General features: G+C 55.1%; 115 protein-coding genes, 2 tRNA genes, 1 other RNA gene and 1 pseudogene (1 of these 119 only partly in view). 77 read left to right on the plus strand and 42 right to left on the minus strand.

The genetic code is table 11. The annotated features are described in order from the left end of the window. Together ABGB15_RS03875 and ABGB15_RS03880 are read left to right on the plus strand one after the other, a co-directional pair. A protein-coding gene (locus ABGB15_RS03875) for an ABC transporter substrate-binding protein (protein WP_215722508.1) crosses the window boundary here: on the plus strand, positions 1–251 show its final stretch. It extends 802 nt beyond the left edge of the window; the window shows 251 of its 1053 coding nt (coding positions 803–1053); the start codon falls outside the window, past its left edge; the stop codon is at positions 249–251. Continuing rightward, the gene (locus ABGB15_RS03880) at positions 251–934 is read left to right on the plus strand and encodes a molybdate ABC transporter substrate-binding protein (protein ID WP_152082221.1); all 684 of its coding nucleotides are present in this window, start codon (positions 251–253) and stop codon (positions 932–934) included. Before ABGB15_RS03875 ends, ABGB15_RS03880 begins: the two co-directional genes overlap by 1 nt. A gap of 77 nt (positions 935–1011) precedes the next feature. Here ABGB15_RS03880 and yghU read toward each other — a convergent pair whose 3' ends face one another. Next, a complete protein-coding gene (yghU, locus tag ABGB15_RS03885) occupies positions 1012–1878 on the minus strand; it encodes a glutathione-dependent disulfide-bond oxidoreductase (RefSeq protein WP_152082220.1) in 867 nt (288 codons plus the stop codon). A gap of 184 nt (positions 1879–2062) precedes the next feature. On the opposite strand from yghU, the gene gss reads away from it, so the two are divergent. From gss to ABGB15_RS03910, 5 genes are all read left to right on the plus strand, one after another. Then, positions 2063–3925 carry a bifunctional glutathionylspermidine amidase/synthase gene (gss, locus tag ABGB15_RS03890; protein ID WP_215722519.1) on the plus strand — a complete coding sequence of 621 codons (1863 nt, stop codon included), beginning with the start codon at positions 2063–2065 and terminating at the stop codon, positions 3923–3925. A gap of 128 nt (positions 3926–4053) precedes the next feature. Next, positions 4054–4605: a peroxiredoxin gene (locus ABGB15_RS03895; RefSeq protein WP_152082218.1), complete on the plus strand. Its 552-nt coding sequence runs from the start codon at positions 4054–4056 to the stop codon at positions 4603–4605. A 20-nt stretch (positions 4606–4625) separates the two neighbouring features. Then, entirely contained in the window at positions 4626–5858 is a 1233-nt protein-coding gene (locus tag ABGB15_RS03900; protein ID WP_215722520.1) for a protein-disulfide reductase DsbD, read from the plus strand. A 20-nt stretch (positions 5859–5878) separates the two neighbouring features. Beyond that, positions 5879–6436, plus strand: coding sequence for a sigma-70 family RNA polymerase sigma factor (locus tag ABGB15_RS03905; protein WP_215722521.1), 558 nt, complete (start codon positions 5879–5881; stop codon positions 6434–6436). Beyond that, positions 6423–7052 (plus strand): DUF1109 domain-containing protein, encoded by a 630-nt coding sequence (locus ABGB15_RS03910; RefSeq protein ID WP_215722522.1) that lies wholly within the window; start codon positions 6423–6425, stop codon positions 7050–7052. The genes ABGB15_RS03905 and ABGB15_RS03910 overlap by 14 nt, the downstream gene beginning before the upstream one ends. Before the next feature lie 43 nt (positions 7053–7095). Here ABGB15_RS03910 and ABGB15_RS03915 read toward each other — a convergent pair. Both ABGB15_RS03915 and ABGB15_RS03920 read right to left on the minus strand, forming a co-directional pair. Then, positions 7096–7171, minus strand: a tRNA-Phe gene (locus tag ABGB15_RS03915). A gap of 95 nt (positions 7172–7266) precedes the next feature. Continuing rightward, the gene (locus ABGB15_RS03920) at positions 7267–7980 is read right to left on the minus strand and encodes a DUF554 domain-containing protein (protein ID WP_152082214.1); all 714 of its coding nucleotides are present in this window, start codon (positions 7978–7980) and stop codon (positions 7267–7269) included. 181 nt (positions 7981–8161) lie between these two features. Here ABGB15_RS03920 and ABGB15_RS03925 point away from each other — a divergent pair, with 181 nt between their 5' ends. Next, positions 8162–10297, plus strand: coding sequence for an ornithine decarboxylase (locus tag ABGB15_RS03925; protein ID WP_215722523.1), 2136 nt, complete (start codon positions 8162–8164; stop codon positions 10295–10297). 88 nt (positions 10298–10385) lie between these two features. Here ABGB15_RS03925 and ABGB15_RS03930 read toward each other — a convergent pair whose 3' ends face one another. Continuing rightward, positions 10386–11078 (minus strand): response regulator, encoded by a 693-nt coding sequence (locus ABGB15_RS03930; RefSeq protein ID WP_215722524.1) that lies wholly within the window; start codon positions 11076–11078, stop codon positions 10386–10388. After that, positions 11068–12705, minus strand: a complete 1638-nt coding sequence (locus ABGB15_RS03935) for a sensor histidine kinase (RefSeq protein WP_152082211.1) — start codon at positions 12703–12705, stop codon at positions 11068–11070. The genes ABGB15_RS03930 and ABGB15_RS03935 overlap by 11 nt, the downstream gene beginning before the upstream one ends. 345 nt (positions 12706–13050) lie before the next feature. Here ABGB15_RS03935 and ABGB15_RS03940 point away from each other — a divergent pair, with 345 nt between their 5' ends. Genes ABGB15_RS03940 through citG form a run of 8 tightly spaced genes read left to right on the plus strand, consistent with a single transcriptional unit; the run spans position 13051 to position 20356 of the window. Next, entirely contained in the window at positions 13051–14412 is a 1362-nt protein-coding gene (locus ABGB15_RS03940) for a 2-hydroxycarboxylate transporter family protein (protein WP_152082210.1), read from the plus strand. Positions 14413–14429: 17 nt separating this feature from the next. Next, the gene (locus ABGB15_RS03945; protein WP_152082209.1) at positions 14430–15293 is read left to right on the plus strand and encodes a fumarylacetoacetate hydrolase family protein; all 864 of its coding nucleotides are present in this window, start codon (positions 14430–14432) and stop codon (positions 15291–15293) included. A gap of 10 nt (positions 15294–15303) precedes the next feature. Beyond that, positions 15304–16323 carry a [citrate (pro-3S)-lyase] ligase gene (gene citC, locus ABGB15_RS03950; protein WP_215722525.1) on the plus strand — a complete coding sequence of 340 codons (1020 nt, stop codon included), beginning with the start codon at positions 15304–15306 and terminating at the stop codon, positions 16321–16323. A 16-nt stretch (positions 16324–16339) separates the two neighbouring features. Then, entirely contained in the window at positions 16340–16633 is a 294-nt protein-coding gene (gene citD / locus ABGB15_RS03955; RefSeq protein ID WP_152082207.1) for a citrate lyase acyl carrier protein, read from the plus strand. After that, entirely contained in the window at positions 16630–17505 is an 876-nt protein-coding gene (gene citE / locus ABGB15_RS03960) for a citrate (pro-3S)-lyase subunit beta (protein ID WP_152082206.1), read from the plus strand. The genes citD and citE overlap by 4 nt, the downstream gene beginning before the upstream one ends. Before the next feature lie 10 nt (positions 17506–17515). Further along, the gene (citF, locus tag ABGB15_RS03965; RefSeq protein WP_215722526.1) at positions 17516–19033 is read left to right on the plus strand and encodes a citrate lyase subunit alpha; all 1518 of its coding nucleotides are present in this window, start codon (positions 17516–17518) and stop codon (positions 19031–19033) included. 2 nt (positions 19034–19035) lie between these two features. Then, positions 19036–19575: a citrate lyase holo-[acyl-carrier protein] synthase gene (citX, locus tag ABGB15_RS03970; RefSeq protein ID WP_276851924.1), complete on the plus strand. Its 540-nt coding sequence runs from the start codon at positions 19036–19038 to the stop codon at positions 19573–19575. Then, positions 19553–20356, plus strand: a complete 804-nt coding sequence (gene citG / locus ABGB15_RS03975) for a triphosphoribosyl-dephospho-CoA synthase CitG (protein ID WP_215722528.1) — start codon at positions 19553–19555, stop codon at positions 20354–20356. Before citX ends, citG begins: the two co-directional genes overlap by 23 nt. A gap of 89 nt (positions 20357–20445) precedes the next feature. On the opposite strand, the gene ABGB15_RS03980 is transcribed toward citG, so the two are convergent. The 4 genes from ABGB15_RS03980 to mutY form a co-directional block, all read right to left on the minus strand. After that, positions 20446–21702: a nucleoside permease gene (locus tag ABGB15_RS03980; RefSeq protein WP_152082202.1), complete on the minus strand. Its 1257-nt coding sequence runs from the start codon at positions 21700–21702 to the stop codon at positions 20446–20448. 267 nt (positions 21703–21969) lie between these two features. Next, positions 21970–23046 (minus strand): membrane-bound lytic murein transglycosylase MltC, encoded by a 1077-nt coding sequence (gene mltC, locus ABGB15_RS03985; protein ID WP_152082201.1) that lies wholly within the window; start codon positions 23044–23046, stop codon positions 21970–21972. Between the two features lie 124 nt (positions 23047–23170). Then, on the minus strand, positions 23171–23443 hold the full coding sequence (locus ABGB15_RS03990; protein ID WP_152082200.1) for an oxidative damage protection protein: 273 nt from the start codon (positions 23441–23443) through the stop codon (positions 23171–23173). A 26-nt stretch (positions 23444–23469) separates the two neighbouring features. Then, on the minus strand, positions 23470–24522 hold the full coding sequence (gene mutY, locus ABGB15_RS03995; protein WP_215722529.1) for an A/G-specific adenine glycosylase: 1053 nt from the start codon (positions 24520–24522) through the stop codon (positions 23470–23472). Positions 24523–24666: 144 nt separating this feature from the next. On the opposite strand from mutY, the gene trmB reads away from it, so the two are divergent. Genes trmB through ABGB15_RS04010 form a run of 3 tightly spaced genes read left to right on the plus strand, consistent with a single transcriptional unit; the run spans position 24667 to position 26485 of the window. Further along, positions 24667–25386: a tRNA (guanosine(46)-N7)-methyltransferase TrmB gene (gene trmB, locus ABGB15_RS04000; protein WP_112009851.1), complete on the plus strand. Its 720-nt coding sequence runs from the start codon at positions 24667–24669 to the stop codon at positions 25384–25386. Further along, a complete protein-coding gene (locus tag ABGB15_RS04005; protein WP_152082198.1) occupies positions 25386–25712 on the plus strand; it encodes a YggL family protein in 327 nt (108 codons plus the stop codon). Before trmB ends, ABGB15_RS04005 begins: the two co-directional genes overlap by 1 nt. A gap of 53 nt (positions 25713–25765) precedes the next feature. After that, positions 25766–26485: a DUF2884 domain-containing protein gene (locus ABGB15_RS04010; RefSeq protein WP_152082197.1), complete on the plus strand. Its 720-nt coding sequence runs from the start codon at positions 25766–25768 to the stop codon at positions 26483–26485. A gap of 61 nt (positions 26486–26546) precedes the next feature. On the opposite strand, the gene ABGB15_RS04015 is transcribed toward ABGB15_RS04010, so the two are convergent. The 6 genes from ABGB15_RS04015 to ABGB15_RS04040 all read right to left on the minus strand — a co-directional run bounded on the left by ABGB15_RS04015 (position 26547) and on the right by ABGB15_RS04040 (position 30287). Beyond that, the gene (locus tag ABGB15_RS04015) at positions 26547–26909 is read right to left on the minus strand and encodes an endonuclease domain-containing protein (RefSeq protein ID WP_152082196.1); all 363 of its coding nucleotides are present in this window, start codon (positions 26907–26909) and stop codon (positions 26547–26549) included. Positions 26910–26972: 63 nt separating this feature from the next. Continuing rightward, positions 26973–28115, minus strand: a complete 1143-nt coding sequence (hemW, locus tag ABGB15_RS04020; protein ID WP_152082195.1) for a radical SAM family heme chaperone HemW — start codon at positions 28113–28115, stop codon at positions 26973–26975. Beyond that, a complete protein-coding gene (locus tag ABGB15_RS04025) occupies positions 28108–28701 on the minus strand; it encodes an XTP/dITP diphosphatase (RefSeq protein WP_215722530.1) in 594 nt (197 codons plus the stop codon). Before ABGB15_RS04025 ends, hemW begins: the two co-directional genes overlap by 8 nt. A gap of 3 nt (positions 28702–28704) precedes the next feature. Beyond that, positions 28705–29001: a DUF167 family protein YggU gene (yggU, locus tag ABGB15_RS04030; RefSeq protein ID WP_014885193.1), complete on the minus strand. Its 297-nt coding sequence runs from the start codon at positions 28999–29001 to the stop codon at positions 28705–28707. Further along, complete coding sequence (locus tag ABGB15_RS04035) at positions 28998–29564, minus strand: YggT family protein (protein ID WP_152082192.1); 567 nt, start codon at positions 29562–29564, stop codon at positions 28998–29000. Before ABGB15_RS04035 ends, yggU begins: the two co-directional genes overlap by 4 nt. 18 nt (positions 29565–29582) lie before the next feature. Then, positions 29583–30287, minus strand: a complete 705-nt coding sequence (locus ABGB15_RS04040; protein ID WP_215722531.1) for a YggS family pyridoxal phosphate-dependent enzyme — start codon at positions 30285–30287, stop codon at positions 29583–29585. Between the two features lie 17 nt (positions 30288–30304). Here ABGB15_RS04040 and ABGB15_RS04045 point away from each other — a divergent pair, with 17 nt between their 5' ends. Further along, on the plus strand, positions 30305–31285 hold the full coding sequence (locus ABGB15_RS04045; protein ID WP_215722532.1) for a type IV pilus twitching motility protein PilT: 981 nt from the start codon (positions 30305–30307) through the stop codon (positions 31283–31285). A gap of 10 nt (positions 31286–31295) precedes the next feature. Here the strand turns inward: ABGB15_RS04045 and ruvX are convergent, their stop codons facing one another. The 8 genes from ruvX to metK all read right to left on the minus strand — a co-directional run bounded on the left by ruvX (position 31296) and on the right by metK (position 38444). Next, positions 31296–31712 (minus strand): Holliday junction resolvase RuvX, encoded by a 417-nt coding sequence (gene ruvX / locus ABGB15_RS04050; protein ID WP_152082189.1) that lies wholly within the window; start codon positions 31710–31712, stop codon positions 31296–31298. Continuing rightward, complete coding sequence (locus ABGB15_RS04055; protein WP_152082188.1) at positions 31712–32272, minus strand: YqgE/AlgH family protein; 561 nt, start codon at positions 32270–32272, stop codon at positions 31712–31714. Before ABGB15_RS04055 ends, ruvX begins: the two co-directional genes overlap by 1 nt. Before the next feature lie 74 nt (positions 32273–32346). Next, positions 32347–33294: a glutathione synthase gene (gene gshB, locus ABGB15_RS04060; RefSeq protein ID WP_152082187.1), complete on the minus strand. Its 948-nt coding sequence runs from the start codon at positions 33292–33294 to the stop codon at positions 32347–32349. 19 nt (positions 33295–33313) lie between these two features. Then, positions 33314–34045 carry a 16S rRNA (uracil(1498)-N(3))-methyltransferase gene (gene rsmE, locus ABGB15_RS04065; protein WP_152082186.1) on the minus strand — a complete coding sequence of 244 codons (732 nt, stop codon included), beginning with the start codon at positions 34043–34045 and terminating at the stop codon, positions 33314–33316. 52 nt (positions 34046–34097) lie between these two features. Further along, entirely contained in the window at positions 34098–34805 is a 708-nt protein-coding gene (gene endA / locus ABGB15_RS04070) for a deoxyribonuclease I (RefSeq protein ID WP_152082185.1), read from the minus strand. A gap of 94 nt (positions 34806–34899) precedes the next feature. Continuing rightward, a complete protein-coding gene (locus ABGB15_RS04075; protein WP_003860035.1) occupies positions 34900–35397 on the minus strand; it encodes a SprT family zinc-dependent metalloprotease in 498 nt (165 codons plus the stop codon). A gap of 58 nt (positions 35398–35455) precedes the next feature. Then, a complete protein-coding gene (gene galP / locus ABGB15_RS04080; protein WP_152082184.1) occupies positions 35456–36853 on the minus strand; it encodes a galactose/proton symporter in 1398 nt (465 codons plus the stop codon). 436 nt (positions 36854–37289) lie between these two features. Further along, on the minus strand, positions 37290–38444 hold the full coding sequence (metK, locus tag ABGB15_RS04085; protein ID WP_152082183.1) for a methionine adenosyltransferase: 1155 nt from the start codon (positions 38442–38444) through the stop codon (positions 37290–37292). Between the two features lie 478 nt (positions 38445–38922). On the opposite strand from metK, the pseudogene ABGB15_RS04090 reads away from it, so the two are divergent. From ABGB15_RS04090 to speB, 4 genes and pseudogenes are all read left to right on the plus strand, one after another. Continuing rightward, positions 38923–39012: pseudogene (locus ABGB15_RS04090) on the plus strand (hypothetical protein); the annotation flags it as partial. 94 nt (positions 39013–39106) lie between these two features. Beyond that, positions 39107–39238, plus strand: coding sequence for an acid stress response protein YqgB (gene yqgB, locus ABGB15_RS04095; RefSeq protein WP_152084419.1), 132 nt, complete (start codon positions 39107–39109; stop codon positions 39236–39238). An 8-nt stretch (positions 39239–39246) separates the two neighbouring features. Continuing rightward, the gene (speA, locus tag ABGB15_RS04100) at positions 39247–41223 is read left to right on the plus strand and encodes a biosynthetic arginine decarboxylase (RefSeq protein WP_215722533.1); all 1977 of its coding nucleotides are present in this window, start codon (positions 39247–39249) and stop codon (positions 41221–41223) included. Between the two features lie 229 nt (positions 41224–41452). Further along, positions 41453–42373 (plus strand): agmatinase, encoded by a 921-nt coding sequence (speB, locus tag ABGB15_RS04105; RefSeq protein WP_006811917.1) that lies wholly within the window; start codon positions 41453–41455, stop codon positions 42371–42373. Positions 42374–42376: 3 nt separating this feature from the next. On the opposite strand, the gene ABGB15_RS04110 is transcribed toward speB, so the two are convergent. Beyond that, positions 42377–43588 carry an MFS transporter gene (locus ABGB15_RS04110; protein WP_215722534.1) on the minus strand — a complete coding sequence of 404 codons (1212 nt, stop codon included), beginning with the start codon at positions 43586–43588 and terminating at the stop codon, positions 42377–42379. A gap of 414 nt (positions 43589–44002) precedes the next feature. Between ABGB15_RS04110 and ABGB15_RS04115 the strand changes: the two genes are divergently transcribed. The 14 genes from ABGB15_RS04115 (at position 44003) to ABGB15_RS04180 (ending at position 56699) form a co-directional block, all read left to right on the plus strand. Next, positions 44003–44326 carry a non-heme iron oxygenase ferredoxin subunit gene (locus ABGB15_RS04115; protein WP_013098654.1) on the plus strand — a complete coding sequence of 108 codons (324 nt, stop codon included), beginning with the start codon at positions 44003–44005 and terminating at the stop codon, positions 44324–44326. Continuing rightward, on the plus strand, positions 44323–44631 hold the full coding sequence (locus ABGB15_RS04120) for a recombinase-like helix-turn-helix domain-containing protein (protein ID WP_152082180.1): 309 nt from the start codon (positions 44323–44325) through the stop codon (positions 44629–44631). The genes ABGB15_RS04115 and ABGB15_RS04120 overlap by 4 nt, the downstream gene beginning before the upstream one ends. A 10-nt stretch (positions 44632–44641) precedes the next feature. Then, the gene (locus tag ABGB15_RS04125) at positions 44642–45664 is read left to right on the plus strand and encodes an aromatic ring-hydroxylating dioxygenase subunit alpha (RefSeq protein ID WP_152082179.1); all 1023 of its coding nucleotides are present in this window, start codon (positions 44642–44644) and stop codon (positions 45662–45664) included. Continuing rightward, on the plus strand, positions 45664–46413 hold the full coding sequence (locus tag ABGB15_RS04130; RefSeq protein ID WP_215722535.1) for an SDR family oxidoreductase: 750 nt from the start codon (positions 45664–45666) through the stop codon (positions 46411–46413). Before ABGB15_RS04125 ends, ABGB15_RS04130 begins: the two co-directional genes overlap by 1 nt. A gap of 12 nt (positions 46414–46425) precedes the next feature. Beyond that, positions 46426–47214 (plus strand): IclR family transcriptional regulator, encoded by a 789-nt coding sequence (locus ABGB15_RS04135; protein ID WP_215722536.1) that lies wholly within the window; start codon positions 46426–46428, stop codon positions 47212–47214. 78 nt (positions 47215–47292) lie between these two features. Further along, positions 47293–48219 carry a VOC family protein gene (locus tag ABGB15_RS04140; protein WP_215722537.1) on the plus strand — a complete coding sequence of 309 codons (927 nt, stop codon included), beginning with the start codon at positions 47293–47295 and terminating at the stop codon, positions 48217–48219. Further along, positions 48216–49403 (plus strand): NAD(P)/FAD-dependent oxidoreductase, encoded by a 1188-nt coding sequence (locus ABGB15_RS04145; protein WP_215722538.1) that lies wholly within the window; start codon positions 48216–48218, stop codon positions 49401–49403. The genes ABGB15_RS04140 and ABGB15_RS04145 overlap by 4 nt, the downstream gene beginning before the upstream one ends. A gap of 26 nt (positions 49404–49429) precedes the next feature. Continuing rightward, on the plus strand, positions 49430–50686 hold the full coding sequence (locus tag ABGB15_RS04150) for an MFS transporter (RefSeq protein WP_152082174.1): 1257 nt from the start codon (positions 49430–49432) through the stop codon (positions 50684–50686). A gap of 10 nt (positions 50687–50696) precedes the next feature. Further along, positions 50697–51227: a cupin domain-containing protein gene (locus tag ABGB15_RS04155; RefSeq protein ID WP_152082173.1), complete on the plus strand. Its 531-nt coding sequence runs from the start codon at positions 50697–50699 to the stop codon at positions 51225–51227. 10 nt (positions 51228–51237) lie between these two features. Beyond that, entirely contained in the window at positions 51238–52008 is a 771-nt protein-coding gene (locus tag ABGB15_RS04160) for an alpha/beta fold hydrolase (protein ID WP_215722627.1), read from the plus strand. After that, positions 51992–52786 carry an SDR family oxidoreductase gene (locus tag ABGB15_RS04165; protein ID WP_215722539.1) on the plus strand — a complete coding sequence of 265 codons (795 nt, stop codon included), beginning with the start codon at positions 51992–51994 and terminating at the stop codon, positions 52784–52786. Before ABGB15_RS04160 ends, ABGB15_RS04165 begins: the two co-directional genes overlap by 17 nt. 9 nt (positions 52787–52795) lie before the next feature. Beyond that, on the plus strand, positions 52796–53566 hold the full coding sequence (locus ABGB15_RS04170; protein WP_215722540.1) for an aspartate dehydrogenase: 771 nt from the start codon (positions 52796–52798) through the stop codon (positions 53564–53566). A 9-nt stretch (positions 53567–53575) separates the two neighbouring features. Continuing rightward, positions 53576–55045: an aldehyde dehydrogenase gene (locus ABGB15_RS04175; protein ID WP_215722628.1), complete on the plus strand. Its 1470-nt coding sequence runs from the start codon at positions 53576–53578 to the stop codon at positions 55043–55045. A gap of 13 nt (positions 55046–55058) precedes the next feature. Beyond that, positions 55059–56699, plus strand: coding sequence for a thiamine pyrophosphate-binding protein (locus tag ABGB15_RS04180; protein WP_215722541.1), 1641 nt, complete (start codon positions 55059–55061; stop codon positions 56697–56699). 51 nt (positions 56700–56750) lie between these two features. Here the strand turns inward: ABGB15_RS04180 and ABGB15_RS04185 are convergent, their stop codons facing one another. Further along, positions 56751–57509: a M48 family metallopeptidase gene (locus ABGB15_RS04185; protein WP_152082168.1), complete on the minus strand. Its 759-nt coding sequence runs from the start codon at positions 57507–57509 to the stop codon at positions 56751–56753. Between the two features lie 271 nt (positions 57510–57780). On the opposite strand from ABGB15_RS04185, the gene tkt reads away from it, so the two are divergent. The 7 genes from tkt (at position 57781) to ABGB15_RS04220 (ending at position 66162) form a co-directional block, all read left to right on the plus strand. Next, a complete protein-coding gene (gene tkt, locus ABGB15_RS04190) occupies positions 57781–59772 on the plus strand; it encodes a transketolase (protein WP_215722542.1) in 1992 nt (663 codons plus the stop codon). Between the two features lie 340 nt (positions 59773–60112). Further along, positions 60113–61132, plus strand: a complete 1020-nt coding sequence (gene epd / locus ABGB15_RS04195) for an erythrose-4-phosphate dehydrogenase (RefSeq protein ID WP_215722543.1) — start codon at positions 60113–60115, stop codon at positions 61130–61132. A gap of 49 nt (positions 61133–61181) precedes the next feature. After that, on the plus strand, positions 61182–62345 hold the full coding sequence (gene pgk, locus ABGB15_RS04200; protein ID WP_215722544.1) for a phosphoglycerate kinase: 1164 nt from the start codon (positions 61182–61184) through the stop codon (positions 62343–62345). Between the two features lie 92 nt (positions 62346–62437). Then, the gene (gene fbaA, locus ABGB15_RS04205; RefSeq protein ID WP_152082164.1) at positions 62438–63517 is read left to right on the plus strand and encodes a class II fructose-bisphosphate aldolase; all 1080 of its coding nucleotides are present in this window, start codon (positions 62438–62440) and stop codon (positions 63515–63517) included. A gap of 186 nt (positions 63518–63703) precedes the next feature. Then, positions 63704–64558, plus strand: a complete 855-nt coding sequence (locus ABGB15_RS04210; RefSeq protein ID WP_215722545.1) for a small-conductance mechanosensitive channel MscS — start codon at positions 63704–63706, stop codon at positions 64556–64558. Positions 64559–64703: 145 nt separating this feature from the next. Then, the gene (gene argO, locus ABGB15_RS04215; protein ID WP_023331253.1) at positions 64704–65339 is read left to right on the plus strand and encodes an arginine exporter ArgO; all 636 of its coding nucleotides are present in this window, start codon (positions 64704–64706) and stop codon (positions 65337–65339) included. 91 nt (positions 65340–65430) lie between these two features. Beyond that, positions 65431–66162 carry an oxidative stress defense protein gene (locus ABGB15_RS04220; protein ID WP_152084417.1) on the plus strand — a complete coding sequence of 244 codons (732 nt, stop codon included), beginning with the start codon at positions 65431–65433 and terminating at the stop codon, positions 66160–66162. 41 nt (positions 66163–66203) lie between these two features. On the opposite strand, the gene argP is transcribed toward ABGB15_RS04220, so the two are convergent. Continuing rightward, complete coding sequence (argP, locus tag ABGB15_RS04225; RefSeq protein WP_152082162.1) at positions 66204–67097, minus strand: DNA-binding transcriptional regulator ArgP; 894 nt, start codon at positions 67095–67097, stop codon at positions 66204–66206. 127 nt (positions 67098–67224) lie between these two features. On the opposite strand from argP, the gene rpiA reads away from it, so the two are divergent. Together rpiA and serA are read left to right on the plus strand one after the other, a co-directional pair. Next, complete coding sequence (gene rpiA, locus ABGB15_RS04230; RefSeq protein ID WP_003860091.1) at positions 67225–67884, plus strand: ribose-5-phosphate isomerase RpiA; 660 nt, start codon at positions 67225–67227, stop codon at positions 67882–67884. Between the two features lie 266 nt (positions 67885–68150). Then, on the plus strand, positions 68151–69383 hold the full coding sequence (serA, locus tag ABGB15_RS04235) for a phosphoglycerate dehydrogenase (RefSeq protein WP_152082161.1): 1233 nt from the start codon (positions 68151–68153) through the stop codon (positions 69381–69383). Between the two features lie 97 nt (positions 69384–69480). Here serA and ABGB15_RS04240 read toward each other — a convergent pair whose 3' ends face one another. From ABGB15_RS04240 to zapA, 3 genes are all read right to left on the minus strand, one after another. Continuing rightward, on the minus strand, positions 69481–70077 hold the full coding sequence (locus ABGB15_RS04240; protein ID WP_215722546.1) for a 5-formyltetrahydrofolate cyclo-ligase: 597 nt from the start codon (positions 70075–70077) through the stop codon (positions 69481–69483). A 23-nt stretch (positions 70078–70100) separates the two neighbouring features. Beyond that, positions 70101–70284: non-coding RNA, 6S RNA (gene ssrS / locus ABGB15_RS04245), on the minus strand. A gap of 41 nt (positions 70285–70325) precedes the next feature. After that, positions 70326–70655, minus strand: coding sequence for a cell division protein ZapA (zapA, locus tag ABGB15_RS04250; protein ID WP_003860096.1), 330 nt, complete (start codon positions 70653–70655; stop codon positions 70326–70328). A 167-nt stretch (positions 70656–70822) separates the two neighbouring features. On the opposite strand from zapA, the gene ABGB15_RS04255 reads away from it, so the two are divergent. The 8 genes from ABGB15_RS04255 (at position 70823) to ABGB15_RS04290 (ending at position 80856) form a co-directional block, all read left to right on the plus strand. After that, complete coding sequence (locus ABGB15_RS04255) at positions 70823–71401, plus strand: YecA family protein (RefSeq protein WP_152082159.1); 579 nt, start codon at positions 70823–70825, stop codon at positions 71399–71401. Positions 71402–71432: 31 nt separating this feature from the next. Continuing rightward, positions 71433–72746, plus strand: coding sequence for a Xaa-Pro aminopeptidase (gene pepP, locus ABGB15_RS04260; RefSeq protein WP_215722629.1), 1314 nt, complete (start codon positions 71433–71435; stop codon positions 72744–72746). Further along, positions 72743–73921: a 2-octaprenyl-6-methoxyphenyl hydroxylase gene (ubiH, locus tag ABGB15_RS04265; protein WP_215722547.1), complete on the plus strand. Its 1179-nt coding sequence runs from the start codon at positions 72743–72745 to the stop codon at positions 73919–73921. Before pepP ends, ubiH begins: the two co-directional genes overlap by 4 nt. A 12-nt stretch (positions 73922–73933) precedes the next feature. Continuing rightward, positions 73934–75136 carry an FAD-dependent 2-octaprenylphenol hydroxylase gene (ubiI, locus tag ABGB15_RS04270; RefSeq protein WP_215722548.1) on the plus strand — a complete coding sequence of 401 codons (1203 nt, stop codon included), beginning with the start codon at positions 73934–73936 and terminating at the stop codon, positions 75134–75136. A 397-nt stretch (positions 75137–75533) separates the two neighbouring features. After that, positions 75534–76628, plus strand: a complete 1095-nt coding sequence (gcvT, locus tag ABGB15_RS04275; RefSeq protein WP_152082156.1) for a glycine cleavage system aminomethyltransferase GcvT — start codon at positions 75534–75536, stop codon at positions 76626–76628. Between the two features lie 23 nt (positions 76629–76651). After that, complete coding sequence (gene gcvH / locus ABGB15_RS04280; protein WP_152082155.1) at positions 76652–77041, plus strand: glycine cleavage system protein GcvH; 390 nt, start codon at positions 76652–76654, stop codon at positions 77039–77041. A 127-nt stretch (positions 77042–77168) separates the two neighbouring features. Then, a complete protein-coding gene (gene gcvP, locus ABGB15_RS04285; RefSeq protein ID WP_215722549.1) occupies positions 77169–80042 on the plus strand; it encodes an aminomethyl-transferring glycine dehydrogenase in 2874 nt (957 codons plus the stop codon). A gap of 70 nt (positions 80043–80112) precedes the next feature. Beyond that, the gene (locus ABGB15_RS04290; protein WP_215722550.1) at positions 80113–80856 is read left to right on the plus strand and encodes an SDR family oxidoreductase; all 744 of its coding nucleotides are present in this window, start codon (positions 80113–80115) and stop codon (positions 80854–80856) included. A 3-nt stretch (positions 80857–80859) separates the two neighbouring features. Here the strand turns inward: ABGB15_RS04290 and ABGB15_RS04295 are convergent, their stop codons facing one another. The 6 genes from ABGB15_RS04295 to ABGB15_RS04320 all read right to left on the minus strand — a co-directional run bounded on the left by ABGB15_RS04295 (position 80860) and on the right by ABGB15_RS04320 (position 86775). Then, positions 80860–81360: a protein disulfide oxidoreductase gene (locus ABGB15_RS04295; RefSeq protein ID WP_215722551.1), complete on the minus strand. Its 501-nt coding sequence runs from the start codon at positions 81358–81360 to the stop codon at positions 80860–80862. Then, entirely contained in the window at positions 81350–81952 is a 603-nt protein-coding gene (locus tag ABGB15_RS04300; protein WP_215722552.1) for a DsbA family protein, read from the minus strand. Before ABGB15_RS04300 ends, ABGB15_RS04295 begins: the two co-directional genes overlap by 11 nt. Before the next feature lies 1 nt (position 81953). Then, positions 81954–83963, minus strand: coding sequence for a protein-disulfide reductase DsbD (locus tag ABGB15_RS04305; RefSeq protein WP_215722553.1), 2010 nt, complete (start codon positions 83961–83963; stop codon positions 81954–81956). 48 nt (positions 83964–84011) lie between these two features. After that, positions 84012–84371, minus strand: coding sequence for a copper resistance protein (locus ABGB15_RS04310; RefSeq protein WP_215722554.1), 360 nt, complete (start codon positions 84369–84371; stop codon positions 84012–84014). Positions 84372–84494: 123 nt separating this feature from the next. Further along, a complete protein-coding gene (gene bglA / locus ABGB15_RS04315) occupies positions 84495–85928 on the minus strand; it encodes a 6-phospho-beta-glucosidase BglA (RefSeq protein ID WP_152082147.1) in 1434 nt (477 codons plus the stop codon). A 115-nt stretch (positions 85929–86043) separates the two neighbouring features. Then, positions 86044–86775, minus strand: a complete 732-nt coding sequence (locus ABGB15_RS04320; RefSeq protein ID WP_152084415.1) for a MurR/RpiR family transcriptional regulator — start codon at positions 86773–86775, stop codon at positions 86044–86046. Positions 86776–87040: 265 nt separating this feature from the next. Here ABGB15_RS04320 and ABGB15_RS04325 point away from each other — a divergent pair, with 265 nt between their 5' ends. Further along, entirely contained in the window at positions 87041–87700 is a 660-nt protein-coding gene (locus ABGB15_RS04325) for a hemolysin III family protein (protein ID WP_152082146.1), read from the plus strand. Positions 87701–87811: 111 nt separating this feature from the next. Here ABGB15_RS04325 and ygfZ read toward each other — a convergent pair whose 3' ends face one another. After that, positions 87812–88792, minus strand: a complete 981-nt coding sequence (gene ygfZ, locus ABGB15_RS04330) for a tRNA-modifying protein YgfZ (RefSeq protein WP_215722555.1) — start codon at positions 88790–88792, stop codon at positions 87812–87814. Between the two features lie 293 nt (positions 88793–89085). Here ygfZ and sdhE point away from each other — a divergent pair, with 293 nt between their 5' ends. Then, positions 89086–89352: an FAD assembly factor SdhE gene (sdhE, locus tag ABGB15_RS04335; protein ID WP_010435322.1), complete on the plus strand. Its 267-nt coding sequence runs from the start codon at positions 89086–89088 to the stop codon at positions 89350–89352. Continuing rightward, a complete protein-coding gene (locus ABGB15_RS04340; RefSeq protein ID WP_152082144.1) occupies positions 89333–89743 on the plus strand; it encodes a protein YgfX in 411 nt (136 codons plus the stop codon). Before sdhE ends, ABGB15_RS04340 begins: the two co-directional genes overlap by 20 nt. A gap of 7 nt (positions 89744–89750) precedes the next feature. Here ABGB15_RS04340 and fldB read toward each other — a convergent pair whose 3' ends face one another. Beyond that, positions 89751–90272 (minus strand): flavodoxin FldB, encoded by a 522-nt coding sequence (gene fldB, locus ABGB15_RS04345; RefSeq protein ID WP_152082143.1) that lies wholly within the window; start codon positions 90270–90272, stop codon positions 89751–89753. Positions 90273–90373: 101 nt separating this feature from the next. On the opposite strand from fldB, the gene xerD reads away from it, so the two are divergent. The 5 genes from xerD to lysS all read left to right on the plus strand — a co-directional run bounded on the left by xerD (position 90374) and on the right by lysS (position 96467). Next, positions 90374–91270: a site-specific tyrosine recombinase XerD gene (gene xerD / locus ABGB15_RS04350; protein WP_152082142.1), complete on the plus strand. Its 897-nt coding sequence runs from the start codon at positions 90374–90376 to the stop codon at positions 91268–91270. A gap of 28 nt (positions 91271–91298) precedes the next feature. Further along, positions 91299–92012 (plus strand): bifunctional protein-disulfide isomerase/oxidoreductase DsbC, encoded by a 714-nt coding sequence (dsbC, locus tag ABGB15_RS04355; RefSeq protein WP_215722556.1) that lies wholly within the window; start codon positions 91299–91301, stop codon positions 92010–92012. A gap of 5 nt (positions 92013–92017) precedes the next feature. Beyond that, positions 92018–93751 carry a single-stranded-DNA-specific exonuclease RecJ gene (gene recJ / locus ABGB15_RS04360; protein WP_152082140.1) on the plus strand — a complete coding sequence of 578 codons (1734 nt, stop codon included), beginning with the start codon at positions 92018–92020 and terminating at the stop codon, positions 93749–93751. A gap of 90 nt (positions 93752–93841) precedes the next feature. After that, a protein-coding gene (gene prfB, locus ABGB15_RS04365; RefSeq protein ID WP_095908218.1) for a peptide chain release factor 2 occupies positions 93842–94940 on the plus strand; the annotation gives its coding sequence in 2 pieces (ribosomal slippage) (positions 93842–93916 and positions 93918–94940; 1098 coding nt in all). A gap of 9 nt (positions 94941–94949) precedes the next feature. Continuing rightward, on the plus strand, positions 94950–96467 hold the full coding sequence (gene lysS, locus ABGB15_RS04370) for a lysine--tRNA ligase (RefSeq protein ID WP_010435299.1): 1518 nt from the start codon (positions 94950–94952) through the stop codon (positions 96465–96467). Positions 96468–96505: 38 nt separating this feature from the next. Here the strand turns inward: lysS and idi are convergent, their stop codons facing one another. After that, positions 96506–97048 carry an isopentenyl-diphosphate Delta-isomerase gene (gene idi / locus ABGB15_RS04375; protein ID WP_215722557.1) on the minus strand — a complete coding sequence of 181 codons (543 nt, stop codon included), beginning with the start codon at positions 97046–97048 and terminating at the stop codon, positions 96506–96508. Between the two features lie 163 nt (positions 97049–97211). On the opposite strand from idi, the gene actS reads away from it, so the two are divergent. The 12 genes from actS (at position 97212) to ABGB15_RS04435 (ending at position 109618) form a co-directional block, all read left to right on the plus strand. After that, on the plus strand, positions 97212–97955 hold the full coding sequence (actS, locus tag ABGB15_RS04380; protein ID WP_152082138.1) for an amidase activator ActS: 744 nt from the start codon (positions 97212–97214) through the stop codon (positions 97953–97955). Between the two features lie 80 nt (positions 97956–98035). After that, a tRNA-Gly gene (locus tag ABGB15_RS04385) sits at positions 98036–98109 on the plus strand. Positions 98110–98663: 554 nt separating this feature from the next. Further along, positions 98664–99239, plus strand: a complete 576-nt coding sequence (locus ABGB15_RS04390) for a hypothetical protein (protein ID WP_198886194.1) — start codon at positions 98664–98666, stop codon at positions 99237–99239. Between the two features lie 29 nt (positions 99240–99268). Then, positions 99269–99751, plus strand: a complete 483-nt coding sequence (locus ABGB15_RS04395) for a hypothetical protein (protein ID WP_198886195.1) — start codon at positions 99269–99271, stop codon at positions 99749–99751. A gap of 2733 nt (positions 99752–102484) precedes the next feature. Beyond that, positions 102485–102913 carry a hypothetical protein gene (locus ABGB15_RS04400; protein WP_313326895.1) on the plus strand — a complete coding sequence of 143 codons (429 nt, stop codon included), beginning with the start codon at positions 102485–102487 and terminating at the stop codon, positions 102911–102913. A 291-nt stretch (positions 102914–103204) separates the two neighbouring features. Continuing rightward, entirely contained in the window at positions 103205–104116 is a 912-nt protein-coding gene (locus ABGB15_RS04405; protein ID WP_313326896.1) for a hypothetical protein, read from the plus strand. A 15-nt stretch (positions 104117–104131) separates the two neighbouring features. Then, on the plus strand, positions 104132–104614 hold the full coding sequence (locus tag ABGB15_RS04410) for a hypothetical protein (RefSeq protein ID WP_313326898.1): 483 nt from the start codon (positions 104132–104134) through the stop codon (positions 104612–104614). Positions 104615–104728: 114 nt separating this feature from the next. After that, positions 104729–105061, plus strand: a complete 333-nt coding sequence (locus tag ABGB15_RS04415; RefSeq protein ID WP_313326899.1) for a hypothetical protein — start codon at positions 104729–104731, stop codon at positions 105059–105061. Continuing rightward, complete coding sequence (locus ABGB15_RS04420) at positions 105061–107256, plus strand: tape measure protein (RefSeq protein WP_313326900.1); 2196 nt, start codon at positions 105061–105063, stop codon at positions 107254–107256. Before ABGB15_RS04415 ends, ABGB15_RS04420 begins: the two co-directional genes overlap by 1 nt. Positions 107257–107915: 659 nt before the next feature. Then, positions 107916–108260 carry a hypothetical protein gene (locus ABGB15_RS04425; RefSeq protein WP_313326901.1) on the plus strand — a complete coding sequence of 115 codons (345 nt, stop codon included), beginning with the start codon at positions 107916–107918 and terminating at the stop codon, positions 108258–108260. An 18-nt stretch (positions 108261–108278) separates the two neighbouring features. Beyond that, on the plus strand, positions 108279–109295 hold the full coding sequence (locus tag ABGB15_RS04430; protein WP_313326902.1) for a major capsid protein: 1017 nt from the start codon (positions 108279–108281) through the stop codon (positions 109293–109295). 116 nt (positions 109296–109411) lie between these two features. After that, complete coding sequence (locus tag ABGB15_RS04435; protein ID WP_185228995.1) at positions 109412–109618, plus strand: hypothetical protein; 207 nt, start codon at positions 109412–109414, stop codon at positions 109616–109618. Between the two features lie 24 nt (positions 109619–109642). Here the strand turns inward: ABGB15_RS04435 and ABGB15_RS04440 are convergent, their stop codons facing one another. Further along, a complete protein-coding gene (locus ABGB15_RS04440; RefSeq protein WP_000002667.1) occupies positions 109643–109891 on the minus strand; it encodes a hypothetical protein in 249 nt (82 codons plus the stop codon). 234 nt (positions 109892–110125) lie between these two features. Here ABGB15_RS04440 and ABGB15_RS04445 point away from each other — a divergent pair, with 234 nt between their 5' ends. Next, entirely contained in the window at positions 110126–110305 is a 180-nt protein-coding gene (locus ABGB15_RS04445) for a DUF3606 domain-containing protein (RefSeq protein ID WP_032968401.1), read from the plus strand. A 55-nt stretch (positions 110306–110360) separates the two neighbouring features. Beyond that, positions 110361–110639: a hypothetical protein gene (locus tag ABGB15_RS04450; RefSeq protein WP_072058732.1), complete on the plus strand. Its 279-nt coding sequence runs from the start codon at positions 110361–110363 to the stop codon at positions 110637–110639. Between the two features lie 26 nt (positions 110640–110665). Here the strand turns inward: ABGB15_RS04450 and ABGB15_RS04455 are convergent, their stop codons facing one another. From ABGB15_RS04455 to ABGB15_RS04465, 3 genes are all read right to left on the minus strand, one after another. Beyond that, entirely contained in the window at positions 110666–111862 is a 1197-nt protein-coding gene (locus ABGB15_RS04455; RefSeq protein ID WP_185228996.1) for a tyrosine-type recombinase/integrase, read from the minus strand. A 123-nt stretch (positions 111863–111985) separates the two neighbouring features. Beyond that, positions 111986–112870 carry an SDR family oxidoreductase gene (locus ABGB15_RS04460; protein ID WP_152082137.1) on the minus strand — a complete coding sequence of 295 codons (885 nt, stop codon included), beginning with the start codon at positions 112868–112870 and terminating at the stop codon, positions 111986–111988. Between the two features lie 67 nt (positions 112871–112937). After that, complete coding sequence (locus tag ABGB15_RS04465) at positions 112938–113327, minus strand: YdeI family stress tolerance OB fold protein (protein WP_152082136.1); 390 nt, start codon at positions 113325–113327, stop codon at positions 112938–112940. Between the last annotated feature and the right edge of the window lie 110 nt (positions 113328–113437).

A 113437-nucleotide genomic window follows, 5' to 3' on the forward strand; every position in this document is an offset into this window, starting at 1 on the left:
CGTCCGTGGTCAATGAGATCAACACCAGCCCGCAGTGGCAGGTCATCGATGCGGTGAAAAATAAGCGCGTTTACCTGATGCCGGACTACGCCAAAGCCTGGGGCTACCCGATGCCGGAAGCAATGGGCATTGGTGAACTGTGGATGGCGAAAAAACTCTACCCGGAAAAATTCAAGGACGTGGATATGCGCAAAGTGGCAAACGACTGGTATCAGCGCTTCTACCGCACCACCTACCAGGGCATCGACTGATGCGCGTGCTGGCGGCGGGGAGCCTGAGGGCGGTCTGGCAGCCGTTAATGGCGCATTTTCAGGAACCCGTTGAAACAGCGTTTGGTCCGGCTGGTTTGTTACGTGAACGTATTGAAGCAGGTGAGCGGTGCGACCTCTTCGCGTCAGCGAACAGGGCACATCCACAGACGCTGCTGGCCGCTGGCCGGGCGATAGCGGTTGTACCGTTTGCCAGCAACACACTCTGCCTGACGGTGCGCAGCGATGCGCTGCGCGAGGGTGATGACTGGTTATCGCTGCTCACACGTAGTGAGTTACGGATCGCCACCTCAACGGCCGGAGCCGATCCGTCGGGTGACTACACGCAAGCACTGTTTACCCGCATGGGTGAGGCTGGTAAGGCAGTGAGAGCGCGGGCAAGGGCGCGGGTAGGGGGACGTGATTCACCCCCCATTCCTGCGGGTAAGCTGGCGGCGGAGTGGATCATCGGGAGCGGGCAGGCTGAGGTGTTTATCGGTTATGCGAGCTACGCCCAGAAACTGTGCCAGATTGATGGGCTGACGGTTATCGACATCCCCGCACCGTTTAACCCGCGCGCGGAGTATGCCTGCGCGGTGATGACGGCACAGGGGAAAGACCTGGCAGATTATCTGGTATCGGAAAAGGCAAAAACGATCTTGCTCAAAGCAGGGTTCGGCGTGTAATTCAGCCGGGCGGCGCTGCGCTTACCCGGCCTGTAAAACCAGATCGCCCGGTAAGCGCAGCGCCACCGGGCAATTTATCAGCCCTGACGTTTATCTTCGGTATGGGTATCGAAATCGCTCGCCGAATGGCGCTCATGAAGCTGCTCGCTCAGCTCACCGTTGGTGCGGTTAACGATACGGCCGCGTTTCACCGCCGGACGGTTCGCCACATCTTTCGCCCAGCGCTGCACGTTGGTGTATTTTTCTGCATCCAGGAACTCGGCGGCATTATAGACGTTGCCGAGCGCCACGCTGCCAAACCACGGCCAGATGGCCATATCGGCGATGGTGTACTCTTCACCTGCCACGTAACGCCCGCGCGCCAGCTGCTTATCCAGAACATCAAGCAGACGTTTGGCTTCCATCGTGAAGCGGTCGATCGCGTACTCAATCTTCACCGGCGCATAGTTGTAGAAGTGGCCGAAACCGCCACCGAGAAACGGTGCCGCACCCTGCAGCCAGAAAAGCCAGTTGAGCGTTTCAGTACGGCCCGCCGGATCTTTTGGCAGGAAGTGACCAAATTTCTCTGCGAGGTATAGCAGGATGCTGCCGGATTCAAACACGCGCGTTGGCGGGGTGGTGGAGTGGTCACGCAGTGCCGGTATTTTCGAGTTCGGGTTCACGTCCACAAAACCGCTGGAGAACTGATCGCCCTCACCAATGCGAATTAACCACGCGTCGTACTCTGCCCCCGTCACGCCCAGCGCCAGTAACTCCTCAAGCATGATGGTCACTTTCTGGCCGTTCGGCGTGCCCAGGGAGTAGAGCTGTAGCGGATGCGAACCGACGGGCAGATCTTTCTCATGCGTCGCGCCGGAAATCGGGCGGTTGATATTGGCGAATGCGCCGCCGTTATTCTTTTTCCATTCCCACACTTTCGGTGGCTGATAAGTGTTGTCTGACATGTTGGCCTGCCTTTTTATGTGATGTGTTGAGGCAGTGTAGCAGGAGATGCATGAACCGTTTAACGATGTGAGCGTAATGGATAGGGTAGGTGTATGATGAATCCACCTCTGTCAGGTTAATTACAACGTGCAGACGACGACAACCCTTCAAAAAATTGCCGCCTGCCTGTTTTAGGTTGGAAAGATGCGTAAAGGAAAGTTAAGCAGTGACGCTCCGTTTGGGACGTTGTTAGGCTATGCGCCGGGTGGCGTGGCGATTTACTCTTCAAATTACGGCAGCCTCGATCCGCGTCATTACCCGGAAGATGCGGATTTCCGAAGCTATATCAGCAATGAATACATGGGCCATAAATGGCAGTGTGTTGAGTTTGCGCGCCGTTTCCTGTTCCTCAACTACGGTTGTGTCTTCACTGACGTCGGCATGGCGTGGGAGATTTTTTCCCTGCGCTTTTTACGTGAAGTCGTGAACGACAATATTCTGCCGCTTCAGGCGTTTGCGAATGGCTCGAAACGCGCACCGCAGGCCGGGGCGCTGTTGATCTGGCAAAAGGGCGGTGAGTTTCACGAAACCGGCCACGTTGCGGTGATCACCCAATTGTTGAACGATAAAGTGCGTATCGCCGAGCAGAACGTTATCCATTCTCCCCTCCCGCTGGGCCAGCAGTGGACGCGTGAGCTGAGAATGACCGTGGAAAACGGCTGCTACACGCTGCATGACACCTTCAACGACACCGAAATTCTGGGTTGGATGATCCAGACGGATGACACCGAACACAGTCTGCCGCAGCCGGAACCCGACGGCGAGCAGTTGAAAATCAGCGGTGCACGGCTGAAGAACAAACGCCAGTTCGACGGGAAATGGCTCAACGAAAACGATGCCCTGCAGCAGGCGTATGTTCGCGCGAACGGTCACGTGATCAATAAAGATCCCTGCCAGTATTTCACTATCACCGAAAGCGCCGAGCAGGAGCTGATCAAGGCCACCAACGAACTGCACCTGATGTATCTCCACGCCACCGACAAAGTGCTGAAAGACGACAACTTACTGGCACTTTTTGACATACCGAAAATCCTCTGGCCGCGCCTGCGCCTCTCCTGGCAGTGGCGTCGCCACCATATGATCACCGGTCGTATGGATTTCTGCATGGATGAGCGCGGCATCAAAGTGTACGAGTACAACGCCGACTCTGCCTCATGCCACACTGAGGGCGGGTTAATTCTCGAAGAGTGGGTGAAAAACGGCTATCGCGGCACCGGACACAACCCGGCGGAAGGGTTGCTGGGAGAACTTACCGGTGCATGGAAACACAGCCACGCGCGTCCATTTGTTCACATCATGCAGGACAACGATGTCGAAGAGGATTACCACGCGCTCTTTATCCAGCGTTCGCTGATGCAGGCCGGGTTCGACACTAAAATCCTGCACGGGCTGGGGGCGCTGAGCTGGGATACCGCCGGACAGCTGATTGACGACGAAGGCCGTCATGTTAATTGCGTGTGGAAAACCTGGGCGTGGGAGACGGCGATTGAGCAGATCCGTGAGGTGAGTGAGACCGAATACGCTGCGGTGCCGATCCGCACCGGGCACCCTGAAGGAGAAGTGCGCCTGATTGATGTCCTGCTGCGCCCGGAAGTGCTGGTCTTCGAACCGCTATGGACGGTGATTCCCGGCAACAAGGCCATTTTGCCGGTGCTCTGGCAACTGTTCCCGAACCATCGTTATCTGCTCGATACCGACTTCGAGGTTAACGATCTGCTGAAACAGACCGGTTATGCCGTCAAACCGATTGCCGGACGCTGCGGCAGCAATATTGACCTGATCAGCGCCCAGGATGAACTGCTGGATAAATCCAGCGGTAAGTTTGTCGATCGCAAAAACATCTACCAGCAGTTGTGGTGCCTGCCGAAGGTTGACGGTAAGTACATTCAGGTCTGTACCTTTACCGTGGGTGGGAACTACGGCGGAACGTGCCTGCGCGGGGATGAATCGCTGGTGGTGAAGAAAGAGAGCGATATTGAACCGCTGATTGTGCTGAAAGACAAATAACCTTCACCAGGGTTAAACGCCGATCCGCAAGTAACCCTTGCGGATTTTTTTATCGGCGAGCGAAACCTTTGGGCGTTAGCGTGCGAACTATTATTCATACAGCACCTTTTTCCCTGATGGAGCCGACCATGAAACGTTTAAAAACCTTGTCAGCCGCTGCCGTACTGAGTTTTTCCCTTTTCGCGATGAGCGCTCACGCCGCGCTTGAAGCCGGTGCGAAAGCGCCGGACTTCAGCCTGCAAGGTGCGCTCGGCGGTAAACCGCTGACTTTCTCGCTCCAGCAGGCGCTGCAGAAAGGCCCGGTGGTGCTCTATTTCTTCCCGGCGGCTTTTACCAAAGGTTGTACCCTTGAGGCGCACGCCTTCGCTGAAGCGACCGATGATTTCAAAAAGCTGGGCGCAACCGTCGTGGGTGTTACCGCCGGGAATGTGGATCAGGTGGACGAATTCTCGAAACTGGAGTGCCGGGATAAATTTGCCGTCGCAGCCGACCCTGGTGCGAAAGTGGCGTCGGAGTACCAGACCCTGATGCAGATGAACGGTAAAACCCTTTCTGACCGTACTTCGTTCGTCATCGCGCCGGATGGCAAAATTTTGCTGAGCTACACGGATCGTAACCCTGACGAGCATATCCAGAAAACCATGGATGCTGTGAAAAAGTACGCAAATTCGCATTCGTAATTCAGCCGCCGGGGTTCGCTATGCTCACTGCCATTCTCGCCGCCTTTGTGGGCGGCATTATTCTCAACTTTATGCCCTGCGTGTTCCCGGTCATTTCCCTGAAGGCGCTGGGTGTTCTGCGTCATCAGGGCGACACCAAAAGCGCGCGCACCGAAGGGCTGGGCTTTCTGCTCGGGGTGATCTTTACCATGCTGGTACTGGCCTCCATTCTGCTGGTGCTACGTGCGGGGGGAACGGCCGTCGGCTGGGGGTTCCAGCTTCAGTCGCCGCTGGTGATTGCCGCGCTGGCGTTGATTATTCTTGGGGCGGCGCTCAACCTGCTTGGCGTGTTTGAAGTGGGCTTGTCGTTGCAGCGGGCGGGCGAAATCCAGGTTGGACGTGGCGCGTTTACGCGCTCGGCATTAACCGGCGCGCTGGCGATTGTGGTTGCCACACCATGCTCAGCACCGTTTATGGCTGGCGCGGTGGGATATGCACTGGTGCAGCCTCCGGCCGTTTCACTGGGGATTTTTCTGGCGCTGGCCCTCGGGTTTGCTGCGCCGTTTACTCTGATTTCGCTCTTTCCGGCCATTGCCGAACGCCTGCCGCGGCCAGGAGCCTGGATGGACATCCTCAAACGCGGGCTTGCTTTCCCGATGCTGGGAGCCTTCGCCTGGCTGGTGTGGGTACTGACACAACAGGCAGGCACCACGGCGCTTGCGGCTATGCTTGCCTGCGCCGTGGTGGTGAGCTTTGCGGCATGGCTGTACGGTATGGCTCAGCGCAGGCGCTATACCGGCAAGCCGTATAAAACGCTGCTGGCCGTCACGATGGTGCTGTTGATTGCCGCCATCGGCCCGCTGCCGGGTGTGATGCACACGCAGCCTTCGCCGCCGGAAGTGCAGAGCGCCAAAAACATCACACCTGTGAAATGGTCGCCGCAGACGGTGGCAGAGATGCGCGGGCAGGGCAAAGCGATCTTTGTGAACTTTACGGCATCGTGGTGCATTACCTGCCAGGTGAACGACAAAACGTCGCTGTCGACGGAAGCGGTCAAACAGGCGCTTTCGCGCACGGGCACCGTTTATATGGTGGCGGACTCAACCAAATTTAACGCCGATATCGACGACGCTATGAATACGTTTGGGCAGGGTGGGTTGCCGTTGTATGTGGTCTACCCGGCGGATGGTAGCGCGCCAAAAGTGCTGCCGCAGGTTCTGACACCCTCCATCGTGGTCAATGCCCTCAATCAGGCAGCCGATAAAAAAGCATGAGGTAACCATTGTGGCGGAATATGGATAACGGCCTGGCTCCGCGTGATGCGTGGCCCGCGCTGATGGCTCAAGCGCAGACGGGCGATCGCAACGCGTATACACAGCTGTTGCGGGCCATTGTTCCGGTTATTCGGGCGATTGTCCGCAAGCAGATTACCGACAGCGTACTGGTTGACGATGTTATCCAGGATGTTCTGCTGACGGTTCACCGGGTGCGTCATACCTACGATCCCGCCTGTCCGTTTCTGCCGTGGCTGATGGCGATAGCCCAGGCCCGCACTGTTGATGCGTTACGCAAGCGCGGGCGTCACTGGCAGCGCGAAACCGATGAGGAGCGTGCCGCTGATGATGTTTACGCGGATACCACCGACCATCATGAAAAAGAGGAGCAACTGGCGCTGATACTGGACCAGCTTCCGGCACGTCAGCGCCAGATTGTAGAGCATATCCATCTGCAAGAGATGAGTCTCGCTGAGGCGGCTGTACGCAACAACTTAAGCGTAGCGGCAGTGAAATCGTTATTACACAGAGCATTAACCAACCTTCGCCGGATGGGAGCAAACCATGGCCGATCATGATCTTTTAATTGAGCAACTGAGCCAGAATGCCAGGCCGATACGACGGACCTGGGCAAGTAACCGACGGGTCGCCGCCTGGTTACTGATGGCTCTGCCGTGCGGCTGGTTAAGCAGCCTGGTGTTCCAGCGTGTAGCGACGGACTGGACGCAGTCGGGCGCACTGCTGGCGGCGCTTCAGCTGATCGTGGCATTTGTCACGGGGACGCTGGCTATCCGCAATGCGTTTCTGCTGAGCATTGCCGGGCGAAAACCGCTTGGCTGGAGAGGGTTTATGCCGCTGATTGCGATCTGGCTGGGGAGCGTGATGTTAAGCCTCGGACAGACGCACGTTCAGGATCACCACCCGGATGAGGTGAACTGCTATGTCTTTATGATGGCGGTCAGTGCGCCAATGGTGGCGATTGTAATCGGTTATCTGCGACGTACACGGGCACTGTATCCGCTGCGTACGCTTGCAACGGCAGGAGCAGGCGTGGCTTGTATGGCGTTAACGCTGCTGTCGTTTTGCCATCCGGTTGAGGTACATCCGGTCGATTTTTTGCTGCATGTGGCGGCGGGAGTGACGATTGTCATCGGAACGATGGTGGCAGGGTGGTGGTGGGTGACGATCCGGTAACAGAAAAGCAAAAACCCGCCTTTGGGGCGGGTTCTTTAAATAGTGGTGCCCGGACTCGGAATCGAACCAAGGACACGGGGATTTTCAATCCCCTGCTCTACCGACTGAGCTATCCGGGCAACGGGGCGCATTAAACCCGATCCGCCTTCCGCCGTCAACGAAATTTGTTGTTTTCGTTACAGACTGCACAATCCCTCGCCAGTTCGCCGCAAACTTAAGCGAAAAAGTGCGTCCAGAGCGCGGAAAGCGGCATGGCGAGCAACAGCGCGGGTAGCATATTCACCACCGCGAACATTTTAATTCCACAAATGCGCAGCCCCGTTGCCAGCAACAGCAGGCCACCGACGGCGGTAAAATCCGCCATCATGGCGGGCGTTGTCAGCGGCAGAATTAGCGTGGCGCAGGTGGCAAGTGCCAGCTGGATGATCAGCATCGGTACACAAATCGCCGCTACAGCAATGCCGAGCGTGGTGGCGAAAATGGTGGCGGTGAAGAAATCGAGGAATGCTTTGGCAATCAATATACTGGGGTCGCCGGTCATCCCTTCCTGCATCGAGCCGAAAATCCCCGTGCCGCTGGCGCAAAACAGAATAATTATCGCAACGTAGTTCTGAATAAACGACTCGTGGCTGCCATTCTTCGCCTTGCCGGGGCGTGAAATCAGGTTTTTGGCTTTGCTTACCGCGTTGTTGATGCCTTTTTCCAGATAGCAAAATTCACCAATCAGTGCGCCGAGCAGGGTTGCCAGCACCATCACCGGTAGGTTGGCGCACTTGATCACCAGCAGGATACCAATGCCTAACGAGGCCAGGCCAAATATGGAGGGCATGGATGAGCGAATACGCTCCGGTAACCGCTGGCTTAACACTGCGCCAAGTATGCCGCCCAGTAATACCGCACTGGCGTTGATAAAGGGTCCAATTACCACCGTTAACTCCTGTTACTTAATCATTGGTATTGCATGATTATGACACGTCAACACTGCATTACGCTTAGCTTTGGAAGTTTTAGTGCATACTGATTCCTTGTTGCACCTAAAAATAAAAAGTGACATGATTGCGCGAATTTTCTCCTCCCTGTCTCACCATTCGGTGAGGGTAACTGCGCCTATGAAATCCATGAAAATTGCCGTCAGCCGCGCGCTGGTGTCCTCCGTGTCTACGCACCGTGAAAAGGTGACGCTGGATAATACCGACTTCACCGATGTGGCGGCTGTCGTCATTACGGTCGCTGAAAGCTGTAGCGGCATTCTGGCGTTATTGAAACGCACGGGCTTCCAGCTTCCGGTATTTATGTTCTCACAAGAGCCGACGGATGTTCCTGATGGTGTCACGGCCGTGATCTCGGGTAAAGCACAGGAGTTTCTGGAACTGGAATCTGCCGCCAGCCAATATGAAGAGAACCTGCTGCCGCCTTTTTTTGACACCCTGAGTCAGTATGTGGCGATGGGAAACAGCACTTTTGCCTGCCCTGGTCACCAGCACGGCGCGTTTTTCAAAAAGCACCCGGCAGGGCGGCAGTTCTATGATTTCTTTGGTGAGAACGTGTTTCGCGCCGATATGTGCAATGCCGACGTTAAGCTGGGCGATCTGCTGATCCACGAAGGCTCCGCCAAACATGCACAAAAGTTCGCGGCAAAAGTCTTTAACGCAGACAAAACCTATTTTGTTCTGAACGGCACGTCGGCCGCCAACAAAGTGGTGACCAACGCGCTATTGACCCGCGGTGACCTGGTGCTGTTCGACCGCAACAACCATAAATCAAACCACCACGGTGCGCTGATCCAGGCGGGTGCTACGCCGGTTTATCTGGAGGCGGCACGTAACCCGTTTGGTTTTATCGGTGGCATCGACGCGCATTGTTTTGACGACGCCTTTCTGCGAAATCTGATCCGTGATGTCGCGCCAGAAAAGGCTGCAGAGAAGCGGCCGTTTCGTCTGGCGGTGATCCAGCTTGGCACCTACGATGGCACGATCTACAACGCCCGTCAGGTGATCGACAAGATCGGCCATCTGTGCGATTACATCCTTTTTGACTCCGCGTGGGTGGGCTACGAGCAGTTTATCCCGATGATGGCGGACAGCTCGCCGCTGCTGCTGGAACTGAATGAGAACGATCCGGGCATTTTTGTGACTCAGTCGGTGCATAAACAACAGGCCGGGTTCTCGCAAACCTCGCAGATCCATAAAAAAGATAACCACATCCGCGGCCAGGCACGTTTTTGCCCGCACAAGCGCCTTAACAATGCGTTTATGCTGCATGCCTCCACCAGCCCGTTTTATCCGCTGTTTGCCGCGCTGGACGTGAACGCCAAAATCCACGAAGGCGAAAGCGGGCGCAGGCTCTGGGCGGAGTGTGTCGAGCTTGGCATTGAGGCGCGCAAAGCGATCATTGCCAATTGCCGTATGATCAAACCCTTTATTCCGCCAGTGGTGGCGGGGCGTCCGTGGCAGGATCATCCCACTCACGCCATTGCCAGCGAGCGTCGCTTCTTCAGCTTTGAGCCGGGTGCGAAATGGCACGGTTTTGAAGGCTATGCCAGCGAACAGTATGTTGTCGACCCGTGCAAGCTGCTGCTGACCACGCCGGGCATTGATGCGGAAACCGGTAACTATACTGGCTTCGGCATTCCGGCGACCATCCTCGCGCATTATCTGCGTGAGAACGGCATCGTGCCGGAGAAGTGCGATCTGAACTCGATCCTGTTCCTGCTGACGCCTGCCGAAAGCGACGAGAAGATGGCGCAACTGGTGGCAATGCTCGGCCAGTTTGAACAGCATATTGAAGACGACACGCCACTCGCGGACGTGCTGCCGACCATTTACCAGAAGTATCCGGTGCGCTATCGCGACTACACCCTTCGCCAGCTGTGCCAGGAGATGCACGATCTCTACGTGAGCTTTAACGTGAAGGATCTGCAAAAGGCGATGTTCCGTCAGGAGAGCCTGCCTGCGGTCGCGATGAACCCGCAGGATGCGAATCAGGAATATATTCGCGGGAACGTGGAGTTAGTGCGTATTCGTGATGCTGAAGGCCGTATCGCCGCTGAAGGCGCACTGCCTTACCCGCCAGGCGTGCTGTGTGTGGTGCCGGGTGAAATCTGGGGCGGTGCGGTGCAACGGTATTTCCTGGCGCTGGAAGAGGGCGTCAATCTGCTGCCGGGGTTCTCGCCGGAACTGCAGGGCGTTTACAGCGAAAAAGATGCGGACGGGATTAAGCGGTTGTATGGGTATGTGTTGAAGTAAACCTCTGCCCGAACGTAGGCCGGGTAAGCACTAGCGCCACCCGGCGATTTGCCCGGTGGCGCAGGCTTACCGGGCCTACAAAAATCTTTTAGGCCTCCGCTCTTCGGTACATCCTTCTCGGATGCCCAATCTTCCCGTACAGCATCTCCACGCTCAGGAACCCGACCTCTACGCAGTGCTCCAGATAGCGCCGGGTGGTGGTTTTGCTCAGCCCCGTTTCGCTCACCACCTCATCCACGGAAAAACAGTGCGTCGCCTTGTCGTTAAACAGCGTCTGCACCCGCGCCAGCGTGTTCTCCTCAATGCCTTTGCTGCCGTTATCCAGGCGGTAGTTTTTTGCCTGTAGCTGATACAACGAGTCCACGTTCTGCTGGTCGACAATCTTCCAGACGCGCTGCTGCTCAGCGAACTGCACAAAGCGCTCCAGCGACTGGCTGAGCCGCTTCCAGGAAACCGGCTTCAGGATGTAGTCAAACGCGCCGTTACGAATAGCCTGGCTGCAGGTGTCCATGTCGCTGGCGGCGGTAATGAAAATCACCGAGCAGTTGGCGCGAGCCAGCATTGGGTTGCTGATAAGCGTGATGCCCTTGCCGTCCGGCAGGTAGTTATCCAGTAACATTAGCTGTGGTCGCTTGCTTTCCAGCTGTGCCTGCGCGTCTGAAAGCGATGAGGCAATCCCTGCCAGCCTCAGACGCGGGTGTTTACTGATAAGCTCCGCGTGCAATTGCGCCAGTTCGTTCTCGTCTTCAACAATCAGTACGTCGATAAGTTCATGTTGCATAATCAGTATCTTCCATTTCCTGTGCGGGACGCCGTGCGGTTCCCGTGGCGGGAATAAACAGAGAGAAAATGGCACCGCGTGGCGTGTTATCGGCAACTTCAATCGCCCCGCCAGCCTGTGTGACATAACTTTCGATCAGATACAGGCCAATACCGTGATCCCCGCGTGTTTTGGTGGTGATGCCGCGTTCAAATATCTGTTCGCGGATCTCCGGTTTGATACCGACGCCCTGGTCGGCCACTTCTATGATGAGTTCCTGTTCGTTCAGTTTTATCAGCACTTCGACCGGCTCATGCGGAAGTGGAGCGCGCTGCGTCGCTTCAATGGCGTTATCCAGCAGGTTCCCGATAATCGAGATCAGTTCTGATTCGAGCAGGGGCTGGAACGGTTTATCCATCCGGCAGGCCGGGTCGAAAATCAGCTCAACGCCTTTTTCCCGTGCGCGCGCAGCTTTACCTAACAGCAGGCCGCACAGCGTTGGGGAGCTAAAACGTGCAGAGACAAAGTCCAGCAGCTCCTGCGCGTGTTCCGACTGCGCCTGAATGTAGCCAATCGCCTCTTCGTAGCGACCCATATGCAGCAGGCCGGAGAGCGTGGTCATGCGGTTCAACTGCTCATGACGCATGATGCGCAGGTTATCGACATACCGTTTCACCTGGCTGAGCTGGGCGCTGAGGGAGTCGATCTCATTGCGATCGCGAAAGGTGATCACCCAGCCCTGCAGCGAATTTTCCAGCATGATCCGTACCCGGCTGGCAATCACCGTGAGATCGTTAAAGCGGCAGATTTCGTCATGGGTATCTTTCACCAGCATGGTCTGCGTGTTGAAGAACGGAACGGGGGCGATCACCTGGCTAATCAGCTGACCACGCAGCTCGCGTGCAGGCTGGCTCAGGCCCAGCAGCTTACGTGCCGCCTGGTTGATCACCTCTATCCGCAGGTCGTCGTCGATCGCGATCACGCCTTCATAGATCGACTCCATCATCGCCTTTTGCTGGCGCACCAGCAGGCCGATTTCACGTGGCTCAAGAGAGAATATCTGTTTTTTAATGCTGCGGGTGAAAAACCAGGAAAAGACAAACAGGGCGATTAACAACAGTACGGCGGCTATTAGAATATTGACGACTTTATTGACGGTGATGGTATCAAGATAGCTGGTGAGATAGCCCACCGAGACAATCCCGACCACCTGTCCCGCATCGTTAAAAATGGGGGCTTTGCTGCGCAGCGAAATGCCTAAACCGCCCTTGCGAATGGTGGTGGTGCTTTTACCGTGCAACACCTCGTCGTTATCCCCGCCGACCAGCGTTTTGCCTACCCGGTCAGCAAACACCGAATGGAACAGATGAAGCCCTTTATTATCGCCAATTACAATAAAACTGGCATCGCTGTGGGCCGCTATTTTCTGCATAAAGTCGTGAATGCCTTTGATATCTTTCTGCGCGACTTCATTGCGCAGAGATGGAATAAGCGCAATCTCTTCGGCCTGTATTTTGGCTCGCGCACTCATTTCCTGATAAAGCTGTCTGCCGACGTCGACATAATAATATCCACCCAGTAGCGCAAACAGTACCGAGAAAAAGGCTACCAGTGAAATAAACAGCTTGATCTGAAATGATACTTTCATAACTATCACGCAGGGTATCAACAAGGCAGGCTAATATATCATCTTTTTCGGCGCGGACGCCTGCTTTGCCGAAAACTTGTGATCCTTTGCACAGCCCGCTCTGTAAAAGATTTTTCCGAAAGGCTTATCATCTTAAGGCGAAATTAATAAATGTTATTTGTATGTTCAATTAAGAAAAGAAACCATAAAAACCACGCCAATAAATAAGGCGTAAATCACATTAAATAAAAGAAACCATTAAAACCATAGCTGCCATTAAAACTTCGCTTTTAATATGCCTTTCCTCACATAAAGTAAGCCTTTGTGACTCTAAGCTGAACCCACAAAATAACTAAGGGGCTTATTATGAGCACAACTGACGATTCATTCTCTGTTACCCACGACCCGATTGATATTCAGCGGCCTTCGCTTAAAGAGCGCTGGTGGCATATTATGGATACCTGGAAAATCGGGATTATTCCTCTGCCGCTGTTTGTCCTGGCGGGCGCGCTGATCGCCATTGATTGTCTGGGCGGAAAACTGCCGAGCGACATCGTGGTGATGGTGGCGACGCTGGCCTTCTTCGGCTTTGCCTGCGGTGAGTTTGGCAAACGCCTGCCGATTGTCGGCAAGCTCGGCGCGGCGGCGATTTGCGCCACCTTCATCCCTTCCGCGCTGGTCTATTATGGCCTGCTGCCGGACGTGGTGGTGGAATCCACGACGAAGTTTTACAAATCCACCAACATTCTCTATCTCTACATTTGCTGCATCATTGTCGGCAGCATCATGAGCATGAACCGCACGGTGCTGATTCAGGGCTTCCTGCGCATCTTCTTCCCGATGCTGTGCGGTGAAATTGTCGGCATGATTGTCGGGATGGGCGTTGGTCTGGCGCTCGGTCTTGAGCCGTTCCAGATTTTCTTCTTTATCATTCTGCCAATCATGGCAGGCGGCGTGGGTGAAGGGGCGATCCCGCTCTCTATCGGTTACGCCACGCTGTTGCACATGGATCAGGGCGTGGCGCTCGGCCGCGTGCTGCCAATGGTGATGCTCGGCGGTCTGACGGCGATCATCATCTCCGGCTGCCTGAACCAGCTCGGTAAACGCTACCCGCACCTGACCGGTGAAGGCCAGCTGATGCCAAACCGCGCGAATGCCGATACCACCGTCTCTCAGCCTGCGTTCTCCGGTAAAGCCGACGTCACCACTATTGCCTCCGGCGCGCTGCTGGCGGTGCTGCTCTACATGCTGGGGATGCTCGGTCACAAGCTGATTGGTCTGCCTGCGCCGGTTGGCATGCTGTTTATGGCCGTGCTGGTGAAGCTCTGCAACGGTGCGTCTCCGCGTCTGCTGGAAGGCTCTCAGGTGGTTTACAAATTCTTCCAGACTTCCGTGACCTATCCCATCCTCTTTGCCGTCGGCGTGGCGATCACCCCGTGGCACGAACTGGTGGCGGCGTTCACCGTCAGCAACCTGCTGGTTATCGTCAGCACCGTCTCCGCGCTGGTGGCAACCGGTTTCTTCGTCGGCAAAAAAATTGGTATGCACCCGATTGATGTCGCCATCGTCTCCTGCTGCCAGAGCGGGCAGGGCGGAACCGGCGACGTGGCGATCCTGACCGCAGGCAACCGCATGAGCCTGATGCCCTTCGCCCAGATTGCTACCCGTATTGGCGGCGCGATTAACGTCTCCGTCTCACTGCTGATACTGGGCAACTTCCTCGTTTAAGTCTTCAGGAAACAACAATGAAACTCGCAAGTTTTTTATATCAGGGAAAACGCAGCTACGGCATCGTCCAGGCCGAAGGTGTGATTGATTTAGGTCGCCGTCTGGGTGACCGCTACAGCGACCTCAAAGCGCTGTTGCAGGGCAACGGGCTGGCGCAGGCCACCCGTTATCTCAACGATGCGGTGGATGTGCCGATGAGCGCCATCACCTTTTTACCGGTGATTGAGCAGCCGGAGAAAATCCTTTGCGTGGGCATGAACTATGCCGACAAGCGCAAGGAGTTTGACCAGCACAACCCGGCTCCGACGCTGTTTGTCCGCTTCCCGGATTCGCAGACCGGCCACAATGAACCGGTACTGAAACCACGCCATTCCAGCGAATTCGATTACGAAGGCGAGCTGGCGGTGATCATCGGTAAAGGTGGCGAGAACATCAGCCGCGACGACGCGCTGCGCCATGTGGCAGGTTACAGCTGCTATATGGACGGCTCCGCCCGTGACTGGCAGCACACGTGGTTTACCGCCGGGAAAAACTGGCGTCAGACAGGCGCGTTTGGCCCGTGGATGGCAACGGCGGACGAGATCCCGGACCCGCATCAGTTAGCAATCCGTACCTGGCTGAACGGGCGCATGGTGCAGGAGGACAACACCAGCAGCATGATCCACAAGGTTGCGGAACTGATCGAGTACATCAGCACCTTCACCCGGCTCAGCCCAGGCGATGTGATCATTACCGGCTCCCCTGGTGGCGTGGGTAAAAAACGTAATCCGCCGCTGTTTATGAAAGAGGGTGACCGCATTGAGGTGGAGATCGAGCATATCGGTCATCTGAGTAATGTGATCATGGAAGCGCCAGCCACCGGGCTTGCGGCAGCACACTGAGAAACGCGGCATGAACAGTCAACCCACTATCGATTTTCGCCACACGCTTGTGGCGAAACATCCGGAACGCCTGAGCCAGATCCGTTACCTGCTGGCAGACAGCGGCCTGGGCCTCGACAACGACATCGAGCTGTTTGTCGAAGCCTGGTCCGGCTCGCAACTGGTGGGTTGCGCCGGGCTTGCTACCAACGTCATCAAATGCGTGGCGGTCAACGAGCAGCTGCGCGGCGAGAATCTCAGCGCGCGGTTGCTGGCAGAGGTAGAGAATGCCGCGCTGGAGCGCGGCCATTTTCACCTCTTCCTCTGCACTCGCCCGTGCAACAAGGAGCGCTTTGGCCGCAGCGGTTTCTGGCCGATTGCCCAGAGCGGGAACAACGCGGTGCTGATGGAGAACACGCCGCAGGGGATCGCGCGTTACTGCCGCTCGCTTGCCGCGAAGCGTAAGTATGGGGAGAAAATCGGCGCGATTGTAATGAACGCCAATCCGTTCACCCTCGGCCACCGACATCTGGTGGAGCAGGCGGCGCGGCAGTGCGATGCCCTGCACCTGTTTGTGGTGCGTGAAGATGCCTCGTTCTTCCCGTTCAGCGCGCGTCTGGAGATGGTGCGTTTGGGCGTGGCGCATCTGACGAATGTGTCAGTGCATGAAGGCTCGCAGTACATCATCTCCCGCGCCACTTTTCCGGCCTACTTCCTGAAGGAGACAGGCAAAGTGCAGCAGGCATGGAGTGAAATCGACGTGCTGATCTTCCGTGACTTCATCGCCCCGGCGCTGGGGATCACCCATCGCTTTATCGGCTCGGAGCCGTTCTGCGATATCACCCGCCAGTACAACCAGACGCTGCACGACCTTTTGGCCTCGCATATTGATGTGGTGGAGATGCCGCGCATCAAGGCCACCGGCAACGCCATTTCGGCCTCGGAAGTGCGCCGTTTACTCAGGACACAGCAGTTTTCCCGCATTCGGGAGATTGTCCCGGAATCCACTTTCGCGCATCTCGAAGCGCACTACAGCGCGGAAGTCGCATAACTATCAGGAAATTATCATGAAAATTGTTAGGGAGGCGCTGGCCGGTACGCAGGAGTCCAGCGACCTGATGGTGAAAATCGCCCCCGCCGACGGCGAGCTGGAGATTGTCATCCACAGTGAAGTGATTAAGCAGTTTGGCGAGCAGATCCGCCATGTCGTTGACGAGACATTGCGCACGATGAACGTGCACCAGGGTTTAATCATTATTGAAGACAAAGGGGCGCTGGACTGTGTGATCCGCGCCCGCCTGCAAAGCGCGCTAATGCGTGCCGCCGATGAACAGGCTATCAACTGGGGGGCGCTGAAATGAGCAAACTCCGCCGCAGTATGCTGTTCCTGCCGGGGGCTAACGCCGCCATGCTCTCAACCGCGTTTATCTACCGTCCTGACTCCATCATGTTCGATCTTGAAGACGCCGTCGCCCTGCGCGAGAAAGACACCGCGCGGATGCTGGTGTTCCACGCGCTGCAGCATCCGATGTATCAGGATATCGAAACCGTGGTGCGCATTAACCCGCTCAGCACGCCGTTTGGCCTGCTGGATCTGGAAGCCGCCGTGCGGGCGGGGGTGGACGTGATCCGCCTGCCGAAAACCGACACGCCGGATGATATCGACGAGCTGGAAGGTCACCTGGCGCGCATTGAGCGCGAATGCGGGCGCGACGTGGGATCAACCCGCGTCATGGCCGCGATTGAATCGGCAGTGGGCGTGATCAACGCCGTGGCGATTGCCCGCAGCTCTCCGCGCTTAATCGGCATCGCGCTGGCCGCCTTTGACTACGTGATGGACATGCAGACCGAGCGCGGCGACGGTACCGAACTGTTCTACGCCCGCTGTGCTGTGCTGCACGCCGCCCGCGCCGCTGGCATCGATGCCTTCGACGTGGTGTGGTCAGACGTTAACGACGAGGCCGGGTTCCTGCGCGAGGTCGAGTTGATCCGCAAGATGGGCTTTAACGGTAAATCGCTGATTAACCCGCGCCAGATTGACCTGCTGCATAACGCCTATGCGCCAACCCTGCAGGAGGTCGAGCACGCGAAGCGGGTGATCGAAGCCGCAGAAGAGGGCGAACGTAACGGCCTGGGCGTGGTATCGCTCAACGGCAAAATGGTCGACGCCCCGATTATTAACCACGCGCAGGTCGTGCTGGAGCGCGCGGCAGCCTCCGGCGTGCGTCGGTAAGGATGACAGAATGAATCAGACAGAACTTCTTCACGTGAATTTCCCCCATCTGCGGGACTTAAAACCCTTTGATACCGCCCACAGCGCGACGCCGTGGCTGGCGGACAGCGAGGCGAAGCACAGCCGCAAACTCTGTGCTTCTGTCGAAGAGGCCGTGGTGCGCAGCGGCCTGCAGGACGGGATGACCATTTCGTTTCATCATGCGTTTCGTGAAGGCGACCGGGTGATCAACACCGTTGTGGCGCTGCTGGCGCGGATGGGCTTCAAAAACCTGACGCTGGCCTCCAGCTCGCTAATGACCTGCAACGACGCGCTGATCGAGCATATCGAGAGCGGCGTCATCACCCGAATTTACACCTCTGGCATGCGCGGCAAGCTGGCGGATGCCATTTCTCACGGGCTGATGGATGAGCCGGTGCAAATTCACTCCCACGGCGGGCGCGTGAAGCTGCTGCAGGACGGTGAGCTGAATATTGACGTAGCGTTTCTTGGCGTGCCGTGCAGCGATGAGTTTGGCAACGCCAACGGTACGCACGGCAAATCAAGCTGTGGTTCACTGGGCTACGCGATGGTGGATGCGCATTTTGCCCGTAAGGTGGTGCTGCTGACTGAAGAACTGGTGCCGTTTCCCAACATGCCCGCCAGCCTGGTGCAGGATCAGGTGGACTTCATTGTGCAGGTGGAGAGCGTGGGTGACCCGGCGAAAATCAGCGTCGGCGCGGCGCGCGTCACCAGCAACCCGCGCGAGCTGATGATCGCCCGCTATGCGGCAGACGTGATTGAGCACTCCGGCTACTTCAAACCGGGCTTCTCGATGCAGACCGGCTCCGGCGCGGCGGCCACAGCCTGCACGCGCTTTATGGAAGAGAAAATGGAGCGCAGCGGCGTGAAGGCGCGCTTTGCGCTTGGCGGCATCACCGGCAGCCTGGTGGATCTGCACGAGAAAGGGCTGATTGAAAAACTGCTCGACACCCAGTGCTTTGACGGTCAGGCGGCGGCCTCGCTGGCGCGTAACCCGAACCACGTGGAGATCTCCACCAACGTCTACGCCAACCCCGGCAGCAAGGCGGCAAGCTGCGACCAGCTCGACGTGGTGATCCTCAGCGCTCTGGAAATCGACGTTGATTTCAACGTCAACGTCATCACCGGCTCCGATGGCGTGATGCGCGGCGCGTCCGGCGGGCACTGCGACGTGGCCGCTGCAGCCAACCTGACCATTGTAGTCGCGCCATTGCTGCGTAGCCGTATTCCGACGGTGGTGAAGCGCGTTACTACGCGCCTCACGCCGGGGGAGAGCATCGACGTGCTGGTCACCGATCACGGGATTGCGGTTAACCCGATGCGCCCGGAGATCCGCGAGCGTCTGCTGGCGGCTGGCCTTAACGTTGTGGATATCAACGCGCTGTATGAGCGGGCTGTCTCACTCACGGGTATGCCAAAACCGATTGAATTTACTGACAAAATCGTGGGTGTGATCCGCTATCGCGATGGCAGCGTGATTGACACCGTCCGGCAGGTAAAGGAGTAAATATGAACATAGCGACACCCGTGCGGGCGGGTGTCAGCCTGGATGAACTGCTGGCGGCGAAAGAGCGCCGCGCAGCACGCCAGACTGACTGGCTTACGCACTATCAACAACCGGTGATTTCCCTCACCCTGGTCACACCGGGGGAGATTAAAGACAGCCTGCGCTATCGCAACACCATGGGCGTGGCGCTGCAGATGTGCGACCAGTTGCTGTGGGAGAACCGCTGGCTGGTGCTGGACCGCCAGGTGCTGTGGCTCCCGACTGGGCCAGAAGCGCTGTGGTGCGTGGCTCATCCGGCCGCGGAAATTAAAGCGCACTGCGCAGAGCTGGAGCAGACGCATCCGCTCGGCAGGCTGTGGGATCTGGATGTGATTTGCCCTGAAAACGGTCACGTCGGGCGTCAGTCTTTAGGTGCGCACTTGCGTCGGTGCCTGATTTGCGACGAGCCTGCGCATGCCTGTTCCCGTTCGCGTAACCACCCTGTTGATGAGGTCGTGGCTCGCGTGGAGAAGATGATCGATGACTGGTTTGCTCGCGACTAAACCGTGCACGCTCAGTGTGCCCGCGCTTGCCGCAGAGGCGCTGTGGCAGGAGCTGGAACTGACGCCGAAACCGGGGCTGGTGGACAAGCTCAACAACGGTTCCCATCGCGATATGGACCACGCGCTGTTTGTTCGCAGTATTACGGCGATTACGCCGTGGTTTGCGCGCTTTGCTGAGCTGGGCAAGGCCCATGCGGATAAACCGGCGTCTGAGCAGTTACGTATTATCCGCCCGATGGGGATGGCCTGCGAGCAGGCGATGTACGTTGCGACAAACGGCGTGAATACGCACAAAGGCGGGATTTTCGCCCTCGGTCTGCTTTGCTTCGCTGCCGGGCGTGTGAAAAATGTATCCGCAGACAGCCTCTGTTGTGAGGTAAGTAACATCTGCAACGGTCTGGTTTCGCGTGAGTTGGTAGCACGCAGCGGACAGGCGACGGCGGGCGAGAGGCAGTATCAGCAATATGGTTTAACCGGCGCGCGCGGCGAGGCAGAGAGCGGTTTTGCCACGGTGCGTAAGGCGCTGGATATGTGGAAAGGACGATCGCTTCACAGGCTGCTGTTGTGCCTGATGGCGATCAATCAGGACAGTAATCTCGTTTCGCGCGGCGGCACTGAAGGGCTGCGCTATGTCCAGAGTTATGCGCGGGAACTGCTGGCGCATGGCTGGGATCGCGAGGCGTTGCTTAAGATGGATAACGCATTGATTGAACGAAACCTGAGTCCGGGCGGCAGCGCGGATTTGCTGTCGGTGGGGTGGGTGCTGACTGCAATAAAATAGCCGGGTGGCGCTAACGCTTACCCGGCCTGTGAACGGTGTTTTTGTAGGCCCGGTAAGGCGAAGCCGCCACCGGGCACACATCGCACAGATTAATGCGCGATCGGCTGCGCACCGTGCGGTTCGCGCACGTGCTTGTACTTGAACAGCGCGATAAACGCGAAGAACAGCACCAGCGAGTACCCCGCGAAGATAAGCCACACCGGCTGCCAGTCGGTGATGCCGTTGGTGGTATACATCTCAACCACTTTACCGCTCACCACGCCGCCCAGAATACAGCCGAAGCCGTTGGTCATCATCAGGAACATGCCTTGCGCACTGGCGCGGATTTCAGGCTTCACCTCTTTTTCCACAAACACCGAACCGGAGATGTTGAAGAAGTCGAAGGCGCAGCCGTAAACAATCATCGACAGAACCAGCAGCACGGTGCCGAACGGGCTTGGGTCGCCGTAGGCGAACAGACCGAAGCGCAACATCCACGCGGCGATACTGATCAGCATAACGTTCTTGATGCCGTAGCGGCTCAGGAAGAACGGGATGGTCAGGATGAACAGCGTCTCAGAGATTTGAGAGATGGACATCATCACCGACGCGTGTTCAACGATAAAGCTGCCGGAGAACAGCGGGTTGTTATCGAAGCTGTGCAGGAAGGTGTTGCCGAACATGTTGGTGATCTGCAGTTCCGCACCCAGCAGCATGGAGAAGATAAAGAAGATCGCCATGCGTTTGTTTTTGAACAGCGCGAATGCGTCCAGGCCGAGCATGGTGCTCCAGCTTTGGTTTTTCTGCTGGTTAGAAACCGGGATGGTTGGCAGCGTCAGGGTAAATACCGCCAGCACCACGGAGAGCGCAGCACCGATATAGAGCTGCATATGGCTCAGTTCGAAGCCCGCGAAGCTCACGCCCCACATCGCCATGATAAAACCGATGGTGCCCCAGATACGGATGGGTGGGAAATCGGTAACGATATCCATACCGGCCGATTTCAGGCGGTAGTAGGAGATGGTGTTGATCAGGCCAAGCGTCGGCATATAGGCCAGCGAGTTCAGCAGGATCACCATGAACATCGCCCCCGGCGTGGTCACTTCGGCCGCCATAAACAGCGTCCCCGCACCCACGAGGTGGCAAAGCATATACAGCCATTTCGCACTTAACCACTTATCCGCCACGATACCGAGCAGCGTTGGCATGAAGACAGCCGCAATACCGAGCGAGCTGTAGACGGCACCGATTGACGCGCCATCGAACTTGAGCGTCACAAACATATAGGAGCCGAGTGTAGTCAGCCAGCTACCCCACAGGCAGAACTGCAGAAACGACAATATTTTAAGCTGCAGCTTAAGGTTCATGTTACTTTCCTCACAAGTGAGCGGAAGATATGTTGTTATAGGAACATTCAGGGTTGTTATTTGATGCAATTCTATCAGCAGGCGACGTTATGTTTTGTTACCTCCCGCAAAAAAATGCAATCCACATTAATTTGCAGTCTGGATTGTGATGCAAATAACGTTTTCGTATGGATGGGGATGGGTGCGGCCTGATGCCCTTACCCTGACCCTCTCCCATAGGGAGAGGGGAAGCAGAACATACTCTCCCTGTGGGAGAGTATGAGCCGATCATCGACGACGATAGTTCTTCTGCGCCGTATTTACCTTGTAGAGGTAGCGCCGGGATTCCGCCGACGGGTGGCGGGTGGTGAGCGTTGAGTAGACATCTCCCGGTGCCATGCTGTTAATGATGTTCGCGGCCTGCACTTTGTCATTCGAGAAGACGCGCAGCACGCTGCCCGCGCCACCGTTATACGCGGTGATTACCGCATAGCGACGTGACGTCGGGTTATCAATTCCGCCCAGATAGACATTGTTCAGCATCGCCAGATAGGCGGTGCCGGTATCAATATTGCTCTGCGGATCAAACAGATAGCTGCGGCTCGGCGTGCCGGATTTACCCTGCGCGCGGAAGACGTCTTTACCGGCGCTGTGCTGCACAACCTGCATCAGCCCCAGCGCGTCGGAACGGCTCACCGCGTAGGGGTTAAACGATGATTCGGTCTGCATAATCGCCAGGATCAGCGACTCATCCACGCCATATTTACGCGAGGCCTGACGCACCATGCCCAGGTACTTATGCGCACGTTTGTCGAGGTGGTTCGGCACCAGGTTGATGGTGACGCTGTAGATAATCTTCAGGCCGTTGGAACGGCTTTTCAGCCGCGTTTTCAGCAGGTAGTCGGCAAAGTTAGACGCGCGGCCTTCCCAGCGGATCGGCTGGCCGGTCTGATCGACCACCTGCCCGTAGAGGAACGGCTCTTTGGAGATGGTGATGTCATCGGCATCGGAGTAGAGATCGATAGAACCAGGATCGTCACCCATCAGCAATGTTTTGATAATCGCCTGACGTAAACGTGCCGCAGGCTCAGTGCCTGCAATGGTTTCAATGGTGATCGTACCGTCATCAAAGTTGATGTGGCTACGGGTCTGATAAGCGTCGGTGTACTTAACGTAGTCCTTCGGTCCGGCAATAAGAACTTCGTTAAATCCCCAAATGTTCTCGATGTTGTGGGCAAACTGCCCCATCAGAATGTCAAAACCGTTGGTGTCCTTAACCCAGGCTTCGTTGTAATCATCGCCTTTATTTGAAGAACAAGACACAAGCAACGGCGCAACAAGCGCTAGCGCTAAAAATTTTTTCATCATTCCGGGAGTGCGTGTTGTGTTTGCTTAGTCGTTGCTTTCGCCGGATGGCGCTGCGCTTACCAGGCCTACAAAACCGTAGGCCCGTGCAAGCGAAGCGCCGCCGGGCATCAGCAGCGCGATATTATTTTTCCGGTGGCGTATAGCCTTCGATGTGCACGTCTTTGCCTTCGAACAGGAAGTTAATCATCTCCTGTTCCAGCAGTTTGCGATGTTCCGGGTTCATCATGCTGAGTTTTTTCTCGTTAATCAGCATGGTTTGCTTATGCTGCCACTGCGCCCAGGCTTCTTTGGAGATCTCGTTATAGATGCGCTTACCCAGGTCACCTGGGTAGAGCTGGAAGTCCTGGCCTTCAGCGTCACGCTGCAGGAAAGTACAAAAAATGGTTCTGGCCATACTCATTCCTCTTTTATCTGCCGGTGCTAAACCATTGCACCAACACGTAATTGCTGTAACAGGCGCTCCACGGGAGCCGCCAGCCCGACTGATGGCGGTTGCGCTAAGTTATACCAGAGACCGGTGCCTTCATCCATGCATGAGGTGAATGAGGACACGGGAAGCCACATGGGCACAATATCGAGATGGAAATGGCTGAAGGTATGACGGAACGCTGTCTGTTGCGTGAGGTTATCAGCCGCAATCCCGCGCTGTTTAAGCCATTCCCGCAGCAAGTCTTCACTTTCAAACTGTGGGAAGCAGTATAGACCACCCCACAGGCCGCTCGGTGGACGCTGCGCCAGAAAGACCTCATCACCGTGCTGCATCAGCAGCATATAGCCGGTGCGCTCCGGCAGCGTCTGCTTCGGTTTTTTACCGGGATATTGTGACCATGAATGGTTGGCACAGGCGACGCACAGGTTGTTCACCGGGCAGAGTTCGCACTTCGGTTTAGAGCGTGTGCAGACCATCGCGCCGAGATCCATCATCGCCTGGTTAAAACGCTCGACGCCTTTCGCCGGCGTAACCACTTCACTGATCTCCCACAGGTGTTTCTCCACGTCTTTCTTACCCGGCCAGCCGTCAACGGCATAACAGCGTGCGAGCACGCGTTTCACGTTGCCATCGAGGATGGGAAAGTGCTTGCCTAAAGATAGAGAGAGAATTGCGCCTGCAGTGGAGCGCCCGACGCCGGGGAGATCCGCCACCTCGTCGAACGTTTCCGGAAATTGACCGTTATGGCGCGTTGCCACCTGTTGCGCCGCTTTGTGCAGATTACGCGCACGGGCGTAGTAGCCCAGACCCGTCCACAGGTGCAGGACCTCGTCCAGCGGCGCGTTGGCCAGATCGGTCACCGTCGGGAAGCGCGCCATAAAACGCTCAAAGTAAGGAATGACCGTGGCGACCTGCGTTTGTTGCAACATCACCTCGGAGAGCCATACTTTGTACGGCGTTTTTTCAATTTGCCAGGGCAGGGTTTTGCGCCCGTATTTGTCGTACCAGTCCAGCACCTGGGCTGAAAATTGAGAGGCTTGCATGGTCATCGATTCGCATAATCAGGGAGGCAGATTGCAGCACAGCGTTAATCTGCTGTAAACCGGATCTTTCCCATGCTTGCATAGAAGCCTTAACTTTGGATAATGCCCGTTTCCCGAACACTCTCACAAGCAGACAACTCTTTTATGAAAAACGACGTCATTTCACCGGAATTTGATGAAAACGGTCGCCCGCTGCGCCGGATTCGCAGCTTTGTCCGCCGTCAGGGCCGCCTGACTAAAGGGCAGCAACACGCGCTGGACAACTACTGGCCGGTGATGGGCGTTGAGTTCAGCGAGCAGCCACTCGACTTTACTGAGCTGTTTGGCCGCGACGCGCCTGTCACGCTGGAGATTGGCTTCGGTATGGGCACGTCGCTGGTGACCATGGCAAAAGCGCGCCCGGAGCAGAACTTCCTCGGCATTGAGGTGCATTCGCCTGGCGTCGGCGCGTGTCTGGCAACGGCCCATGAAGAGGGCGTGGAAAACCTGCGCGTGATGTGTCACGACGCGGTAGAAGTGCTGCATAAAATGATTCCTGACAATTCTTTGAACATGGTTCAGCTCTTTTTCCCTGACCCGTGGCACAAAGCACGTCATAATAAACGCCGTATCGTTCAGGCACCGTTTGCAGAGCTGCTGAAAAGCAAGTTAAAACTGGGCGGCGTTTTCCACATGGCGACCGACTGGGAACCTTATGCGGAACATATGCTGGAAGTAATGTCGTCTCTGGATGGCTATAAAAACCAGTCAGCGAGCAACGACTATGTACCGCGTCCGGATTCACGTCCGGTGACAAAATTTGAACAGCGTGGCCATCGACTTGGTCACGGCGTATGGGACTTAATGTTCGAGAGGGTGAAATAATGGCAAAGAATCGTAGCCGTCGTCTGCGTAAAAAGATGCACATCGAAGAATTCCAGGAAGTGGGTTTCTCCGTTGCCTGGCGTTTCCCTGAAGGCACCAGTGTGGAACAGATCGATCAGGACGTTGATGCGTTCATTAACGAGGTGATCGAGCCAAACAAGCTGGCCTTTGACGGTAGCGGCTATCTGGCGTGGGAAGGTCTGATCTGCACCCAGGAAGTGGGTAAATGCACCGAAGAACATCAGGCCGCCGTGCGCAAATGGCTTGAAGACCGCAAATTCGAAGATGTGCGCATCAGCGAACTTTTCGACGTTTGGTGGGACTAATTAAGCAGTACGGGGCCAGCATTAGCTGGCCCATTTTGTCTGAGGGAGTGTTTATGATGCGCAAAACGTTGCTGGCTGTTGCACTAATGGCAACCGGATTCACCGCCCATGCGGAGTATAAATGTAGCGTCACCCCGCGTGATGACGTGGTGTTAAGCCCGCAAACCGTGCAGGTCAAAGGTGAGAATGGCGATCTGGTGATTACGCCGGATGGCAACGTGACCTTTAACGGCAAACCGCAAAACCTCACCGCCGCGCAGCGTGAGCAGGCGAAAGATTATCAGGCCGAGCTGCGCACCGCACTGCCGTGGATTGACGAAGGCGCGCTGACCCGCGTGGAGAAAAGCCGCGTGGCGCTGGATAAGATCATCACCAAAGAGGTGGGTGAAAGCAGCAACATGCGCACGCGTCTGACGAAGCTGGACAAACAGCTGAAAGAGCAGATGAACCGCATTATTGAGCATCGCACCGACGGCCTGACGTTCCACTATAAGGCGATTGATCAGGTGCGTGCCGATGGCCAGCAGCTGGTGAACCAGGCGATGGGCGGCATCCTGCAGGACAGCATCAACGAGATGGGGGCAAAAGCCGTGCTGAAAGGCGGCGGTAACCCACTGCAGGGCGTGCTGGGCAGCCTGGGCGGTTTGCAGACTTCAATTCAGAACGAATGGAAGAACCAGGAAGAGGATTTCCAGCAGTTCGGGAAAGACGTGTGTAAACGCGTGGTGTCATTAGAAGATAGCCGGAAGGCGCTGGTGGGGACGTTGAAGTAATTTCCCCTCACCCTAACCCTCTCCCCAAAGGGGCGAGGGGATGGTTTGCTCCCTCTCCCTTTCAGGGAGAGGGCCGGGGTGAGGGTTGCAGCATTTGCAGCGTTTCAAGGATCTTTTCTAAGACCGCCTCTTCGTTATTCCTTAGTTCATTGTTCCAGAATCGAATAACGTACCAGCCCTTTTGGTTTAACCACACCGTCCTTTGGCGATCATATTCATGATTTTCCTCATGTTGTCCGCCATCCAGTTCTATAGCCAGACGAGCCGCGCAGCAGGCAAAATCCAGAATGTAGTGACCTACCGGATGTTGGCGACGAAATTTATAATTTTCGAAACGGCGGCTGCGCAGTACATACCATAACCGCCTTTCTTCCTGCGTTAGCTCGCATCTGAGCTGCTTTGCGTATGAACGAATAATTTCCATCTCCACATTCTGCCAGCCTTTTCCTCAGCCAGCAGAACGGGATGCAAAATCCTGAATCAGCCTTCAGGAATCTTCAGCGAGGAACAGCTCAAGAAGGGAGTTTAGGAACAGTTTGCCGTGCTCGGTGATCTGCCAGTATTCCTCACATTCCGTGAGATACCCTTGCGCCAGCGCTTCGTCAATCTGTGGACGAATCACTGACTCCGGCAAACCGGTATAGAGCGTAAACTCCTTACGTGGCGCGGCTTCCAGAAGGCGGAAGCGGTTCATAAAGAATTCAAACGGCTTATCTACCGCTTCGACATCGTGCTGACGCTCCAGGTAGCGGCCTTCCATATACCCACGCGGATGACGCGTTTTGGCGGTACGCAGAATGCGCCCGTCCGGGAAAGTCACTTTGCCATGCGCGCCGCAGCCAATGCCCAGATAATCACCAAAGCGCCAGTAGTTCAGGTTGTGCTGACACTGATAACCCGGCTTCGCGTAGGCGGACGTTTCGTACTGCTGATAGCCCGCAGCGGTTAACAACTGGTGGCCCTGCTCGAAGATATCCCACAGCGCATCGTCATCCGGCAGCACCGGCGGGCGAGAGCCAAACAGCGTGTTCGGCTCAATGGTTAGCTGATACCACGACAGATGCGGCGGATTCAGTTCAATCGCCTGGCGTAAATCATCCAGCGCCTCCTCCAGCGACTGATCCGGCAGGCCGTGCATCAAATCAAGGTTGAAACTGCGCAGGCCAAGCCCCGTCGCCAGATTTGCCGCACGCTTCGCCTCTTCCGGGCCGTGAATGCGCCCCAGACGTTTCAGCTTCGGCTCGCTAAAGCTCTGCACGCCGATGGAAATGCGGTTTACGCCCGCACGCTGGTACTCGACAAACCGGTCGGCCTCAACGGTGCCGGGGTTGGCTTCCATCGTAATTTCAGCATCCGCAGCCAGCTTCAGGCGCGCACGCACGCCATCCAGCAGCGTTTGCATCGCCGGGCCAGAAAGCAGGCTCGGCGTACCGCCACCAATGAAAATGGTCTTAACTTCACGTCCTTGTGCGTAAGGTACATCAGCGTCCAGGTCGGCCAGCAGATGCGCAACGTAGTCATCATGCGGCACTTCGCCCTTCAGCGCGTGCGAGTTGAAATCGCAGTACGGGCATTTCTGCACGCACCACGGGATGTGAATATAAAGACTCAGAGGTGGCAAATTAGCCATTACGTAATGCTTCCAGTAACAATTTCAGTGCGCGTCCACGGTGGGAAATCGCGCTTTTTTCTTCGCGGGTCAGTTCCGCAGCGGTTTTGCCCTCGGTCGGGACAAAGAAGATCGGGTCGTAGCCGAAGCCGCCGTTGCCAGCCGCTTCACGGGTAATCACGCCTGGCCAGCTGCCGTGGCAGACGATCGGTGTCGGGTCTTCCGCATGACGCATATAAACCAGCACACAGTGGAACTGCGCGGTGCGCTGTTCGTCCGGTACGTCTTTCAGGGCAACAAGTAGCTTTTCCAGATTCTGCTGGTCGGTCGCGTCCACGCCGGAATAGCGTGCAGAGTAAATCCCCGGCGCACCGCCGAGAAAATCAACGGCCAGCCCGGAGTCGTCGGCAATCGCGGGCAGGCCGGTAACCTGCGCGGCATGGCGCGCTTTCAGGATCGCGTTTTCGATAAACGTCAGGCCCGTCTCGTCGGCGGACTCCACGCCAAGCTCGGTCTGCGCCACCACATCCAGCCCAAAATCATTTAAAAGCGAGGCCAGCTCGCGCACTTTACCGGCATTGCCGGTAGCGAGAACAACTTTCTGCATGGTTTAGTCCTGTTCTGTCAGAGCCGCGACTTCCGTCGGGATAGATTGCGGATTGAGGATTTTTACCTGTTTATGCCGCCCAAGTTCACCTTTTTCAATGATGACCTGGCTTTTAGCGACGCGAAACTGTTTAGCCAGATATTTGGTCAGGTGCGCGTTCGCCTGGCCGTCCACGGGCGGGGCAGTAATGGCGACTTTTAACTCGTCGCCATGCAGCCCAACAATACTGTCGCGACTGGCTTTCGGCTGAATATACAGCCGTAAAACCAGCCCGTCAGCGCAGGTGCTTACTGCACTCATAGCGCCATCCACAGCCCCGGCAGCAGCATGTTGCCAGTTGACTGTAACAGCTCAGCGATCCCCATATTGACCACATACAGCAGCAGGACAAGGATCATTGGCGAAAAATCGATGCCGCCCATTGAAGGTAGCAGATTACGAATTGGACGCAGCAGCGGCTCTGCCAGCTGGATCAGGGCATATTCCACCGGACTACGCCCCTGGCTTACCCAGCTCATGATTGCCATCACCAGCAGTACCCAGAAGATCAGCAGCCCGACGGTTTTGACCAGAATCAGGACGGCAGCAATCCAGATAATCGGCTGGAAGGTGATGACCATAAACAGCACGATCGCTTTGATAACGCTCAGAATAAACGCCATCAGCAGAGATGAACTGTCAATCGGACCCATCGCCGGAATAATGCGGCGTAAAGGCCCGACAACAGGTTGCGTGATTTTCACGACAAACTGCGAGAACGGATTGTAAAAATCAACACGGGCCCACTGCATCCAGACGCGCAGCAAAAGCGCCATCGTATACAGCTCAATGACCGTTGAAAGCAGGAAAGTCAACGTCTTCATGGCGTTCCTCAGGTTTCCTTATTTTTTTGTGTAATCGCGCGCACCAAAAATTGCCGTGCCGATGCGAACCATAGTGCTGCCTGCCGCGATGGCGGCTTCCATATCATCCGACATGCCCAGAGAAAGCGTGTCTACCGTGTCATAGCGCGCCTTGAGCGCTTCAAATGCTACAGCCATTTGCTGTGCCACGGCAAACTGCCTTTCATAACTTGACTCAGGTGCCGGGATTGCCATCAGCCCGCGCAGGGTTAAGCACGGCAGGGCGGCCACCTCTGCGGCCAGCGCATCCAGCTCGCTCAGGGCAATGCCGGACTTGCTGTTTTCATCACTGATATTGATTTGAATCAGCACGTTAAGTGCAGGCATCTCTGCCGGACGCTGCTCGCTCAGACGCGTTGCAATGCGCAGACGGTCAATGGTATGGCACCAGTCGAAATGCTCCGCCACCAGACGGCTTTTGTTCGACTGCAGCGGGCCAATAAAGTGCCACTGGAGATCTGTCTTCCCCTGTTCCTGGAAGAAACGAATTTTATCCACGCCTTCCTGCACATAGTTTTCACCAAACGCCCGGTGGCCCGCATCAATCGCTTCTGCGATAGCGCTCGCAGGCTTCGTTTTACTGACTGCAAGTAACGTAACTTCTTCTGAAGCACGGCCGCAACGTGTTGCAGCGGCTGAGATTTTGTCCCGGACCTGTGCCAGGTTATGCGCAATGTCGTTCATTTTCCGAGGAGTAATGTATGGATATGGAAGAAATTGTGGCCCTTAGTGTAAAGCATAACGTCTCCGATCTACACCTGTGCAGTGATTCCCCCCCGCGCTGGCGCAGATTAGGGCGTCTTGAGCCTGCGCCGTTTCCCTCGCCTGACGTGGAAGCGCTATTAAAAATGTGGCTCAGCGATGAGCAGCAGGGGGCGTGGTGGGCAAACGGGCAGGTAGATTTTGCCGTCACGCTCGCAGGCAATCAGCGCCTGCGCGGTAGTGCGTTTAACCACATGAAGGGGATTTCAGTCGTGCTTCGGCTGTTGCCGCTTTCCTGCCCGCAACTCTCCAGGCTGGGTGTGCCGCGGGCGATCCCGGAGCTGCTATCCAATGACAGCGGACTGATTCTGGTCACAGGGGCGACCGGAAGCGGTAAATCCACCACGCTCGCGGCGATGGTCGATTTTCTCAACCATCATACTGACGGGCATATTCTGACGCTCGAAGATCCGGTGGAATTTATGTACCAGAGTGAACGTTGCCTGATTCAGCAACGGGAGATAGGTCAGCACGCTCCGTCATTTGCCGAGGCGCTACGCAGTGCGCTACGTGAAGATCCGGACGTCATTTTACTGGGCGAACTGCGCGACAGCGAAACCATCCGCCTGGCGCTCACGGCGGCGGAAACTGGCCATCTGGTGCTGGCGACGCTGCATACACGCGGCGCTCCGCAGGCTATCGAACGGCTGGTGGATACCTTCCCGGCGCAGGAGAAAGATCCGGTGCGTAACCAGCTGGCAGGAAGCCTGCGTGCGGTACTGGCGCAAAAACTGCGTCAGGATATTCAGGGTGGGCGCGTTGCGCTTTATGAGTTGCTGGTGAACACATCGGCGGCGGCAAATCTCATCCGCGAAGGAAAAACGTGGCAATTGCCCGGCATCATACAAACCGGTCAGCAGGCAGGGATGCAGAATTTCGACCAGAGCCTGGCGGAAAGAAGGGCGCAGGGGCGGCTGTAGCCCCGGCGACTCAGAAACCCTGTTCGAAATAGCTTTCGAGAATGATGACGGCAGAGGCAGAGTCGACGCTGCCTTTATTGAGAGCCCTGAATCCACCGTGCTCAAACAGACCAGCACGTGCTTCAACGGTGCTGAGTCGCTCGTCGTGCAGCTTCACTGATACGCCAAAGCGTCCGTGGATTTTGTTGGCGAACTTCCGTGCTCTGGCGGTAAGCGGTTGTTCGGTGCCGTCCATGTTCAGAGGAAGCCCGACAATCACGTCGTCCGGCTGCCACTCTTTGAGCAGACGCTCAATAAGATTCCAGTCTGGCGTACCGTCGTTGGCTTTCAGGGCCGTTAACGGGCGCGCCGTACCGGTGATGCGTTGACCGACCGCGACGCCAATGCTTCGGGTGCCAAAATCAAAGGCAAGCAGCGTTCCGCTCATTATGCATGCCCCGCTACGCCCGGCATGGTCAGAATATCGATGCCAATCAGTTTTGCGGCGTCACGCCAGCGATCGGCGATCGGCGTTTTAAACAGGATGTTCATATCCGCGGGGGCGGTCAGCCAGGCGTTATCCAGAATTTCCTGTTCAAGCTGGCCCTTCTCCCAGGAGGCGTAGCCCAGCGCAACCAGTACCTCGGAAGGCTGACTGGCGGTGCCCAGCGTTTCAAGCACGTCGCGCGAGGTCGTGATCACGGTGTTATCAGAGATACGTATGCTGGAAGAAAAGATCGGCGGCGTATGCAGAATAAAACCACGATCTTCTGCAAGAGGCCCACCCAGCATCACTGGCTTATCAAGGCGGATTTCAGGCAGACGCTCCTCAGCCGTGATTTTCAGTTTGTCCAGAATCCCTTCAACCTGCAGGTTTTCCAGCGGCTTGTTGATGATAATCCCCATCGCACCGTCTTCATTGTATTCACAAATATAAACCACGGCGCGGCGGAAAATTGGGTCCTGGAGAGCAGGCATGGCAATAAGAAAGTGATGCTGTAAATTCATTGTCAGAGGTTCTGTTTCCTGGTTTAAAAAGCGACAGCGCCCAGTATGGGGACAAACGCAGGCGCTGTCACAGGTTATTTCTGTAAACGTTTTTCGATAGCGTCCATCAGCATCCCGGTGATCGAAACCGGGAATTCCGCTTCAATCTCACGAATGCAGGTCGGGCTGGTGACGTTCACTTCGGTCAGGCGATCGCCGATGATATCCAGACCAACGAAGATCAGACCTTTGGCTTTGAGCGTTGGACCAACGCGGCGGGCAATTTCCCAGTCGCTTTCGGTAAGCGGGCGCGGTTCGCCACGACCACCGGCTGCCAGGTTGCCGCGGGTTTCGCCGCCCTGCGGGATACGTGCCAGGCAGTAAGGGACCGGTTCACCATCAACCACCAGAACACGCTTGTCACCGTCGACGATGGCAGGAATGTAATTCTGCGCCATGCAGTAACGGCTGCCGTGCTCGGTCAGTGTCTCCGCAATCACGCCAATGTTTGGATCGCCTTCTTTGACACGAAAGATGGACGCGCCGCCCATGCCGTCCAGCGGTTTTAAGATGATATCGCTGTGCTTTTGCCAGAACGCTTTCAACTGTGCCTTGCTGCGGGTCACCAGCGTTTCCGGCGTCAGGTCAGAAAACCACGCGGTGTAGAGCTTTTCGTTACAGTCGCGCAGGCTCTGCGGTTTATTGACGATCAACGTTCCTTTCTCTTCTGCGCGTTCAAGAATATAGGTGCAGTAGATGTATTCGGTGTCGAACGGCGGATCTTTACGCATCAGGATCACATCGAGGTCGGCAAGCGTAATGTCCTGCTCGGTGCCGAATTCGTACCATTTATCGTAGTTCTGCTCGACGTTAACAATGCGGGTGCGTGCGCGGGCTTCACCGTTGATCAGGTAAAGGTCGTTCATCTCCATATAGTGGAGTTCATAGCCCCGACGCTGCGCTTCCAGCAGCATGGCGAAGCTGGAATCTTTCTTGATGTTAATATTTGCGATGGGGTCCATCACGATGCCGAGCTTGATCATGTTCTTCTCCGTTAATGGGTCAACCCAGATCGCCAAACCGTACCTGTAGCGCGGTAATGGCTGTGAGTGCCGTTGTCTCAGTGCGCAGAACGCGAGGTCCCAACAGAATATCAGTAAACTGGTAACGTGCCGTCATCGCAATTTCGTCCGCCGAAAGGCCGCCTTCAGGACCAATCAACAGCCGTACACGTTCGACGGGCAGCGGCAGCGTGTTGATGCTGGCGCTGGCGCGTGGATGGAGATTGAGCTTCAGCCCGCTCTCCTCCTCGGCACACCACTCTTCCAGATCCATCGCTGGGCGGATCTCCGGAATACGGTTGCGGCCGCTCTGTTCACACGCCGCAATGGCGATTTTCTGCCACTGCTGGATCTTTTTGTTCAGACGTTCCGCATCCAGTTTAACGCCGCAGCGCTCAGAAAAAAGTGGCGTAATGAGGCTTACACCCAGTTCAATGGATTTCTGAATGGTGAACTCCATCTTTTCTCCGCGCGACATTACCTGTCCCAGATGAATGTGCAGCGGCGATTCACGGTCGTCCACTTCACCGCGCAATACATTCACATGCACGCTTTTTTTATCGGCCCGCGTGATTTCCGCGTCGAAAACCTGATTAGAACCGTCAAAGAGCTGGATTGCCTGGCCTGCGCCCATGCGCAGCACGCGGCCAACGTGGTTAGCGGCGTCGTCAGACAGGGCGATTTCACCACCTGGGGTAATCAGTTCAGGGTGATAGATGCGAGGGATGCGCATAGTCAGAAATTCCGTGTGTCATGCAATGTAAGCGAATTGCCGCTAGTGTAGGTTAGCTCTTTTGCGCCTGGCAAGCCCGCTGGACGTAAGGGTTATGATTCCCCTGGACTTTGGCGATGCGCGCGTCGCGCTGGCACTCCCACTCCGTTACCGGGTACAGCTTGTCCCAGGCGTTGAACAACTGCGTTTGCTGACGTGAAAGGTTGAGGTTGTAACGGTCACGCATATAGAAGTAGGTGCGGGCAATGCTGCCGCGCGCACGGGCAGGCGGCTCGGCGACTTTCTCTTTAAAATCCACCTTCATGGCGCACTGTCCGTACTGCCCCTCGCCACCGTTCCACTGGCTGTACATAAAATTGCCACGATCGCCATTCACTTCGCCTACCGCGGGCTGCAGGTTGTGCATATCGCTTTCCATCTGGCGGTAGACCGGATCTTTGGCGCAGTTTTTACGTCCGCCATCCTGCCAGCACTGACGCTGGTGACCAAACTGCCATGCGGGAACCACATGTTCCCATTCGATGCGGCTGGCGCGATTCTCGTTTTTACGCACCTTATAGCCGCAGGATTCGAGGTCAACGACCCCTTTTTTACCTTGCCAGTTAATTTTACAGCCACAGTAGAAATCGCCAGGGACGTCAGCATTTACCTTAACGCCTGCGGTCTTAGCCTGAGAGAAACTGTTGATACCGTCGGCCAGAGCATGGCCGGAGAGCGCTGTCGTCAGAAAGGCGACCGCGAGAGAAACATTACGGGACATCTTACACTCCGTGTCAAAACGAGCCCGCAACGTAGCGAATGTTGTTCCTGTATGCAATCAGGCAGATCAGGAAAGTTCCTGATTGTTCAACAGATCATTCCGCGACCAGTGGTTCACCGCATTTGACGCAGCGGTAAGTGGCCTCGCCGCGTACCACACGATTATGACGGCGGACGGTCAACTGGTGCTGCTGGCACTGGCAGCGGTAGGGGAAGGTATTGCGACGCACCGATTCCAGTTCGAACTGATGGGTTCGACGAGCCGGAACCCCGAGCACCGCCTCCATCATCCACTTCCACTCTTTCCCGTGCGGTGCCACGCGGCCAAAGTGTTTCCATACCAGCAGATGCGCCAGTTCGTGCGGCACCACTTCCTCAATAAACGCCTGCTGGTTTTCCATCATCAGCACCGGGTTCAGGCGGATCTCATACGATTCCAGCCAGGCGGTGCCCGCCGCGGTTCCACGCTGCTGATAAACGAGCTTAGGTTCCGGATAATTGCGGCCGAGCTTCAGGTTCGCCTGGGCGAGTTTTTCCCGCAGGCTGCGCATGACGGCTTGCTGAATGGCAATGGGGAGACGGGGAGCTTTCATAGGGGCAGAGCATAAAGCGCGAAGCGGGGAGGTGCAAGAGGCACCTCCCGCCAGAGGATTAGTCGTGTGCGCCGATTTCGCGCAGCGGACGACCTTTCATCAGGTTACGTTCAATGTGTTCCAGGGAAACATGTTTGGTTTCAGGAACCAGCCAGACCGTCAGAACAATAAAGAACAGGTTCAGGCCAGAGTAGACCCAGAAGGTGTTCGCATTGCCCAGGTTGTTGAGCATGGTCAGGAATGTTGCGCCGACGATCATGTTGGCAATCCAGTTGGTCGCGGTAGAGCAGGTGATACCAAAATCACGCCCTTTCAGCGGCTGGATTTCAGAGCACAGCACCCAAATCAGCGGACCGGCACTCATTGCAAACCCGATGATAAACATCAGCAGCATCGCCACGGCGAAATACTGTGCGGTCGGCGAGTGGATACCCATATGCATCATCGTTCCGAGTACGCCCATCCCGACGGCCATCACCAGGAAGCCCAGCGTCAGCGTTGGCTTACGTCCCCAGCGGTCAACCAGACCGATAGCGATAAAGGTTGCCAGCACGTTAGTCAGACCGACGATAACGGTGCCCCACATCTGCTCGGTGGTATTGGTGTAACCCGCCAGTTCGAAGATTTTAGGTGCGTAATACATGATGACGTTCATCCCGGTGAACTGCTGCATCACCTGCAGCAACACGCCCAGGAACACCGCACGACGGAAGTTACTGTTCTCTTTGAACAGTGCCCAGCCGGACTGCTTAACCTGCAGGCTTTCACGGATCTCTTCCAGCTCGTTTTTCGCCTCTGCGCTGGTATCACGCAGACGCAGCAGCACACGTTCCGCATCGTGGAAGCGGCGTTTGGCGGCAAACCAGCGCGGGCTGTCCGGCAGGAAGAAAACGCCAATCAGCAGCAGGATGGCAGGAATGATGATGACGCCCAGCATCCAGCGCCATGCGCCACTGTAGCTAAAGGCCGTATCGGAAAGGTATGCACCCAGAATACCGATGGTGATCATCAACTGGTACATCGAAATCATACTGCCGCGAATTTTCTCCGGTGCAATTTCGGAAAGATACAGCGGTGCGGTATACGACGCGACGCCGACGGCCAGTCCTAACAGGACGCGGGAGATAATCAGCACTTCCACGTTAGGCGCGGCAGCAGAGAACAGAGAACCGGCAACGAAGAGGATCGCGCCGATCATCAGGCTCTTTTTACGCCCGAGCTTAAAGGAGAGCCAGCCGCTACCAACCGCACCGACGGCCGCACCGAACATCATGGAGCTAACCACCCATTCCTGGGTATGCGCGCTGATCTGGAACTCATCAGTGATGAAAGGTAACGCACCGGCAATTACGCCGATATCCAGGCCAAAGAGTAATCCTGCCAGGGCTGCGAGGAAGCAGACGAAGAATGTCATCGCCTTGTTGGACGTACGCCCCTGTTTTTTATTGTCAGGCATTATGCCCTCCAGTTGGGTTATCAGTTTTAACGATGTTAAGGGTAGGTGAGTAGTGCGTAAAAATATGTGAGACAAATCACATTGGTGTAATCGGTTACACTACCCTGTAACCGTAAAAATAATTAAATCTTTGAAAATATAGAGCTAATTTAGTTGATATGCATCGCGTTTGTATGAAATTCAGACTTAACCGAAAAGAAATGTAACAGCAGAAGAAAGGCGATCATGCAAAGAGATTATTCTGAAAGCGAGGCGGGTAACGTGAGGTGTAAACGGTATCATTTTATCGCCGGGTGGCGGCTGCGCCTTACCCGGCCTACAAATACCTCAAAAACCCGTAGGCCCGTGCAAGCGAAGCGCCGCCGGGCAAAAATGACCGCACAAATGCAAAAGGCCAACCCGAAGGCTGGCCTTTAAAAACAACGTTGTCAGTCGATTACTTCAGACCGGCAGCGTCACGCAGCAGAGCGGCTTTGTCGGTTTTTTCCCATGGGAAATGTTCACGACCAAAGTGACCGTATGCAGCGGTTTCTTTGTAGATTGGGTGCAGCAGATCCAGCATCTGAATCAGGCCGTATGGACGCAGGTCGAAGAACTCGCGCACCAGCAGGGTCAGCTGTTCTGAAGGCACTTTTTCAGTACCGAAGGTTTCAACCATGATGGAGGTTGGCTCAGCCACGCCGATGGCGTAAGAAACCTGAATTTCACAGCGGTCAGCCAGGCCCGCAGCCACGATGTTTTTCGCCACATAACGAGCAGCGTACGCAGCAGAACGGTCAACTTTAGACGGATCTTTACCGGAGAATGCACCGCCGCCGTGACGCGCCATGCCGCCGTAGGTATCAACGATGATTTTACGGCCGGTCAGACCGCAGTCACCCATTGGGCCGCCGATAACGAAGCGTCCGGTTGGGTTAATGAAGTATTTGGTGGCGCTGCTCAGCCATTCGGTCGGCAGCACCGGCTTGATGATCTCTTCCATCACTGCTTCCTGCAGAGATTTCTGGTCAATCTCTTCGGAATGCTGAGTAGACAGTACCACCGCGTCGATGCCGACAATTTTGCCGTCGTCGTACTGGAAGGTCACCTGGCTTTTCGCATCCGGACGCAGCCACGGCAGGGTGCCGTTTTTACGCACTTCAGCCTGACGCTGCACCAGACGGTGCGCGTAGGTGACTGGCGCTGGCATCAGCACGTCGGTTTCGTTAGTTGCATAGCCGAACATCAGACCCTGGTCGCCCGCGCCCTGTTCCAGCGGATCGGCACGGTCAACGCCCTGGTTGATGTCCGGGGACTGTTTGCCAATGGCGCTCAGTACCGCGCAAGAGTTGGCATCAAAGCCCATATCAGAATGTACATAGCCGATCTCACGCACCGTATTACGGGTGATCTCTTCGATATCAACCCATGCGCTGGTGGTGATCTCACCGCCAACCAGAACCATGCCGGTTTTGACATAGGTTTCACACGCTACGCGCGCTTTTGGGTCCTGGGTGAGGATCGCATCCAGCACCGCATCGGAGATTTGGTCAGCAATTTTATCAGGATGTCCTTCTGATACGGACTCGGACGTAAACAGGTGTTTTGCCATGTTTTATTTCACCTAAGAGGAATTTGGTTAGCTCGAACTGCTGTGTGGAATAGCCAAAGGAGATAATTCTACCAAGGCCTGCAGGTTTTTGACACTGGCAGTCTGAGTGTTAATCAGTATGGATGGATTAACATCTGGACGTCTATTTTAGGTCACTTCTTCACCCGATTTCCAGTTTTTTTTGATTCACCTCTCATTGCGCTGAATTCTCAACTGGAAATATTTCCTGACGGCGCTGGCAACGCGCGTATTTTTGTTTTGCTTTTTAGCTACCTTCTCGGTATAAAACGCGGCGCGCGGCTCATCTAAAAAAGCGCTCGATGAACTCATCGTGTTGCCACTTCCAGCCGGGTTAAGCAGTGAACTTTTAGCTTTGGCTTGGGGTCCGTTTCAGCAGAGGCGGCCGTGGAGGTGATAAGAGATAATGAACCATCGTTTTCCGCTAACTCAGCGCAGCCGTTCTGGCGCGCATGTGATTCCCGCAACCCGCATTTCCAGTCTGCAAACCTGCCGATGTTATACCCATCTCGGCGCTTCTCAGGATTCAAGGGCCGGTCACGCTCTGTGAAAACTGAACAAGGGCGCTCTTGTTAATACAAGAGTTTTCTCGTGGTTTCGCCGAACGTTGTCATACTTATGTTCGGATACGTGTTTACAATGATATGAATAAGAAACCGGTCGCACGGTCTGAATTTCAGCATACTCTGCTGGGAAACGGAGCCGTTTATGGGTTGTTATCGCCGTATAACGCTGCGATAGTAGTCAACTGTTTTACACTTAATACAAAGAGTTGAGGTTCGCTATGTCTGACGACATGTCTTCGGTTTCGCCTTCGTCAGCGGGCGAACAGGGTGTACTACGTTCCATGCAGGAGGTTGCGATGAGCTCCCAGGAAGCCAGCAAGATGCTGCGCACTTACAATATTGCCTGGTGGGGCAATAACTACTACGACGTCAACGAACTGGGCCATATCAGCGTTTGCCCCGATCCGGACGTCCCTGAAGCGCGCGTGGATCTCGCTAAACTGGTGAAAACCCGTGAAGCGCAGGGCCAGCGTTTGCCCGCACTGTTCTGCTTCCCGCAGATCCTGCAACACCGCCTGCGTTCTATTAACGCCGCGTTCAAACGCGCGCGTGAATCCTACGGCTATAATGGCGACTACTTCCTGGTCTACCCGATCAAGGTAAACCAGCACCGCCGCGTGATTGAATCCCTGATCCACTCCGGCGAACCGCTGGGTCTGGAAGCGGGCTCTAAAGCGGAGCTGATGGCGGTACTGGCGCACGCGGGTATGACCCGTTCGGTGATTGTCTGTAACGGCTATAAAGACCGTGAATATATTCGTCTGGCGCTGATTGGCGAGAAGATGGGCCACAAGGTCTATCTGGTTATCGAGAAGATGACTGAAATCGCTATCGTGCTGGAAGAGGCCGAGCGTCTGAACGTAGTGCCACGCCTCGGCGTGCGTGCGCGTCTGGCCTCGCAGGGGTCCGGTAAATGGCAGTCCTCCGGCGGTGAAAAATCCAAGTTCGGCCTCGCGGCGAACCAGGTGCTTCAGCTGGTGGAAATTCTGCGCGAGCGCGGTCGTCTCGACAGCATTCAACTGCTGCACTTCCACCTCGGCTCGCAGATGGCCAATATTCGCGACATCGCCACCGGCGTGCGTGAATCGGCGCGTTTCTACGTTGAGCTGCACAAGCTCGGCGTGAATATTCAGTGCTTCGATGTGGGCGGCGGCCTGGGCGTGGACTACGAAGGGACCCGCTCGCAGTCCGATTGCTCCGTCAACTACGGCCTGAACGAATACGCTAACAACATCATCTGGGCAATCGGCGATGCCTGTGAAGAGCACGGCCTGCCGCACCCGACGGTGATCACCGAATCCGGTCGTGCTGTTACCGCGCACCATACGGTGCTGGTCTCTAACATCATCGGCGTTGAGCGTAGCGAAATCACCGAAGCGACGCCTCCGGCAGACGATGCCCCACGCTCCCTGCAAAGCATGTGGGAAACCTGGCAGGAGATGCACGAGCCGGGCACGCGTCGTTCCCTGCGCGAATGGCTGCACGACAGCCAGATGGATCTGCATGATATTCACGTCGGTTATTCCTCAGGTACCTTCAGCCTGCAGGAACGCGCGTGGGCGGAGCAGCTCTATCTGAACATGTGCCATGAAGTGCAGAAGCAGCTCGACCCGAGCAACCGCGCGCACCGTCCGATTATCGACGAGCTGCAGGAACGTATGGCGGACAAAATGTACGTCAACTTCTCGCTGTTCCAGTCAATGCCGGATGCCTGGGGTATCGACCAGCTGTTCCCGGTTCTGCCGCTGGAAGGGTTGAATCACGCGCCGGAACGTCGTGCGGTGCTGCTGGACATCACCTGTGACTCCGACGGCGCTATCGATCACTACGTTGACGGTGACGGTATCGCAACAACGATGCCAATGCCGGAGTACGACCCGGAGAACCCGCCAATGCTGGGCTTCTTTATGGTCGGCGCGTATCAGGAGATCCTCGGTAACATGCACAACCTGTTCGGTGATACCGAAGCGGTTGACGTGTTTGTCTTCCCTGACGGCAGCGTGGAAGTCGAGCTGTCTGATGAAGGGGACACCGTGGCGGACATGCTCGAATACGTTCAGCTCGATCCGAAAAAACTGCTCACTCAGTTCCGCGATCAGGTGAAAAACACCGGTCTGGACGATGCCTTGCAGCAGCAGTTCCTGGAAGAGTTTGAAGCGGGTCTGTACGGGTACACTTACCTGGAAGACGAGTAGCCGTTGATGCCCGGTGGCGCTGCGCTTACCGGGCCTACGAATGTAGGCCGGATAAGGCGAAGCCGCCATCCGGCAGAATGCTATACTCACTTGAACCCGTATGCATTACCGGCGATAATTCGCCCCAATAAGCGATTTACGAATCAATCCCTTCCTCGTCGGGTTTAACGACGCGGAGGGGATTTTTTTTCATCTGTTTTAATGTATCGACTTTAAAAGAGGTCAGGACATGAGCACTTTAGGTCATCAGTACGATAACTCTCTGGTATCTAACGCGTTTGGTTTTTTACGCCTTCCGATGAACTTCCAGCCGTACGACAGCGATGCGGACTGGGTGATCACCGGTGTGCCATTTGATATGGCTACATCTGGCCGCGCGGGGGGGCGTCACGGCCCGGCAGCTATTCGTCAGGTATCCACTAACCTGGCCTGGGAGCACAACCGCTTCCCGTGGAACTTCGACATGCGCGAACGCCTGAACGTGGTGGACTGCGGTGACCTGGTGTACGCCTTCGGCGACGCGCGCGAAATGAGCGAAAAGCTGCAGGCACACGCCGAGAAGCTGCTGGCGGCCGGTAAGCGCATGCTCTCCTTCGGCGGCGACCACTTCGTCACTCTGCCGCTGCTGCGCGCCCACGCGAAGCACTTCGGTAAAATGGCGCTGGTGCACTTTGATGCGCATACTGACACCTACGCGAACGGCTGCGAGTTCGACCACGGCACCATGTTCTACACCGCGCCGAACGAAGGCCTGATCGATCCTAACCACTCGGTACAGATCGGCATCCGTACCGAGTTCGACAAAGACAACGGCTTCACCGTGCTGGACGCGGGCCAGGTCAACGATCGCGGCGTGGATGACATCCTTGCGCAGGTGAAGCAGATCGTCGGTGATATGCCGGTCTACCTGACCTTCGACATCGACTGTCTGGACCCGGCATTTGCACCCGGAACCGGTACGCCGGTGATCGGCGGCCTGACGTCCGATCGCGCCATCAAACTGGTACGCGGTCTGAAGGATCTGAACATCGTCGGTATGGACGTGGTCGAAGTGGCTCCGGCTTACGACCAGTCCGAGATCACCGCGCTGGCCGCGGCGACCCTGGCGCTGGAAATGCTCTACATCCAGGCGGCGAAGAAAGGCGAATAAGCCTTACGCGCTCACTGCTGCTGCGCGACGCATGCGCAGCAGCAACATGCCTCCGGCCAGCAGGGTGATAACCTGCGAGACAACCAGCACCGAAAAGCCAGAACTGACCGACCCTACCGATTTCATCACCATCCCCATCAGCAGCGGAATAAATGCCGCGCAGATATTGCCGATACCATTGATGATCCCATACGCACTACCGACAGCTTCCCGCGCGGCGTGATGCTGGATCACCGCCGGAATGGCTGCTCCCTGAAGCCCCCAGAAGACGTTGGCGGACAGCATAAACAGCGCCAGCCAGGCAGGCTGGTGGCTCAACATCAGTGCGACCACGGACAGTGCCGTCAACGCGCCGCCTACCACAAACAGCACCGGTGCCTGTTCCGGGCGCATTTTGTCGAGCAGCACACCGCCCAGAAACTTGGAGCCCAGGCTCAGCAGGAAGGGGATTGCCGCGAGAAAGCCCGTCGCGTGCAGCGAGAAGTGGTGCTCATCGCGCAGCCATGCCGGAAGCCAGGCGCTGCTGCCCCACAGATAGCTCAGCGTGGCGATTTCAACCAGTAAGATCCAGCCCAGAAGCGGCGTTTGCCAGGCCAGCGTGAAGGTCTGCATAAACCCTGGTTTGTACTTTTTCGTTTCGTGGCGCGGTGCAGGCAGGAAGCGCCAGATTAACCCGCCACCCAGAACGAGATTCAGCACTGCCAGCGCATAAAACGACCCGGCCCAGCCCAGATGTGCCATCAGCCAGGTGACCAGCGGAAAGCCGACGGCCAGCCCGAGCGACACACCCAGCGCGGTGACGGCGTTGGGTTTACCGATCGCTTCTGCGTTGAAGTTATCGCTGATAAAGCGTGTTTTCAGTGAAAAAAGCGGCCCTTCGGCAATGCCTAAAATCACGCGTGCGATGAGCATACCCATAAGCGATCCCAGCAGCGGTGAAACAGCGCAAACCGCGGCCCAAATCGCAATACTGCTTAACAATCCGTGCCGGTAGTGAAGTTTGCTTTCAATAACTGGAGTTAATAATAAAGCGGAAAATCCATAACCCAGCAGAAAGCAGGTCATGAGCATTCCCTGTAACATTCTGTTTTCATTTAACTGAAAATGTTCGGCAAATTCCGGGTTTAAAATCATCACCGAGATATTTACCCGGTCGACATAGGAAATAATAATGATCAACAACAGTGCTATTGTGCCTTGCCATCTTGCCGTCATCAGGCCCGCCTTATGTTTCTTTCTGTTTATATTTTTTTCAGAGTGATTGTCACGGAGTTAAAATGGTTCACCTGTGAAACTCATTGTTTAATAAAGATAAATAAAAATTTAGTTTCACAGGTGAAACACCAAAGTTGTGACGTTTATTTATTTTTAAAGAACAAAAAGAAAAGAAGTCAATATTTTTTATTCAAATTGAGAGACTATCAAGAAATCGTATTTATCACGGCCTGATAATGAAAATTTCATATCGCTGCATTTTTTCGTGATCGTTTGCACACTTAGCTAATTAATTGCCATTTAATTAACAAATTCGTCACATTGTCGCTTGACGAAACATTCATCGCTTTTATATTGACCGTATTAAATAAGAAACAGAGTTTCATATATGAAACAAAAGCCTGGAGGATCGTGATGAGCTGGATAGGCGTATGTGACGCAGAGCAAGTACAGGAAGATTTCCCTTTTAGCGGCAACGTCGAGGGTAAAGAGATCGGCGTTTATTTAATTGACGGCGAATATTACGCGCTGGAAGACGTGTGTCCGCACGCTTATGCCCTGCTGAGCCAGGGCTTTGTGGAGGACGGCAAAGTGGAGTGCCCGCTGCATGAAGCGGTGTTCGACGTCAAAACGGGCCAGTGCCTGCACGGTCCCGGTGGTCGCAACCTCAACCGCTATCCGGTTCGGGTTTTTGAAAACCAAATCCAGATTACCTTCGTCGAGGAGACCGTGGCATGAGCGACACCCTGAACTTCAACCCGGCGCTGCCGGAAAGCCGCCAGTTCACCCCTCCGGCAGAGGGCGGCAACGGTGCCATTCATAAGCCGGGTGATTATCAGAATCTGATCTGGCAAACCCGCAGCCGCGTGCCGGAAAACTGGGAAGTGAATCTGATTGCGACGCTGGAAGATCTCTTCGAGCAGGGCGTTGAAACCTTACCGGAGCTGGTGAATGGGCTGAACGCGGTGCGCATGCACGATCAGCAGGGCGAGCCGTGGAGCGAGGACAGCTTCCAGACATTCTTACAGGTTAACGGTTACTGAGGGCAACGCGATGACGACTACCGTACAACATTATCTCGATAAAGGTCTGCGTGGCCTCTGGTATCCGGTGCTGGCGAGCTGGGAAGTGCAGTCTGCGCCAGTGGGTATTACCCGCCTCGGCGAGCAGATTGTGGTCTGGCGCAACAAAGACGGCCAGGTGCAGGCGCTGGAAGACCGCTGTCCGCACCGTGGCGCGCGTCTGTCTATGGGCTGGAACCTTGGGGACCGCATCGCCTGCTGGTATCACGGCGTGGAAGTGGCGGGTAACGGCGAAGTAAAAGATGTCCCTGCTGTAGACAAATGCCCGCTGGTCGGCCAGCAGTGCGTGCGCAGCTATAACGTGCAGGAGGCGCACGGCGCGATCTTCCTGTGGTTTGGCGTCACTGCCGATCAGCAGCCGGACGAACTGAGCTTCCCGGACGAACTCGCCGACACGGAAAATTTCAGTAACTTCCTCTGCACCGCCGCGTGGAAATGCAACTATCAGTACGCGCTGGAAAACGTGATGGACCCGATGCACGGCACCTATCTGCACTCCTCTTCGCACTCAATGGCAGAAGGCGATCGCAAGGCCGACATGGTACTTCAGCCAACCAAAACGGGTTTCATCTTTGAGAAAAAAGGGCAGAGCGGCGTCAACTTCGACTGGGTGGAGCTGGGCAACAGCGGCACCTTCTGGATGCGCCTCTCCATTCCGTACAAAAAACGTTTCGGGCCGGGCGGCCACTTCTTTATCGTCGGTATGGTGGTGCCGGAAGATAACGACAACTGCCGCGTCTTCTTCTGGCGCATCCGCCGCGTACAGGGCTGGCAGCGCGATATGTGGCGCTTTATGTACCGCAACCGTCTTGAAAAACTGCACTGGGAAGTGCTGGAGCAGGACCGCGTGGTGCTGGAAAGTCTGGCACCCAACGCCCGCGAACACGAATACCTGTACCAGCACGACGTCGGCCTCTCCCGCCTGCGCCGCATGATGCAAAAGGCGGCGAAAGAGCAACTGGCGATGCGCGAAGCGCAGCAGGGAGCCGCCTGATGCACGGGCTGCTTAAAGGGAAACGCATCGTCGTGACCGGTGCCGCGCGCGGGCTGGGCTATCACTTCGCCAGAGCCTGCGCGGAGCAGGGGGCGGCGGTGGTAATGTGCGACATCCTTCAGAGCGAACTGGCCGAAAGCGCGCACGGCCTGAGTGAGCAGGGCTATGCGATCGAATCCCACGTTATCGATCTGGCCGATCCTCGCTCCATTGAGCAGGTGTTCAGCGCGATCGGTGAGCAGGGGCAGATTGACGGTCTGGTTAACAATGCGGCGATGGCGACCGGCGTTGGTGGCAAAAATATGCTCGATTACGACCCGGATCTCTGGGACCGCGTAATGCGTGTGAACGTCAAAGGCACCTGGCTGGTAACGCGCGCCGCGGTGCCGCTGCTGCGCGAAGGGGCAGGAATTGTGAACGTAGCGTCCGACACCGCGCTGTGGGGCGCGCCGCGCCTGATGGCCTACGTCGCCAGCAAGGGGGCCGTGATCGCCATGACCCGCTCGATGGCGCGTGAGCTGGGTGAAAAACGCATTCGTATCAATGCTATCGCGCCGGGGTTAACACGCGTCGAGGCGACCGAATATGTGCCCGCCGAGCGCCATCAGCTCTACGAAAACGGGCGCGCGTTAACGGGCGCACAGCAGCCGGAAGATGTCACCGGCAGCGTGGTCTGGCTGTTAAGCGATCTGTCGCGGTTTATCACCGGACAACTGATCCCGGTCAACGGCGGTTTTGTCTTTAACTGAGGTATGGCAACTATGGCAAACGATCAGGAAGTGAAGTATCTGGTGCCGGGGCTGGAGCGCGGTTTACAGCTGCTGTTGGCCTTTGGCGAGCAGCATCGCGAACTGACCTTTGCCGAGCTACACCGGCTGGTGGATATGCCGAAGGCCACCGCCTATCGCGTAGTGCAGACGCTGGAATACATGGGCTTTCTGGAACGCAACACGCGCACCAATACTTTCTCGCTCGGCATGAATGTGCTGCGCCTCGGCTTTGAGTACATTGCCTCGCTGGATGTGGCGCAGGTTGGCCAGCCGGTGATTGAACAGCTGCGCGACGTCAGCCAGTGCAGCAGCCATCTGGCGATCCGTGACGGGCGCGACATTATCTACATCGCCCGTGTCAGTGCCGCCGGTTCGCGCATCAACCAGGTCAGCATTGGCACCCGTTTGCCGGTGCACTGCACTTCGCTTGGCCGCATGCTGCTGACCGATGTCTCGCGCACTGAATTTGAACAGCTGTTCCCGCACGAGCGTCTGCCGGGCAACACGCCGGGGCAGCTTCATGACCGGGAAGCCCTGTGGCAGATGGTGCAGCAGGATAAAGCCCGCGGGTACGTGATCGGCGAATCCTTCTTCCGCCACGGCATCTCCTCCATTGTCTATCCGGTGTATGACCGAAGCCATCGCGTGGCGGCGGTAGTCAGCATTCTTGTGCCGTCGGAAGAGATCCCGCAAACCGACCGCGAGCGTCTGCAAAACGAGGTTCGCCTCGCGGCGGATAAAATTTCTGGCTTTTTAGGGTATCTATCACAGGCCAGTTAAATCAGTGAGTTAACGTCAGGCGCTTCACTGCGTCGGGCATATTTTACGCCCAATTTGGGCCAGATGAGGCAACGAACGATGAGTGTAACCGGAATTGAAAAGCTGGAATTTGGCGTTAAAGACCTGACGCACTGCGCCAAATTTATGCGTGATTTTGGCCTGACGGGCGATGCCAGCGGCCAGCGTTTTACCACCCTGAGCGGCGCACGCGTCGAGCTAAACCCGATTGACAGCCCCGACCTGCCGCCCGCGTTTGAAGAGGGTAACACCCTGCGCCGCATGACCTGGGCGGTTGCCACGCAGGCGGATCTGGATGCGTTACGGCCAAAACTGGCGCAACAGCCCGGTTTTCGTGAAGTGGGTGACGCGCTGGAGTGCCTCGACCCGAACGGCATGACGTTACGTGTGCAGGTCAGTCAGCAAACTGAAGTGGAGATGAACGTCGAGCCGATTAACCAGTGGGGCGACGTTCGCCGTATCGATACCCCCAGCCCGGTTTACGATCGCGCCCAGCCCATTAACGTCGGGCATGTGGTGTTCTTTGTGGAAGAGCTGGCGGCGGTAGAGAAATTCTACCGCGAGGTGCTCGGCTTCCAGGTCTCTGACCGCTACATCAACCGCGCCGTGTTCCTGCGCTGCGGCGCGCGCGGCGGCCATCACAACCTGTTCCTGCTGCAGTTGCCGAACCGCAAACGTGGCCTCAACCACGTGGCCTTCACCGTGCGCGATATCCACGAGGTGATCGGCGGGGGGATCGCGATGAATAAAAACGCCTGGAGCACCTTTATCGGACCGGGCCGCCATCCGGTGTCGTCGGCCTATTTCTGGTACGTCAACAGCCCGACCGGTGGCGCGTTTGAGTATTACACCAACGACGACTACCTCACCGAAAACTGGCAGCCGCGCGAGCTGGAACACTCGCTGGTCTCCTTTACCGAATGGGCGGTGGAAGGCGGCATTGACCACGACACGCGCCGTCAGCAGAAAAAGCCGGAGGCAGTATGACGTCGCGCATTGTCATTATCGGCGGCGGTCAGGCAGGCGGCTGGGCGGCGAAAACCCTGCGCGATGAGGGCTTCGACGGCGAAATTTGCGTGGTGGCGGAAGAAGAGTGGGATTTCTACGAACGTCCGCCGCTGTCGAAAGCGTCTCTGCTGGAGCCAGAGGCATCGCTTCCGCGACTGTTTACCGAAGAGGCGCAGGAAGCGCTGAACCTGACCTGGTATCGCCCGCTGCGTGCAGAATCCATCGATCGCGAAGCGAAAACGGTGCGTTTGAGCAACGGTGAGCATCTTAGTTACAACATACTTTTACTTGCCACCGGGGGGCGGGCGCGCCTGCCGGGGGCAGCATGGGCGGCGCATCCTCAGGTTTATACCCTGCGCCACTGGCAGGACGCGCAGCGCCTGAAAGGTCGGCTGGCAGAAAGTCAAAAACTGGCGATTATCGGCGGCGGCTGGATCGGCCTGGAGATTGCCGCCTCCGCCCGCAAAAGCGGCGTGGCGGTCACGCTGTTCGAGCAGCAGCCTGCGCTGTGCATGCGCTCGGTGAGCAGTGAGGTTTCGCAGCACTTAGAGGCTATCCATCGCGAGCAGGGCGTGGAGATCCGCACCGGCTGCGGCGCGCTGGAACTGGAGGACGACAACGGCCTGCCGGTCATCCACTGCGACGGCCAACGCGAAACCTTTGACGCAGTGGTGGTGGGGATCGGGGTCGATCTCAACCTGGAACTGGCGCGTGACGCGGGACTTTGCACAGAGCGGGGGATTGTAGTGGATGCACAGGGGCGCACCTCAGATCCGTGCATTTTTGCCGCGGGCGATGTGGCCCAGCACCATCACTATGGCCTGTGCATTCAGTCGTGGGCGTTTGCGCAAAACCAGGCAGTCGCGACGGCCAAAGCGATGCTTAACGCCGATGCGCCAGGCTACGACGATGCGCCGTGGCTCTGGTCGGATCAATACCAGCACAACATCCAGATCCTCGGCATTCCGCAGCCTGGCGGCAAAACGATAGTGCGTGAAGATGCGCTGTTCTTCTCGCTGGACGAAAACGGACGGTTGACGCAACTGGTGGCGTTCAACGATGCGCGTACCGTTAAGCTGGCGAAGCGCTGGATGGCGGCAGGGCGGGATCTGTCGGATGTACCGCTCGCCGACCCGACCTTTTCACTGATGTCATTGCGATAGCTAACCCGCACCCGTAGGGGGGAGACATGACCACATTAGAGACCAACACCGCGCCTGTCGAGGCAAGCGGTGAGGGAACCCGCACGCCCGAAAAAGCCGTGCGCTGGGCCATCCCGCTGTCGCTGCTGGCCTGCGTGCTGCTGGCGTTTTTCGACAAAATCAGCATCGCGGCGCTGTTTTCCGACGGCCATTTCCAGCAAGCGATGGGTATTGATTTTGACACCACGCGCCTCGGCATTCTGATGAGCGCTTTCCTGCTGAGCTACGGTTTTTCGTCGGTCTTTCTCAGCGGGCTGGGGGACAAAATTGCGCCGCTGCGTCTGCTCACCGGCATGATGGCGGTGTGGTGCGTGCTGATGGTGGCGATGGGCTTTACCCACAACTACACGCTGATGATCGTTCTGCGCATCCTGCTGGGCGTGGCGGAGGGGCCGTTGTTTCCGCTGGCGTTCGCCATTGTGCGACACAATTTCCCGCAGCATCTGCAGGCGCGCGCCACCATGCTGTGGCTGCTCGGTACGCCAGTAGGCGCGGCAATTGGTTTCCCGCTGTCTATATGGTTGCTGAATACCTTCGGCTGGCAGAGCACCTTCTTCGTGATGGCGATGCTCACTGTCCCGGTTCTGATCTTCGTGCGCATCGGCCTGCGCGGCATTCGTCTGGACGCCAAACCCTCGACATCACAAGCCTCGCAGGATGAGCGGCGAGCCGCGCGGCGCGAGCTGTTTGTCAGCCCGCACTTCTGGATCATCTGCATTTTTAACATCGCTTTCCTGACTTACCTGTGGGGCATTAACGGCTGGCTGCCGGGCTACCTGATTAAAGGCAAAGGCATTCACCTTGAGCATGCGGGCTGGCTGTCGTCGATGCCGTTCATCGCCATGCTGGCGGGCGAAGTCATCGGCGCGTGGCTTTCGGACCGCGTCGATAAACGTGCGGCGGCCTGCTTTATCTCGATGGCGGGGGCCGCCGTTGGGCTGGCGGCGGTGATGCATCTCGACACCCCGCTCACCATCATCGCGGCGATGAGCTTCAGCACCTTTATGTGGGGCACCGGTGCGCCCAACATTTTCGCCCTGCTGGCGAAGGCCACCCATCCGCGGGTGAGCGCCACGGCGGGCGGCATTTTCAACGGGCTGGGAAACTTTGCAGGCGCGCTGTCGCCAGCGGTGATGGGCGCGTTAATCGCCTTCACCCACAGCATGGATTCCGGGCTGATTTTTCTGGCAGTGATGGCGGCGGTGGGCTGCGTCCTGTTACTGCCGCTGCTGAGACGTTACTGAGGAGAGTGTCATGACTGATTCAACCGTAACCAACACTTCAGGCATCAAACCTGACCACCTGACGATGGAAGAGTGGGTCGAGTCGCGCATTGCGCGCTTCGAAGGCCGCAAATACGACTGGAACGCGCTGAAGTTCCAGGCCGATTTTGACCCGAAATACCGCCGGGCGCAGATGCGCTATATCGGCACCGGCGCAACGGGCGTGGCGAACGATACCAACACCGTGCAGGCGGATCACTTTACCTTCTCCACCATGGTGCTGCCGTCGAAGTGCGAAGGGCCGCTGCACCTGCACGACGACGTGGAAGAGGTGTTCTTCATGCTCAAAGGACAGATCACATTGATGATCCAGGACGGCGAACACTACACCGAAACCGTGCTGCGCGAGCGCGATCTGATCTCCGTTCCGCCGGGCATCTATCGCGGGCTGTTTAACCACGGCGAAGAAGAGGCGCTGATGTGCGTCATGCTGGGGACCAACAAGCCGGAAATCCCGACCTACCCAGCCGATCATCCGCTGTCAAAAGTGAAGCGGAACTAAGGGGGGCATGATGACGGGTTTTCGTGAACAGGGAAGCGGCGTTCCGCTGATGCTGCTGCACGGTATCAGCTCCGGCGCGGCCTCCTGGCATAAGCAGATGGCGCTGGACGGTTTCCGCGTGCTGGCGTGGGACATGCCCGGTTATGGCGAAAGCCCGATGCTGGCCGCTGAACGAGCGAACGCGGGGGATTACGCCGATGCGCTGGCGGCCATGCTTGACCGGGCGGGCGTCTGGCAGGCGGTGCTGGTGGGGCATTCACTCGGTGCGCTGGTTGCCTCGGCTTTTGCCGCGAAGTTTCCTGAGCGCGTGATGCATCTGGTGCTGGCAGATGCCGCGCAGGGTTACGGGCAGGCCGCGCCGGAGCAGCGTGAGCAGGTCTGGCGCAACCGCGAGCAGCAGATGGCGCTGGGCGGTGAAATCCTCGCGCAGACCCGCGCCGCGAAGCTGCTGCGCCCCGGCGCGCGTGCTGAGGATATCGCCACCGTCGCCGCAGGCATGCGCAGGCTGCGCCCGGAAGGCTACCTTGCTGCCGCGTGGATGCTGGCGCACGACGATATTCACGGCTGGCTGAAGCGCTACTCCGGTACCTTTGAAGTGTGGTGTGGCGAGCAGGACGCGATCACGCAACCCGAACTGGTGCAGGGGCTGGCGCTGCGCTACGGCATGCCGTTTATTGGCATTCCACAGGCCGGACACGCCAGCTATCTCGATAACGACGCGTTTTTTAACCAACAGCTTTTACGCATTAACGAAGAGGTGCGCGATGAATGCACAAATTGACGGGCGCGTAGCGGTAGTCACCGGCGGTTCTTCTGGCATTGGCTTTGAAACGCTGCGCCTGCTGCTGGGCGAGGGCGCAAAGGTGGCCTTCTGTGGTCGCAACCCGGACCGCCTTGCCAGCGCCCATGCGGCGCTGCAAAACGAATACCCCGACGGGGAGATTTTTTCTTACCGCTGCGACGTGCTGAACGCCGACGAGGTGAAGGCGTTTGCGGATGCCGTTAAGGCGCGTTTTGGCGCGGCGGATATGCTGATCAACAACGCCGGACAGGGCTATGTCGCGCACTTCCATGACACCCCGCGCGAAGCGTGGCTGCACGAAGCCGAACTGAAGCTGTTCGGGGTGATTAACCCGGTGCAGGCGTTTCAGCCTCTGCTGGAGCGGTCCGACATCGCCTCCATCACCTGCGTGAACTCCCTGCTGGCGCTGCAGCCGGAGGAGCACATGATCGCCACCTCTGCCGCCCGTGCCGCGCTACTGAACATGACGCTGACGCTCTCAAAAGAACTGGTGGGCAAAAGTATCCGCGTGAATTCCATTCTGCTCGGCATGGTGGAGTCCGGGCAGTGGCAGCGTCGCTTTGAAAACCGGACGGACAAAAGCCAGAGCTGGCCGGAATGGACAGCGGATATCGCCCGCAAACGCGGCATCCCGATGGCGCGCCTCGGCAAGCCGCAGGAGCCCGCGCAGGCGCTGCTGTTCCTCGCCTCGCCGCTGGCGTCGTTTACCACCGGTGCCGCGCTGGACGTTTCCGGCGGCTTCTGCCGCCATCTGTAAGGACGCATCATGAAAAAGATCATGTTAATTGGTTTTGGTGCCATGGCGCAGGCGGTGATCGAGCGTCTGCCTGCCGGTGTGGCTATCGGCTGGATTGTGGCGCGCGCGTCTCACCATGCCGCCATTCGTGAACAATTTGGCGATACGGTGGTGGCGTTGACTTCGCCGATGGACTGCGCCGAAACGCCCGATCTGGTACTGGAGTGCGCCAGCCAGCAGGCGGTGGCCCAGTACTGCGAAGTGATTCTGCGTCGCGGCTGGCATCTGGCGGTGATCTCTACCGGTGCGCTGGCGGACAGCGCGCTGGAGCAGCGCCTGCTCAGTGCGGGCGGCAAACTGACGCTGCTCTCCGGGGCGGTAGCCGGCATTGACGGGCTGGCGGCGGCGAAAGAGGGCGGGCTGGAACGCGTCACCTATCAGTCGCGCAAAAGCCCGGCCAGCTGGCGCGGCAGCTACGCCGAGCAGCTTATCGATCTGAATGCGGTGTCAGAGGCACAGGTCTTCTTTGAGGGTAGCGCCCGCGAGGCGGCGCGGCTCTTCCCGGCGAACGCCAACGTGGCGGCAACCGTGGCGCTCGGCGGCGTCGGGATGGACGACACCCGCGTGCAGCTGATGGTCGACCCGACAACCAAACGTAACACCCACACGCTCCACGTCGAAGGCGTGTTTGGCGAGTTCCATCTGGAGCTGAGCGGGCTGCCGCTGGCCAGCAACCCGAAAACGTCAACCCTGGCGGCACTGAGCGCGGTACGCGCCTGCCGCGAGCTGGCCCTGAGCTGAGGAGTGATGATGGACGATCTGAATATTTTTATCGGCGGTCAGTGGCGACACGGCGGCGGCAACCCGATGCAGAGCTACTTCCCGGCTGACGGGTCGATCAACGCTACGTTGAATGCGGCGAGCCTCGACGATCTGCAGGAGGCGATAGACGCCGGAGAGCGCGCGTGGCGCGATCCCGCCTGGCGCAACAGCCTGCCGCATGTGCGCGCGAAGATCCTGCATAAGGTTGCAGATCTGATTGAACGCCGCGTTGATGAGCTGGCGCAGATGCAGAGTCGCGATAACGGCAAGCCGCTGGCGGAAGCGCGCGGGCTGGTGATGAGCGCGGCGGGGACGGCGCGTTATTTCGCCGCTGCCTGCGAACTGCTGGAAGGTGAACTCCCGACGCCGCGCCAGCCCGATTTGCTGACGCTGAGCCGCTATGAACCGCTCGGCGTGGTGGCGGCCATCACGCCGTGGAACTCACCGATTGCCAGCGAAATGCAGAAGGTCGCTCCGGCCATTGCCGCCGGTAACGCTGTGATCCTCAAGCCTGCTGAAGCCACGCCGCTGATGGCGCTGGAGCTGGCGCGTATTTTTGAACAGGCCGGTTTGCCCGCCGGACTGCTGAGCGTACTGCCGGGCAAAGGCTCGGTGATTGGCGATGCGCTGGCGCGTCATCCTAAGGTGCGCAAAATTTCCTTTACCGGCGGCACCACCACGGGTCGGCATCTGGCGCACGTGGCGGCGGAAAAACTGATCCCGGCGTCGCTCGAACTGGGCGGCAAATCGCCGACCATCGTGCTGGAGGATGCCGATATCGAACAGGCGGCGCGCGGGATCTGCTACGGCATTTTCAGCTCTGCCGGGCAGGCGTGCATCGCCGGCTCGCGGCTGTTTATTCACGAAAGCCTGTACGCGCCGCTGATGGCGCGGCTGCTGGAGTTAACCCGCGGTCTTCGCGTCGGACACCCGTTTACTGACGGCGTCCACGTGGGACCGCTGATTAACGATAAGCATCGCCAGAGCGTGCAGGAATACGTCGAGCTGGCGAAGCGCGAAGGGGGCCGCGTGCTGTGCGGCGGGGAGATCCCGGCCGATCCTGCACTGAAAAACGGCAGCTTCTTCCTGCCAACCATCATTGAAGGGCTGAACAACAGTGCCCGCGCTTGCCAGGAAGAGATCTTCGGCCCGGTGCTGGTGGCGATGCCGTTTCGCGATGCAGCGGAGTTGATACGCGAGGCGAACGACTCGGTTTATGGCCTGGCGGCGGGGATCTGGACGCGCGATACCGGGCGCGCGCTGCGCCTGAGCGAGCAGCTGGAGGCGGGCACGGTGTGGATCAACACCTACAAAGTCTTTGCGATTTCGACCCCGTTCGGGGGCTTTAAAGAGAGCGGTCTGGGCCGCGAAAAAGGCATTCAGGGGCTGAAAGCCTGGATGCAGCAAAAGAGCATTTATCTGGCGACGGGTAATAGCGTCAACCACTGGTGCGACTGAGAAAGGGTGAGCAATGAGCGAAATGATAACCGTCGGCGACGCCATCGCCAGAACGCTGGAGCAGTATCAGGTTGAGGCCATCTACGGCGTCATCTCCATTCACAACCTGCCGATCGCGGATGCGGTAGGGCAGCGCGGCAACATCCGCTTTGTGCCCGCGCGCGGCGAAGCGGGTTCCGTCACCATGGCCGATGCTCATGGGCGCTTTTCCGGCCTGGGCGTAGCGCTAACCAGCACCGGCGCGGGGGCGGGTAATGCGGTAGGCGCGCTGGTGGAGGCGATGAATGCCTGCACGCCGCTGCTGCATTTAACCGGGCAGGTCGAGAAAGCGTGGCTCGATGCTGATACCGGCTTTATCCATGAAACCCGTGACCAGCTGACCTTCCTGAAGGCCAGTTCCAAACGAGCATACCGCATCAGCAATGCTAACCAGGCGATAGCCATTCTGCATAAAGCCATTCAGGAGGCGCAGACGCCGCCGTGCGGGCCGGTTTCTGTGGAAATCCCGATTGATCTTCAGGGGGCCAAAATCCCGCTGTCGCTGGTGACCGCACCTGTAAAACCGGCTTTGGCTACAAACGTTGACGCGGCAATGGCCGATGCTTTGTGGGCGCAGCTTAAGCAGGCGAAACAGCCGCTGTTGTGGCTGGGCGGTGGAGCGCTGGGAAGCGCTGACGCCGTGAAAAAGCTGGCGGATGCAGGTATCACCGTGATCTCCAGCACCCACGCGCGCGGCGTGCTGCCGGACAGCCACCGCGCCAGCCTGCGGGCGTTTCACAACTCGCCGTCCGTTGAGGCGCTTATCGCGCAGTGTGATTTTACGCTGGTCGCCGGTTCGCGCCTGCGCAGCAACGAAACCCGATCCTGGACGCTGGAACTGCCGCATCCGCGCGTGCAGATTGATATCGACCCGGCGGCGGCGAGCCGTAACTATCTGATGGATAATACGCTAATAGCCGATTGTTCAGTGCTGCTTAGCGCACTGGCAGATAAAGCGCAGGGGCGGGAATGGGGTAATGCCCAGTGGGATACGCAGGTGCAGCAGGCGGTTGCCAGCGCCGGGCAGGGGCTGCGCGAACAGTGCGGAGTCTACGCGAAGCTCAACGATGCCATCGAGAAAGCGTTGCCGAAAGATGGCCTGCTGGTGCGTGATATCACCGTGTCCGGCAGCCTGTGGGGTAGCCGTCTGTTCCGTGCCAACGGCCCGTTGATGAACATCCACTCGCTGGCGGGCGCGATTGGTATGGGCCTGCCGATGGCGATCGGCACCGCGATTGCCAACCCACAGCGTAAGGTTGTTGGGCTGGTGGGTGACGGCGGCCTGAGCCTGAACCTGGGCGAACTGGCGACGCTGGCGCAGGAGAAAGCCAATGTGACGCTGCTGATCATGAACGACGGCGGTTACGGGGTGATGCGCGGTATTCAGGATAAGTATTTCGGCGGGCGTCAGTATTATAACGCGCTGCATACGCCGGACTTTACCCTGCTGGCGCAGGCGATTGGCCTGCAGGCGTGGAGCGTTGAGCGGGCAGAAGATTTTGATGCGGTGATGACAGAGGCGCTGGCGATGCCGGGGCCGTCGGTGGTGGAAGTACGGATGGGGCAGATTGGCGCGCTGAAGTTTGCCGGGCCGCCGCAGAAAACGCTGTACTGATTTGGCACGCTTGCCCGGTGGCGCTGCGCTCACCGGGCCGGTGTTCATTTATTATTTAATTCCGTCCGCGGCCATTCGATCGCGAATATGTTGTGCACGCTCAACGGATGCCGGGTGATCGTCAAACATGGAGCTTTGACGACCCTCTTCCAGTTTTGCCAGTTTTTCGAAGCTGGTGGCTAAGCCTGACGGGTTAATACCGCGTTTGCGCAACAGGTCATAAGAGTAGTCATCGGCTTCCGATTCCTGACGCTGAGAGAACTGGGAGTTAACCAGTTTCTCTCCCATGTCGCCAATCTGGGACTGGGACAAGCTGCCCACGATACCGCCCGCAGAGGCTGCTGCCGCACGAACGGCGTTGGTACCCAGCGCGACCTGCATACCTTTCTTCACGTGGCCCAGTGCGACGTGGCCCATTTCATGGCCGATCACCGCTTCGACTTCGTTGTCGGTCATCATGTCCATCAGGCCGCTGTAGACGCGGATGCAGCCGTTTGCCATCGCGAAGGCGTTCACGTCTTTCGCCATGTAAACCTTATAGTTGACTGGCTGGCCGTTAATGTTATCGCCCAGGGCGGACGCAATCTTATTCAGGCGCTGCGTGTAGGTACTGTTAGCCGGGGCGAGGGTAGCTTTTGCATCCATATCTTTACAGGCCTGATCGCTCAGCGCTTTTACCTGCGCGTCACTCAGGGAATAGGCCTGAAAGGCTTCTGCGCCTGAGGACATCAGGCCATTAGAATCCATATTCTGACAGCCGCTCAGCAGGAGCGTTGTACCCAGGGCCAGCACTATTGCACGCATTTTCATGAGGTTGCTTCCGTACTCGTTAATCTGAATAAAATCCGAAAATTGCACCGCCAGCGAAGCCGGTGTCGGCTAAGTATAAGGAATATCTTCCGGGGCGGGCGAGCAGATTGCGCAACATGCGAGCATGATCCAGAGATTTCTTAACAAGCAAAAGAATGGTCCATGTACATGCTTTGCGGCTTGGGTTACATTGTTGGCACTTTTTTCCGGCGTAGCCCAAAACGCGCTGTCGTCAAGGGCATGGCCTTTAACAGTCCGATCTGGAGTTAAAATGTCCTCACGTAAAGAGCTTGCTAATGCTATTCGTGCGCTGAGCATGGACGCAGTACAGAAAGCCAAATCCGGCCACCCTGGTGCCCCTATGGGTATGGCTGATATCGCCGAAGTCCTGTGGCGTGATTTTCTGAACCACAACCCGCAGAACCCGGCATGGGCTGACCGCGACCGTTTCGTACTGTCTAACGGCCACGGCTCTATGCTGATCTACAGCCTGCTGCACCTCACTGGTTACGATCTGCCAATCGAAGAGCTGAAAAACTTCCGTCAGCTGCACTCCAAAACTCCAGGTCACCCGGAAGTGGGTTACACCGCGGGCGTTGAAACCACCACCGGTCCGCTGGGTCAGGGTATTGCTAACGCAGTGGGTATGGCGATTGCTGAGAAGACCCTGGCGGCACAGTTCAACCGTCCTGGTCACGACATCGTTGACCACTTCACCTATGCGTTCATGGGCGACGGCTGCATGATGGAAGGCATTTCTCACGAAGTGTGTTCCCTGGCAGGAACCCTGAAGCTGGGTAAACTGGTGGCGTTCTATGACGACAACGGTATCTCCATCGACGGCCACGTTGAAGGCTGGTTCACTGACGACACCGCAGCACGTTTCGAAGCCTACGGCTGGCACGTTGTGCGTGGCGTTGATGGCCACGATGCTGACTCGATTAAACGTGCGGTAGAAGAAGCGCGCGCAGTCACAGACAAACCGTCCCTGCTGATGTGCAAAACCATCATTGGCTTCGGTTCTCCGAACAAAGCGGGTACGCACGACTCCCACGGCGCACCGCTGGGCGACGCGGAAATCGCACTGACCCGTGAGCAGCTTGGCTGGAAACACCCTGCTTTCGAAATCCCATCTGAGATCTACGCCCAGTGGGATGCCAAAGAAGTCGGCCAGGCGAAAGAAGCCGCCTGGAACGAGAAGTTCGCGGCTTATGCAAAAGCGTTCCCTCAGGAAGCGGCTGAATTCACCCGTCGTATGAAAGGCGACATGCCGTCTGATTTCGACGCGAAAGCGAACGAGTTCATCGCGAAGCTGCAGGCGAACCCGTCTAAAATCGCCAGCCGTAAAGCGTCTCAGAATGCAATCGAAGCGTTCGGTCCTCTGCTTCCTGAATTCCTCGGCGGCTCCGCTGACCTGGCACCTTCTAACCTGACCCTGTGGTCGGGTTCTAAGCCAATCAACGAAGACACTGCCGGTAACTACATCCATTACGGTGTACGTGAATTCGGTATGACCGCAATCGCCAACGGTATCTCGCTGCACGGCGGTTTCCTGCCGTATACCTCTACCTTCCTGATGTTCGTTGAATACGCGCGTAACGCCGTGCGTATGGCTGCGCTGATGAAACAGCGTCAGGTGATGGTCTACACCCACGACTCCATTGGTCTGGGCGAAGATGGCCCGACTCACCAGCCGGTAGAGCAGGTGGCTTCCCTGCGCGTGACCCCGAACATGAGCACATGGCGTCCATGTGACCAGGTTGAATCCGCGGTGGCGTGGAAATACGGCGTTGAGCGTCAGGACGGCCCGACCGCGCTGATCCTCTCCCGTCAGAACCTGGCGCAGCAGGAGCGTACTCCAGAGCAACTGGCAAACATCGCCCGCGGTGGTTACGTGCTGAAAGATTGCGCAGGCCAGCCTGAGCTGATCTTCATCGCGACCGGTTCTGAAGTTGAGCTGGCTGTAGCCGCCTGGGAAAAACTGACTGCCGAAGGCGTGAAAGCGCGCGTGGTTTCCATGCCGTCTACCGATGCGTTCGACAAGCAGGATGCAGCTTACCGTGAATCCGTACTGCCTAAAGCGGTTTCCGCACGTGTGGCAGTGGAAGCGGGTATCGCAGACTACTGGTTCAAATATGTCGGCCTGAACGGCGCAATCGTCGGTATGACCACCTTCGGTGAATCTGCTCCGGCAGAGCTGCTGTTCGAAGAGTTCGGCTTCACCGTTGAGAACGTTGTCGCTAAGGCGAAAGAACTGCTGTAATTGTTTGTACGGTGCGGGCTGATGCCCTCACCCGTCCCTCTCCCACGGGGAGAGGGTGCAAACACTAAAAACGGTAACCTCTCGGTTACCGTTTTGCTTTTACCTCGTCGTAAATTATTCCACCGAAAATGTGACGCAAGTCATATAGCTCGCTTATTCATCTGGACAGACATTCCTTTTATTCCACAATTCGCTTATTCTTGCTGAAGCGTTTCAGTCGATTAAATGTTCGACAATTGACCAATCAATCGCAGTTTGTGACAGCAAGGATTCCCCTTCGGGCGTCGCTGGATTACTCTTTCAGCCACCTCAAACTCAGGGATAGCTTTGCAGGAGATCTATGACCGTACGCGTAGCGATTAATGGCTTCGGTCGCATCGGGCGCAACGTGGTTCGTGCTTTATATGAATCCGGGCGTCGGGCGGAAATCACCGTGGTGGCAATCAATGAACTGGCGGATGCTGCGGGCATGGCGCATTTGTTGAAATATGACACCAGCCACGGCCGCTTTGCCTGGGACGTTCGCCAGGAAAGGGAACAGCTTTTCGTCGGTGACGATGCCATCCGCGTGCTGCATGAACGCAGCCTTGACGCGCTACCGTGGCGTGAACTGGGTGTGGATGTGGTGCTTGACTGTACCGGTGTATACGGCAACCGCGAACACGGTGAAGCGCATCTGGCAGCTGGCGCGAAAAAAGTCCTGTTTTCCCACCCCGGCAGTCACGACCTCGACGCCACCGTTGTCTTTGGCGTCAACCAGCACGAGCTGCAAGCCGAACACCGCATTGTCTCCAACGCCTCCTGCACCACCAACTGCATAATTCCGGTCATTAAACTGTTAGACGATGCGTATGGCATTGAATCCGGCACCGTGACTACGATTCACTCCGCCATGCACGATCAGCAGGTAATTGACGCTTACCACTCGGATCTACGACGCACTCGCGCGGCGAGCCAGTCGATCATTCCGGTGGATACGAAACTGGCGGCGGGGATCACCCGTATTTTCCCGCAGTTTAATGACCGTTTTGAAGCGATTGCCGTGCGCGTGCCGACGATTAACGTCACCGCAATCGACCTCAGCGTCACGGTGAAGAAACCGGTAAAAGCCTGTGAAGTCAACCTGTTGCTGCAAAAAGCGGCACAGGGTGCATTTCATGGTATAGTTGACTATACGGAATTACCGTTGGTCTCAGTAGATTTTAACCACGACCCGCACAGCGCCATCGTGGATGGCACACAAACGCGCGTCAGTGGCGCACACCTGATCAAGACGCTGGTCTGGTGTGATAACGAATGGGGCTTTGCTAACCGAATGCTCGACACCACGTTAGCAATGGCCGCGAAAGGTTTCAGGTAAGACGCATTGTGCGTCTGCAAAACTTTAAGAATCAACGAGAGGATTCACCATGTCTGTAATTAAGATGACCGATCTGGATCTGGCTGGTAAACGCGTTTTCATCCGTGCTGATCTGAACGTACCGGTTAAAGATGGCAAAGTGACCAGCGACGCGCGTATCCGTGCATCTCTGCCAACCATCGAACTGGCTCTGAAGCAGGGCGCTAAAGTGATGGTAACCTCCCACCTGGGTCGTCCAACTGAAGGCGAGTACAACGAAGAGTTCTCTCTGCTGCCAGTGGTTAATTACCTGAAAGACAAACTGTCCAACCCGGTTCGCCTGGTGAAAGATTACCTGGACGGCGTTGAAGTCGCTGCCGGTGAGCTGGTTGTTCTGGAAAACGTTCGCTTCAACAAAGGCGAAAAGAAAGACGACGAAACACTGTCTAAAAAATACGCTGCACTGTGCGACGTGTTCGTGATGGATGCATTCGGTACGGCTCACCGTGCGCAGGCCTCTACCCACGGTATCGGTAAATTTGCAGACGTTGCGTGTGCCGGTCCTCTGCTGGCTGATGAACTGGAAGCACTGGGTAAAGCGCTGAAAGAACCGGCTCGTCCAATGGTGGCTATCGTTGGTGGTTCTAAAGTGTCTACCAAACTGACCGTTCTGGATTCCCTGTCTAAAATCGCTGACCAGCTGATCGTTGGCGGTGGTATCGCGAACACCTTCGTTGCTGCACAAGGCCACAACGTGGGTAAATCTCTGTACGAAGCAGACCTGGTTGACGAAGCGAAACGCCTGCTGAGCACCTGCGATATCCCGGTTCCAACTGACGTTCGCGTAGCGACCGAGTTCTCCGAAACGGCGACCGCAACGCTGAAATCTGTTAACGACATCAAAGATGAAGAGCAGATCCTGGACCTGGGCGACGCTTCTGCAGAGAAACTGGCTGAGATCCTGAAAAACGCAAAAACTATCCTGTGGAACGGTCCTGTTGGCGTGTTCGAATTCCCGAACTTCCGCAAAGGGACTGAAATTGTTGCTAACGCTATCGCAGACAGCGAAGCATTCTCTATCGCAGGCGGCGGTGACACCCTGGCAGCTATCGATCTGTTCGGTATCGCTGACAAGATCTCCTACATCTCCACTGGTGGCGGCGCATTCCTCGAATTCGTGGAAGGTAAAGTCCTGCCAGCAGTAGCAATGCTCGAAGAGCGCGCTAAGAAGTAAGCCATTCAAGGGCAGGGAAACCTGCCCAATTTTCAGCGCGCTTATAAGAGCACGCACCTTTTCTAACGGCCGAAGATACAGGACTAAGCAACATGTCTAAAATTTTTGATTTCGTAAAACCTGGCGTTATCACTGGTGATGACGTACAGAAAGTGTTCCAGGTAGCTAAAGAAAACAACTTTGCTCTGCCAGCAGTTAACTGCGTGGGTACTGACTCCATCAACGCCGTACTGGAAACTGCAGCCAAAGTTAAAGCTCCAGTTATCGTTCAGTTCTCTAACGGCGGCGCTGCGTTCATCGCGGGTAAAGGCGTGAAAACTGACGTTCCTCAGGGTGCTGCAATCCTGGGCGCGATCTCTGGTGCGCACCACGTACACCAGATGGCTGAGCACTACGGTGTTCCAGTTATCCTGCACACTGACCACTGTGCGAAGAAACTGCTGCCGTGGATCGACGGTCTGCTGGACGCGGGTGAAAAACACTTCGCAGCAACCGGTAAGCCACTGTTCTCTTCTCACATGATCGACCTGTCTGAAGAGTCACTGCACGAAAACATCGAAATCTGCTCTAAGTACCTGGCGCGCATGGCCAAAATGGACATGACCCTGGAAATCGAACTGGGTTGCACCGGTGGCGAAGAAGACGGTGTGGACAACAGCCACATGGACGCTTCTGCTCTGTATACCCAGCCAGAAGACGTTGATTACGCGTACACCGAGCTGAGCAAAATCAGCCCACGCTTCACCATTGCCGCGTCCTTCGGTAACGTACACGGCGTTTACAAACCAGGTAACGTGGTTCTGACCCCGACTATCCTGCGTGATTCTCAGGAATACGTGTCCAAGAAACACAACCTGCCGCATAACAGCCTGAACTTCGTCTTCCACGGCGGTTCCGGTTCTTCTGCTCAGGAAATCAAAGACTCCGTAAGCTACGGCGTAGTAAAAATGAACATCGATACCGACACCCAATGGGCGACCTGGGACGGTATCCTGCAGTACTACAAAGCTAACGAAGCGTACCTGCAGGGCCAGCTGGGCAACCCGAAAGGCGAAGACCAGCCGAACAAGAAATACTACGATCCACGCGTATGGCTGCGCGCAGCGCAGACATCCATGGTGACCCGTCTGGAGCAGGCTTTCAAAGAACTGAACGCAATCGACGTTCTGTAATTTGAGCTGCTGACAGCAACAGAAGGCCCGCAAACGCGGGCCTTTTTTTATGATTTTTCAACATCCTGTCATGACGGTTTTTGTGATCTGTTTGGCAAATTGTGTGCTTTTTGTTTACCCTTTACTGACCTGCCTGTCTCCACGGGGGATGGATTTAATGTTTGGGTTTAACAAAAGGAAGAATAAATGGAACAACTCGATGTTGTAGACAGCATCAATAATGCCGGGACCTGGCTGGTGCGTAACCAGGCTCTGCTGTTGAGCTATGCCGTGAACATCGTCGCGGCAATTGCCATCATCATCGTCGGGATGATTGTGGCGCGTATCGTCTCTAATGCCGTTAATCGTGTAATGGTTGCACGACATATCGATGCGACGGTCGCAGACTTCCTCTCCGCACTGGTACGTTATGGCATTATCGCCTTTACGTTAATTGCCGCGCTGGGTCGCGTGGGTGTGCAGACTGCCTCGGTGATCGCCGTTCTGGGTGCCGCCGGTCTGGCTATTGGTCTGGCGTTACAGGGGTCGCTTTCGAACCTGGCGGCTGGCGTTCTGCTGGTCACCTTCCGTCCGTTCCGCTCCGGCGAATACGTTGACCTGGGTGGTATTGCCGGAACCGTACTGCAGGTGCAGATTTTCTCAACGACTCTGCGTACCGTTGATGGCCGTGTCGTGGTGGTGCCGAACGGCAAAATCATCGCGGGCAACATCATTAACTTCTCCCGCGAGCCGGTGCGTCGTAATGAGCTGATTATCAGCGTGGCATACGATTCCGATATCGATCAGGTGAAATCGCTGATTACCAATATCATTGCATCTGACGACCGTATTCTGAAAGATCGCGAGCAGACCGTGCGTCTGAACGAGCTGGGTGCGTCATCCATTAATTTTGTGGTCCGCATCTGGAGCAAGAGCAGCGATCTGCAAAACGTTTACTGGGATGTGCTGGAGCGCATCAAACGTGAGTTTGACGCCAACGGCATCAGTTTCCCGTACCCGCAGATGGACGTAAACGTCAAAAAAGTCAAAGAAGCAGAGTAAGATCACCCGCAGGCCCGGTAAGCACTAGCGCCACCGGGCTTTTCTTTTATTAGCTTTGCTAATCCCCAATTAATATTATCCATTTCCTCTAATGGCGTTCCCGCAGTATAGTCTGCTCCAAAGACAACTGCGTGAGAATTATGTCATGTTATCCTATTATTTTCAGGGGCTTGCGTTAGGCGCAGCCATGATCCTTCCCCTTGGCCCGCAGAATGCGTTCGTGATGAACCAGGGCATTCGCCGCCAGTATCATCTGATGATTGCCCTGCTGTGTGCGGTGAGCGATCTGCTGCTGATCTGCGCCGGAATTTTTGGCGGTAGCGCGCTGCTGATGCAATCTCCCTGGCTGCTGGCGTTGGTCACGTGGGGCGGTGTGGCGTTCCTTTTGTGGTATGGGTTTGGTGCGCTGAAAACAGCCATGAGCAGTAACCTCGAACTGGCGAGTGCCGAGGTCATGAAGCAGGGGCGCTGGAAGATTATCGTCACCATGCTGGCCGTCACCTGGCTTAACCCGCACGTCTATCTCGACACGTTCGTGGTGCTGGGCAGCCTGGGCGGACAACTTGATGTTGAACCGAAACGCTGGTTTGCGCTTGGGACGGTCAGTGCTTCTTTCCTCTGGTTCTTTGGTCTCGCTATTCTTGCCGCGTGGCTGGCACCGCGGCTGCGCACGGCCAAAGCCCAGCGCATCATTAATACGCTGGTGGGTCTGGTGATGTGGTTTATCGCTTTCCAGCTGGCGAAAGAGGGCGTTCATCACGTGCAGGGATTATTCAACTAAGCGTTGTCTTATGGACAACTGAACCAGACTCGCTATGCTTGCTGGCATGCGCCCTGTTGTTGGGCACTCTTCGCAACATGGAGGAATGACAGTGAAGTTTAACGTGATAGCCCTGGCGGCATTAGTGAGTTTGGGTGCGGTGTCGGTGCAGGCGAATGAGCTGCCAAACGGCCCGCACATCGTCACTTCAGGCACCGCAAGCGTGGATGCAGTACCGGATGTTGCAACGCTGGCAATTGAAGTGAACGTGGCGGCGAAAGATGCCGCATCCGCCAAAAAGCAGGCGGACGATCGTGTTGCGCAATACCTCTCTTTCCTTGAGCAAAATGGCGTAGGCAAAAAGGATATCAACTCCGCAAACCTGCGTACCCAACCGGATTATGACTACCAGAACGGCAAAAGCATTCTGAAAGGTTATCGCGCCGTGCGTACCGTGGAAGTGACCGTGCGCCAGCTTGATAAGCTGAACTCGCTGTTGGATGGTGCGCTAAAAGCGGGGCTGAACGAAATTCGTTCCGTTTCACTGGGCGTTGCGCAACCGGAGAAATACAAAGACGAAGCGCGTAAAGCGGCAATTGATGATGCAGTTCATCAGGCGCAGCAGCTGGCGTCCGGCTTCAACAGCAAACTTGGCCCGGTGTACAGCGTGCGTTACCACGTCTCTAACTACCAGCCAAGCCCGATGGTACGGATGATGAAGGCCGATGCCGCGCCGGTTTCTGCTCAGGAAACCTATGAGCAGCCAACCATCCAGTTCGACGATCAGGTTGATGTGGTGTTCCAGCTGGAACCTGCCGCAGAACAGCAAAAAACCGCGCAATAATCGTTGGCCGGGTAAGGCGAAGCCGCCTCCCGGCTTATTTTTTAGTCCTGTCTCAACACCTTATGCCCAAATGCCAGCAGCGCGTCGGTGACGTTGCGCATCATGCGGCTTTCCGGCGCAAAACGGTGCCAGTAGAGCATCCGGCGCTGATACAGCCCCGGCGTCAAATCAATCAGCTCGCCGCTTTTCAGCTCTTTCTCAATCTGCAGATGCGGGATCATGCAGCAGGTGGTTCCCTGACGCGCAAGCTGCACGAAGGCTTCGGACGAATTCACGATATGGCACGGCACGCTGCCCGGCGGCAGGTCAAAGTTTTGTTGCAGAAACGCCTGATGCATATCGTCCAGATGGTCGAAGGCGACTGCAGGGGCCTTAAGCAGCGCGGAACGGGTAACGCCATTCGGGAAGTAGCGCTCAGCAAAGGCTTTTGAGCCGACAAACAGGTAATCCAGCGCACCCAGTTGATCCACCAGACAGCTTGGCAGTGCCTGAGGCTGAATACTCACCGCCCCGACCACTTCCCCACGGCGCAGGCGCTCCTGAGTGCGGGTTTCATCTTCAACCTGCAAATTCAGGCGGATAGGGGAATCCGCCAGCACTGGCGCAAGGGCTGGCAGCAGCCAGGTTGCCAGGCTGTCGGCGTTCACCGCGAGTGAGAGCAGCAGCGGCGTGGAGCCAGTCTGTTCGTCACCCAGCCACTCGTCTTCCAGCAGTTCAACCTGACGCAACAGGGCCAGCAGTTTTTGCCCTTGCTCCGTTGGACGGGGTGGTACGGTACGTACCAGCAGCGGCTGCCCGAACATGTTTTCAAGCTGTTTGATACGTTGTGACACGGCGGACTGCGTGATGCACAACTTCTGCGCCGCGCGCTCAAAACCGCGTTCACGGATAACCGCATCAAGTGCCTGTAGTGTTCTGTAGTCCGGACGTTTCATTGCTCTGGCTGACTCCTTAATTTTGCTTATTCTGCACTATGACACAATTTTCCCTTCGTGGCAGACGAAATCCAACCGACGTGTTCTATAATGCGCCCTGAGTTTTCACACCACAGGCAAAACGATCATGACGCAGGATGAACTGAAAAAAGCAGTAGGATGGGCCGCTCTCCAGTACGTGCAACCGGGCACGATTGTCGGTGTTGGCACGGGGTCGACGGCGGCACACTTTATCGATGCTTTGGGCACGATGAAAGGGCAGATCGAGGGCGCGGTCTCCAGCTCTGATGCTTCCACGGAAAAGCTGAAAAGCCTTGGCATTACCGTTTTCGATCTGAATGAAGTGGACCGTCTCGGCATTTATGTTGATGGCGCGGATGAGATCAACGGCCATATGCAGATGATCAAGGGCGGCGGTGCCGCACTGACGCGTGAAAAGATCATTGCTTCTGTGGCGGACAAATTCATCTGCATCGCGGATGCTTCCAAGCAGGTAGATATCCTGGGTAACTTCCCGCTGCCGGTCGAAGTGATCCCAATGGCGCGTAGCGCTGTTGCCCGCCAACTGGTGAAACTGGGCGGTCGTCCGGAATACCGTCAGGGCGTGGTGACCGACAACGGCAACGTGATCCTCGACGTTCACGGCCTGGAAATTCTCGACGCGATTGCGCTGGAGAATGCCATCAATGGCATTCCGGGCGTAGTGACCGTAGGGTTATTTGCCAACCGTGGCGCGGATGTGGCGCTGATCGGCACGGCTGACGGCGTGAAAACCATCGTGAAATGATCTGACGGGGGGAGTCCTCCCCCCGCTAAAAAATTTTTGAAAAGCTAAATTCGGTGACTTGTGTCACGTTTTTACGCCTCTTTTGCCGATCCTGCCATGTTTGTAAATTTCCATAGCATTTTCCTCTGCCATTTTGCCCTGTATGACTTTTCTTCAGAGTGCCGACGCAAACGTTCATATTGCTGCAATAGTTTTTTTTGATATGTTGGCTACAGCGGATTTAAATCCAGCACAACATCAGTTCAGACAAAAACAGGGTCGGGTAAATGGCAAAGGTATCACTGGAGAAAGACAAGATTAAATTCCTGCTGGTTGAAGGTGTGCATCAGAAAGCACTCGATAGCCTTCGTGCGGCAGGTTACACCAACATCGAATTTCACAAAGGCGCGCTCGATACTGAAGAACTGAAAGCGTCCATCCGTGATGCCCACTTCATTGGCCTGCGATCCCGTACTCACCTGACTGAAGATGTTATTGCTGCGGCGGAAAAACTGGTGGCGATTGGCTGTTTCTGCATCGGTACTAACCAGGTCGATCTGAATGCAGCCGCGAAACGCGGTATTCCCGTCTTTAACGCCCCATTCTCCAACACCCGTTCCGTGGCGGAGTTAGTGATTGGCGAACTACTCCTGCTGCTGCGCGGTATTCCAGAAGCGAATGCCAAAGCGCACCGCGGCGTGTGGAACAAGCTGGCGTCCGGCTCCTTTGAAGCGCGTGGCAAAAAACTGGGGATTATCGGTTACGGTCATATCGGTACGCAGCTGGGTATTCTGGCTGAGTCCCTGGGGATGCATGTCTACTTCTATGACATTGAAAGCAAACTGCCGCTGGGTAATGCCACGCAGGTTCAGCATTTGTCCGATCTGCTGAACATGAGCGATGTGGTGAGCCTGCATGTGCCGGAAAATGCCTCCACCAAAAACATGATGGGCGCGGAAGAGCTGGCGCTGATGAAGCCGGGTTCACTGCTGATCAACGCGGCACGCGGCACGGTTGTTGATATTCCGGCGCTGTGCGATGCCCTGAAGCGCAAGCATCTGGCAGGCGCGGCCATTGACGTCTTCCCGACGGAACCGGCTACCAACAGCGATCCGTTTAACTCTCCGCTGTGCGAGTTCGATAACGTGATCCTGACGCCGCACATCGGCGGTTCGACGCAGGAAGCGCAAGAGAACATCGGCCTGGAAGTGGCGGGCAAGCTGACGAAATACTCCGACAATGGGTCTACGCTTTCTGCGGTGAACTTCCCGGAAGTTTCCCTGCCGCTGCATGGCGGCCGTCGTCTGCTGCATATTCACGAAAACCGTCCGGGCGTGCTGACTGCCATTAACCAAATCTTTGCCGAGCAGGGCGTTAACATCGCGGCACAGTATCTGCAGACGAACTCTCAGATGGGTTATGTAGTTATTGATATTGAAGCGGATGACGATGTTGCTGATAAAGCGCTGCTGAGCATGAAGGCCATTCCAGGGACGATTCGCGCGCGTCTGCTTTACTGATTTGAGCGGTTTGTGGTGTCGGGTGGCGGCTGCGTCTTACCCGACCTACGTTGAGGTTTTGTAGGCCGGGTAAGCGTAAGCGCCACCCGGCTTTATTCTACCAGGTCCAGGTTTTACCGGGCGTCACTACCGCCGGCAGCGGAATATCCCATTTTTCCACCGGCAATGCCTCCACGCGCTGACAATCATGCGCATAGCCCACCGGCTGCAACCCGTACTGCTGCCAGTTTTGCAGCGTCCTGTCGTAAAAACCTCCCCCCATTCCTAAACGCTGGCCTTGCTCATCAAACGCTACCAACGGCGTGATCAGCACATCCAGTTCAGCAAGCGGGAGCACATCGCGCACGTCGAGTTTCGGTTCGGTGATTTTCAGACGATTCACGACCAGTTCGCTGTGCGGATGGTAATGCAGAAACAGTAAGTTTCCTTCGCTAAACGGATGCAGCACTGGCAGATAAACCTTTTTCCCGGCGCGCCAGAGCTGCTCAATCAGCGGTTGCGTATCCAGCTCGCCATCAAACGACAGAAACAGAGCGACAGTATGCGCCATCACCACAGGCGGGTACGCCATCATGCGTGCAGCGGCCTGCTGGGCGAAGTGTAATTGCTGTTCGGGAGTGAGCGCGCGACGACGCTTGCGGATTAACTGACGAATTTCCTGGCGAGATGCAAAAACTTCAGGGAGTTGAGTCATGGTAGTCGGTAGAGAAGAAAGAGGGAATCTCCGAGATGCCGCCGCAGGCTGTAACCCTTGAACCCTTGGTTCAAGGTGAATGTGTCGTCATAGTTTTAAGGCTTCTCGGACGGACCGAGCATGCTCACCAACCATGGAGCGCCACATTCTTGTGGTATGAAATATCGGCTCAGGGGACTGGCCCGCTTGCGAACATCTCAGAGAAATTTTGTCTTCACAGTTACTCTACCATAGTCAACTGAGAAGTGTTATTCAAACTTGGGTCCCGGCCTTTCGGGACTGCGACCTTGATCAAGCAATGCCTGTTCAATGGTCTGCTGGAGCATTTTAATGCGCTGCTCCATGCTTGCCGCGTAGTCGCGAGTTTTCGCTTTTTCCTGAGTCAGTTCATAGCTGATGTTCAACGCGGCGATGAAAACCAGCTGCTCAGTATTTGTGACTCTAGTGCGTTCTTTTAGATCTTGCAACCGCTGATTCAAATCGTCCGCAGCCTGATTCAAAGCATCCCTTTGTTCAGGCGGACAATTCACTCGCAGTGAACGGCCAAAAATCTGGAGATCGACGGGTTGTGCAGACATGCCACCTTCCTGCTGATTGACTGCGCTGCCTTCGCTTACTGCCCCAGGGGCTGCGAAGGGGCGACACTATAGCTACCCTGATGTGAAGATACAAGCCCTTTTCTGGTATCACCAGGGTCCAAAGTGGTAGCATATCATGAATATCCTCCCTTTGATGACGAATGCGTATGTCTATACAGAACGAAATGCCTGGTTACAACGATTTAAACCAGTTACTGAACCAGCAGGGAGTCGGATTAACCCCTGCCGAAATGCACGGTCTGATCAGTGGCATGCTGTGCGGCGGAAACAGTGACAGCTCCTGGCAGCCGCTGCTCCACGACCTCACAAACGAAGGGCTGGCGTTTGGTCACGAACTGGCGGAAGCAGTGCGTAAAATGCACGCCGCAATCAGCGATTCACTGGAAGATGATGGCTTCCTTTTTCAGCTTTATCTGCCTGAAGGCGACGACGTCAGCGTCTTCGATCGCGCCGATGCGCTCGCGGGGTGGGTAAATCATTACCTGCTGGGCCTGGGCGTGTCCCAGCCTAAGCTCGATAAAGTCACCGGCGAAGCGGGTGAAGCGATCGACGATCTGCGTAATATCGCGCAACTGGGTTACGACGAAGACGAAGACCAGGAAGAGCTGGAAATGTCTCTCGAAGAGATTATTGAGTATGTGCGCGTGGCGGCACTGCTGTGCCACGATAACTTCACGCGCTCGCAGCCAACTGCGCCGGAAGTGCGCAAGCCAACCTTACATTAAGAAAAACAACGCACAGGAGGGTGTCATGGTTATTTCACAGCTTGAGTATTCTCGCCGTCGTCAGGCGCTGCTGGCGCACATGCAGCCAGGAAGCGCCGCGCTGATTTTTGCCGCGCCCGAAGTGACGCGTAGCGCCGACAGTGAATACCCCTATCGCCAGAGCAGCGATTTCTGGTACTTCACCGGGTTTAACGAGCCGGAAGCGGTACTGGTGCTGATCAAGAGCAATGACACCCATAACCACAGCGTAATTTTCAACCGCGTGCGCGACCTGACTGCCGAAATCTGGTTTGGCCGCCGTCTTGGGCAAGATGCTGCGCCAGAAAAGCTCGGTGTGGATCGTGCGCTGGCGTTTAGCGAAATCAACCAGCAACTTTATCAACTGCTGAACGGCCTGGACGTGCTCTACCACGCGCAGGGCGAGTATGCTTACGCCGATGAGATTGTCTTTACCGCGCTGGATAAGCTGCGTAAAGGTTCGCGACAAAACCTCTCCGCGCCTGCAACGCTTACGGACTGGCGTCCGGTCGTGCATGAGATGCGCCTGTTCAAGTCGGAAGAGGAGCTTGACGTGATGCGCCGCGCAGGTGAAATCAGTGCCCTGGCGCACACCCGTGCGATGGAGAAGTGTCGTCCGGGGATGTTTGAATATCAGCTTGAGGGTGAAATCCACCACGAATTTAACCGCCACGGCGCGCGTTTCCCGTCCTACAACACCATTGTCGGGGGCGGGGAAAACGGCTGCATCTTGCATTACACCGAAAACGAAAGCGCGCTGCGCGACGGCGATCTGGTGCTGATTGACGCGGGTTGCGAATATCAGGGCTATGCGGGCGATATCACCCGTACCTTCCCGGTGAACGGTAAATTCTCACCTGCTCAGCGTGAGATTTACGACATCGTGCTTGAATCACTGGAAACGGCGCTGACGCTGTTCCGTCCGGGAACGTCCATTCAGGAGGTAACCGGTGAAGTGGTGCGCATCATGATTACCGGTCTGGTTAAACTGGGCATCCTGAAAGGCGACGTGGACATGCTGATTACCGAAAATGCCCATCGCCCGTACTTTATGCACGGCCTGAGCCACTGGCTGGGTCTGGATGTGCATGATGTCGGCGCATATGGCCCAGAACGTTCACGCGTGCTGGAGCCGGGCATGGTGTTGACGGTTGAACCGGGGTTGTACATTGCACCAGACGCCGACGTGCCGGAAGCGTATCGTGGGATCGGCATTCGTATTGAAGACGACATTGTTATCACCGAAACCGGCAACGAGAACCTGACTGCGACCGTCGTGAAAAAAGCCGACGACATCGAGGCGCTGATGGCAGCGGCACGCGTATGAGCGTGATTATCGTTGGCGGCGGTATGACCGGTGCCACGCTGGCGCTGGCTATTTCGCATTTAACGCAGGGCCAGCTTCCGGTGCATCTGGTGGAAGCTGTTGCGCCAGAGGCGTCGGATCATCCCGGTTTTGATGCGCGCGCCATTGCCCTGGCACAGGGAACCTGCCAGCAGCTTTCCCACATTGGCATCTGGCAGGCGATGGCGGACTGTGCGACGGCGATTAACACCGTGCACGTCAGCGACCGCGGTCACGCTGGTTTTGTGACGCTGGACGCCCATGATTACCGCATTGAAGCGCTGGGCCAGGTTGTTGAACTTCACGATGTTGGCCTACGTCTGTTCCGTCTGTTACAGGATGCACCGGGCGTAACGCTGCATTGCCCGGCACGCGTCGCCAGCTTTAGCCGCAGTGAAAAGGCGGTCAGCGTGACGCTGGAAAACGGCACCACGCTTGAGGGCCAGCTTCTGGTCGCGGCGGATGGTTCACGCTCTGCAATCGGCACCCAGTGCGGTGTGGAGTGGCGTCAGCAGCCTTACGGCCAGGTTGCCGTTATTGCCAACGTGTCTACTTCCGCAGCGCACAACGGCAGGGCATTTGAACGCTTCACGCAGTTTGGCCCGCTGGCAATGTTGCCGATGTCGCAAGGCCGCTGCTCACTGGTGTGGTGTCATCCGCAAGATCAGATGGATGACGTTCTGTCCTGGTCCGACGAACGTTTTTGTACCGAGCTGCAAAAAGCCTTTGGCTGGCGGTTAGGGCGTATCACCTGTGCGGGCAAACGTTCGGCTTATCCGCTATCGTTAACCACTGCATCCCGAACCTTCTCTCATCGTGTGGCGCTGGTGGGAAATGCCGCGCAGACGCTGCACCCCATCGCCGGTCAGGGCTTCAACCTGGGGTTGCGTGATGTCATGAGCCTGGCAGAAACGCTTTCGCAGGCGTGGAGCGAACAAAAGGATTGTGGTGCGTATTCGGTGCTGAGCCATTACCAGACGCGACGCCAGTCCGATAAAGAGGCGACAATCGGCGTCACCGATGGTTTAGTACACCTGTTTGCCAATCGCTGGGCACCGCTGGTTGCGGGTCGCAACCTCGGGCTGATGGCGATGGAACTGTTCATTCCGGCACGTGACGTGCTGGCGCAGCGGACGCTTGGTTGGGTCGCGCGTTAAGGAGTTATCACCGTGCAAAATGTTGATGTCGCCATTGTTGGCGGCGGAATGGTAGGGCTGGCGCTGGCCTGCGGATTACAGGGCAGCGGCTTGCGTGTGGCCGTGCTGGAACAAAAGCTGCCTCAGCCTGTGGCGCAGGATGCTCCGCCGGAACTCCGCGTCTCGGCGATTAACGCGGCCAGCGAAAAGTTGCTGACGCACCTTGGTGTCTGGTCAGATATCGTGGCGCAGCGTGCCAGCTGCTATCACGGGATGGAAGTGTGGGACAAAGACAGCTTTGGTCATATTGCCTTTGACGATGAAAGCATGGGCTATAGCCATCTGGGGCACATCATCGAAAATGCGGTGATCCACCACGCGCTGTGGCGCAAAGCGCAGCAGTGCAGCGACGTCTCGCCGATCGCACCCGCGAAACTTCAGCAGGTGGCGTGGGGCGAAAACGAGGCGTTTATCACCCTGGAAAGCGGCGACATGCTGACCGCGCGTCTGGTGGTGGGGGCCGACGGCGCTAACTCCTGGCTGCGTAATAAAGCCGATATTCCGCTAACATACTGGGATTACCGCCATCACGCGTTGGTGGCAACGATCCGCACCGAAGAGCCGCACGGCGGCGTTGCGCGCCAGATTTTCCACAATGACGGCATTCTGGCGTTCCTGCCGTTGAGCGATCCGCATCTGTGCTCTATCGTCTGGTCTCTGGTGCCAGAGAAAGCGCAGCAGATGCAGGATGCCACGCCGGAAGCCTTTAATCAGGCGCTGTGCGTGGCCTTTGATAACCGTCTGGGGCTGTGCCAGCTTGAAAGCGAGCGCCAGGTGTTCCCGTTGACCGGCCGCTACGCGCGTCAGTTCGCGGCGCACCGTCTGGCGCTGGTGGGGGATGCGGCGCATACCATTCATCCGCTGGCCGGGCAGGGCGTCAACCTGGGCTTTATGGACGCGGCGGAGCTGGTAGAGGAACTGCGTCGTCTGCATCGCGAAGGTAAAGACATTGGTCAGCACCTCTACCTGCGTCGTTACGAACGCAGCCGTAAACACAGCGCAGCGATGATGCTGGCGGGTATGCAGGGCTTCCGCGAGCTGTTTGCCGGGGCCAATCCGGCGAAAAAACTGCTGCGCGACATCGGTCTCAAACTGGCCGATACCCTTCCAGGTGTAAAACCTCAGCTCCTTCGCCAGGCGATGGGTCTGAACGATCTGCCGGACTGGCTTCAATAATATTGACCCCCGTCACACTATAATTTCCCGGCCTTAGCGCCGGGAGAATCCCCTCGTTTGAAATAATCTAATTTCACGCTATTTTTCGCATTAGATAATCTAATCTCACGTTTTTGGTGTGACGAAAAATCGCCCCGCATTTCCGCATGAAATATCACCATCTGCTAAATTCTGTTAGATCATTGTTAATTTTGTGCGGGTTTAATCGCATTTTTCCAGTGAATAACTCTGTAGGCTTTTTAGCGTTTTTTGGTCATAAGCTAATGTGATGACCTGTTTTACCTTATGGTTAATCACCGGTTTCGGTGGTAAGTTCAGGTAAAAGAGAACGTTTGCGTCGGCACCTGGTTATGAGGCCGACACCCGGTTTCACGGTGAATTTTTCAACGAGGAAAAGATGGCTCAACAGACTCCTTTGTACGAACAACACGTGTTATGCGGTGCCCGCATGGTGGACTTCCACGGCTGGATGATGCCGCTGCACTACGGTTCACAGATTGACGAGCACCATGCGGTGCGCACCGATGCCGGTATGTTCGACGTGTCACACATGACCATTGTCGACCTGCACGGTAGCCGCGTCCGGGAGTTTTTGCGTTATCTGCTGGCAAACGACGTTGCTAAGCTGAAAACGCCGGGTAAAGCGCTTTATACCGGCATGCTAAACGCCTCCGGCGGCGTGATTGATGACCTTATCGTTTATTACTTCACTGAAGACTTCTTCCGCCTCGTTGTAAACTCCGCCACCCGCGAAAAAGACCTCTCCTGGATTTCCCAACACGCCGAACCTTACGCCATCGACATCACCGTCCGTGATGATCTGTCGCTGATTGCCGTGCAGGGGCCGAATGCGCAGGCGAAAGCTGCTTCTTTGTTCAGCGAAGAGCAGCGTAAAGCCACCGAAGGCATGAAGCCGTTCTTCGGCGTGCAGGCGGGGGATCTGTTTATCGCTACCACGGGCTATACCGGTGAAGCGGGCTACGAAATTGCCATGCCGAACGAGAAAGCGGCTGATTTCTGGCGTGCGCTGGTGGAAGCGGGTGTGAAACCTGCCGGGCTGGGCGCGCGCGATACGCTGCGTCTGGAAGCCGGTATGAACCTCTACGGTCAGGAGATGGACGAAGGCGTCTCTCCGCTGGCGGCCAACATGGGCTGGACTATCGCGTGGGAACCAGCAGACCGCGACTTTATTGGCCGTGAAGCGCTGGAGATGCAGCGTGAAAAGGGCACTGAACAGCTGGTGGGCTTGGTGATGAAGGAAAAAGGTGTACTGCGTGGCGAGCTGCCGGTGCGTTTCACCGATGCAGACGGTAATCACCGCGAAGGCGTGATCACCAGCGGCACCTTCTCTCCAACGCTCGGCTACAGTATTGCCCTGGCACGCGTGCCGGCGGGCATTGGTGAAACGGCGGTGGTGCAAATCCGCAACCGCGAAATGCCGGTCAACGTGACCAAACCGATTTTTGTTCGCGCCGGTAAGCCGGTCGCCTAACTATTTTTATCAGGAGAACTTCAATGAGCAATGTGCCAGCAGAACTGAAATACAGCAAAGAACACGAGTGGCTGCGCAAAGAGGCGGACGGCACTTACACCGTAGGGATCACCGAGCACGCGCAGGAGCTGCTGGGCGACATGGTGTTTGTTGATCTGCCTGAAGTGGGCACGACGGTAAGCGCAGGCGACGACTGTGCCGTGGCGGAGTCTGTAAAAGCTGCGTCTGACATCTACGCGCCAGTTAGCGGTGAGATTATTGCTGTGAACGACGCACTGAGCGACTCTCCGGAGCTGGTGAACAGCGAGCCGTATGAAGGCGGCTGGATTTTCAGGATCAAAGCCAGCGACGAATCGCAGGTTGCGGCGCTGCTGGATGCGACCGCGTACGAAGCATTACTGGAAGACGAATAACGTTGTGCCGGATGGCGCTGCGCTTATCCGGCCTACAGGTCAACGTAGGCCCGGTAAGCGTTAGCGCCACCGGGCAACAGCGTTACAGATAACTACGATTCACTGCACGTTTCAGGAACCATCGCTCATGACACAGACTTTAAGCCAGCTTGAAAACCGTGGCGCTTTCATTGAACGTCACATTGGGCCGGATGCTCAGCAACAGCAGGAGATGCTGAAGACAGTTGGCGCGGATTCATTAAGCGCACTGATCGCCCAGATCGTGCCAAAAGATATCCAGCTTGCCACGCCGCCGCAGGTAGGGGAAGCCACCACGGAATTCGCCGCGCTGGCGGAACTGAAAGCGATTGCCAGCCTCAACAAGCGCTATAAGTCTTACATTGGCATGGGCTACACCAACGTGCAGTTACCGCCGGTTATCCTGCGCAACATGCTGGAAAATCCGGGCTGGTATACCGCTTATACGCCTTATCAGCCGGAAGTTTCCCAGGGTCGTCTGGAAGCGCTGCTGAACTTCCAGCAGGTGACGCTGGATCTGACCGGCATGGATATCGCCTCCGCCTCTCTGCTGGATGAAGCCACTGCTGCTGCCGAAGCGATGGCGATGGCGAAGCGCGTAAGCAAGCTGAAAAATGCCAACCGCTTCTTCGTGGCGGCGGATGTGCATCCGCAAACGCTGGACGTGGTGCGTACCCGTGCGGAAACCTTCGGCTTTGACGTGATTGTTGATGATGCAGACAAAGTGCTGGATCACCAGGACGTCTTCGGCGTGCTGTTACAGCAGGTGGGGACGACCGGCGAAGTACACGACTACAGCGCACTGATTGCCGAACTGAAAACCCGCAAAGTGATCGTTAGCGTCGCTGCCGATTTTATGGCGCTGGTGCTGCTGACGGCACCGGGCAAACAGGGCGTGGATATCGTCTTCGGCTCTGCGCAACGCTTCGGCGTACCGATGGGCTACGGCGGCCCACACGCGGCCTTCTTCGGCGCGAAAGATGAATTTAAACGCTCCATGCCTGGCCGCATTATCGGCGTCTCAAAAGATGCTGCCGGTAACACCGCGCTGCGCATGGCGATGCAGACCCGCGAGCAGCATATCCGCCGCGAGAAAGCGAACTCCAACATCTGTACCTCCCAGGTACTGCTGGCCAACATCGCCAGCCTGTATGCCGTATTCCACGGTCCGGCGGGTCTGAAACGCATCGCCAGCCGTATTCACCGTCTAGCCGATATTCTGGCCTGCGGTCTGCAGCAGAAAGGTCTTAAGCTGCGCCACACCTACTACTTCGACACCCTGTGCGTTGACGTGGCAGACAAAGCGGCGGTGCTGGCACGTGCGGATGCGGCGCAAATTAACCTGCGCAGCGATATCCACAACGCCGTGGGTATCACCCTTGATGAATCCACTACGCGCGACGATATCGTTAACCTGTTTAACGTAGTGCTGGGCGACGCGCACGGTCTGGACATTGATGCACTGGATAAAGAGGTGGCGCACGACAGCCGCTCCATTCAGGAAAGCATGCTGCGCGACGATGCGATCCTTTCGCACCCGGTCTTCAACCGCTACCACAGCGAAACTGAGATGATGCGTTATATGCACTCTCTGGAGCGCAAAGATCTGGCGCTGAACCAGGCGATGATCCCGCTGGGTTCCTGCACCATGAAGCTGAACGCGGCGGCAGAGATGATCCCGATCACCTGGCCTGAATTCTCTGAACTGCACCCGTTCTGCCCGGCAGAGCAGGCGGAAGGTTATCACCTGATGATCAACCAGCTCTCCGACTGGCTGGTGAAGCTGACCGGTTACGATGCGCTCTGTATGCAGCCGAACTCCGGCGCACAGGGGGAATATGCGGGTCTGCTGGCGATCCGCCATTATCACGAAAGCCGCAACGAAGGCCACCGTGATATCTGCCTGATCCCAGCCTCCGCGCATGGCACCAACCCGGCCTCTGCCCAGATGGCGGGTATGGACGTGGTGGTGGTGGCCTGTGATAAGAACGGCAACATCGATCTGGCCGACCTGCGCGCGAAAGCAGAGCAGGCGGGCGACAAACTCTCCTGCATCATGGTGACCTACCCGTCCACCCACGGCGTGTACGAAGAGACGATCCGTGAAGTGTGCGAAGTGGTGCATCAGTTTGGCGGTCAGGTTTACCTCGACGGCGCGAACATGAACGCTCAGGTGGGCATTACCTCTCCGGGCTTTATCGGCGCGGACGTTTCGCACCTGAACCTGCATAAAACCTTCTGCATTCCGCACGGCGGTGGCGGTCCGGGTATGGGGCCGATCGGCGTGAAAGCGCACCTGGCACCGTTTGTTCCGGGCCACAGCGTGGTGCAGATTGAAGGCATGCTGACCCGTCAGGGCGCGGTTTCCGCTGCACCGTTTGGCAGCGCTTCTATTCTGCCCATCAGCTGGATGTATATCCGCATGATGGGCGCGGAAGGGCTGAAACAGGCAAGCCAGGTGGCGATCCTGAATGCCAACTACATTGCGACTCGCCTGAAGTCTGCTTTCCCGGTGCTCTATACCGGCCGCGATGGACGCGTGGCGCACGAGTGCATTCTGGATATTCGCCCTCTGAAAGAGCAGAGCGGCATCAGCGAGCTGGATATCGCCAAGCGTCTGATCGACTACGGCTTCCACGCGCCGACGATGTCGTTCCCGGTGGCGGGTACGCTTATGGTGGAGCCAACGGAGTCTGAAAGCAAAGCCGAGCTGGACCGCTTTATCGACGCGATGCTGGCGATCCGCATGGAGATCGACCGCGTGCAGGACGGCGAGTGGACGCTGGAAGATAACCCGCTGGTCAACGCGCCGCACACGCAGCACGAGCTGGTGGCCGAGTGGACTCATGGTTACTCCCGTGAACTGGCGGTCTTCCCGGCTGGTGTGGCAAACAAATACTGGCCGACCGTGAAGCGCCTTGATGACGTTTATGGTGACCGTAATCTGTTCTGCTCCTGTGTGCCGATGAGCGAATACCAGTAATCGGATTAGCGTAGTAATGTAGGCCGGGTAAGGCGAAGCCGCCACCCGGCTTTTTTATTGGGAGAAGAGAATGGCAATTGCACTGGTCACCGGTGCCAGCCGCGGAATAGGTAAAGCCACCGCGTTACAGCTGGCAAGCGAAGGTTATACCGTGGCGGTGAACTATCACCACAACATCAAAGCCGCGACGGACGTTATCAACCGCATCGTCGAGGCGGGCGGTAAAGCCTTTGCCTTGCGTGCGGATGTCAGCGATGAAGCACAAGTGCTGGCCATGTTTGCCAGCATCGATCGGGAAGGCGAGCCGCTTACCGCGCTGGTGAATAACGCCGGGATTCTGTTTGAACAATCCACTATTGAAAACCTGTCGGCCGAGCGTATCAACCGCGTGCTGGCCACCAACGTGACGGGTTATTTCCTCTGCTGTCGTGAAGCGGTGAAACGCATGTCGCATAAGCATGGCGGTAAGGGAGGGGCAATTGTGAATGTCTCATCCGCTGCGTCACGCCTGGGCGCGCCGGGTGAGTATGTGGATTACGCGGCATCCAAAGGGGCAGTTGATTCCCTGACAACCGGGTTATCGCTGGAGGTGGCGGCGCAGGGGATTCGCGTCAACGGCGTCCGTCCGGGGCTGATATACACCGATATTCACGCCTCCGGCGGTGAACCGGGGCGTGTGGATCGGGTCAAATCTATGCTACCGATGCAGCGTGGTGGCCAGCCGGAGGAAGTCGCTCAGGCCATTGCCTGGCTGCTGAGCGACAAAGCCTCCTATGTGACCGGCAGCTTCCTTGAGCTTGCGGGCGGTAAGTAACGGCTACGAGGCCAGCCACAACCGCAGGCGCATGCCCCAACTGCTGGTCCAGCCGGTGGTGATCGACTTCACCTCTCCGTGAGAGATCACCACCAGCGTGGGTGTGGCCTGCACGTCCCACTGGCGCGCCAGTTCCCCGCTGGCGTCGTTGACCGTTGGCAGGGCTATCTTCTTCTTCGCCAGCCACTTTTCCAGCATGGCGTTATCGCCAGAGCGTAGCGCAACCGACATCACGTTGCCGCCCTCTGCGACAAGCGCTGCGACGGATGGTGTGGTGTAGCGGCACACGCCACACCAGGTTGCCCAGACGTAAACCAGCAGCGGCCGTTCCTCGCTCATGGTGGAGAGATTGACGGGCTGGCCATCGAGAGTCTGCAATGCCGTTGAGGAAAAGTTCTGTGGCAGCGCGGGCTGACGGAAAAAGTCCACAGCCAGGCTCACGGCAAGGCCAATTATCAGCCACACGGCCAGTTCGCGCAGCAGGCGCAAGAGTTTACTCACCACGGGCTTTCGCCAGCTGTTCTTTGACCAGCCCCTCCAGGTCGTCGTAAGGAATGGCACCCGCCACCATCCGATCGCCGATAATAGTCGCCGGGGTGCCCTGAATATTCAGCACTTGGGACAGGATTAAGTTCATCTTCAAACTGTCCATCGTTTTATCATCCGTTTTAATACTGTCCGTACCGGTTTTCGCCTGCGCAGCCGCAATGCTGGCATCGTCGTGATACCCCTTTTTCATCATCAGCCGCTCGTGCAGCGCCCAGAATTTATCAGGCTGCTGCTGCCATACCGACAGCGCCGCTTTAGCGGCATTCACCGAGCTTTGCCCCTTGAAAGGCAGCAGCTTAACGATGAGCTGTACGTCCGGGTTGTCATGCACGATTTTCTCCAGCATGGGGTCGAACTGCTTGCAATACGGGCAGTTGTAATCGGTGAAGGACACGATGGTCAGCTTCGGCGCTTTCGCGCCGGTTTGCGGGCTATGCGGATCGTTAAACAGCAGTTTTGCCAGTTGGTCATTGGACGCGTCATCTGACGGTGCGGCGAAGCTGAACGTTGATAAAGACAGCAGAAGTAAGGCAACAAACGCTCTCATGTTATTTTCCTTTCGCATCGGACAGGGAGGTTAACACCGCGTCGCGGCTTAATAACGCAGGCAGCACGTCGCCCTGCGGTAGTCCCGGTCCGTAAATCTGATTAAACGGTACGGCGGCACTGCCGCGTGTCGTTAAGAACTGGCTAATGGTGACGGAGGGGCGACTCCAGTCTCCGCGCAGGGCGACGATATCCGGTGCAGAAAGCGCCTCCTGTACGTCGTCGCGCAGCAGTACGTTGTATTTATTGGCTTTACAGGTCACACACCAGTCGGCGGTGACATCGACGAAGACCCGTTTGTTCTCTGCCAGCGCGCGGGTGATAGCCTCTTCACTCAGCGGTTGCCAGTTCACCCGATCGCGACGGGAATTCTCGCCGCCTGGGCCGGCGATAAACGCGACAGCCCCGGCAACCACAATGGCGAGCGCTCCGGCGCGCAGTGCCGTTTGCCAGCGGTAGCGCCAGGCGGTGACCAGCAGCAGGCCGAGGATCAGCATCACGCCGAGTGTGATGACGGGCAGCCTGCCGATGTGCACCGCCAGCAGGCTCAACAACCACAGCGAGGAACCGAGCATCATCAGCCCCAGCGCGACCCGCACAACGTTCATCCAGCGGCCTGGACGCGGCAGCCGCTGCGCCAGCCCCGGCCAGGCGGCAACCAGCAGCCAGGGCAGGCTCATGCCAATACCCATCGCAAAGAATATTCCCCACAGGAGCGGAAGCGGTGCCACCAGTGCCACCGACACGGCGGTCCCGAGGAACGGGGCGGTACAGGGTGTCGCCAGCAGGGTGGCAAACGCACCCTGCCAGAAATGGCCCGCAAGCCCGTTGCCGCCGCGCGTAGCGAGGAATGTGCTGGCAGAGGAGGGGAGACGGATCTCAAATAGCCCCAGCAGGCTGGCGCTGAACAGCACCATCACCAGCGTCATTGCTGCGATAAACCACGGATTCTGGAACTGGGTTCCCCAGCCGAGCGCCTGATTACCTAAACGTAAAACCGTCATCATCAGCGCCAGCGCGAGGAACGAGATCACGATCCCGGCAACCGACGCAAGAAACTGCCTGCGTACCTGACCACGTGCCTTGTGTTCGGTTTGCATCAGCGTGCCGAGCTTCATGGCTAATACGGGCAGCACGCAGGGCATCACGTTGAGGATCAAACCGCCAGCCAGCGCCATCAGCAGTACCCAGCCTAACGAGAAGCCAGGCGCGGAACTGCTTTGCTCGATCATCAGGCTGGACTCCTGCGCCTGACCGCTATCAGCGAGAACCAGAGACACATTTTTTCCGCTGAGGTCTGGCGCAGCGTCGCCCCAGCTGTCCGTCACCGGCACCGTGGCGATAAGCGAGCCATTGCGCACGGTGAAGGTCGGCTTACCGAAATCAACGTCCTCCATGCTGTCGATAAACAACGAGGGCTGCTGCCAGCCAGCATCACGTTGTGCCGTCACGGTCAGCTTTCCGGTGGCGTAGCTGGCGCTGAGCGCTGACGTCAATCCGCTGCTGAGCGGCAGCATCCCCATCGCCCGACGGTAATCGTAATCAAAATCGCCGCCCGTCCCGGAGGTCAGATCCAGCGAGAACGGGTAGTCGGTCAGAATACAGACGTTGCTGCAGGTAGACAGTGTCAGGACACCGCTCAGGTTTTTTGGTACTTCGCCGCGCAGGGTGAGGGGAAAGCTGACATCGCCGTGGTAACCCTGCGTGGTGATACCCGCGACGTCAAAACGCTCGGGCGTCGGCCAGCGCCAGGTCGCATCAATCGGTTGCTGCCAGCGAATCGCTGGCGCAATGCCGCCTTCGCCGGGCGAGCGCCAGTAGGTTTTCCACCCTTTTTGCAGGGCGACATCCAGCAGCAGGCGGGTTTCGCCGTTGCTTTCGGTTTGCGCACGCAGCCTGACGCTGGCGTGCTGATTATCGGCAGCGCGCAGCCAGCCGCTGTCGGCGGCATGGCTGAGGGGCAGCCATAGCCAAAGCAGGCAGACCAGCAGCCGCCTGAATACAGTAAACATAAATTTTCTCCGTAAATGATGAATTAACCTGAAATAACAGGCGAATGCTCACTCACGGAAAACACATAATCGCAGATGCACCCGTAATCGGGGCGGGGAGATAACGCGGGGAGGCCACAGCCGCTCGCGGCGTGGCGGATTGGCTGCCAGCAGCGCCAGCAGTAGCGTGACGGCGAAGAGGGCACTTTCAAACAGCACCGGTGGAACCGCCATCAGCGATTTGGCGCTGAGTTCACACGGCGTCACCGGCGCGTCGGTGCTCTCCTGCCCTTGCTGAACGGACTGGCTTGTGGCGGTGACGTTCATGACAAGCGCATGCATCCCGGCCATTCGCTGGGCGGTGCATATCAGCACCACCAGACAGGCCAGGGCTACCAGCAGGATAGCGTTACGTTGTCGTTTGATCATCTTCGCCTCAAATATTCACGAGGCTTATCTTATAGAGCACGGGCTTTTTGGCAACGCGAAAGCTGTAAAGAAGTGTCTGGAAAGAAAGGCGTTTGCCCTCTCCTTTTCGGAGAGGGCCTGGTATCACAGGGTTTCGCCGTTGCTGGCGATAACGGTCTTGTACCAGTTAAAGCTCTTTTTACGCGAACGGGACATATCGCCGGTGCCGTCGTCGTGCTTGTTCACGTAGATAAAGCCATAGCGCTTGCTGTACTGACCGGTGGTGAAGGAGACGCAGTCGATGCAGCCCCACGGGGTGTAGCCCATCAGGTCAACGCCGTCATAGGTGACCGCTTTTATCATCTCTTCCACGTGGGCACGCAGGTAGTCGATGCGGTAGTCATCGTTAATGCTGCCGTCTGCTTCCACTTTGTCGTAGGCACCGAAGCCGTTTTCCACGATAAACAGCGGCTTCTGGTAGCGCTCGTACAGTTCACACAGGGAATAGCGCAGGCCCACCGGGTCAATCTGCCAGCCCCAGTCAGACGCCTTCACGTGCGGGTTCGGCACGCTGCCTTCGAAGCCGGAAATGGCGTCACCGGTGCCACCTTCGGCTTTGACCGCGTTGGTCATGTAGTAGCTGAAGCCTAAGTAATCACAGGTGCCTTCGCGCAGGATCTGCTCGTCGCCCGCTTCCATTTTGATGGAGAAGCCGCGGCGCTCCCACTCGTTCAGCACGTAGGACGGGTAGTAACCGCGCAGCTGCACGTCGGTAAAGACGTAGCGCTCGCGCATGGATTCCTGGGCGAACATCACATCCTCTGGTTTACACGAGAATGGATAGAGCGCCACCATCGCCAGCATGCAGCCGACTTTCATCTCTGGATTGATGCGGCGTGCGGCTTTTACCGCCAGGGCGCTGGCCACGAACTGATGGTGCAGCACCTGATACATCGTCTCTTCCGGGTTTTCATGCTCGGTATAGACCACGCCGGAGCAGCAGTAGCCGAACAAGGGTGCACGCCAGTTACGCTGGTTGTTGATTTCGTTGAAGGTCATCCAGTATTTGACCTTATGTTTGTAGCGCTCAAACACAACTTCAGCGAAGCGTACAAAGAAATCGACCACCTTACGGTTGGTCCAGCCGCCGTATTCCTGCACCAGGTGCAGCGGCATTTCGAAGTGGGAGAGGGTGATCACCGGCTCGATGTTGTACTTCAGCAGCTCATCGAACATGTCGTCGTAGAATTTCAGCCCCTCTTCATTTGGCTGAGTTTCATCACCTTTCGGGAAGATGCGCGTCCAGGCGATGGAGGTGCGGAAGCATTTAAAGCCCATCTCAGCAAACAGCTTAATGTCTTCTTTATAGTGGCCGTGGAAGTCGATGGCTTCATGGTTCGGATAGTATTTCCCCGGCACCACGTCCTGCGTGATCTCACGCGGTACGCCGTGGGCACCGCCGGTCAGCACGTCACAAATACTGGGCCCTTTGCCGCCTTTGTTCCAGCCGCCTTCAACCTGGTGAGCCGCTACCGCGCCGCCCCATAAAAAATCTTTTGGTAAGGTCAATTTTTTCATCGCTGCTTTCTCAATTCATGACTTATTGCTTTCGAGTCTAGCAAAGCGAAATTAAATGTCACGATATAACAATTTACATAAAATGTAATTTGTTACCACGGAAAAACAGGGTGTTTTATTCTGTTAACTTCTTCGCCAGTTTACGGCCAAGTGATTCCAGAATATAGATAACGGGAATTTGGGTGGTAATATCGTAGACGCCACCAATTCGCGTTTGTGGCACATGCCAGGAGAGATTAAAATCCGCCAGTTTCGCCAGGCGAGAGTGTTCGTGGCTGGTGATGGAGAGCACCTTACAGTGGTGCAGGCTGAACTGGCTGGCAAAGCGCAGGATCTCCTCGGTTTCACCTGAGACGGAAAGCACAATGGCCAGCGCATTTTTAGCCATATCATTGGTGACCGGGAAATAAGGATCGTCGATATGGTTACTGAATTTCCCGATATTCGAAAAGAAGCGAGCACCGTATTTTGCCAGCGAGCCCGACGTGCCCGCGCCGACAAATATAATGCGTTCAGAAGATAAAATAATATCTACCGCGTCATCTAATAATGCATCGAACTCTTCATTATTGACGCTTTTAAAGAAGCTGATAATTTCGCTGGCACCAAAATTCGCCTGCTGGGGTTCATTCTGCTCTAAATAGAGTTTAAAGCGCACGCGGAATTCAGAGTAGCCTTCGCAGTTGAGCTTGCGGCAGAAGCGCAGGATCGTGGTCGTCGAGACACCAGCCGCATCCGCCAGCTCGCGGATGGTCATGTACATCACTTTGTCACGGTTTTTAATGACAGTGTTATAGACCATCATCTCCAGATTATTGAGACTGGCAACGGCGGAGTGGGAGAACATGCTCACAGTGGCTAAACTCTCTTTCGGGCAACATTTCAGAATCATACCATGCAGCCTGGTGTATGAAGGCAATTTTATGTCTTTGATTCAACAGGTGTTTATTTAATTATGAACATCTGTTAGTTGGTTTTTAAATTTATAGATATGATTTTTAAGGATAAATCCTGAATGTTGATTTATTTTAGCTAACAGGTGTTCACTGGAATCATTCTCAGTTAGCATAGTCTGGCGATGAATAATCATCTTTGTTTTCCCGGAGTTTTGTATGGTGAGTAAACCATTAATCGCACAGGGATATTCACTGGCTGAGGAAATAGCCAACAGTATTAGCCACGGCATTGGCCTGGTGTTTGGGATTGTCGGTTTAGTGTTACTGCTGGTGCAGGCAGTAGATACCAACGCCAGCGCGATGGCGATCGCCAGCTACAGCCTGTATGGCGGGAGTATGATCCTGCTGTTTCTGGCCTCCACGCTGTATCATGCCATTCCGCATCAGCGGGCAAAGATCTGGCTTAAGAAATTTGACCACTGCGCAATCTATCTTCTTATTGCAGGCACCTACACGCCGTTTTTGCTGGTGGGGTTAAACTCGCCGCTGTCGCGTGGCCTGATGATGGTTATCTGGGGCCTGGCGCTACTGGGGGTTCTGTTTAAGCTGACCATAGCGCACCGGTTTAAGGTATTGTCGCTGGTGACCTATCTGACGATGGGCTGGCTGTCGTTGATTGTGGTTTATCAACTGGCGACGAAGCTGGCGATTGGCGGTGTGACGCTGCTGGCGGTGGGGGGCGTGATCTACTCGCTGGGCGTGATTTTCTACGTCTGCAAGCGTATCCCTTACAACCATGCTATCTGGCACGGCTTTGTGCTGGGGGGCAGCGTATGCCACTTCCTGGCAATTTATTTGTATGTGGGGCAGGTGTAGTTTTTTTGTAAGGTGCGGTCTGATGCCCTCACCCCGACCCTCTCCCACAGGGAGAGGGTGAATATCAAAACCGTAGGCCCGGTAAGCGCAGCGCCACCGGGCGATACAGCATCAATCTTCCAGTGAATACGGCAGCGGCTCAATGCTCAACGTTTTCGCATCGTCACGCACGCGGAACACGCTGTCGGCTTCCATATCGTTATTCATCACGACCTGCACCAGCAGGCGGCCATCATCCAACTGGACGGCGGCGAGCACGGTGCCGGTCCGACGCCAGTTATCACCCATTTTCAGTTCTAAATCTTCACCCGCTTCCGGTACGCGGCTGGCGTGACCTGCCAGCGTCCATAAGGCACGTTTGTTCGCCCCACGGAATTTCGCACGCGCCACCATCTCCTGACCGGTGTAGCACCCTTTCCTGAAACTGATGCCGCCCAGCGCCTGCAGGTTAGTCGCCTGAGGAATAAACTGTGCGCTGTTTGCCGCGTCAATCACCGGCAATCCGGCTTCAATATTCAGTGCCAGCCACTGCTGGCTGTTATTGAACTGTGCTTCACCGCGCAGGGCTTCGGTCACGCGCTCAGCTGTTGCCTCGTCAGTCACCAGCAGGAAACGCTCCGCAGGGTGTTCAAACCACAGGATAGAGGTCTCGCCCTCGCTGACCAGCTGTTTTTCCGCATCCGGCAGTTCAGCAAAGAGGTTTTTCAGCGCCGCACGTGCCTGGAAGCCCGCCACGCCCAGCAGAACATGCTCGTCATCCGGGGCAATGGTGACTTTGGAGAAGACCGCGTACTTTTTCAGTTCGGCGAGCTGGGCGTCACGCAGGCTGCGGCGTTCAATAAAGGCAAAGCCGTCCTGACGACGGAACAGACGCAGGTTGCTCCACATCTTACCTTTGGGATCGCAGTGCGCAGCCAGCAGATGCTGATGTTCAGTCATCTGACTGACATCAGCCGTCACCTGGCCCTGCAGGTATTTTTCGGCGTCGGCACCGGTAAGGGTTGCCAGTGCCCAGTCATCAAGAGTAATAAGCGTCAGCGGCAGACGCGCAGAGGCGGCGGGCTGGCGAGGAGAAAATGGAGTAAAAGCCATAGTGATGTCCTGAATTGCTTAACGCTTTGATAATGCCTAATGGTAAAAGAGACTGTATTCATTGCAAGCGCTTTCAGCAGGCCATTCGTGCCATCGCAATAATCTGCGTAGCGCTACGCAAAACAGAGTAATCCGCTTTATTTGTGTGGGAATTTTTGGAACTATGCTTCCGGTTAATAATATTCCAGTAAAGAAACGGTCAAAAACACGTTACACTAGCGAGTGTTCCCGTAGAGAGATAAAGAATATGAACGGGATGCCGACTGTGCCAAACGTAATGCAGGAAACAGAACATGGATATTAACAACAAGGCCCGTATCCACTGGGCATGCCGTCGCGGCATGCGTGAACTTGATATCTCCATCATGCCGTTCTTCGAATATGAGTATGACAGCTTAAGCGATGACGATAAGCGTCTGTTTGTTCGCCTGCTTGAGTCTGACGATCCGGATTTATTCAACTGGCTGATGAATCACGGCAAACCCGCCGACACCGAGTTGCAACGGATGGTGCAATTAATTCAAACACGGAATCGGGAACGTGGTCCTGTGGCAATCTGATCTTCGCGTCTCGTGGCGCTCGCAGTGGATGTCTTTATTGCTCCACGGCCTGGTCGCGGCATTTGTTTTACTGATGCCGTGGCCGCTTAGCTATACGCCTTTGTGGTTATTGCTGCTGTCATTTGTGGTTTTTGACAGCGTGCGCAGTCAGCGCCGGATCAATGCCCGTCAGGGAGAAATCAAGCTGCTGATGGACTCTCGCCTGCGCTGGCAGGGGAAAGAGTGGGATATTATTGGCACGCCGTGGATGCTTAGTGTCGGCATGATGCTTCGGCTACGTCAGGTTGACGGGGGGCGACGCCAGCATTTGTGGCTGGCGGCAGACAGTATGGATGCTGCAGAGTGGCGAGATTTGCGCCGGATGATACTGCAACAACCGACGCAGGAGTAAATGCGCGTTAGCTGAACTTCTCGGCCATCTCACCCAGGATCTGCTCGCACCAGTTTTGCAGGCGCTCGTCGCTGAGATCGTACTGATTGGTTTCATCCAGTGCCAGCCCGACAAACAGCTGCCCGTCGGCAATAATCGGTTTTTTGCTGGTGAACTCGTAGCCTTCCGTTGGCCAGTAGCCGATAAACGTCGCGCCTTTTGGTGCCAGTTTATCGTGCAGCATGCCAAGTGCGTCGAGGAACCACTCGCCGTAACCCAACTGATCGCCCATGCCGTACATCGCAATGATTTTGCCATCGAGGTTGATCGCATCAAGCTGATCCCAGATGGCTTCCCAGTCTTCCTGAATTTCACCGAAGTCCCAGGTTGGGATGCCGAGGATCAATACGTCGTACTGCTCCATCAGCGTGGGCGCGTCATCTTTCAGGTTATGCAGCGTTACCAGTTCCGGGCCAATGATGTCGCGAATTTTTTCTGCTGCCATTTCGGTGTAGCAGGTGCTGGAACCATAAAACAGACCAATATTCATCGCGTAACTATCTCAATTCTTGCTATGACATTGCGCGTAGTGTACCAGAAACCGGTGGCAATCAGGCATAATGGCCGGATTGTAAAATCAAAGGGGCTGCTGTGGAAAAGGATCTCGCACTCATTGAACAGTTTCTCGACGCGCTGTGGCTGGAGAAAAATCTGGCCGGGAATACGCTCAGTGCCTATCGCCGCGACCTCACCATGCTGGTGGAGTGGCTGGCGCACAGAGATCTGACGCTTGAGAACGCACAAAGCGATGACCTGCAAGGGTTGCTGGCCGAACGTATGGAAGGGGGCTATAAAGCCACCAGCTCCGCGCGCCTGCTGAGTGCGATGCGCCGCCTGTTCCAGCATCTTTACCGTGAAAAGATCCGCGCCGATGACCCCAGCGCACTCCTGGCATCACCTAAACTGCCTCAGCGGCTGCCGAAAGATCTCAGCGAAGCACAAGTTGAGAGATTATTACAGTCACCAGCAGTTGACCTGCCGCTGGAGTTACGCGATAAAGCCATGCTTGAACTATTGTATGCTACCGGTTTGCGCGTTTCGGAACTGGTTGGCCTGACGATGAGCGACATCAGTCTGCGTCAGGGCGTGGTGCGCGTGATAGGTAAAGGAAACAAGGAACGGCTGGTGCCGCTGGGCGAAGAGGCGGTGTACTGGCTGGAGACATATCTGGAGCACGGGCGGCCGTGGCTCCTGAACGGCGTGTCTATTGATGTCTTGTTCCCCAGCCAGCGCGCGAAGCAGATGACCCGACAAACGTTCTGGCATCGCATTAAGCATTACGCCACACTGGCAGGCATCGACAGTGAAAAGCTGTCACCGCACGTTTTGCGTCATGCCTTCGCGACGCATCTGCTAAACCACGGTGCTGATTTACGCGTGGTGCAGATGCTGCTGGGACACAGCGATCTTTCAACGACGCAAATTTACACCCATGTCGCGACGGAACGCCTGCGGCAGCTACACCAACAGCACCACCCACGCGCGTGAGTGCCGACGAATTGTAACAGGATCAAATATGAAAAAGTCTTTCGCGCTGTTCACCCTGCTGGCAGCTTCCTTTACCGGTTTTGCCCATGCGGATGATGCAGCCATCAAACAGTCGCTGACGAAACTCGGCGTGACCAGCAGCGACATTCAGCCTGCGCCGGTTGCGGGCATGAAAACGGTCTTAACCAACAGCGGCGTGCTGTACGTGACCGAAGACGGGAAGCACATCATTCAGGGGCCGATGTATGACGTGAGCGGTGCGCAGCCGGTTAACGTGACCAACCAGCTGCTGATGAAAAACCTGAGCGCGCTGGAAAAAGAGATGATTGTCTATAAAGCCGCGCAGGAAAAACACGTGATTACCGTCTTTACCGACATCACCTGTGGCTACTGTCACAAGCTGCATGAAGAGATGAAAGACTATAACGCGCTCGGTATCACCGTGCGTTACCTTGCTTTCCCACGCGCAGGTGTGCAGAGCCAGCCTGAACAAGACATGAAGGCCATCTGGTGTGCAAAAGATCGCAACAAAGCCTTTGATGATGCGATGAACGGTAAAGGCGTTAAGCCCGCATCCTGCGACATCGATATCGCGAACCACTACGCGCTGGGTGTGCAGTTTGGCGTGACCGGTACGCCAGCTATCGTACTGAACAATGGCTATGTCGTGCCGGGTTATCAGGGGCCACAAGAGATGAAAGCGTTCCTCGACGCGCACCAGAAACAGACTGGTGGTAAATAATCCGCGTGAAAGCCCCGATAAAATTGCGCCGCCGCGACGCGGTTGAAGGTGCTGATTTACCCGCCGATCTTCCGCCGTTGTTGCGGCGGCTCTATGCCAGCCGTGGTGTGCGTACCGCGGGCGATCTGGAGCGTAGCGTTAAAGGTATGCTGCCCTGGCAGCAACTGAGCGGTGTTGAGAAAGCCACTGAAATGCTCTACGACGCGTTCCGGGAAGGGACGCGGATTGTGGTAGTGGGCGATTTCGATGCCGACGGCGCAACCAGTACCGCCCTGAGCGTGCTCAGCCTGCGCGCGCTGGGCTGCGATAACGTCACCTACCTGGTGCCGAACCGGTTTGAAGATGGCTATGGCCTCAGCCCGGAAGTGGTTGATCAGGCGCATGCGCGCGGTGCGCAGATGATCATGACCGTAGACAACGGCATTTCTTCTCACTCCGGCGTAGAGCGTGCGCACCAGTTGGGTATTCCGGTGCTGGTGACCGATCACCACCTGCCGGGCGACACCCTGCCAGCCGCCGAAGCGATCATCAACCCGAACCTGCGCGACTGCGATTTTCCGTCGAAATCACTGGCGGGCGTGGGCGTGGCGTTTTATCTGATGCTGGCACTGCGCACGCTGCTGCGGGATAAAGGCTGGTTTGAGTCGCGCGGTATTGCCGTGCCAAACCTGGCGGAATACCTCGATCTGGTGGCGCTGGGCACCGTGGCAGACGTGGTGCCGCTGGATACCAACAACCGTATTTTGACCTGGCAGGGTTTAAGCCGCATTCGGGCGGGCAAGTGCCGTCCGGGGATTAAGGCGCTGCTGGAGATTTCCAACCGCGACCCGCTTAAGCTGGCGGCAAGCGATTTGGGTTTTGCTCTCGGCCCACGTTTGAACGCGGCGGGAAGGCTGGACGATATGTCCGTCGGCGTGGCGCTGCTGCTGTGTGACAACATCGGCGAAGCGCGTGTGCTGGCAAATGAGCTGGACGCCCTAAACCAGACCCGCAAAGAGATTGAGCAGGGAATGCAGGCCGAAGCGCTGACCCTCTGTGAAAAGCTGGAGCGCAGTGGTGATACGCTGCCGGGCGGACTGGCGATGTACCATCCTGAGTGGCACCAGGGCGTGGTCGGCATTCTGGCTTCGCGCATTAAAGAGCGTTTCCATCGGCCGGTGATTGCGTTTGCACCCGCTGGCGACGGCACGCTGAAAGGTTCTGGCCGTTCGATTCAGGGGCTGCACATGCGCGATGCGCTGGAGCGTCTGGATACGCTCTATCCGGGCCTGATGATCAAGTTTGGCGGCCATGCGATGGCGGCAGGTTTGTCGCTGGAAGAGGCAAAGTTCGATGAGTTCCAGCGCCTGTTCGGTGAGCTGGTCACTGACTGGATTGATCCCGCGCTGTTACAGGGTGAAGTGGTGTCCGACGGTGCACTGTCAGCGGCAGAGATGACGATGGACGTGGCGCAAATGCTGCGCGATGCCGGTCCGTGGGGGCAGATGTTCCCGGAACCGCTGTTCGATGGACGTTTTCGTCTGCTGCAACAGCGCATTGTTGGCGAACGTCACCTGAAAGTGATGGTGGAGCCGGTCGGCGGTGGTCCGTTGCTGGATGGTATTGCATTCAACGTCGACACGTCCGTCTGGCCGGATAACGGCGTGCGCGAAGTTGAACTTGCTTATAAGCTCGATATTAACGAGTTTCGCGGTAACCGCTCCCTTCAGATTATCATCGACAATATCTGGCCAATTTAGCGTCAGTAATCTCTATAAAAAAGGGCGTGGATTCGGTACAATCCCGCTCTTATCACCGCATTTTGACTAGTCGAAAAAAGAAAACAGACCATGTTTGAAATTAATCCGGTAAAAAACCGCATTCAGGACCTCACGGAGCGCTCTGACGTTCTTAGGGGGTATCTTTGACTATGATGCAAAGAAAGAGCGTCTGGAAGAAGTAAACGCCGAGCTGGAACAGCCGGACGTCTGGAACGAACCTGAACGCGCACAGGCGCTGGGTAAAGAGCGTTCCTCCCTCGAAGCTATCGTCGATACGCTGGATCAAATGGCTCAGGGCCTGGAAGATGTTTCCGGTCTGCTGGAGCTGGCCGTTGAAGCCGATGACGAAGAAACCTTTAACGAAGCCGTAGCAGAACTCGACGTTCTGGAAGAGAAGCTGGCACAGCTCGAATTCCGCCGCATGTTCTCCGGTGAATACGATAGCGCCGACTGCTATCTCGACATTCAGGCTGGTTCCGGCGGTACTGAAGCGCAGGACTGGGCCAGCATGCTGATGCGCATGTATCTGCGTTGGGCAGAAGCGCGTGGCTTCAAAACCGAAATTATTGAAGAGTCTGAAGGTGAAGTGGCAGGTATTAAATCCGTCACCATCAAGATTATTGGCGATTACGCTTACGGCTGGTTGCGCACTGAAACCGGCGTTCATCGCCTGGTGCGTAAGAGCCCGTTTGACTCCGGTGGCCGTCGTCATACCTCCTTCAGCTCTGCGTTTGTCTACCCGGAAGTTGACGAAGATATTGATATCGAAATCAACCCGGCGGACCTGCGTATTGACGTTTACCGCGCATCCGGTGCGGGTGGTCAGCACGTTAACCGAACGGAATCTGCGGTGCGTATTACCCACATTCCGACCGGGCTGGTGACGCAATGCCAGAACGACCGTTCCCAGCATAAGAACAAAGACCAGGCCATGAAGCAGATGAAAGCGAAACTTTATGAGCTGGAAATGCAGAAGAAAAATGCTGAGAAACAGGCGATGGAAGACAACAAATCCGACATCGGCTGGGGCAGCCAGATCCGTTCTTATGTCCTTGATGACTCCCGCATCAAAGACCTGCGTACCGGTGTAGAAACCCGTAACACGCAGGCGGTGCTGGATGGCAGCCTGGATCAATTTATCGAAGCAAGTTTGAAAGCAGGGTTATGAGGAACCAACATGTCTGAACAACAAGCACAGGGCGCTGACGCGGTAGTCGATCTTAATAATGAACTGAAAACCCGCCGCGAGAAGCTGGCAGCGCTGCGCGAGCAGGGCGTGCCGTTCCCGAACGATTTTCGTCGTGACCACACCTCAGACCAACTGCACGCAGACTTCGACGGTAAAGAGAACGAAGAGCTGGAAGCGCTGAACATTGAAGTGTCCGTGGCTGGCCGTATGATGACCCGTCGTATTATGGGTAAAGCGTCCTTCGTGACGCTGCAGGACGTTGGCGGCCGCATTCAGCTGTACGTCTCCCGTGACGACCTGCCGGAAGGCATCTACAACGAGCAGTTCAAGAAGTGGGATCTGGGCGATATCCTGGGCGCGAAAGGTAAGCTGTTCAAAACCAAAACCGGTGAACTCTCTATCCACTGCACCGAGCTGCGTCTGCTGACCAAAGCCCTGCGCCCGCTGCCGGACAAGTTCCACGGCCTGCAGGATCAGGAAGCGCGCTACCGTCAGCGTTATCTGGATCTCATCTCTAACGATGAATCCCGTAAGACCTTCAAAATTCGCTCCCAGATCATGGCCGGTATCCGCCAGTTCATGGTTAACCGCGACTTTATGGAAGTGGAAACACCAATGATGCAGGTGATCCCTGGCGGCGCGTCTGCGCGTCCGTTCATCACCCATCACAACGCCCTGGACCTCGACATGTACCTGCGTATCGCGCCGGAACTGTACCTGAAGCGTCTGGTGGTCGGTGGTTTCGATCGCGTGTTTGAAATCAACCGTAACTTCCGTAACGAAGGTATCTCCGTTCGTCACAACCCAGAGTTCACCATGATGGAACTCTATATGGCGTATGCGGATTACAAAGATCTGATCGAACTGACCGAATCCCTGTTCCGTACCCTGGCGCAGGACATTCTGGGCACCACCGAAGTGCCATACGGTGAAGAAGTCTTCGACTTCGGCAAGCCGTTCGTCAAGCTGACCATGCGTGAAGCTATCAAGAAATACCGTCCGGAAACCGAGATGGCTGACCTGGATAACTTCGACTCTGCGAAAGCGATCGCGGAAAGCATCGGTATTAAAGTTGAGAAGAGCTGGGGTCTGGGCCGTATCGTGACCGAGATCTTCGAAGAAGTGGCAGAAGCGCACCTGATTCAGCCAACCTTCATCACTGAATACCCGGCTGAAGTTTCTCCGCTGGCGCGTCGTAACGATGTGAATCCGGAAATCACTGACCGCTTCGAATTCTTCATTGGTGGCCGTGAAATCGGCAACGGTTTTAGCGAGCTGAACGATGCGGAAGATCAGGCGCAGCGCTTCCAGGATCAGGTTGATGCGAAAGCCGCAGGCGACGACGAAGCGATGTTCTTCGATGAAGACTACGTGACCGCACTGGAGCACGGCCTGCCGCCAACTGCAGGTCTGGGTATTGGTATTGACCGTATGGTGATGCTGTTCACCAACAGCCACACCATCCGCGACGTGATCCTGTTCCCGGCGATGCGCCCGGTGAAATAAGTCGAAAAGACGTAAAAAAAGCCCCGAAAGGGGCTTTTTTATTGCGCCGCAAAAGCGCGGAGTGCCTCGCGGGCGAGGGTTGCTTCCATGGCCATCCACGGGCTAAAGGCCCACGGCGTTGCGTCCAGCGCGCAGAAAAGAGCTTCCAGCTCCACCCACTGATACTCCATCACTTCATCGTCATTGAGTGTAATGGTATTGCTGACGCGAGCGGCAAAGACCGGGCAAATCTCGTTTTCAACGATCCCTGACGGGTCAGTCTTACGGTAGCGAAATTCAGGGGCGATGGGCGTGAGGTCCGTAATTTCTGCGCCGATTTCAAAGCGGCAGCGGCGGATAATCGCCTGTTCAGTCTCTTCGCCTGATTGCGGGTGCCCGCAGACGGAGTTAGTCCAGACGCCGGGCCACGCTTTTTTGCTTAAAGCACGTCGGGTGATCAGGCATTCGCCCCTGGCGTTAAAAAGCCAGGACGAGAAGGCAAGGTGTAGCGGAGTGTTGGATGTATGGGCGGCATACTTCTCCTGAGTGCCAATCACCTTTCCCTGGTCGTTTACCAAAATAACGTGTTCTTGAATACTCATTGATGCTCCAGTGCCAAAATGCCGAGTGGTTTAGCACCATCAGCAGGATGATTATACTGCATTCTTATGTGTACGGTTTGGCTCGCAGAGCGGAAAAGGGCATGACCCATATCAGTATGGGCTGCTATCATAGTGCGCCATTCATGCTGACCGAGGATCTGTTTTGTTTGCAGGAAGCCTGACGAGAAACCCTATCACTGCCGTTTTCTGCCTGACGCTGGCGTTACTGTTAGCGGGGTGTTCTGGCAGTAAATCTTCGGATATGGGCAGCTATTCCGGCGCGGTCTATACCGTTAAGCGCGGGGACACGCTGTACCGCATTTCGCGCGCGACGGGGACCAGCGTGAAGGATCTGGCACGCCTGAATAACATTTCGCCTCCCTATACGATTGAGGTAGGGCAGAAGCTGAAAGTTAAGGGCAGTTCGTCCTCTGGCAAAAAATCTTCCTCAAAAGGCAAAACTGCGAAAGTGACGCCATCCTACACAGTTCCGCAATCGTCATGGCCCCCTGTGGGACAGCGCTGCTGGATTTGGCCTGCAAGTGGCAAAGTGGTGGTGCCGTATTCTCTGTCTGAAGGTGGCAATAAAGGGATTGATATCGCAGCCGCACGCGGTACGCCAGTCTATGCATCCGGGGCCGGGAAAGTGGTCTACGTCGGCAATCAGCTACGCGGGTACGGTAATCTGATCATGATTAAACATGGTGAAGACTACATTACGGCTTACGCGCACAACGACACAATGCTGGTTAACAACGGACAGAACGTGAAGGCAGGGCAAAAAATTGCGACTATGGGCAGCACGGGGACGGACACAGTGAAGCTGCATTTCCAGATACGTTATAAGGCGACAGCTATTGACCCGCAGCGCTATCTACCGGCCCAGGGCAGCAAACCGAAGTGCTAAGTGATTATTTAATCGCCATTTAGTTGTGCAGAGGCTTGTATGAGGAGGCGTAAGGTCTATAATGCCTTACGCACCTCAAAGCGGGCGTAGTTCAATGGTAGAACGAGAGCTTCCCAAGCTCTATACGAGGGTTCGATTCCCTTCGCCCGCTCCATTCTCCTGATAAATCAACAAGTTATGATTTATCAGTTAGTTACGTTGCCCCGCTTTAGCAGGTACAACTTAAACTACCCATTGTTCTACGCCCGCACCTGTCGCGTGATTGGTCTGTGGTACAAGGGAGCATATCATCACGCAGGCGGTGGTTCCAAGTTCTTACCGCGACAGTACAACAACGAACAAAAAGCCGCATACCTGGCATAACTCCCGAACAGATTGATCACACGCATTTAAGCCCGATGTGTGGCCCTATAAGCCACGTAAACAGGTGAATAGTGGTAATGCCCCGGTAGCTACAGATCCGGCTCTGCCAGCGCTTCGCTCACGCTCCGAAAGGTACACGAGCACCCTGATAAGATGTGATCTCTCTGACAATCTGATTTGATCATTGGTGACTTTCGCAAAGCGAAACCAACTAGGTTGGCCTGATGCAGTCGCTATGCTCCGCTTGTTGCTTGTACCACTAACGGGGCTTTATGGCTTCTATTGTCAAAAATCTGGTTCGCTGTAAAATTGAGCATAAAGAATAGCTTAATAAGAAGAATTTCTATGGCATGGTTGAAAGACCTTAGCAAAGACAGCATATCGGGCGTTATCGTTGCACTTGTCACTGGCGGAAGTGGGATCGCCGTCGTTGTGTGGCTATGGAATTACATTAAGCAGTTCTTCCATTGGTTAATGGACATCCTTACCTTCCCAGTAACAATGCCCTTATGGATGCTCCTCATTTTATCGATCTTATTATTGGCAATTTTACCTACTGTCGGATTTGTAATGCGCCGTCGTATTGCAGCGAAAGCTACAGGACAAGAGGGCAGTTTTTTGCATTATACTTCGGATAATATTTATGAAATGATAGTTTCTTGGGAATGGATTAAAGCATTAGGAGATCGCGGATACTCGTTAAGAAATCTTCACATGAGATGCCCTAAATGTGGAGGCCTTCTAAGCCAACACTCCAGCGTTGATTACTATAACTATGTTCCATATCCTATTATCAAGTGTAATTTCAAAGGTTGTGGTTGGAAAATATCTTCAGATATGGAACGATTAAGCTATGGAGAGATGCATACAAGATTAGCAGAAGAGATTGATAGACGTTGTTATCAGAAATTTAGAGGTTAATTTCGAGACTGATAAATTTGGAGTGAAAAATGTCAAAAGAATTACTGTCTATCTTTAGCGCTCTACTCTCCTTCATTGCTCTTATTGTCAGTATAACTGCTCTGTATAACACCTATCGATCAAGGAAAAATGCTGAGCATGAGTCCTTAAGAAAAATGAAAATTGATACAGTGAAAGAACTTCGTGAAGTTGAACTGGTTTATCGTGGAATATGTAGTGATACGGAAGAACTTATCAAGTCTATAGAAATGAGTACAAATATGAACCCTTATGGTAAGAAAGAACTTCTTAAGGGTGTCAGAGATAACCTTGGTTTCTTTACACAAAGTAGACAAGGTGTCACAAATATGCTCTCTAAACTTGATGAGAATTTTATGAGCATCAGCCGCGAAGAAATAGAAAATATTGCTCAATTCACTGCGTTTGAAGCGAATCGTTTAGCCGAGAATGGAAGAATAATTAAAGAACGCTTCAAAAATCTAAAGGAAATGATTGGTAGGGCACCCCATTAGCAAATATTAGGAATTATTTTGATTGTCTGCTGTGTCGAACATTCGGGTATAAGGACTGGTTTGTGATCTAGTCACCAATATGAACAAGTATATGCTGTTTTCGTAAGTACACAGCCTCTTCCCGCCCTCTAACTCTTGTTCGTCGGGATTGCTCTAAATCCGAAAAAGTCAATCTTACAAAAAATTGGGGCGTTTTATCCCTTGAAAAGTAAGGGGCAATGAAGCCCCTTCAGTCTACATTAACCAGCGTGACGGTAGGATTCACGCACACCATCACGATAACCATCAGCAAACGCTGCCTGAGGACTTTTGTGGCGAACGGTTCCCGCCTGGCTATCAGGTAAGGCGGCTAAGTCTACCCAAACTTGCCCTGTGCGAGCCAAGCCTGCACGGTAACCCTGATCGTAAGCGCAGCCGCAACATTTATGGCGACCTTCACCACCTTGATCGTGAGGTAAGCTGATGAAAAGAGTATTGTAACGGTGTGACAGTTTACAAATGGTCATGCAATGCTCCTTATGAGCGTCATTTTATGGTTTACATGATCCTCTTTGCCTGGCACAATCAAGCCGTCAGAAATGAAGGCAAGGCTAAGATTCATACGGGTTTGGCGACTCGTATTGGTCATGCTTTGTAAGCCGGGTTCATGCAAATGAATCCGGTTTTTTTATGCCTAAAATTCAGGCGCAGCACTACATGTGGGGGGGAACAATCAATTGCGGCCCCACATAGTCGATATTTTAGAGATGATTCTTTTGTGCACAAGGGTTTATTTTAACGTTAAGTTAAGGCTGTGAAAGGGTAAAAAAGGCTAAGTCCTCGTACCGTAAGGCCTGGAAGACATGTCAATAATTAAGAAAAAAAATTCAAAATTTGATCGAGTGCTGATTTCTTCAACATGATTTTGAGTATGTGGATTCATGTTACTGGTAACTATGAGAAAAACACACGATTGAGTATTCGTCTCTGGTGCTTAAAATAATCAGGCACGGAACTTTTGGTGATCTGCTAGACCGCCAGCCCAGACCCTCCGTAAAAAACCAGAATGTTCACCAAATATCCTACAGCCGACACTCCCAGCAATGCACTTCACCACTTAATCCCATAGGCCATCACAACATGGAAAATTTGCCACAACAGAGCATTTTACTGTTCGTTTTCTGTTCTATTTAACATAATGGTTCTTATAAGTACTTGACTGAAAGTGTCAGGTATTGCTTTTCGGAGCGTTGATGCGAAGCGGGGTAGACAACAGCGATTCCATTAACAGAAGGAAAGCATTCGGGAGGATTTGAGGTGAGTTCTCTTGTTCAAGGATTTTGGATGAGTTTGGCTGGTCACCACACAATTTTAGGTTTCAGGCCTTTGAAGTTGCCAGTGCATCAATGCCATAAAAGCACATTTTTCTATTCGCAGCAGACACAAGGCTACTACGGCGACGTTACCACAACGGGCTGAAGGTCTGCCATCACCTGGTGATATTCACCGAGCCAGGCCGCCACTGCTTCGTACCATTTCCCACAACAATGTAAACAGCCAACCCACCAAGCCATCGTGCGCTTCACCAGAAGCCCGTAACGGCGTCATCTCCACACAATTGTAAACTGACAGACCGATAGCACAGCGCCACGCTGAGAGGCTTTCACAGGCCCAGAAATGGACGGTTTTTCATTGATTTTGCAAGAGAAATTATTATTTTTCGGTCTGAAGAGCGGATCACGTTCGTTGCTTGATCCACACCACGAGTGACAGATTTAACGCATCCAGCACTGACGCGGGTTCGTTGTGTACATCTCGATTTAACGATCACCACATCCTATAGGCTAGCAAGTGACTACAACCCCACAATAGGTGGTAGAAATGGCGACTTAAGGGACACTTAATTCGATTTAAGTACCATTTAATATCCTTAGGTGCAGTGTGCCATTGAGAAGCAGACCACTGAAGAAAGGTAAGTGGTGAGATGCTCTCACATGGGGGTAAAAATACCCCTATAGGAATTTGAATGTAGGTAAATACACCCCTATTGAATTTTGGTGTGGGGGTTAATGTACCCCTATAGAGAGCCATCAATGGGGGTAAAAATACCCCACTAAAAAGACTTCTTTAATAAGACTAATAAAACCCACAAAAGACTTTTAGAACCATGTAAGACTTAAGGTCAAGATCTAAAGACAGGTCAAAGACTGGTTGAACATGCGTTCAATTGTTGGTGTTAAGGAGTGAGGTGTTATCGCTCCGCTCTGAATGGCTCTGCCACTTCAGATATGTGTGGAAGACAAGCGCAAGCGCGTCAGTCCAATGTGAACGACTGCGATGCAGTCAGGAGCTTTAAACGCGACGTAACTCCCCCTTGGAGGGGCGGCGCTCCCCCCTCAGACTTCACAGGAGGTTCACAGAGCGCATCAGACAAGCCACACGGCATTTAAACGGTAGAGGTAACCCATAGGTACTGCCTACGGCATGGAATCGCTTAGAACGCATCAGAGGAGATTTGTGTAACCTTGAATTATTTCCCACCTAAAATAAGAATGCAATACATATAATTAAATTCAGCACGAATTGCTAATGACATTGTATGTTGCTTTATGGAATTATGCGGTCCAGCCCAAAAAGGTTGCTAGCACAATTTTATACATGATGCAACAAAAGACTTGAAAAAAAGTGTGATTTATGACATAATATATTCATACCTTGAGAAAAGGAAAACATTAAAACAACATAGGAGATTAGATGACAAAACCAGTCCTGTTCGACTTTTCGAACGCTACCGCCTCAGAGATTGTTTTTGCAATCGACAACAAAATCACTTCGTTAGTAAATCTTCGCAGTTTCAGAACCCGCGTTGGTGGCTCCAGGAAAGCAGACAAACTATACCCGGCAACTCGTGAAGCCATGAATATCATCAAAGGTCTGCGTCAGCAGGCTAAGAATGCAAAAATCATCCGGGATATTCTTAAACCATACTCAGCAGAGTTAGCAAAGGGAAGGGATCTAATGGAGATCATCGAACCTGTGCTGTCTGCCTGGCGTTTCTATTACGCCTCTCATGGCATCGGTCTGATGAATGAGCAGATCCTTCTGCTTAAGATGATTGAGTCTGGCGGTGAACTCGAAGGCATTACCGGAAAAGCCATTCCCGAACTGACCACAACCGAATAACCATTCTCTGCTTTACTCCGTTGGCAGCAACGCCACCAAACGAAATCGCCGCAAACACGGCTCCTTACCCCTGATCGCCACCATGATCGCAGGGGCGATAACCTTTATGCATTCGGGGGGAACTTGAGATGAAACTATCTTTAGACGATGAAACATATGCAATTTTACGCGAGGAATCTGACCGCCTCGGGATGCCGGTTCCCAGGATGATCCGGAACATGTGCCAGAACCTGGCGAAACACATTCAGAAACGCAATGAACAACCACTGACGAACCCACAGGGAGAACAACATGAGCCAGAACGGAAACACCAATGAGCGTTTTTACAAGAGCGAGAATCGCCTTTTCCATGCAGACACGGTTACAAATAAATCCACTGGTGAAGTGGTTGAGATTAGCAATTCACTAGAAAAATTATACGCTTATATGCTGAATCAGTATCGTTTCTGGAGTGGATTAAATCAACCATTTGCTGAGTCGCAGGAGCGTCTAGGGACCGTTGCTCGAATCGGTGACGCCAAGAAGAAAACAAAGCCTCAGATCGATAAGCTGATCACTCTTGGTCTAGTTGAAATCACTGGAAAGGTCGGGCGTTGCAATATTTACAAAGTGATCGATGTTGATAAGGTCGCTGGAAATCTTGAGTTTTCCTACCCAGAGTGGGCTGGAGAACCAATGTATGACCATGAGAAACGCTTAGGAAAATCTAGTCAACAGCCAAAAAACGAGGAGAAAAAAGGTGATGGCGAATCTGATCAGGGCGGTGCTGGAAAGCGAGACAGCGTACCTCCTGTGGGTGTTCCTGTCGATGCTGATCTATCCGGTAGTGATGATGCGGTGAATGGTGGAAATGGAATCCAATTCCCAACAGTCAAAAGCCCAGACCCGCTCCAGATGGCTGATATCGATACCCTCAACAACTGGGTAGAAGGCTACGACGATGAAGGATTTATGGCCTATGGTGCGACGTGGGGGATAGAAAAACCTGGTGCGATAACAGACCTGATAAAGAGCCATATCAGAATCATCCAGAGCGGTGGATACAAAGGATCGAGGTCTGCCGCTAATGATATTTCATCCGGTGCTGATGCTTATTACAAACAGCAGCAGGCGCAAAGAGCAGCCGAAGCGAAACAGGTTACTAATGCCCCGCAGCAGCAAGAGGATGAGCAGCTTGAATTTGACGATAATGAAGCATTTTAGCATTTGGAGGACTGCTTGTGTGAGAACGTAACTGGCAACAGCCACTCTCTGGCTGACCAGAAAAAACCAGATTTAGAGCGTCTTTTTAAAAAGCGCCGCCGTGATGAGGATATTGTTAAAACCGCTAAGGCACTCCTTGTGCATGGCATGATCCCCGGCAAAGTTGCCTTGCTATTACGTCTTGATCCTGAGTTTGTAGCTGAACTGGCTAAGACATGGAATCCCAAGTTTCGAAAGGTGAAGTACACCAGTCAGTACGCAACTAAGCGAACTGTACGTCAATATTTCGACTCGGGTGCAATGCTCGAAAAAATCTGTGCTGACCTCCAGTTACCTCTATTTTCTGTGATCACGTTTCTTCAACGTGACGGAGTGAGCGATCAGGAAATGGCATCCCGAATGCCTGTTAGTGATGATCCGTTGTTCATTGAATACCGGAAGACTATTTCACGCAAGCAGGCAGCGCCCCAACGCCGATCACCACGCCTGCATTATTAATACCCCAGCTGGGGAAACTTGACCCTATTTGAATATTTATCCTTTCTGCCGTTAGCGGTAGCCGTTCTCCAATGGCTTCGTGACGGCCTGGACCTCTACAGGAAACATAATAATATGAATAACATTGAAGCAATCCGCGCCAGTATCCGGGAAGCAATGACCGCAGGAACAGACGAAACGGAAGATCTGAACAAATCCGCTGAAGAAGCATTGGCGGAGGCGGTGCAGAGTTACCTGTCCGCTTCGACTGCAACAGCCAACGAGCCAGCCCCAAAAAGTGGCAAAACCATCAAGGAAAAAGGGATCGCTCTGTGCCACCAGGCCCAAGGTTATAGCGCTAATCTGCGTCCGGTCAGCCTCATGATGAAGGCAAGCCTTGATGAGCTAACACCTGAACAACGCGCCGCGCTTGATCGTCTGGGTTACGTTATCAATCAGGGGGAATGATGTCCGGTACAAATAAGATCGTCTCCAGCCTGATTAATGCAGTCTCCTGGCAGGTCGATCAAAACTCCTTCAACCGCGCCCGCAACAAAATCAAGAGCCTGAAAAAATATGCGGAGTCAGCGGGAAAATCTTTCGACCAGGCGACACGAAAGCTGCAACAAGCCAACGGCAAGACCCAGTTACAGCAGGCGCGAGCAGAAACGCAGAGATTGAAGCTCAATCAGCGATTAACCGCTGAGGCTCAGAAACAAAGTGCTATCAATGCACGTATGGCGACCAACGAACAGCGCCATGCTCAACGTATGGCTCAGATTGCAGCACGTAACCCAGCGGCGGGCGGTCTGGTTACTAAAAGTGTCCATGGTCTCAGTGAGGCAATCAGAGCACAGCGTGAACAGGCCGACCTAGAGAAACGCACTCAGCAGATCCGTACCAAAGGTATTCGCTTTAGCACTGCCACCAATGGTTACAACCTGACACCACGCCAGCGAGCGCAAGCAATCAGCGACTTCGCTCAATTAACGAAACAATATCATGCTGGTTCAATGGAACTTGGAGAGTACAACGCCAGAGTAAGCAAACTTCAGCAGCGTTTGAGGCAGCAGGGCGGTTTAGTCAAAAAGCCGGTAACCATTCCAGTTAAGGCTAAAGTGACGGGCCTTGATACATCCCTTCTTGATCATACTGGCACAGCGATCACCATTGGGGCCACTATTGGGATTGGCAAAACCATCATGCAGACCGGGCAAGACTTCGAATCAATGGCCTCTGGTCTCCAGGCGGTGACAGGCGACAGTAAGAAAGCCACTCAGGAAATGGCGTATCTCCAGAAACAGGCGCTTTCCCTTGGTCTTGACCTTCAACAGACCAGCAAAGACTACGTGAAGTTTTACGCTTCAGCCGCTGGCAAGGCCACAGACAGCCAAATCAAAAACCTCTTTGAAGGTGTCAGCCAGTACGGAACCGTATTAGGGGCCACTGGTGAGGAGCAGAGCCGCGCCTTGCTCGCGCTTAATCAGATGTACGCTAAAGGCACGGTGCAGGCTGAAGAGTTGAAGGGGCAGCTCGGGGACGCTTTACCAAACGCAGTTGGGATCTTCGTCAAGGCATTGAATAAGCTAAAAGGCCGGACAGACCTTACCGAAAAAGACCTCATGGCAATGATGAAAAACGGTGAACTGCTGGCGAAGGATATTCTTCCCCTTGTTGGTGATGAGTTCAAAGCGGCAGCACAGAAGGGCGGAGCTTTCGAGAAGTCACTGAAATCTAACCGTGTTGCTATGATGCGCTTGCGTACAACGATGCAGCTTGCACAGAAGAATTTCTTTGAATCGGGCTTCGGCAGTCAGCTTACCGATACGTTTAACGGTCTGACAGATGCAATTGACAGCAACCAAGATGCATTTAAGACGCTGGGAGCCATTGCAGGCAATGTGATTAAAGGTTTCACTGATGCGGGGTACACGGTCTATAACAGCTTCATTCTCATTGAAGCGCTGATCAAGAAGTATGCTCCTCAATTGTCCAAGACATTCGAGGGATTCGGCAATACAGCAGCATATGCGGCAGGAATTGCGATCTTCACTGGGGCAATCTTCAAGTTAGCTGGCGCGTTGAGGTGGCTTGTCAGCTTCGCGAATCCGTTGAAAGGTCTGCTTGGTACTCTTGCCGGAATCGGCGCTCTTGGTGGCATTGCCACCCCAGGAACCGACAACACCAAACCAGGGAAAGACGGCAAACCAGCTAAAGGCGGTAAAGGTGGGGGCTTCTCTATCGGTCTTCCTGCGATCATGGCTGGTGTAAGTCTCAATAATCGTCTTAGCGAGATTCAGGCTGATCCTGATGCCTTCATGAAGAAGGTGCAGGCCAACAACGACAGGCCTACCCTTTGGACTGACATCAAGAACTTCTTTGCTGCTCATGCTCAAGGTTTCACTAATGCATTTGCGGGGATGAATACCTTACCTGGAATTCAACCAGCTACCGCAGGCATGGCACAACTACCGGGCATTGATAATCTTGCTTATGGTATGAACCTTGGCAAGCCATTCAGTATTGAAGGTAAGGCCGATCTGACTGTGACCAACGAGGTTAAACTCAGCATTGACGATAGCAAATTCAGCGATGCAATTAAGGCCGAAGTACAAGAGCAGGATAGGAGAAATACCAATCTTATCTTGGGAGTTACCCAGTAAATTATCGTTCCGTCAAAAATGACGCAGCAAATTGGCCCACACGAGAGAGGGTCGTTGAATTCGCCATGTTATTGTTTTTGTTGTTGTAAATGATAATCATTCGTGTTAAAATAATATGCAAGGTGAATTACAACAGCCAAATGTCATTCCCTTCTCCTTAGGAATCAAAGTGCGCTTTTCCCAGAGCGACTTTTCTCATACAGCCAATATCCGCACCCTCTCACGGTAAGGTTAGGCCATTGCCGCTGGCTGTATCAGAAAAGAATTTTCTCCGACCTTGGATCGGGGATTTGCCAAAAGCCCTGCCATCCTCGACAGGCCGTCTTGCCAGACGAAAACTGGCATTGAGTGCGGTAGCGAAGATATGAGGTCTCCCGCTGCTGTGCTCCCTCATTCCTTAAGCGTGACCTACCGATCATGCTTTCCAAATCTCTCCATCAGAAGACACCATCGTGAAGCGATTAGCAATGCATGTTGCTAACCCGTAAACGGGTGAATTTCATCATCTCCGATGATCTACCAACCGGGGCAGGCGTTTTCCTGCCTCTGGCTCTTTTTCTGCATGGAACACGAATAAAAGAATGCCGTCCGATGGACGGTATTTTTTCAACTCTATCCGGCATATTCGCCGGATTATAAAAACTGTATGGAGATACAAAATGGCATTCGAACACGAAAGCAAAACCCCGCAGGATGTATTGGTTTATACCGATAGCTCGATCTTTCATAAGCTCACCGTGATCCTTGATCTGTCTGCTGACGTGACTTGTGGTGATGTTATTAACCCGACCACTGGCGCGGCATACGTTGCAGCCGATGCTGATAACTGCGCTGTAGCTCTGCAAAATCAAATCGCTGGTGATGCCCGTAGCCTGGTCATTTCAGACCGTGGCTGTGTGTTCAATCCATCTGGTCTGGTTGTAGCGACTGCTGCAAAAGATGCTGCATACGCTGCCCTTGTTAAGCAAGGCAACCGCATTGCTGATGCAAACACCGCAATCTAATCAAGGAGAGATAACAATATGAAATTAAGTGATTTTACTAACCTTTCCGGTCAGTTCGTGAAGCCAAGCGGCGAGGGGTTCCTTCTGTCCAGCCTGGGGATCTTTACCAGTCGTCCAAGTGACACACAAATCATCGCGCTCGACACACTGGAAGATGTGCAGCGTGAAGTGACTAAATCAGTTGCCCGTTATGGTTCTGAAATGTCCGGTCTAAACTTCCCTAAAGCGGCTAACGTGACCGTTCAGGCTCCACTTCATGTTTACAGCTCAACCATCACCAGCCAAGATTGGCAGGGAAAACGTCAGCCGGGAACAAATCGCCAGATGACCGCTGAAGATGTAGTTGCTAATCATACCCTGAAGCACTACCTGCAAACCCGCCGTGATGTTGAATATGCAATGGCGCAGAGTCTGTTTCACAATACTGTAGAGGCGACACACCTACGTGAAGGTCCTGATCTGAACTGGCAAACCTTCTGGGGCATTAGCCAGCCAACAACAACCGTGAAGACTGGCACCAGTGCCAACGTCATTACTGAGATACAGAACGCTGTCACGCTGCTGAAGAAAAATCTGGGTGGCTGGTCTTCCAGCATCAAGCAGGTTTATCTGCTGGCTTCACCTTCGTTATTCGCCTCTATTCAAGGCAACCCAACCGCATATCAGGCGGCTCTATTTGGTGCTACGTCCCGTGACATCATTTTCCCTGACACTTTGGGTGCATATGATCGATATAACATCGGGCGTGTAACTGTGGTGCAGGTTGACGATCCTCTGTACGGCATTGCAGATGGTGAAGGCTACATGCTGGCGACGTTCTCCAATGTTGTTGAAGGCGACCTTTCACCTTATATGACTTACCAGACTCCAGCGAGCCGCCATGCTGAAGTTGCTAATGGTCCGGTTTATCCGTCCTACCATTACGTTCTACGTGATAAGTTCATGAACTATGAGGTGGTCAGTGAGTTATCACAGATTCAGATCCCAATGCGTCCGGACTTCGTTCTGAAGATCACTATGGACGACGCAGCGTAAGACAGCGGATTTTGAGGGCGCATTGCCCCCGCTGCTGGCGAGGCTAACGGTGCGAAGCAATCTCGCTATTGCGAGACACCTTCGGTGCTGGAGGCAAAGAAGAGGAGATACACAACATGAAATTAGCTTTGATCGGTACTGGCAACATGCCGCTGATGCAGTGGATTCTAGATGGCAGGGGCGATGATTCGATCATCAACATGTCAGCGTTAGCACGCAGGCTTGAGTGTAGTCGTTCCAGCCTACTGGACCGCATCCATACGTATGGATTTGACAGCGCTATCAGGTACTACCTGAGCGAACAGCGACAACTGAAAACATGAGAGCCGGGTTAATCCCGGCTTTTTTTAGCGCTTTTTATTCGATTGAGAAACAACCGAACCAGCTAAGGTTTTAGTAACCTCGCTTGAGCGTGGGTTTTTCAATGCTGCTGATGCTTTGGCTTCCATGTTCGCGCCAGTTTGATTTTTTGTTCCTGCTTGTGATAGCACTGAACCCGCTAAACTTTTCTGAATCGCAGAGGCGTTTGGGTTGTTTAGAGTCTCTGCTGCCAGATGAGCTACATCTTTCGAGGATTGCTTATCATTGTTCGCCATTTCAACACCTATTCACGGGATGGATGTTTGGATATATTGTATTTCTTATATTAATAAACACAATATGTAGTGGTTATGATAGAAGCGAAGCGGCAAAGTTAGCAAGCTCGGAAAAAATTATTTACTGGTTTTATGACCAGTGTCAATTGTTTGATAACTGACCGTTTACGAAGCGGCAGAGGAGTCATATAAGTAGTGTGCAGGTATAAGCCTGTATCACGAGGAATCAGTAAAATGGCTGATGATAAGACCAAAATTGGTACACCTGACAATGATTTAATAAGTATCAAACAGGATTACGAAAGACGTGATTGGGCTAAAAAGTTCGGCGTTAGTGAGGCTAAACTTATTCAAGCTGTTCAAGCCGTAGGTCATTCGGCTAAAAAAGTGCAGGCTTGGCTTAAAGACCATTGAAATATGAGCGCCTTACGGGGCGCTTTATTTTTTATTGTCCTTTGGGAGAAAGTTAATGGCTAATAACTTATTTATTACCTATGATCTTATAAAAGATAAGGATTACACGGCTGTTCATGCTGCCATTAAAACGCTGGGTAACTGGGCAAAGGCGACAGAATCTAACTGGTATGTCAATAGTGGCTATTCTGCTGAAAATGCAGCGAAGATAGTCAAGGCTGCAATGGATAATGATGATAGATTAATTGTTGTGGATGCAACAAATAATAATGCTTATTGGTATAATCTTCCTGATGAAGTTTCTGCTCGTATTCAAGCTGAATGGCCACAATAATATAAGGGGGGCAGCCCCCCTTTAATCTATAGAGCATGATAATACACACACTCAATATATTTGGCTAACTCTCTCATACCTGCGCCCTTGCTATATGTCCTGAATGCTTCAGTTTTGGCCTTCTGTTCAGTATGCCCGGTGATAGCACCTATGCGCTGTTCTGGTACGCCTGCTCTGTCTAAGCATGTGATGAACATCCCGCGCAAGCTGTGGAAGCATTGCCTATCTGTAGCTGTAGGCAAGACGCTATCACGCAGCCGGGTAAATTTTTGGCTGTACCACGGACCGCGTTTGCCATCCTTCCGGATGATGTTATTTGACTGCGCCAAAAGATATGCACCGCCGTTTTGCGCCAGATGCTTATCAATAATCCCCATCAGTAGCGAGTGGATCGGAACATATCGCACCCCGGCGACAGTTTTAGACTTGCTGACGAAGAAACACCGCACACCCTCCATCATCACAATCTCATCCCGCTTGATGCTGGCTATCTCATCAAGTCGCATTCCAGAGTACAGGCCGATCAAAATGACATCACGTAGAACGTCATCGGCTTCTCCGATAAGGGATTGTAACTGTTCAGGTTCAAACGGCTGATAACTCTCTATCGTACGACGTGCTTCAAGGTTATGACCGTGAAAAGGGTTGCTGTCAGGTATCGCGTCGTAGCGGCGTTTGGCGAACTCGTACAGACTCCCCAAAGATGTTAGCCAGTTCTGCACGGTTTGAGGTGCTGCCTTTTTCTGTTGGCCTTCGATGAAATCAGTAACGGTTCTGCGTCCGATCTTGTTCAACCCAATATTAACTTTACCGATACTCTGAAGAAAAACTTCTACGGCTCGCGCGGATTTGCTGAGTGTGGAGAATGCCCGACGTTCACTATAAACCGTCATGTATTCATCACGTATGACCGCCAGCGTTGGGATCGGAGATACTGCTACAGGCGCATTCTTTGCCTGTTTTATTGTGGTATGGAGTGTGGTGATCGCATTCTGGATGCGAATGTCTTCCCGATCAGGATTCAACAGGGCTTTCAGGTTGTTGAACTCAATCAACATGTGATTTCTGAAGTGGCGAGCCTTAAGTATGTCCTTTGTCCCTGTGGATTTTCGCCAGGCTCGCTTATTACCGAACAGATGACGCATGTACGCAGGTACAAAGACCTGAAAGATCCATACGCCCGAATGACTTTGAAAAAGATACTGATTGTTCTTGATAGACATGATTTTGATCCTTTAAAATCACGCCATCAGGTACAGCCATATGTACAATGTCGGGATGGAGTAACGAGAGCTTCCCAAGCTCTATACGAGGGTTCGATTCCCTTCGCCCGCTCCAGCATTTCCTTACATCACACCATCTCCCCCATCAGAACACCAGACCTGCCCGGACGTAAATGAGCACTCATCAGACGCGAGTGTGACATACAGCGGCGCGATCTCTACAGGCTGGCCCGGACGCCCCAACGGTGAATCTTCGCCAAAATGTTTCACTTTTTCCATCGGCTGCCCGCCGCTGGATTGCAGAACGGTCCAGTAGGGCCCCGGTGCAACGGCATTCACACGTATCCCTTTCGGACCCAGCTGTTTGGCTAAGGCTTTCGTAAATACCGCGAGACAGGCTTTTGTCTGCGCGTAGTCGAGAAGAATTGCGCTCGGTTTTACCGCCTGGACGGACGAAGTATTGATAATTGAAGCGGGCGCTTTCAGGTGACGCAAGGCCGCTTTAGTGATCCAAAAAGGGGCGTAGACGTTGGTTTTAAACGTTGCGTCAAAGTCTTCCGTAGTTAACTCTTCCAGCGACTCACGGTACTGCTGACGGCCTGCGTTATTCACCAGAATATCCAGCCCGCCAAGTTTTGTGACGGCATCTTCCACCAGATTCTGGCAAAACGTCTCATCACGGACGTCACCAGGCAGCGCGACCGCGTTACGTCCTTCCGCTTTGATCAGCGCAATAACTTCACTCGCATCTTTTTCTTCTTCCGGCAGGTAATTGATGGCGACGTCTGCGCCTTCACGGGCATAAGCGATAGCCACCGCGCGGCCAATCCCCGAATCGCCACCTGTAATCAACGCTTTTTTCCCGGCAAGGCGGCCATTTCCTTTATAACTCTTTTCGCCGTGATCGGGGACGGGTTGCATTTCGGAGGCCAGGCCCGGAGGCGTTTGTGGCTGCTCAGGGAAAGGGGGCGTCGGGAAAGCGTTCGTACGTTGTGTTGTATCACTCATAGCTGACTCCTTTTAAGCCAAGGGGTGAGATTTGATGGATAGTTGCAGCGTTAACGCTTCGCTAACGTTATTTTTGCAGATGATCGACGCGAACAACCGGAGGCGATGATTTCTTATCAAGCGAACCGTTAATACTGATCATCTGGTCAGGTTTTACCGTTCTGCCGTCAAATACCGCTTGTGGGATAATAACGTCAATTTTTCCGGTTTTATCCTGAAATACGAACTTATCGCCGTTGCCGTCAATAAGGTTTCCTCGAAGCGATATCGTCGCACCATCATGCATTCCTTTCGCCTGATTAATGGTCATGATGCGCGCATCGTCTGTTCCTCGATAGCCATCATCCAGCGCATGAGGAGGCGGTGGTGCTTCGCCTTTTTGTAACCCGCCGTTATTATCTGCCCAGGCTGCAGGTATTAAAAATATCAAAAAAGCGGAAATTACTGATAATTTCATCTGATATCCTTCATTTATGTTGTCTTGACTTATTAAGTATTGTTGCTATTCCTTTATGTGGCAAATGTGATAAGTCTTAAAAACATTCGCTTTAAAAATCATTAATTTCG

Origin of the sequence: Enterobacter sp. MALB-1 (assembly GCF_041021625.1) — a bacterium.
Classification (GTDB): domain Bacteria; phylum Pseudomonadota; class Gammaproteobacteria; order Enterobacterales; family Enterobacteriaceae; genus Enterobacter; species Enterobacter oligotrophicus.

Coding starts and splice junctions, on each gene's coding strand:
- ABGB15_RS03880 (WP_152082221.1), top strand. CDS start 251: ATGCGCGTGCTGGCGGCGGGGAGCCTGAGGGCGGTCTGGCAGCCGTTA.
- yghU (WP_152082220.1), bottom strand. CDS start 1,878: ATGTCAGACAACACTTATCAGCCACCGAAAGTGTGGGAATGGAAAAAG.
- gss (WP_215722519.1), top strand. CDS start 2,063: ATGCGTAAAGGAAAGTTAAGCAGTGACGCTCCGTTTGGGACGTTGTTA.
- ABGB15_RS03895 (WP_152082218.1), top strand. CDS start 4,054: ATGAAACGTTTAAAAACCTTGTCAGCCGCTGCCGTACTGAGTTTTTCC.
- ABGB15_RS03900 (WP_215722520.1), top strand. CDS start 4,626: ATGCTCACTGCCATTCTCGCCGCCTTTGTGGGCGGCATTATTCTCAAC.
- ABGB15_RS03905 (WP_215722521.1), top strand. CDS start 5,879: ATGGATAACGGCCTGGCTCCGCGTGATGCGTGGCCCGCGCTGATGGCT.
- ABGB15_RS03910 (WP_215722522.1), top strand. CDS start 6,423: ATGGCCGATCATGATCTTTTAATTGAGCAACTGAGCCAGAATGCCAGG.
- ABGB15_RS03925 (WP_215722523.1), top strand. CDS start 8,162: ATGAAATCCATGAAAATTGCCGTCAGCCGCGCGCTGGTGTCCTCCGTG.
- ABGB15_RS03930 (WP_215722524.1), bottom strand. CDS start 11,078: ATGCAACATGAACTTATCGACGTACTGATTGTTGAAGACGAGAACGAA.
- ABGB15_RS03935 (WP_152082211.1), bottom strand. CDS start 12,705: ATGAAAGTATCATTTCAGATCAAGCTGTTTATTTCACTGGTAGCCTTT.
- ABGB15_RS03940 (WP_152082210.1), top strand. CDS start 13,051: ATGAGCACAACTGACGATTCATTCTCTGTTACCCACGACCCGATTGAT.
- ABGB15_RS03945 (WP_152082209.1), top strand. CDS start 14,430: ATGAAACTCGCAAGTTTTTTATATCAGGGAAAACGCAGCTACGGCATC.
- citC (WP_215722525.1), top strand. CDS start 15,304: ATGAACAGTCAACCCACTATCGATTTTCGCCACACGCTTGTGGCGAAA.
- citD (WP_152082207.1), top strand. CDS start 16,340: ATGAAAATTGTTAGGGAGGCGCTGGCCGGTACGCAGGAGTCCAGCGAC.
- citE (WP_152082206.1), top strand. CDS start 16,630: ATGAGCAAACTCCGCCGCAGTATGCTGTTCCTGCCGGGGGCTAACGCC.
- citF (WP_215722526.1), top strand. CDS start 17,516: ATGAATCAGACAGAACTTCTTCACGTGAATTTCCCCCATCTGCGGGAC.
- citX (WP_276851924.1), top strand. CDS start 19,036: ATGAACATAGCGACACCCGTGCGGGCGGGTGTCAGCCTGGATGAACTG.
- citG (WP_215722528.1), top strand. CDS start 19,553: ATGACTGGTTTGCTCGCGACTAAACCGTGCACGCTCAGTGTGCCCGCG.
- ABGB15_RS03980 (WP_152082202.1), bottom strand. CDS start 21,702: ATGAACCTTAAGCTGCAGCTTAAAATATTGTCGTTTCTGCAGTTCTGC.
- mltC (WP_152082201.1), bottom strand. CDS start 23,046: ATGAAAAAATTTTTAGCGCTAGCGCTTGTTGCGCCGTTGCTTGTGTCT.
- ABGB15_RS03990 (WP_152082200.1), bottom strand. CDS start 23,443: ATGGCCAGAACCATTTTTTGTACTTTCCTGCAGCGTGACGCTGAAGGC.
- mutY (WP_215722529.1), bottom strand. CDS start 24,522: ATGCAAGCCTCTCAATTTTCAGCCCAGGTGCTGGACTGGTACGACAAA.
- trmB (WP_112009851.1), top strand. CDS start 24,667: ATGAAAAACGACGTCATTTCACCGGAATTTGATGAAAACGGTCGCCCG.
- ABGB15_RS04005 (WP_152082198.1), top strand. CDS start 25,386: ATGGCAAAGAATCGTAGCCGTCGTCTGCGTAAAAAGATGCACATCGAA.
- ABGB15_RS04010 (WP_152082197.1), top strand. CDS start 25,766: ATGATGCGCAAAACGTTGCTGGCTGTTGCACTAATGGCAACCGGATTC.
- ABGB15_RS04015 (WP_152082196.1), bottom strand. CDS start 26,909: ATGGAAATTATTCGTTCATACGCAAAGCAGCTCAGATGCGAGCTAACG.
- hemW (WP_152082195.1), bottom strand. CDS start 28,115: ATGGCTAATTTGCCACCTCTGAGTCTTTATATTCACATCCCGTGGTGC.
- ABGB15_RS04025 (WP_215722530.1), bottom strand. CDS start 28,701: ATGCAGAAAGTTGTTCTCGCTACCGGCAATGCCGGTAAAGTGCGCGAG.
- yggU (WP_014885193.1), bottom strand. CDS start 29,001: ATGAGTGCAGTAAGCACCTGCGCTGACGGGCTGGTTTTACGGCTGTAT.
- ABGB15_RS04035 (WP_152082192.1), bottom strand. CDS start 29,564: ATGAAGACGTTGACTTTCCTGCTTTCAACGGTCATTGAGCTGTATACG.
- ABGB15_RS04040 (WP_215722531.1), bottom strand. CDS start 30,287: ATGAACGACATTGCGCATAACCTGGCACAGGTCCGGGACAAAATCTCA.
- ABGB15_RS04045 (WP_215722532.1), top strand. CDS start 30,305: ATGGATATGGAAGAAATTGTGGCCCTTAGTGTAAAGCATAACGTCTCC.
- ruvX (WP_152082189.1), bottom strand. CDS start 31,712: ATGAGCGGAACGCTGCTTGCCTTTGATTTTGGCACCCGAAGCATTGGC.
- ABGB15_RS04055 (WP_152082188.1), bottom strand. CDS start 32,272: ATGAATTTACAGCATCACTTTCTTATTGCCATGCCTGCTCTCCAGGAC.
- gshB (WP_152082187.1), bottom strand. CDS start 33,294: ATGATCAAGCTCGGCATCGTGATGGACCCCATCGCAAATATTAACATC.
- rsmE (WP_152082186.1), bottom strand. CDS start 34,045: ATGCGCATCCCTCGCATCTATCACCCTGAACTGATTACCCCAGGTGGT.
- endA (WP_152082185.1), bottom strand. CDS start 34,805: ATGTCCCGTAATGTTTCTCTCGCGGTCGCCTTTCTGACGACAGCGCTC.
- ABGB15_RS04075 (WP_003860035.1), bottom strand. CDS start 35,397: ATGAAAGCTCCCCGTCTCCCCATTGCCATTCAGCAAGCCGTCATGCGC.
- galP (WP_152082184.1), bottom strand. CDS start 36,853: ATGCCTGACAATAAAAAACAGGGGCGTACGTCCAACAAGGCGATGACA.
- metK (WP_152082183.1), bottom strand. CDS start 38,444: ATGGCAAAACACCTGTTTACGTCCGAGTCCGTATCAGAAGGACATCCT.
- yqgB (WP_152084419.1), top strand. CDS start 39,107: ATGAATAAGAAACCGGTCGCACGGTCTGAATTTCAGCATACTCTGCTG.
- speA (WP_215722533.1), top strand. CDS start 39,247: ATGTCTGACGACATGTCTTCGGTTTCGCCTTCGTCAGCGGGCGAACAG.
- speB (WP_006811917.1), top strand. CDS start 41,453: ATGAGCACTTTAGGTCATCAGTACGATAACTCTCTGGTATCTAACGCG.
- ABGB15_RS04110 (WP_215722534.1), bottom strand. CDS start 43,588: ATGACGGCAAGATGGCAAGGCACAATAGCACTGTTGTTGATCATTATT.
- ABGB15_RS04115 (WP_013098654.1), top strand. CDS start 44,003: ATGAGCTGGATAGGCGTATGTGACGCAGAGCAAGTACAGGAAGATTTC.
- ABGB15_RS04120 (WP_152082180.1), top strand. CDS start 44,323: ATGAGCGACACCCTGAACTTCAACCCGGCGCTGCCGGAAAGCCGCCAG.
- ABGB15_RS04125 (WP_152082179.1), top strand. CDS start 44,642: ATGACGACTACCGTACAACATTATCTCGATAAAGGTCTGCGTGGCCTC.
- ABGB15_RS04130 (WP_215722535.1), top strand. CDS start 45,664: ATGCACGGGCTGCTTAAAGGGAAACGCATCGTCGTGACCGGTGCCGCG.
- ABGB15_RS04135 (WP_215722536.1), top strand. CDS start 46,426: ATGGCAAACGATCAGGAAGTGAAGTATCTGGTGCCGGGGCTGGAGCGC.
- ABGB15_RS04140 (WP_215722537.1), top strand. CDS start 47,293: ATGAGTGTAACCGGAATTGAAAAGCTGGAATTTGGCGTTAAAGACCTG.
- ABGB15_RS04145 (WP_215722538.1), top strand. CDS start 48,216: ATGACGTCGCGCATTGTCATTATCGGCGGCGGTCAGGCAGGCGGCTGG.
- ABGB15_RS04150 (WP_152082174.1), top strand. CDS start 49,430: ATGACCACATTAGAGACCAACACCGCGCCTGTCGAGGCAAGCGGTGAG.
- ABGB15_RS04155 (WP_152082173.1), top strand. CDS start 50,697: ATGACTGATTCAACCGTAACCAACACTTCAGGCATCAAACCTGACCAC.
- ABGB15_RS04160 (WP_215722627.1), top strand. CDS start 51,238: ATGACGGGTTTTCGTGAACAGGGAAGCGGCGTTCCGCTGATGCTGCTG.
- ABGB15_RS04165 (WP_215722539.1), top strand. CDS start 51,992: ATGAATGCACAAATTGACGGGCGCGTAGCGGTAGTCACCGGCGGTTCT.
- ABGB15_RS04170 (WP_215722540.1), top strand. CDS start 52,796: ATGAAAAAGATCATGTTAATTGGTTTTGGTGCCATGGCGCAGGCGGTG.
- ABGB15_RS04175 (WP_215722628.1), top strand. CDS start 53,576: ATGGACGATCTGAATATTTTTATCGGCGGTCAGTGGCGACACGGCGGC.
- ABGB15_RS04180 (WP_215722541.1), top strand. CDS start 55,059: ATGAGCGAAATGATAACCGTCGGCGACGCCATCGCCAGAACGCTGGAG.
- ABGB15_RS04185 (WP_152082168.1), bottom strand. CDS start 57,509: ATGAAAATGCGTGCAATAGTGCTGGCCCTGGGTACAACGCTCCTGCTG.
- tkt (WP_215722542.1), top strand. CDS start 57,781: ATGTCCTCACGTAAAGAGCTTGCTAATGCTATTCGTGCGCTGAGCATG.
- epd (WP_215722543.1), top strand. CDS start 60,113: ATGACCGTACGCGTAGCGATTAATGGCTTCGGTCGCATCGGGCGCAAC.
- pgk (WP_215722544.1), top strand. CDS start 61,182: ATGTCTGTAATTAAGATGACCGATCTGGATCTGGCTGGTAAACGCGTT.
- fbaA (WP_152082164.1), top strand. CDS start 62,438: ATGTCTAAAATTTTTGATTTCGTAAAACCTGGCGTTATCACTGGTGAT.
- ABGB15_RS04210 (WP_215722545.1), top strand. CDS start 63,704: ATGGAACAACTCGATGTTGTAGACAGCATCAATAATGCCGGGACCTGG.
- argO (WP_023331253.1), top strand. CDS start 64,704: ATGTTATCCTATTATTTTCAGGGGCTTGCGTTAGGCGCAGCCATGATC.
- argP (WP_152082162.1), bottom strand. CDS start 67,097: ATGAAACGTCCGGACTACAGAACACTACAGGCACTTGATGCGGTTATC.
- rpiA (WP_003860091.1), top strand. CDS start 67,225: ATGACGCAGGATGAACTGAAAAAAGCAGTAGGATGGGCCGCTCTCCAG.
- serA (WP_152082161.1), top strand. CDS start 68,151: ATGGCAAAGGTATCACTGGAGAAAGACAAGATTAAATTCCTGCTGGTT.
- ABGB15_RS04240 (WP_215722546.1), bottom strand. CDS start 70,077: ATGACTCAACTCCCTGAAGTTTTTGCATCTCGCCAGGAAATTCGTCAG.
- zapA (WP_003860096.1), bottom strand. CDS start 70,655: ATGTCTGCACAACCCGTCGATCTCCAGATTTTTGGCCGTTCACTGCGA.
- ABGB15_RS04255 (WP_152082159.1), top strand. CDS start 70,823: ATGTCTATACAGAACGAAATGCCTGGTTACAACGATTTAAACCAGTTA.
- ubiH (WP_215722547.1), top strand. CDS start 72,743: ATGAGCGTGATTATCGTTGGCGGCGGTATGACCGGTGCCACGCTGGCG.
- gcvT (WP_152082156.1), top strand. CDS start 75,534: ATGGCTCAACAGACTCCTTTGTACGAACAACACGTGTTATGCGGTGCC.
- gcvH (WP_152082155.1), top strand. CDS start 76,652: ATGAGCAATGTGCCAGCAGAACTGAAATACAGCAAAGAACACGAGTGG.
- gcvP (WP_215722549.1), top strand. CDS start 77,169: ATGACACAGACTTTAAGCCAGCTTGAAAACCGTGGCGCTTTCATTGAA.
- ABGB15_RS04290 (WP_215722550.1), top strand. CDS start 80,113: ATGGCAATTGCACTGGTCACCGGTGCCAGCCGCGGAATAGGTAAAGCC.
- ABGB15_RS04300 (WP_215722552.1), bottom strand. CDS start 81,952: ATGAGAGCGTTTGTTGCCTTACTTCTGCTGTCTTTATCAACGTTCAGC.
- ABGB15_RS04305 (WP_215722553.1), bottom strand. CDS start 83,963: ATGTTTACTGTATTCAGGCGGCTGCTGGTCTGCCTGCTTTGGCTATGG.
- ABGB15_RS04310 (WP_215722554.1), bottom strand. CDS start 84,371: ATGATCAAACGACAACGTAACGCTATCCTGCTGGTAGCCCTGGCCTGT.
- bglA (WP_152082147.1), bottom strand. CDS start 85,928: ATGAAAAAATTGACCTTACCAAAAGATTTTTTATGGGGCGGCGCGGTA.
- ABGB15_RS04320 (WP_152084415.1), bottom strand. CDS start 86,775: ATGTTCTCCCACTCCGCCGTTGCCAGTCTCAATAATCTGGAGATGATG.
- ABGB15_RS04325 (WP_152082146.1), top strand. CDS start 87,041: ATGGTGAGTAAACCATTAATCGCACAGGGATATTCACTGGCTGAGGAA.
- ygfZ (WP_215722555.1), bottom strand. CDS start 88,792: ATGGCTTTTACTCCATTTTCTCCTCGCCAGCCCGCCGCCTCTGCGCGT.
- sdhE (WP_010435322.1), top strand. CDS start 89,086: ATGGATATTAACAACAAGGCCCGTATCCACTGGGCATGCCGTCGCGGC.
- fldB (WP_152082143.1), bottom strand. CDS start 90,272: ATGAATATTGGTCTGTTTTATGGTTCCAGCACCTGCTACACCGAAATG.
- dsbC (WP_215722556.1), top strand. CDS start 91,299: ATGAAAAAGTCTTTCGCGCTGTTCACCCTGCTGGCAGCTTCCTTTACC.
- lysS (WP_010435299.1), top strand. CDS start 94,950: ATGTCTGAACAACAAGCACAGGGCGCTGACGCGGTAGTCGATCTTAAT.
- idi (WP_215722557.1), bottom strand. CDS start 97,048: ATGAGTATTCAAGAACACGTTATTTTGGTAAACGACCAGGGAAAGGTG.
- ABGB15_RS04390 (WP_198886194.1), top strand. CDS start 98,664: ATGGCATGGTTGAAAGACCTTAGCAAAGACAGCATATCGGGCGTTATC.
- ABGB15_RS04395 (WP_198886195.1), top strand. CDS start 99,269: ATGTCAAAAGAATTACTGTCTATCTTTAGCGCTCTACTCTCCTTCATT.
- ABGB15_RS04400 (WP_313326895.1), top strand. CDS start 102,485: ATGACAAAACCAGTCCTGTTCGACTTTTCGAACGCTACCGCCTCAGAG.
- ABGB15_RS04405 (WP_313326896.1), top strand. CDS start 103,205: ATGAGCCAGAACGGAAACACCAATGAGCGTTTTTACAAGAGCGAGAAT.
- ABGB15_RS04415 (WP_313326899.1), top strand. CDS start 104,729: ATGAATAACATTGAAGCAATCCGCGCCAGTATCCGGGAAGCAATGACC.
- ABGB15_RS04420 (WP_313326900.1), top strand. CDS start 105,061: ATGTCCGGTACAAATAAGATCGTCTCCAGCCTGATTAATGCAGTCTCC.
- ABGB15_RS04425 (WP_313326901.1), top strand. CDS start 107,916: ATGGCATTCGAACACGAAAGCAAAACCCCGCAGGATGTATTGGTTTAT.
- ABGB15_RS04430 (WP_313326902.1), top strand. CDS start 108,279: ATGAAATTAAGTGATTTTACTAACCTTTCCGGTCAGTTCGTGAAGCCA.
- ABGB15_RS04435 (WP_185228995.1), top strand. CDS start 109,412: ATGAAATTAGCTTTGATCGGTACTGGCAACATGCCGCTGATGCAGTGG.
- ABGB15_RS04440 (WP_000002667.1), bottom strand. CDS start 109,891: ATGGCGAACAATGATAAGCAATCCTCGAAAGATGTAGCTCATCTGGCA.
- ABGB15_RS04445 (WP_032968401.1), top strand. CDS start 110,126: ATGGCTGATGATAAGACCAAAATTGGTACACCTGACAATGATTTAATA.
- ABGB15_RS04450 (WP_072058732.1), top strand. CDS start 110,361: ATGGCTAATAACTTATTTATTACCTATGATCTTATAAAAGATAAGGAT.
- ABGB15_RS04455 (WP_185228996.1), bottom strand. CDS start 111,862: ATGTCTATCAAGAACAATCAGTATCTTTTTCAAAGTCATTCGGGCGTA.
- ABGB15_RS04460 (WP_152082137.1), bottom strand. CDS start 112,870: ATGAGTGATACAACACAACGTACGAACGCTTTCCCGACGCCCCCTTTC.
- ABGB15_RS04465 (WP_152082136.1), bottom strand. CDS start 113,327: ATGAAATTATCAGTAATTTCCGCTTTTTTGATATTTTTAATACCTGCA.